The sequence below is a fragment of the Cytobacillus depressus genome, from assembly GCF_008923245.1.
Lineage (GTDB): Bacteria > Bacillota > Bacilli > Bacillales > Cytobacillaceae > Cytobacillus > Cytobacillus depressus.
In genome coordinates, this window is record NZ_WBOS01000004.1 from 1 (window position 1) to 115,343 (window position 115,343).

Annotated in this window: 106 protein-coding genes and 2 riboswitches (1 of these 108 running past the window's edge); of the genes, 68 read left to right on the forward strand and 38 right to left on the reverse strand. The window is 38.4% G+C overall.

All coding sequences use genetic code 11. The features are described 5' to 3' along the window. Positions 1-495 precede the first annotated feature (495 nt). The 3 genes from argH to F7731_RS10840 all read right to left on the reverse strand — a co-directional run bounded on the left by argH (position 496) and on the right by F7731_RS10840 (position 5,290). Positions 496-1,824, reverse strand: a complete 1,329-nt coding sequence (gene argH / locus F7731_RS10830; RefSeq protein ID WP_151534807.1) for an argininosuccinate lyase — start codon at positions 1,822-1,824, stop codon at positions 496-498. 128 nt (positions 1,825-1,952) lie between these two features. Then, positions 1,953-3,524, reverse strand: coding sequence for an APC family permease (locus F7731_RS10835; protein ID WP_151534808.1), 1,572 nt, complete (start codon positions 3,522-3,524; stop codon positions 1,953-1,955). A gap of 455 nt (positions 3,525-3,979) precedes the next feature. Next, entirely contained in the window at positions 3,980-5,290 is a 1,311-nt protein-coding gene (locus F7731_RS10840; protein ID WP_151534809.1) for a hypothetical protein, read from the reverse strand. Between the two features lie 290 nt (positions 5,291-5,580). Here F7731_RS10840 and F7731_RS10845 point away from each other — a divergent pair, with 290 nt between their 5' ends. Both F7731_RS10845 and F7731_RS10850 read left to right on the forward strand, forming a co-directional pair. Further along, a complete protein-coding gene (locus tag F7731_RS10845) occupies positions 5,581-5,904 on the forward strand; it encodes a phage holin family protein (protein WP_151534810.1) in 324 nt (107 codons plus the stop codon). A gap of 171 nt (positions 5,905-6,075) precedes the next feature. After that, positions 6,076-7,272 (forward strand): class I SAM-dependent rRNA methyltransferase, encoded by a 1,197-nt coding sequence (locus tag F7731_RS10850; RefSeq protein WP_151534811.1) that lies wholly within the window; start codon positions 6,076-6,078, stop codon positions 7,270-7,272. Between the two features lie 244 nt (positions 7,273-7,516). Here the strand turns inward: F7731_RS10850 and F7731_RS10855 are convergent, their stop codons facing one another. The 4 genes from F7731_RS10855 to gdhA all read right to left on the reverse strand — a co-directional run bounded on the left by F7731_RS10855 (position 7,517) and on the right by gdhA (position 12,741). Further along, positions 7,517-8,791, reverse strand: a complete 1,275-nt coding sequence (locus F7731_RS10855) for a cation:dicarboxylate symporter family transporter (RefSeq protein ID WP_151534812.1) — start codon at positions 8,789-8,791, stop codon at positions 7,517-7,519. A 256-nt stretch (positions 8,792-9,047) separates the two neighbouring features. Beyond that, the gene (locus F7731_RS10860) at positions 9,048-9,941 is read right to left on the reverse strand and encodes a response regulator (RefSeq protein ID WP_151534813.1); all 894 of its coding nucleotides are present in this window, start codon (positions 9,939-9,941) and stop codon (positions 9,048-9,050) included. Beyond that, the gene (locus tag F7731_RS10865) at positions 9,938-11,224 is read right to left on the reverse strand and encodes a sensor histidine kinase (RefSeq protein WP_151534814.1); all 1,287 of its coding nucleotides are present in this window, start codon (positions 11,222-11,224) and stop codon (positions 9,938-9,940) included. Before F7731_RS10865 ends, F7731_RS10860 begins: the two co-directional genes overlap by 4 nt. A gap of 134 nt (positions 11,225-11,358) precedes the next feature. Then, complete coding sequence (gdhA, locus tag F7731_RS10870; protein ID WP_151534815.1) at positions 11,359-12,741, reverse strand: NADP-specific glutamate dehydrogenase; 1,383 nt, start codon at positions 12,739-12,741, stop codon at positions 11,359-11,361. A gap of 185 nt (positions 12,742-12,926) precedes the next feature. On the opposite strand from gdhA, the gene gltC reads away from it, so the two are divergent. Continuing rightward, positions 12,927-13,829 (forward strand): glutamate biosynthesis transcriptional regulator GltC, encoded by a 903-nt coding sequence (gene gltC / locus F7731_RS10875; protein ID WP_151534816.1) that lies wholly within the window; start codon positions 12,927-12,929, stop codon positions 13,827-13,829. 34 nt (positions 13,830-13,863) lie between these two features. Here gltC and F7731_RS10880 read toward each other — a convergent pair whose 3' ends face one another. Next, the gene (locus tag F7731_RS10880; protein ID WP_151534817.1) at positions 13,864-14,922 is read right to left on the reverse strand and encodes a DctP family TRAP transporter solute-binding subunit; all 1,059 of its coding nucleotides are present in this window, start codon (positions 14,920-14,922) and stop codon (positions 13,864-13,866) included. A gap of 91 nt (positions 14,923-15,013) precedes the next feature. Between F7731_RS10880 and F7731_RS10885 the strand changes: the two genes are divergently transcribed. The 3 genes from F7731_RS10885 to dctP all read left to right on the forward strand — a co-directional run bounded on the left by F7731_RS10885 (position 15,014) and on the right by dctP (position 18,864). Then, on the forward strand, positions 15,014-16,609 hold the full coding sequence (locus tag F7731_RS10885; RefSeq protein WP_151534818.1) for an ATP-binding protein: 1,596 nt from the start codon (positions 15,014-15,016) through the stop codon (positions 16,607-16,609). Then, positions 16,606-17,298, forward strand: coding sequence for a response regulator (locus F7731_RS10890; RefSeq protein WP_151534819.1), 693 nt, complete (start codon positions 16,606-16,608; stop codon positions 17,296-17,298). The genes F7731_RS10885 and F7731_RS10890 overlap by 4 nt, the downstream gene beginning before the upstream one ends. A gap of 294 nt (positions 17,299-17,592) precedes the next feature. Continuing rightward, positions 17,593-18,864, forward strand: a complete 1,272-nt coding sequence (gene dctP, locus F7731_RS10895; RefSeq protein WP_151534820.1) for a C4-dicarboxylate transporter DctP — start codon at positions 17,593-17,595, stop codon at positions 18,862-18,864. A 51-nt stretch (positions 18,865-18,915) separates the two neighbouring features. On the opposite strand, the gene F7731_RS10900 is transcribed toward dctP, so the two are convergent. Next, on the reverse strand, positions 18,916-20,595 hold the full coding sequence (locus F7731_RS10900; protein WP_151534821.1) for a DMT family transporter: 1,680 nt from the start codon (positions 20,593-20,595) through the stop codon (positions 18,916-18,918). Between the two features lie 154 nt (positions 20,596-20,749). Next, positions 20,750-21,355 (reverse strand): AAA family ATPase, encoded by a 606-nt coding sequence (locus tag F7731_RS10905; protein WP_151534822.1) that lies wholly within the window; start codon positions 21,353-21,355, stop codon positions 20,750-20,752. A gap of 246 nt (positions 21,356-21,601) precedes the next feature. Between F7731_RS10905 and F7731_RS10910 the strand changes: the two genes are divergently transcribed. Together F7731_RS10910 and F7731_RS10915 are read left to right on the forward strand one after the other, a co-directional pair. Further along, on the forward strand, positions 21,602-21,949 hold the full coding sequence (locus F7731_RS10910) for a DUF485 domain-containing protein (protein ID WP_151534823.1): 348 nt from the start codon (positions 21,602-21,604) through the stop codon (positions 21,947-21,949). Beyond that, positions 21,949-23,487, forward strand: coding sequence for a solute symporter family protein (locus tag F7731_RS10915; RefSeq protein WP_151534824.1), 1,539 nt, complete (start codon positions 21,949-21,951; stop codon positions 23,485-23,487). Before F7731_RS10910 ends, F7731_RS10915 begins: the two co-directional genes overlap by 1 nt. 106 nt (positions 23,488-23,593) lie before the next feature. Here the strand turns inward: F7731_RS10915 and F7731_RS10920 are convergent, their stop codons facing one another. Then, the gene (locus F7731_RS10920) at positions 23,594-24,325 is read right to left on the reverse strand and encodes a DsbA family oxidoreductase (RefSeq protein ID WP_151534825.1); all 732 of its coding nucleotides are present in this window, start codon (positions 24,323-24,325) and stop codon (positions 23,594-23,596) included. 265 nt (positions 24,326-24,590) lie between these two features. On the opposite strand from F7731_RS10920, the gene F7731_RS10925 reads away from it, so the two are divergent. The 4 genes from F7731_RS10925 (at position 24,591) to F7731_RS10940 (ending at position 28,057) form a co-directional block, all read left to right on the forward strand. Continuing rightward, on the forward strand, positions 24,591-25,100 hold the full coding sequence (locus F7731_RS10925) for a ribonuclease H-like YkuK family protein (protein ID WP_151534826.1): 510 nt from the start codon (positions 24,591-24,593) through the stop codon (positions 25,098-25,100). 110 nt (positions 25,101-25,210) lie between these two features. Beyond that, complete coding sequence (locus F7731_RS10930; RefSeq protein ID WP_151534827.1) at positions 25,211-25,588, forward strand: GntR family transcriptional regulator; 378 nt, start codon at positions 25,211-25,213, stop codon at positions 25,586-25,588. Positions 25,589-25,633: 45 nt separating this feature from the next. Beyond that, positions 25,634-26,728, forward strand: a complete 1,095-nt coding sequence (locus F7731_RS10935; protein ID WP_151534828.1) for a DUF1648 domain-containing protein — start codon at positions 25,634-25,636, stop codon at positions 26,726-26,728. A gap of 24 nt (positions 26,729-26,752) precedes the next feature. After that, complete coding sequence (locus tag F7731_RS10940) at positions 26,753-28,057, forward strand: alpha/beta hydrolase (protein WP_151534829.1); 1,305 nt, start codon at positions 26,753-26,755, stop codon at positions 28,055-28,057. Positions 28,058-28,165: 108 nt separating this feature from the next. Here F7731_RS10940 and F7731_RS10945 read toward each other — a convergent pair whose 3' ends face one another. Further along, positions 28,166-28,612, reverse strand: coding sequence for an SRPBCC family protein (locus tag F7731_RS10945; RefSeq protein ID WP_151534830.1), 447 nt, complete (start codon positions 28,610-28,612; stop codon positions 28,166-28,168). Between the two features lie 311 nt (positions 28,613-28,923). Between F7731_RS10945 and F7731_RS10950 the strand changes: the two genes are divergently transcribed. Together F7731_RS10950 and F7731_RS10955 are read left to right on the forward strand one after the other, a co-directional pair. Next, positions 28,924-31,365 carry a S8 family serine peptidase gene (locus F7731_RS10950; RefSeq protein ID WP_246197189.1) on the forward strand — a complete coding sequence of 814 codons (2,442 nt, stop codon included), beginning with the start codon at positions 28,924-28,926 and terminating at the stop codon, positions 31,363-31,365. Positions 31,366-31,588: 223 nt separating this feature from the next. Continuing rightward, on the forward strand, positions 31,589-33,424 hold the full coding sequence (locus F7731_RS10955) for a M6 family metalloprotease domain-containing protein (RefSeq protein WP_151534831.1): 1,836 nt from the start codon (positions 31,589-31,591) through the stop codon (positions 33,422-33,424). 127 nt (positions 33,425-33,551) lie between these two features. On the opposite strand, the gene yunB is transcribed toward F7731_RS10955, so the two are convergent. Together yunB and F7731_RS10965 are read right to left on the reverse strand one after the other, a co-directional pair. Beyond that, positions 33,552-34,319, reverse strand: coding sequence for a sporulation protein YunB (yunB, locus tag F7731_RS10960; protein WP_170289686.1), 768 nt, complete (start codon positions 34,317-34,319; stop codon positions 33,552-33,554). A gap of 200 nt (positions 34,320-34,519) precedes the next feature. Next, positions 34,520-35,137, reverse strand: a complete 618-nt coding sequence (locus tag F7731_RS10965; RefSeq protein WP_151534833.1) for a hypothetical protein — start codon at positions 35,135-35,137, stop codon at positions 34,520-34,522. A gap of 163 nt (positions 35,138-35,300) precedes the next feature. On the opposite strand from F7731_RS10965, the gene F7731_RS10970 reads away from it, so the two are divergent. The 4 genes from F7731_RS10970 (at position 35,301) to F7731_RS10985 (ending at position 38,988) form a co-directional block, all read left to right on the forward strand. Beyond that, entirely contained in the window at positions 35,301-36,293 is a 993-nt protein-coding gene (locus F7731_RS10970) for a zinc-binding dehydrogenase (RefSeq protein ID WP_151534834.1), read from the forward strand. Between the two features lie 102 nt (positions 36,294-36,395). Continuing rightward, positions 36,396-37,139 (forward strand): type I methionyl aminopeptidase, encoded by a 744-nt coding sequence (gene map, locus F7731_RS10975; protein WP_151534835.1) that lies wholly within the window; start codon positions 36,396-36,398, stop codon positions 37,137-37,139. Positions 37,140-37,412: 273 nt separating this feature from the next. Further along, positions 37,413-37,958, forward strand: a complete 546-nt coding sequence (locus F7731_RS10980) for an RNA polymerase sigma factor (RefSeq protein WP_151534836.1) — start codon at positions 37,413-37,415, stop codon at positions 37,956-37,958. Beyond that, positions 37,939-38,988 carry a hypothetical protein gene (locus F7731_RS10985; RefSeq protein WP_151534837.1) on the forward strand — a complete coding sequence of 350 codons (1,050 nt, stop codon included), beginning with the start codon at positions 37,939-37,941 and terminating at the stop codon, positions 38,986-38,988. Before F7731_RS10980 ends, F7731_RS10985 begins: the two co-directional genes overlap by 20 nt. Before the next feature lie 16 nt (positions 38,989-39,004). On the opposite strand, the gene F7731_RS10990 is transcribed toward F7731_RS10985, so the two are convergent. Further along, on the reverse strand, positions 39,005-40,234 hold the full coding sequence (locus tag F7731_RS10990; RefSeq protein WP_151534838.1) for an MFS transporter: 1,230 nt from the start codon (positions 40,232-40,234) through the stop codon (positions 39,005-39,007). A 247-nt stretch (positions 40,235-40,481) separates the two neighbouring features. After that, the gene (locus tag F7731_RS10995) at positions 40,482-40,919 is read right to left on the reverse strand and encodes a hypothetical protein (protein ID WP_151534839.1); all 438 of its coding nucleotides are present in this window, start codon (positions 40,917-40,919) and stop codon (positions 40,482-40,484) included. Between the two features lie 302 nt (positions 40,920-41,221). On the opposite strand from F7731_RS10995, the gene F7731_RS11000 reads away from it, so the two are divergent. Beyond that, positions 41,222-42,364, forward strand: coding sequence for a DEAD/DEAH box helicase (locus F7731_RS11000; RefSeq protein WP_151534840.1), 1,143 nt, complete (start codon positions 41,222-41,224; stop codon positions 42,362-42,364). Positions 42,365-42,431: 67 nt separating this feature from the next. Then, positions 42,432-42,566 (forward strand): hypothetical protein, encoded by a 135-nt coding sequence (locus F7731_RS27070; RefSeq protein ID WP_281352292.1) that lies wholly within the window; start codon positions 42,432-42,434, stop codon positions 42,564-42,566. Positions 42,567-42,759: 193 nt separating this feature from the next. Here F7731_RS27070 and F7731_RS11005 read toward each other — a convergent pair whose 3' ends face one another. The 3 genes from F7731_RS11005 to F7731_RS11010 form a co-directional block, all read right to left on the reverse strand. After that, on the reverse strand, positions 42,760-44,283 hold the full coding sequence (locus F7731_RS11005; protein WP_151534841.1) for an FAD-dependent oxidoreductase: 1,524 nt from the start codon (positions 44,281-44,283) through the stop codon (positions 42,760-42,762). Between the two features lie 141 nt (positions 44,284-44,424). Beyond that, positions 44,425-44,589, reverse strand: a complete 165-nt coding sequence (locus tag F7731_RS26460; protein ID WP_170289687.1) for a hypothetical protein — start codon at positions 44,587-44,589, stop codon at positions 44,425-44,427. 159 nt (positions 44,590-44,748) lie between these two features. Next, entirely contained in the window at positions 44,749-45,669 is a 921-nt protein-coding gene (locus tag F7731_RS11010; RefSeq protein WP_151534842.1) for a VanW family protein, read from the reverse strand. A 201-nt stretch (positions 45,670-45,870) separates the two neighbouring features. On the opposite strand from F7731_RS11010, the gene F7731_RS11015 reads away from it, so the two are divergent. The 7 genes from F7731_RS11015 (at position 45,871) to F7731_RS11045 (ending at position 52,383) form a co-directional block, all read left to right on the forward strand. Further along, entirely contained in the window at positions 45,871-46,218 is a 348-nt protein-coding gene (locus F7731_RS11015) for a lmo0954 family membrane protein (protein ID WP_151534843.1), read from the forward strand. A 21-nt stretch (positions 46,219-46,239) separates the two neighbouring features. Continuing rightward, positions 46,240-46,887 carry a PspA/IM30 family protein gene (locus tag F7731_RS11020; protein WP_151534844.1) on the forward strand — a complete coding sequence of 216 codons (648 nt, stop codon included), beginning with the start codon at positions 46,240-46,242 and terminating at the stop codon, positions 46,885-46,887. Between the two features lie 83 nt (positions 46,888-46,970). Continuing rightward, complete coding sequence (gene liaF, locus F7731_RS11025; protein WP_151534845.1) at positions 46,971-47,705, forward strand: cell wall-active antibiotics response protein LiaF; 735 nt, start codon at positions 46,971-46,973, stop codon at positions 47,703-47,705. Continuing rightward, on the forward strand, positions 47,702-48,748 hold the full coding sequence (locus F7731_RS11030; protein WP_151534846.1) for a sensor histidine kinase: 1,047 nt from the start codon (positions 47,702-47,704) through the stop codon (positions 48,746-48,748). The genes liaF and F7731_RS11030 overlap by 4 nt, the downstream gene beginning before the upstream one ends. Beyond that, positions 48,741-49,373: a response regulator transcription factor gene (locus F7731_RS11035; protein ID WP_151534847.1), complete on the forward strand. Its 633-nt coding sequence runs from the start codon at positions 48,741-48,743 to the stop codon at positions 49,371-49,373. Before F7731_RS11030 ends, F7731_RS11035 begins: the two co-directional genes overlap by 8 nt. Positions 49,374-49,577: 204 nt before the next feature. Continuing rightward, positions 49,578-50,852 carry an L-cysteine desulfidase family protein gene (locus F7731_RS11040; protein WP_151534848.1) on the forward strand — a complete coding sequence of 425 codons (1,275 nt, stop codon included), beginning with the start codon at positions 49,578-49,580 and terminating at the stop codon, positions 50,850-50,852. Between the two features lie 199 nt (positions 50,853-51,051). Continuing rightward, complete coding sequence (locus F7731_RS11045) at positions 51,052-52,383, forward strand: polysaccharide biosynthesis protein (RefSeq protein ID WP_151534849.1); 1,332 nt, start codon at positions 51,052-51,054, stop codon at positions 52,381-52,383. 77 nt (positions 52,384-52,460) lie between these two features. On the opposite strand, the gene F7731_RS11050 is transcribed toward F7731_RS11045, so the two are convergent. Then, entirely contained in the window at positions 52,461-52,964 is a 504-nt protein-coding gene (locus F7731_RS11050) for an acyl-CoA thioesterase (RefSeq protein ID WP_151534850.1), read from the reverse strand. A 448-nt stretch (positions 52,965-53,412) separates the two neighbouring features. Here F7731_RS11050 and ggt point away from each other — a divergent pair, with 448 nt between their 5' ends. Beyond that, entirely contained in the window at positions 53,413-55,182 is a 1,770-nt protein-coding gene (gene ggt, locus F7731_RS11055; protein ID WP_151534851.1) for a gamma-glutamyltransferase, read from the forward strand. A 74-nt stretch (positions 55,183-55,256) separates the two neighbouring features. On the opposite strand, the gene F7731_RS11060 is transcribed toward ggt, so the two are convergent. Further along, the gene (locus F7731_RS11060; protein WP_151534852.1) at positions 55,257-55,754 is read right to left on the reverse strand and encodes a GNAT family N-acetyltransferase; all 498 of its coding nucleotides are present in this window, start codon (positions 55,752-55,754) and stop codon (positions 55,257-55,259) included. A gap of 136 nt (positions 55,755-55,890) precedes the next feature. On the opposite strand from F7731_RS11060, the gene cls reads away from it, so the two are divergent. The 4 genes from cls (at position 55,891) to F7731_RS11080 (ending at position 60,863) form a co-directional block, all read left to right on the forward strand. Further along, on the forward strand, positions 55,891-57,402 hold the full coding sequence (gene cls, locus F7731_RS11065; RefSeq protein WP_151534853.1) for a cardiolipin synthase: 1,512 nt from the start codon (positions 55,891-55,893) through the stop codon (positions 57,400-57,402). A 103-nt stretch (positions 57,403-57,505) separates the two neighbouring features. Beyond that, on the forward strand, positions 57,506-58,897 hold the full coding sequence (locus tag F7731_RS11070) for a TldD/PmbA family protein (protein ID WP_151534854.1): 1,392 nt from the start codon (positions 57,506-57,508) through the stop codon (positions 58,895-58,897). Positions 58,898-58,899: 2 nt separating this feature from the next. After that, complete coding sequence (locus F7731_RS11075; protein WP_151534855.1) at positions 58,900-60,258, forward strand: TldD/PmbA family protein; 1,359 nt, start codon at positions 58,900-58,902, stop codon at positions 60,256-60,258. A 68-nt stretch (positions 60,259-60,326) separates the two neighbouring features. Further along, positions 60,327-60,863, forward strand: a complete 537-nt coding sequence (locus F7731_RS11080) for a GNAT family N-acetyltransferase (RefSeq protein WP_151534856.1) — start codon at positions 60,327-60,329, stop codon at positions 60,861-60,863. Between the two features lie 58 nt (positions 60,864-60,921). On the opposite strand, the gene F7731_RS11085 is transcribed toward F7731_RS11080, so the two are convergent. Continuing rightward, positions 60,922-61,563 carry a Bax inhibitor-1/YccA family protein gene (locus tag F7731_RS11085; protein WP_151534857.1) on the reverse strand — a complete coding sequence of 214 codons (642 nt, stop codon included), beginning with the start codon at positions 61,561-61,563 and terminating at the stop codon, positions 60,922-60,924. Positions 61,564-61,634: 71 nt separating this feature from the next. Further along, positions 61,635-62,012 carry a large-conductance mechanosensitive channel protein MscL gene (mscL, locus tag F7731_RS11090; RefSeq protein ID WP_151534858.1) on the reverse strand — a complete coding sequence of 126 codons (378 nt, stop codon included), beginning with the start codon at positions 62,010-62,012 and terminating at the stop codon, positions 61,635-61,637. A 154-nt stretch (positions 62,013-62,166) separates the two neighbouring features. Then, positions 62,167-62,212, forward strand: a riboswitch (PreQ1 riboswitch). Between the two features lie 95 nt (positions 62,213-62,307). On the opposite strand from mscL, the gene queF reads away from it, so the two are divergent. The 4 genes from queF to F7731_RS11110 all read left to right on the forward strand — a co-directional run bounded on the left by queF (position 62,308) and on the right by F7731_RS11110 (position 66,039). Next, positions 62,308-62,805: a preQ(1) synthase gene (queF, locus tag F7731_RS11095; RefSeq protein WP_151534859.1), complete on the forward strand. Its 498-nt coding sequence runs from the start codon at positions 62,308-62,310 to the stop codon at positions 62,803-62,805. A 149-nt stretch (positions 62,806-62,954) separates the two neighbouring features. After that, the gene (locus F7731_RS11100; protein WP_151534860.1) at positions 62,955-63,248 is read left to right on the forward strand and encodes a YhdT family protein; all 294 of its coding nucleotides are present in this window, start codon (positions 62,955-62,957) and stop codon (positions 63,246-63,248) included. Continuing rightward, complete coding sequence (panF, locus tag F7731_RS11105) at positions 63,245-64,687, forward strand: sodium/pantothenate symporter (RefSeq protein ID WP_151534861.1); 1,443 nt, start codon at positions 63,245-63,247, stop codon at positions 64,685-64,687. Before F7731_RS11100 ends, panF begins: the two co-directional genes overlap by 4 nt. Before the next feature lie 194 nt (positions 64,688-64,881). Beyond that, a complete protein-coding gene (locus tag F7731_RS11110) occupies positions 64,882-66,039 on the forward strand; it encodes a hypothetical protein (protein WP_151534862.1) in 1,158 nt (385 codons plus the stop codon). Positions 66,040-66,325: 286 nt separating this feature from the next. Here the strand turns inward: F7731_RS11110 and F7731_RS11115 are convergent, their stop codons facing one another. From F7731_RS11115 to F7731_RS11125, 3 genes are all read right to left on the reverse strand, one after another. Next, positions 66,326-67,558: an aminopeptidase gene (locus F7731_RS11115; protein ID WP_151534863.1), complete on the reverse strand. Its 1,233-nt coding sequence runs from the start codon at positions 67,556-67,558 to the stop codon at positions 66,326-66,328. 76 nt (positions 67,559-67,634) lie between these two features. Next, positions 67,635-68,915, reverse strand: a complete 1,281-nt coding sequence (locus F7731_RS11120; RefSeq protein ID WP_151534864.1) for an MDR family MFS transporter — start codon at positions 68,913-68,915, stop codon at positions 67,635-67,637. A 114-nt stretch (positions 68,916-69,029) separates the two neighbouring features. Next, positions 69,030-70,739: a sigma-54 interaction domain-containing protein gene (locus F7731_RS11125; RefSeq protein WP_151534865.1), complete on the reverse strand. Its 1,710-nt coding sequence runs from the start codon at positions 70,737-70,739 to the stop codon at positions 69,030-69,032. A 365-nt stretch (positions 70,740-71,104) separates the two neighbouring features. On the opposite strand from F7731_RS11125, the gene hutU (F7731_RS11130) reads away from it, so the two are divergent. The 17 genes from hutU (F7731_RS11130) to hutH (F7731_RS11210) all read left to right on the forward strand — a co-directional run bounded on the left by hutU (F7731_RS11130) (position 71,105) and on the right by hutH (F7731_RS11210) (position 93,632). Next, the gene (gene hutU / locus F7731_RS11130) at positions 71,105-72,826 is read left to right on the forward strand and encodes a urocanate hydratase (RefSeq protein WP_151534866.1); all 1,722 of its coding nucleotides are present in this window, start codon (positions 71,105-71,107) and stop codon (positions 72,824-72,826) included. A 494-nt stretch (positions 72,827-73,320) separates the two neighbouring features. Beyond that, positions 73,321-74,484, forward strand: coding sequence for an ABC transporter substrate-binding protein (locus F7731_RS11135; RefSeq protein ID WP_151534867.1), 1,164 nt, complete (start codon positions 73,321-73,323; stop codon positions 74,482-74,484). 81 nt (positions 74,485-74,565) lie between these two features. Further along, on the forward strand, positions 74,566-75,447 hold the full coding sequence (locus F7731_RS11140) for a branched-chain amino acid ABC transporter permease (RefSeq protein WP_151534868.1): 882 nt from the start codon (positions 74,566-74,568) through the stop codon (positions 75,445-75,447). Between the two features lie 12 nt (positions 75,448-75,459). Next, complete coding sequence (locus F7731_RS11145; RefSeq protein ID WP_246197190.1) at positions 75,460-76,398, forward strand: branched-chain amino acid ABC transporter permease; 939 nt, start codon at positions 75,460-75,462, stop codon at positions 76,396-76,398. Beyond that, a complete protein-coding gene (locus F7731_RS11150) occupies positions 76,385-77,152 on the forward strand; it encodes an ABC transporter ATP-binding protein (RefSeq protein WP_212031174.1) in 768 nt (255 codons plus the stop codon). Before F7731_RS11145 ends, F7731_RS11150 begins: the two co-directional genes overlap by 14 nt. Beyond that, positions 77,153-77,857 (forward strand): ABC transporter ATP-binding protein, encoded by a 705-nt coding sequence (locus F7731_RS11155; protein WP_151534869.1) that lies wholly within the window; start codon positions 77,153-77,155, stop codon positions 77,855-77,857. Between the two features lie 657 nt (positions 77,858-78,514). Beyond that, positions 78,515-79,297 (forward strand): transporter substrate-binding domain-containing protein, encoded by a 783-nt coding sequence (locus F7731_RS11160; protein WP_343032860.1) that lies wholly within the window; start codon positions 78,515-78,517, stop codon positions 79,295-79,297. A gap of 258 nt (positions 79,298-79,555) precedes the next feature. Then, positions 79,556-80,212, forward strand: a complete 657-nt coding sequence (locus tag F7731_RS11165; protein WP_151534870.1) for an amino acid ABC transporter permease — start codon at positions 79,556-79,558, stop codon at positions 80,210-80,212. After that, positions 80,209-80,931 carry an amino acid ABC transporter ATP-binding protein gene (locus F7731_RS11170; RefSeq protein ID WP_151534871.1) on the forward strand — a complete coding sequence of 241 codons (723 nt, stop codon included), beginning with the start codon at positions 80,209-80,211 and terminating at the stop codon, positions 80,929-80,931. The genes F7731_RS11165 and F7731_RS11170 overlap by 4 nt, the downstream gene beginning before the upstream one ends. A gap of 362 nt (positions 80,932-81,293) precedes the next feature. Further along, positions 81,294-83,015 carry a urocanate hydratase gene (hutU, locus tag F7731_RS11175; protein ID WP_151534872.1) on the forward strand — a complete coding sequence of 574 codons (1,722 nt, stop codon included), beginning with the start codon at positions 81,294-81,296 and terminating at the stop codon, positions 83,013-83,015. Positions 83,016-83,126: 111 nt separating this feature from the next. After that, a complete protein-coding gene (hutI, locus tag F7731_RS11180) occupies positions 83,127-84,374 on the forward strand; it encodes an imidazolonepropionase (RefSeq protein ID WP_151534873.1) in 1,248 nt (415 codons plus the stop codon). A gap of 70 nt (positions 84,375-84,444) precedes the next feature. Continuing rightward, positions 84,445-85,611 carry a M20/M25/M40 family metallo-hydrolase gene (locus F7731_RS11185; RefSeq protein ID WP_151534874.1) on the forward strand — a complete coding sequence of 389 codons (1,167 nt, stop codon included), beginning with the start codon at positions 84,445-84,447 and terminating at the stop codon, positions 85,609-85,611. A 219-nt stretch (positions 85,612-85,830) separates the two neighbouring features. Continuing rightward, the gene (locus F7731_RS11190) at positions 85,831-87,276 is read left to right on the forward strand and encodes an amino acid permease (RefSeq protein WP_151535155.1); all 1,446 of its coding nucleotides are present in this window, start codon (positions 85,831-85,833) and stop codon (positions 87,274-87,276) included. Positions 87,277-87,365: 89 nt separating this feature from the next. Further along, a complete protein-coding gene (gene hutH / locus F7731_RS11195; protein WP_151534875.1) occupies positions 87,366-88,883 on the forward strand; it encodes a histidine ammonia-lyase in 1,518 nt (505 codons plus the stop codon). Positions 88,884-89,107: 224 nt separating this feature from the next. Beyond that, positions 89,108-89,530: an SRPBCC family protein gene (locus F7731_RS11200; protein WP_212031175.1), complete on the forward strand. Its 423-nt coding sequence runs from the start codon at positions 89,108-89,110 to the stop codon at positions 89,528-89,530. A gap of 108 nt (positions 89,531-89,638) precedes the next feature. Next, positions 89,639-91,825: a DNA topoisomerase III gene (locus tag F7731_RS11205; protein WP_151534876.1), complete on the forward strand. Its 2,187-nt coding sequence runs from the start codon at positions 89,639-89,641 to the stop codon at positions 91,823-91,825. Positions 91,826-92,138: 313 nt separating this feature from the next. Further along, on the forward strand, positions 92,139-93,632 hold the full coding sequence (gene hutH, locus F7731_RS11210; RefSeq protein ID WP_151534877.1) for a histidine ammonia-lyase: 1,494 nt from the start codon (positions 92,139-92,141) through the stop codon (positions 93,630-93,632). Positions 93,633-93,834: 202 nt separating this feature from the next. Here hutH (F7731_RS11210) and F7731_RS11215 read toward each other — a convergent pair whose 3' ends face one another. Continuing rightward, on the reverse strand, positions 93,835-94,014 hold the full coding sequence (locus tag F7731_RS11215) for a hypothetical protein (protein WP_151534878.1): 180 nt from the start codon (positions 94,012-94,014) through the stop codon (positions 93,835-93,837). A 113-nt stretch (positions 94,015-94,127) separates the two neighbouring features. After that, entirely contained in the window at positions 94,128-94,463 is a 336-nt protein-coding gene (locus F7731_RS11220; RefSeq protein ID WP_151534879.1) for a CotG/ExsB N-terminal domain-containing protein, read from the reverse strand. 194 nt (positions 94,464-94,657) lie between these two features. Here F7731_RS11220 and F7731_RS11225 point away from each other — a divergent pair, with 194 nt between their 5' ends. From F7731_RS11225 to motB, 3 genes are all read left to right on the forward strand, one after another. Continuing rightward, positions 94,658-95,755, forward strand: a complete 1,098-nt coding sequence (locus F7731_RS11225; protein WP_151534880.1) for a CotH kinase family protein — start codon at positions 94,658-94,660, stop codon at positions 95,753-95,755. A 661-nt stretch (positions 95,756-96,416) separates the two neighbouring features. Beyond that, the gene (gene motA, locus F7731_RS11230; protein ID WP_151534881.1) at positions 96,417-97,211 is read left to right on the forward strand and encodes a flagellar motor stator protein MotA; all 795 of its coding nucleotides are present in this window, start codon (positions 96,417-96,419) and stop codon (positions 97,209-97,211) included. After that, positions 97,204-97,977, forward strand: a complete 774-nt coding sequence (motB, locus tag F7731_RS11235) for a flagellar motor protein MotB (RefSeq protein WP_151534882.1) — start codon at positions 97,204-97,206, stop codon at positions 97,975-97,977. The genes motA and motB overlap by 8 nt, the downstream gene beginning before the upstream one ends. Positions 97,978-98,022: 45 nt before the next feature. On the opposite strand, the gene F7731_RS11240 is transcribed toward motB, so the two are convergent. Then, on the reverse strand, positions 98,023-99,234 hold the full coding sequence (locus tag F7731_RS11240; RefSeq protein WP_151534883.1) for an MFS transporter: 1,212 nt from the start codon (positions 99,232-99,234) through the stop codon (positions 98,023-98,025). 15 nt (positions 99,235-99,249) lie between these two features. After that, positions 99,250-99,672 carry a MarR family winged helix-turn-helix transcriptional regulator gene (locus F7731_RS11245; protein ID WP_151534884.1) on the reverse strand — a complete coding sequence of 141 codons (423 nt, stop codon included), beginning with the start codon at positions 99,670-99,672 and terminating at the stop codon, positions 99,250-99,252. A gap of 402 nt (positions 99,673-100,074) precedes the next feature. Here F7731_RS11245 and F7731_RS11250 point away from each other — a divergent pair, with 402 nt between their 5' ends. Next, positions 100,075-101,172: a carbohydrate kinase gene (locus F7731_RS11250; protein ID WP_151534885.1), complete on the forward strand. Its 1,098-nt coding sequence runs from the start codon at positions 100,075-100,077 to the stop codon at positions 101,170-101,172. A 15-nt stretch (positions 101,173-101,187) separates the two neighbouring features. Then, on the forward strand, positions 101,188-102,099 hold the full coding sequence (locus tag F7731_RS11255) for a pseudouridine-5'-phosphate glycosidase (protein ID WP_151534886.1): 912 nt from the start codon (positions 101,188-101,190) through the stop codon (positions 102,097-102,099). Positions 102,100-102,169: 70 nt separating this feature from the next. On the opposite strand, the gene F7731_RS11260 is transcribed toward F7731_RS11255, so the two are convergent. Beyond that, positions 102,170-102,793, reverse strand: coding sequence for a class D sortase (locus tag F7731_RS11260; RefSeq protein ID WP_170289688.1), 624 nt, complete (start codon positions 102,791-102,793; stop codon positions 102,170-102,172). Then, complete coding sequence (locus F7731_RS11265) at positions 102,794-103,138, reverse strand: helix-turn-helix domain-containing protein (RefSeq protein WP_151534887.1); 345 nt, start codon at positions 103,136-103,138, stop codon at positions 102,794-102,796. A gap of 237 nt (positions 103,139-103,375) precedes the next feature. Here F7731_RS11265 and F7731_RS11270 point away from each other — a divergent pair, with 237 nt between their 5' ends. The 7 genes from F7731_RS11270 (at position 103,376) to F7731_RS11305 (ending at position 107,875) form a co-directional block, all read left to right on the forward strand. After that, on the forward strand, positions 103,376-103,573 hold the full coding sequence (locus F7731_RS11270) for a hypothetical protein (RefSeq protein WP_151534888.1): 198 nt from the start codon (positions 103,376-103,378) through the stop codon (positions 103,571-103,573). A 305-nt stretch (positions 103,574-103,878) separates the two neighbouring features. Continuing rightward, on the forward strand, positions 103,879-104,628 hold the full coding sequence (tapA, locus tag F7731_RS11275) for an amyloid fiber anchoring/assembly protein TapA (RefSeq protein WP_151534889.1): 750 nt from the start codon (positions 103,879-103,881) through the stop codon (positions 104,626-104,628). An 11-nt stretch (positions 104,629-104,639) separates the two neighbouring features. Further along, entirely contained in the window at positions 104,640-105,209 is a 570-nt protein-coding gene (gene sipW / locus F7731_RS11280) for a signal peptidase I SipW (protein ID WP_151534890.1), read from the forward strand. Between the two features lie 92 nt (positions 105,210-105,301). Next, positions 105,302-106,006 (forward strand): TasA family protein, encoded by a 705-nt coding sequence (locus tag F7731_RS11285; protein WP_151534891.1) that lies wholly within the window; start codon positions 105,302-105,304, stop codon positions 106,004-106,006. 77 nt (positions 106,007-106,083) lie between these two features. Then, positions 106,084-106,881 carry an LPXTG cell wall anchor domain-containing protein gene (locus F7731_RS26465; RefSeq protein WP_170289689.1) on the forward strand — a complete coding sequence of 266 codons (798 nt, stop codon included), beginning with the start codon at positions 106,084-106,086 and terminating at the stop codon, positions 106,879-106,881. Between the two features lie 71 nt (positions 106,882-106,952). Beyond that, a complete protein-coding gene (locus F7731_RS11300) occupies positions 106,953-107,258 on the forward strand; it encodes a DUF5658 family protein (RefSeq protein WP_151534893.1) in 306 nt (101 codons plus the stop codon). 284 nt (positions 107,259-107,542) lie between these two features. Then, positions 107,543-107,693: riboswitch (cyclic di-GMP riboswitch) on the forward strand. 29 nt (positions 107,694-107,722) lie between these two features. Continuing rightward, positions 107,723-107,875, forward strand: a complete 153-nt coding sequence (locus F7731_RS11305; protein WP_151534894.1) for an anti-repressor SinI family protein — start codon at positions 107,723-107,725, stop codon at positions 107,873-107,875. A gap of 118 nt (positions 107,876-107,993) precedes the next feature. On the opposite strand, the gene F7731_RS11310 is transcribed toward F7731_RS11305, so the two are convergent. The 3 genes from F7731_RS11310 to F7731_RS11320 all read right to left on the reverse strand — a co-directional run bounded on the left by F7731_RS11310 (position 107,994) and on the right by F7731_RS11320 (position 110,031). Continuing rightward, positions 107,994-108,317: a helix-turn-helix domain-containing protein gene (locus tag F7731_RS11310; protein WP_151534895.1), complete on the reverse strand. Its 324-nt coding sequence runs from the start codon at positions 108,315-108,317 to the stop codon at positions 107,994-107,996. Between the two features lie 168 nt (positions 108,318-108,485). Continuing rightward, complete coding sequence (gene mnmH, locus F7731_RS11315; RefSeq protein ID WP_151534896.1) at positions 108,486-109,547, reverse strand: tRNA 2-selenouridine(34) synthase MnmH; 1,062 nt, start codon at positions 109,545-109,547, stop codon at positions 108,486-108,488. Positions 109,548-109,803: 256 nt separating this feature from the next. Next, the gene (locus tag F7731_RS11320) at positions 109,804-110,031 is read right to left on the reverse strand and encodes a DUF1128 domain-containing protein (protein ID WP_151534897.1); all 228 of its coding nucleotides are present in this window, start codon (positions 110,029-110,031) and stop codon (positions 109,804-109,806) included. 139 nt (positions 110,032-110,170) lie between these two features. On the opposite strand from F7731_RS11320, the gene F7731_RS11325 reads away from it, so the two are divergent. Genes F7731_RS11325 through F7731_RS11335 form a run of 3 tightly spaced genes read left to right on the forward strand, consistent with a single transcriptional unit; the run spans position 110,171 to position 111,882 of the window. Further along, a complete protein-coding gene (locus F7731_RS11325; protein WP_151534898.1) occupies positions 110,171-110,641 on the forward strand; it encodes a low molecular weight protein-tyrosine-phosphatase in 471 nt (156 codons plus the stop codon). A gap of 18 nt (positions 110,642-110,659) precedes the next feature. Continuing rightward, positions 110,660-111,013, forward strand: a complete 354-nt coding sequence (locus tag F7731_RS11330; RefSeq protein ID WP_151534899.1) for a YtxH domain-containing protein — start codon at positions 110,660-110,662, stop codon at positions 111,011-111,013. Between the two features lie 44 nt (positions 111,014-111,057). Continuing rightward, a complete protein-coding gene (locus F7731_RS11335; RefSeq protein WP_151534900.1) occupies positions 111,058-111,882 on the forward strand; it encodes a YihY/virulence factor BrkB family protein in 825 nt (274 codons plus the stop codon). A 232-nt stretch (positions 111,883-112,114) separates the two neighbouring features. On the opposite strand, the gene F7731_RS11340 is transcribed toward F7731_RS11335, so the two are convergent. The 3 genes from F7731_RS11340 to F7731_RS11350 all read right to left on the reverse strand — a co-directional run. Continuing rightward, on the reverse strand, positions 112,115-114,037 hold the full coding sequence (locus F7731_RS11340; RefSeq protein ID WP_151534901.1) for a heavy metal translocating P-type ATPase: 1,923 nt from the start codon (positions 114,035-114,037) through the stop codon (positions 112,115-112,117). 376 nt (positions 114,038-114,413) lie between these two features. Continuing rightward, positions 114,414-115,235 (reverse strand): DUF4362 domain-containing protein, encoded by an 822-nt coding sequence (locus F7731_RS11345; protein ID WP_151534902.1) that lies wholly within the window; start codon positions 115,233-115,235, stop codon positions 114,414-114,416. A gap of 42 nt (positions 115,236-115,277) precedes the next feature. Next, a protein-coding gene (locus F7731_RS11350) for an MFS transporter (protein WP_151534903.1) crosses the window boundary here: on the reverse strand, positions 115,278-115,343 show its final stretch. 1,113 nt of this gene lie beyond the right edge of the window; only the last 66 of its 1,179 coding nucleotides appear in the window; its start codon lies beyond the right edge, outside the window; the stop codon is at positions 115,278-115,280.

The following is a 115,343-nucleotide window of genomic DNA, read 5'->3' on the forward strand; positions in this document are numbered from 1 at the left end:
ACCTCATGAAAAACCCGCTCCATGAAAGGTTCATAGCACTCGTTTTCGGCAGACCTCATGAAAAACCCGTTCCATGAAAGGTTCATGGCACTCGTTTTCGACGGACCTCATGAAAAACCCGCTCCATGAAAGGTTCATAGCACTCGTTTTCGGCAGACCTCATGAAAAACCCGTTCCATGAAAGGTTCATGGCACTCGTTTTCGACGGACCTCATGAAAAACCCGCTCCATGAAAGGTTCATAGCACTCGTTTTCGGCAGACCTCATGAAAAACCCGTTCCATGAAAGGTTCATGGCACTCGTTTTCGACGGACCTCATGGAAAACCCGTTCCATGAAAGGTTCATGGCACTCGTTTTCGGCAGACCTCATGAAAAACCCGTTCCATGAAAGTCATGGCACTCATTTTTCGACGGAGACCATGAAGGCCCTTTTTTCAAAAAAACTATCCAAAAAGTCAGGAGAACCCAACTTCCCGGATAGCTGCGTAAAAATATTATCTAGTAATCTGTTTAATCAGCTTTTTGTTTCCTTTGTTCAGTATGTTCTCATAGTCGATGTATTCGTAAATATCATCTGCAATGTTTCCGCTGAACTTCGCTAATTCTTCGATTGTTAAATCTTCAATCGCTTTCTTATGCTCTTCGCAATAAATGATGATTTTGCCGACAATTTCGTGGGCATCTCTGAATGCTGTTCCTTTGCTTACTAAATAATCAGCAACTTCAGTAGCATTTAAAAATCCTGCTTTAATGGCTGCCTTCATGTTTTCTTCCTTAACATGGAGGGTATCAATCATTTTTGCCATAATTTCCAGGCAATCCAACACCGTATCAAGAGAATCGAAAAACTGTTCTTTATCTTCCTGCATATCTTTGTTGTAAGTGAGAGGCAAGCCCTTCAACGTTGTTAATAATGAGAAGAGGGAGCCGTATACTCTACCTGTTTTTCCTCTAATCAATTCAGCGGCATCAGGGTTTTTCTTCTGCGGCATAATGCTACTGCCAGTTGAATAGGCATCATCCATTTCGATAAACTTGAATTCTTGGCTGCTCCAAAGAATCAGTTCTTCGCTTAAACGGCTCATGTGCATCATCGTGATTGAGAAGCCGGACATTAGCTCAAGCATGTAATCACGGTCACTTACACCATCTAAGAAGTTGTCCACCGGTTTAGAAAAACCTAATAGCTCAGTTGTAATCTCTCGGTTGATATTATGTGTCGTACCCGCCAATGCGCCACAGCCAAGCGGGTTTTCATCTAAGATTTCAATAGCATTGGCAATTCTTTTTTTATCACGGCTAAACATTTGTACATATGCTCCGAGATGGTGACTAAATGTCACAACTTGCGCTCGTTGCAAATGGGTGTACCCTGGCATAATGACATTGTTGTCTGCAGCTTTCTGATTTAACGAATCAATCAGCTGTTGAAGTGCAGACATAACTTCGCGTGCTTTATTTTTTGCGTAAAGTCGCATATCAACAGCGACTTGGTCATTCCGGCTTCTTGCCGTATGAAGTTTTTTCCCGGTTTCACCAATTCTTTGTGTCAAATTCATTTCTACAAAAGAATGGATATCCTCGTATTGGCCTTCTACTTGCAATACACCAGACTCGATATCTTTTAAAATCGACTCGAGTCCGCTAATGAGTAATTTTCCTTCAGATTCAGTCAGTAATTCACATTTTACAAGCATTGATACATGTGCAATGCTTCCAGTAATATCTTCATAATAAAGTCGATGATCGACAGGCAGAGAAGTATTGAATTTCTCCATGATTTCATCTTCTCTTTTTGTAAATCGTCCGCCCCATAGTTTCACTTATACTTCAACCTCTTTTCTTTGAATCTACAATAAGCAGAATCAATTACTTACATGGCTATCGCCAAAATTAAAAATTATCCCACTCTTAACGGGCAGTAAGACTCCCCACTTTTGGAAGATTCACCTTAAGAAATACTAGAAATGCTCTCCTTTAATTCTTCAATATTTCCTTTTTTACGCATATACCAAACACCATTGAAAACCGCAAAATGATAAAAAATAAATCCTAAAACTGCGGCAATAATCGACATAAATGGTTCAGGAATCATACCATGTCCGCCAAAGTTTCCTAAATAAGAAAGTCCTACAAGCATAAAAATATAAACAACAAGGTAAATTCCGCCAATAATTTCAATCGTTTTGTATTTATTGATAAAGTGGGTAACTAAATACGCACCAATACCAATAATCAATCCTGTAATTGCAAGTTGTACTCTGCTCCAGTTCGTCCAATAAATTAAAAGCGTAGCAAAAACAAAGGCTGACGGGGCAATAATATGCATACCTGGAAGACCGTTGTTTTGCGTTAAACCAACTTTACGGAAAACCGTAACAGTGATACATGCAGAAGCATATTTAAAAATACCAATGGCTCCAACAATAGCGACAATCGCAGTCCAGCTTTTTAATGGAAATAAGAAAAGCAATCCGATAAAGAAATTAAGAGCAAGTGCACGAGTCGGAACACCAAAACGTTTGTTAATCGTTCCGAAATAAGACGGTAAGAATTTACTTTTTGACATTCCAAAGACATGTCTTGAAGTTCCGGCTGTATAAGTTAGTGCCGATCCGGTTGGAGAGACCATGGCATCAGCTGTAATGATCCAAGATAACCAAACCATATTTGCCATCATTGCTAAATTAGCAAAAGGGGAATCAAATTTAATTCCGCTCCAGCCATTAGCGAGCATATCTGGCGGAACCGCTCCAATAAATACGATTTGAAGCAACGCATAAAGGATGGCGGCAACGACAAGAGAGGTAATTAAAGCTAATGGAATATTTTTCCTAGGGTTAACGACTTCGCCACTCATCATGACGACATTCCCGAACCCAGTATAAGCAAAAAAGATACCACTAGTTAAAATTGCACTTAATCCAGCACCATAACCATTCGGTGCAAACCCTTGACTTGTGAAGTTTTCTGGATGAAAACCTGTCATAAAAAAGGCAATGATCGTTAGGACAGGAACAATAAACTTAATTGTAGTAATGACTGTATTTGTAATAGCAAATAATTTTACACCAAAATAGTTAAAAACGACAAAGAAGGCCATCAAAATAACCGAAGCTAAAATACCAGTCGTAGTAAGCTGCTCTTTTGTAAGATCATACAAACCTGGCCAAAACTGATTCGCATATTGGATAACACCTGCGGATTCAACAGGTGCAGTTGCACAGTATCCAAACCAGATGGAATAACTAGTCACTGTAGCAAGCATCGTACCATGGGAATAAAGAGGATAACGGCCCAGTCCGCCTGTTTCAGGCTTCACTCTTCCTAACTCTGCATAAATAAGAGCGATAAGTGTAATCGCAATAGCACCAATGATCCAAGACATAATCGCTGCTGGACCAGCTAATTTTGCCGCAGCCCATGGTCCAAAAAGCCAGCTTGATCCAATGATGCCACCGAGAGATAGTGCTGTTAGCGACCAAAATCCCATTCTCTTTTTCAAATATTGTTCTTGATTCATGATGTTTCCCTCTCTCTTAGAGTTGTATAGGTTCTACAATAATATCTCCGCAATAGCTAATCTTTTTATTTTTAACTACACGAAAGATTATTATTATTTTTTATCTGTTTTTGTATTTCCCGAACCCTCTCCCCTCAAAATAATTAGAATAATAAAACCATTGAATAATTATTCATAAATAAAGGTATATATACGATATTTACCCTAAAATAAATTATATTTAACGCGTTAAAGAAATGCAATAACAATTATTAATTTTTTGTCAATTTTAGTGCTGTTAATATTTCTAAAGAAAACTCGCTGATTGGCGAGCCTTGGAAAGGCGAAGACAGAGGCGTAGTTGCACTTATACTTAATTCCTAAAATTGGCAACTGCGTCGAATCAACTTCTTCGCTGACAATTTATACTTTCTTAACGTGCAAAAAAAAAGACTGTTGAGGGGGGCCCAACAGTCTTACATTACTTTATTTGCTGAATTTATTAATTTGTATACACGCCTTGGCCTTCCTCTTGCTGGAAATGGTTCCAGCCCAATGCATTCAGCTAATCCAGCATCACAAAGGCTTTCGATAAAACGCCTTGTATTTCTTTCATCCTTGGCAAGCTGAATGGAAATATCCTTGACAGTAAACTCTTTCACTCCTGACTTTTTTAATAAAGCAAAGATTTCAATATAATGCTTCACACTGATTTTTGCCTTTTCTAATGTATTCATGAAGTTTTTATCATTAAAATATGGAAAATCCGCCGCTTCAAAGCTTTCACTTTCCGCTTCTACGATTTTTCCATTTTCCTGCATGAGGATGATAGAGCCACTTTCTTTAGATTGTCGTAATGCATTGTTTGCATTTAATTCCGCCGAGAATATGGTTTCTCCATAGCCGATTCCAACGCCTGCTTTCAACCCAGACTCCAATATCAAGTTGTTTACTGTTTCTTCAATTCTTTGAATTTCTCGTTCACTATCCCCGCGAGAACTAAATATTAAATACCGTCCAAGCCCTTTTTCAATAAGGGAGCCATTTAAATGCTCGCTTAAGTTGATTAAAATTTCTTTTAGTTTTAATTCCATAAATTGCAGCTGATACGTTTGTTTCGAGCTTTTGAAATGATTTTCTAATTGAACCATTTCAAATACTAGGACGGCTACTTGGGAGTCCTGAAAGTATAAGGTTTTTATTTTTTCAGAGAGGATATTTAGAGTATGCATAATTTCTATATCACTTGTAGAGATCCTAAACGCAGGGACCCCCAGTTCTTTTAGCTGCAAATATACTTCCTCATAGCAGGTGATGGCGCCTTTCGTTTCACCATTTTTCCAATAATGATGATGAAAGTGGATTAAATCCTCTGCCTGCGTATCTTCAGAAAAGGTTTTGAGATAAATTTGTTCAGGCTTTATCGTGAGTTGGTTTAACGCGGTTTCCAGGTGGCTTCTTGATATTTCATCTATACTAAAATGATCAAAAAGAGTACCTGTTTGGTAAACAAATTCTATCAACCCTTTAAAAATTCCAGCTTCCGTATGATCGATAAAAATAAGGCGTTCTTTATTTTCAACCTCTTTACTTGCAATGATATAGGATATTCTCCCTGAAAAAATCCAAAAATCGACATTGTTTTGATTTTCCCTTATGAGATCTTCCGTTTCTCTAACCTTTTTATATGGATATGATAGAAAAATTACATCTAGGTGTAAGCCTTGTGCAATACGCAAGATTCTTTCAACAGTAGATAGCGGACCGACGATCCCCACTCTAAGCATGATAGAGCACCCCTTTTGACTTAACAATAACTATGAAACTACCATAATCATACTTTATTAACATAATGATGACTAAGGCAAATTTTATAAAAGTAATTTCTATTTTATAGAAGATTAACATCGCTACTGTCCGTGCTACGTGGAAAAACTGCGCGATTGTCCATCTTCGGTGTCTGACACCCTTTCCAGTTTATCATAAAAGCGTGAAAAACTTTATGACAGGAAGAAAGAAAAACAAGGTACAACGAGGGTCTGAAATCAATAATCTGAAGGGAGGGGGGGAATAGAATTTGAGTTTTGATGTTCTTGAACAATATATTCAGCCGGAAGTGTTTATTTTAATTCCGGTGCTTTATTTGATTGGTCTGTTTTTAAGACAGACGCCTTTTATTCCTATATGGCTTCACGCCTGGATTCAATTGGTTGTCGCAGATATTGCCTGTGCCATTATTATTGGTAATAATGTTAATGCCTTTATTCAAGCCGTTTTGGTTACGGGCGCTTCCGTATTTTTGAAGGATTTAATTAATCATACAGTTTATGGACTAAAAGGAGTGGACCGCGATCCACGGACTGGGCAGTATATAACCAAAAAAGATAAGGATCAATCTTAATCTCATATAAAGAAAAAGTCCTCCTTTGCAACGGAGGATTTTGCATTAAGTTTTACTCTTTAAAAAATAGAAGCCTTTCTAAAATACCATCAATTTGGCGTATTTCCCGATAAATGTTACTATCAATTTGGAACGTGTAAAAATAGTAAGAAATGAATGTTGGGTGAACGAATGAAGACAGAAGTTGTGATAAAAGTAAAATCTGCATTTGCGAAAAACTTCCAAGCGGGATCCCCGCTTATAACTGAAGAGGCCATGATCAAGATGCCTGTAGATTTAACAGAGGGAAGCATTATTAAATTGGTTGATGACAAAAATCAGTATGTGGCTACTGGTTACTTTGGAAGGCAAAATAAAGGCAGGGGCTGGGTTTTAACGAAAAATGAGCAGGAAATGATCAATCAAGTCTTTTTTGAAAAAAGGCTTTTAAAAGCGTTAAACAGCCGAAAAGCCTTTTTTGAAAATCCCGAAACAACTGCCTTTCGTGTTTTTAATGGAGAAGGGGATGGAATTGGCGGGCTGACGATTGACTTTTTTGCCGGCTATTATTTGGTTCATTGGTATAGTGAAGGGATTTATCATTTTAAAAATGACATCATCCAAGCGCTGTTCAATGTGGCAGATGTGAAAGGGGTTTATGAGAAGAAACGCTTTAATGTAAAAGGGACATATATTGAAGATGATGATTTTGTGGCAGGAGAACGTGCGTCGTTTCCACTTATTGTCAAGGAAAATGGCATTCACTTTGCTGTTTATTTGAATGATGGGGCAATGGTAGGCGTTTTCTTAGACCAGAGAAATGTCCGCAAAGCCATTCGTGATAAGTATGCAAAAGGGAAAACGGTATTAAATACATTCTCTTATACAGGCGCTTTTTCGGTTGCAGCCGCATTAGGCGGAGCGGCCAAAACAACGAGCGTGGACCTCGCTAATCGCAGCAAAAGTAAAACGATTGAGCAGTTTAGTGTGAACAATCTTGACTATGAGGCACATGATATTATTGTTGAGGATGTGTTCAATTATTTTAAGTATGCTGTTAGAAAGCAATTAAGCTTTGAGATGGTTATTCTTGATCCCCCAAGCTTTGCCCGCTCGAAAAAGCATACCTTTAGCGCAGCAAAGGATTATCCTGCATTGCTTGAGCAAGCGATACAAATAACTGCAAAAAATGGCATCATCGTTGCTTCGACGAATTGCAGCACCTTCAATATGAATAAATTTAAAGGATTTATCGAAAATGCCTTTAAGCAGACAGGAAGAAAGTACAAAATTCTAGAGGAATATAGTCTCCCAGAGGATTTTAAAACGATTAAGGAATTTAAAGAGGGAAACTATCTTAAAGTAGCGATCATTAAAGTGATGTCTTAAAGATTTTAATTTAACTATCTGAGTTGATTGGAGCGGAGGGCACTTGACTCCTGCGGGAAGTGAGGGAAGCGGGAGACCCCACAGGCGGTAACGCCGAGGAGGCTCCCGTCCCTCCCCGCGGAAAGCAAGTGACCGCAGTGGAAATCATCGGGCAAACTTTGAAAGCTAAAAACAACAATATATGTGAAAATAGTCTAAAAGAAAAATGGATGCATGAGAAAGTTCTCGTGCATCCATTTTATGTTTATGCTGATTTTTGTAGGTCAGAGATATACTTGTTTCCTTTTATGGAATCAAAACGGCCTTCCCACTTAGACATAACAATAGCTGCTAGTGAGTTACCGATTACGTTTACAGCTGTACGAGCCATATCTAGAATACGGTCGATTCCAGCGATGAAGGCAAGACCTTCAAGTGGAATTCCTACAGATCCTAAAGTGGCTAATAGAACAACGAAGGAGACTCCTGGAACACCAGCAATTCCTTTTGATGTAACCATTAACACAAGCATTAATGTAATTTGTTGTGTAATACTTAAATCGATTCCATACATTTGCGCAATAAAGATTGCTGCTAATGCTTGGTAAAGAGTAGAGCCATCTAGATTAAATGAATAGCCTGTCGGAATAACAAAAGAAACAACGTCTTTTGGACAGCCGTACTTCTCCATTTTTTCCATTATTTTAGGAAGGACTGTTTCGGAGCTTGCTGTTGAATAAGCTAATACAAGCTCGTCTTTTAAAATCTTCACTAAATGCATTAAGCTCGTACCAACCATTTTGGCAATCACGCCAAGTACGACAACGACGAAGAAAAGCATCGTCAGATAAACACAAACAAGTAATTTTCCGAGTGGAATTAAAGATTCAACACCGAATTTTGAAACGGTAACCCCGATTAAAGCAAAAACTCCAAATGGGGCAAACTTCATGATTTGATTCGTTACCCAGAACATCGCATCGGCTGTTCCTTGGAAGAAAGCAAGGACTGGTTTACCTCTTTCGCCGATTGCGGCAATTCCTAATCCAAACATAACCGCAAAGAAAATAATTGCAAGCATATCCCCATTCGCTAATGATTGAACAATGTTTGATGGAACAATGTTCACAAATGTATCAGCGAAGCTATGACTCGTTACTTCATTTGTTGTATCAACATATTTTTGAATATCACCTTTTGCTAGCTTAGACATATCAATACCAGCACCAGGCTTAGCAATATTAGCTGCAAGTAATCCAACAATAATGGCGATTGTAGTTACAATTTCAAAATAAAGAATAGTCTTTCCGCCAAGTCGGCCTAATTTCTTCATATCCCCAGTTCCAGCAACACCAAGAATTAATGTAGAAATAACAATTGGAACGACAATCATTTTAATTAATCGAATAAAAATGTCTCCAATTGGTTGTAAGTATGTTGAAACGGCAGGGTTTCCGTAAAAAATGGCACCAACAATGATCCCTACTGTAAGTCCGATAAGAATTTGGTAAGCCAAACTCAATTTAAACTTCTTTTTCATATAGTCACCTCTCTAATATTTTTGAAAACGCTTTCGAAAGAACTAGAATGTAATATAAAAATGATTATATGGGGAAATTGTCGAATCCTACAAAATCCGACATTGCTTTAATGAAATTTTTTCCGAAAGGCTTAGGTTTATATAAATATTGATGAAAAAACCAGCCTCGAAAATGAAGAGACTGGTTTTGGAAAGTGTCAAATGGATTTATCGCAGATTAACGGGCTGTATGATTCCCACTGAATGAAGTTTCACTTTATGATGGCTGATTGAATTTATCTAATGTTTCTACATACAAAACTTGCAGGAACTTTTTTATATTTATTTTTACTTTCATTGCTTCCTTACTGTCTGTTTCCATTTCTCTCATGCGCATTCGAATCTCCTGAAAGTCAAAAAATCGCGGAGCATAATATTCGAACTTAGGATTCGTGTAATCGAAAATGCCTAACGAAGCTAAGTTATTAAGTGCTGCTATGATGGCCCTGCGGATGCGCTGTTCAATGGATTTCATTTCTTTTTTCATCTGGGCGGGGTCAGCATGATTAGAAAGTGCGACTGCCTCGTATAAATCTTTTAAAGGTGGGAGTAATGCGCTGCTATTTTTTTGCTTCATTAAGAATTCCATCATCAACACCATATCTCCGCTGCCAGTTTCACCGATAATCCCCATATCATTCAAGATTGCTAAGACAACCTCTTTCACACTTGGCTGCTTTTTTGCCATCTTTGCCGATTCAATATGAGCTAATGATTCCCGAATCGTTAATAGAGATTGCTTGAGATGAAATTGTTCAGCTGTTTTCTTTAGAATGCTATGTACTTCTACTCGATTGATAGGCTTATGGATAAAGAATTCGACTCCTTTTTCATACGCTTCTCCGACCATTTCCTTATTCACTACTTGAGAAATCATAATAAACTGGCCATGGAACCCTTCTTTTCTTAACTGCTCTATCGTTTCAATTCCGTCCAGTTCAGGCATTAAAAAGTCAATCAAAACAAAATCTGGCTGCGTAGATAAGATCAGCTGAAGGGCTTTTTGTCCACTTTCTGCTTCTCCAATCACATGGCCAAGTTCTCCTTCGACAATGATTTTTTTGAGCATACTGCGGCTTGCTTTGTCATCGTCGATAATAAAATATCTCAGATTGGATCAACTCGCTTTCTAATGTTGTTCGTTGGAATTTGTATTTGGAAAATGGTCCCGTTTTTAGACGACTCTATTTTGATTTGGCCTTCTAGTGAGTGGACAATGTCTTGTACGTGAGAAAGTCCAATCCCAGTTGCTGCAACACCGTAATCATTATATTTAGTTGTATAGCCTGGTTCAAAAATAATCGGCAGATCCTCTTTTTCTATGCCTTTGCCTGTATCTTTTACAATAAATATCGTATTGGCAGACTGTTCAAACGTTTGAATATCAATGATCCCAAACTCCTCTATTGCTTCAACAGCATTGGCAGTTAGATTATTTAATATTGCCAGGAGCGGAATTTGCTGAACGGTCTCAAAGTCATTGGCTGTCTTTAGATCGAATGTAACTTTTTTTCCTAATAGCTCACTATATTTTTCATTCGCTATAACGACATAAGCGAGAATATCGGTAAGAAACAGGACATCGTTACTTTTTTGTGAGGTAATTTTAGAAAGACCGGACAGTATCCGCTGTGAATCTTTTTTTACTTCATGTATTTCTTGTGCGATGAGCAATGCCTGCCTACTTAAGTCTTTAAAGTTGGCCTTTCTTAATTTTCGATATAAATCATGGCTTGATGCCGTGATTTGTTCAATATGATCCATCGACTTTTGTAAATAAAGGGTTTCTGCATATAATTCGGATCCAACTTCGAGCATTTCCTGCATCCGCTTTTTTTGTTCGGAAATCGTAATGGAGCTATATAGTCCAACGACAAAATAGCTTCTAAGTAGGGCAACCCCACATAGCAATGACCATTCCTTCAAATTTAAGTTCATGTGAACGATTAGAAAATAGCGCATAATGTGCTCGGCGCTATTTCCGATCAGTTCGAAACAGGCAGCGAACGCTCCGAGAAGAATTGGTGAGGATTTGTATTTATTAATTTGAATGATACTTAATCCGATTGCATATAAGAAATAAAATAGAAAAGCTGGGAAATGACTCTTAAAGCTTATCCAAAATGGTATAGAGTCGAACATCAAATCTTCACAGATACGGAAAAAAATGACTGACATACCTGTAATGAAACCTGTACGAATGAATGAAGCGGGAGGAAGAATAAGAATCAGTAAAAAAAATGTAATACTGCCTAATCCAAATCGAAAATCCTCTCCATAGAAGGGGATTACCTTCACTTCGCTTAAAAGGGCGGTAAGGATAGCAGTAAGAAATAGTTGAACCCATTCTGTTCTGTAAAAATTACTTCTGAAAAATGTATATTTGGAATGCATGGAATTCTCCTAGTGTCGACTCACTATAATATAAAGCAAGTATTATTATAGTCTAATCCATCAACAAAAGGAATTTAGCAATGAAAAAAGGTGGATGCATTCGTATCACATAATGCATCCACCTTTTTCTATTATTATACTACACCCTGAACAATCATTGCGTCGGCTACGCGAATGAAGCCTGCGATATTCGAACCGATGACAAGGTTTCCAGGATAGCCATATTCCTCAGCAGCATTGACCGTGTTGCGGTAAATATTTTTCATTATCGTTTGCAGCTTTTCATCAACTTCTTCAAATGGCCAGGCAAGTCTCGCACTATTTTGGGACATTTCTAGAGCAGAGACGGATACGCCACCGGCATTAGCCGCTTTTCCAGGAGCGAATAAAATATCATTCTCTAGGAAAATATCGATCGCTTCTAAATTAGACGGCATATTAGCTCCTTCACCGACTGCATTCACTCCATTGGCAACAAGAATTTTGGCCGAGCATTCATCAATTTCATTTTGAGTTGCACATGGAAGAGCAACATCGCAAGGAATGGACCAGATTCCAGAACAGCCCTCAACATATTGGGCATGTGGATGTTCATAAACATATTCGCAAATACGCTTCTCTTCAACCTCTTTTATCCGTTTGATAGTTTCAAGATTCAATCCGTTTTCATCATAGATATACCCGTTGGAATCACTGCATGCAACTACTTTTGCCCCTAATTGCATCGCCTTCTCCATCGCATAAATAGACACATTCCCAGATCCAGAAGTAATAACCGTGCTACCTTGAAAGCTAAGGCCTTTATCTCTTAGCATCTCTTCTACAAAATAGACGAGACCATAGCCAGTCGCTTCTTTCCGCCCTAAGCTTCCGCCATATTCAAGCCCTTTGCCAGTTAAGACTCCAGCTTCATAGGCTCCACGCAGACGCTTATATTGGCCAAACATAAAGCCAATTTCCCTTGCACCAACGCCAATATCTCCAGCTGGCACATCTGTATCAGGCCCAATATGCTTATATAATTCAGTCATAAAGCTTTGCGTAAAACGCATGATCTCTCCATCTGATTTTCCCTTCGGATCAAAATCAGCACCGCCTTTTGCACCGCCAATCGGTAAACCTGTTAAGGAATTTTTGAAGATTTGTTCAAAACCGAGGAATTTAATGATGCTTGTGTTTACGGAAGGATGGAAGCGGATACCGCCTTTGTAAGGACCAAGTGTGCTGCTGTACTGAACCCGGAACCCACGATTGACTTGAACCTTTCCTTTGTCATCTGTCCATGGAACCCGAAATGAAATGACTCTTTCTGGCTCAACGATTCTTTCAAGAATATTTTGGTTCATATATTTTGGATGCTTGGAAAACACAGGTAAGAGTGAATCAAAGATTTCTTCAACCGCTTGATGAAATTCAGCTTCAAAAGGATTTCTGATTTTCACCTTTTCGAATACTTCATTTACATAATCAACGGCCACTTTGGATTCCTTCTTTTTCACTTCCTCTATTGTTTGCATATTTATCAAGTCCTTTCTGTATAAGATCAATGGAATAATAGGCTAAAAGTATATTATCTTTGAATATTTACCCTAATAAATGGATTTCCTCTTAAAGAAATTTTATAATGAAAAAATAATCTAAACAATATGAATTCTAGATAAGTTTAATGCCGGAATGAGATGAATCGGGTGAGGTGACGTAATTGGAATTAAGACAAATTCAATATTTTATGGAAGTTGCGAAAAGAGAGCATGTGACAGAAGCGGCGGATGCACTGCATGTCGCGCAATCAGCAGTCAGCAGACAAATTTTTAATTTAGAAGCGGAGCTTGGAGTTGATTTATTTATCCGTGAAGGAAGAAATGTGCGTTTAACCCCAATCGGGAAAATATTCCTCGAGCATATGGAGGAAGCGATGACTGTCATTGAAAATGCCAAAAGGGAGGTAGATGAATATTTAGACCCAGAGAAGGGGACGATTCGCATCGGATTCCCGAGCAGTCTTGCTGCCTATACTTTGCCGACAGCCATTTCTGCTTTTAGCCGCAGACATCCAAACGTGAAATATCAGCTGCGCCAAGGCTCTTATCAAAGTTTAATAGATGCAGTTAAAAAAGGTGAAATTGATATGGCACTTCTAGGGCCCGTGCCAAAGGATGAAAAAAAGGTGCACGGCACTATATTATTTACAGAAAAACTAGTCGCTCTCCTGCCTACAAGACATCCACTAGCTGATCGCAAATCCATAAAGCTTAGTCAATTAAGGGATGACTCCTTCGTCTTGTTTCCAAATGGGTATATTTTACGGGAAATTACCGTGAATGCCTGTCAGCAGCAGGGGTTCTTGCCAAATGTGACCTTTGAAGGAGAGGATATTGATGCGATAAAGGGATTGGTTTCCGCAGGTCTTGGAGTAACGCTTATTCCTGAAATCACATTAATTGATAGCTTGCCGCGGCAAACGGTAAAAACTTTGATTGAACCACAGGTGACAAGAACAGTAGGAGTAATTGTACCAACCGACCGTGAAATGCTTCCAACTGCCAAGCTTTTTCATGAGTTTTTAAACGAATTTTTCAACATGTTAGGTAGTTTTCAAAAATAACAAAAACGGTGTTCGAGCACCGTTTTTTTGTTATCTAGTCATCATATTTACTTTTTATTTTCCGCAAACTTTCCATCATTTTCTCACCAATGGTTGGCGCGAAATGAAGATCCACCCTTTTGAGCGTATTTCTCCATTCCAATTCATCCTCTGGAGTTAACTCATAAATTTGCATGCTAGTATTCTCTTTTAATTGTTGAAGATTGGCTTCATTCATGTCTATCGAGTATTGCCAATTCCATTCTGTCGCTTCCGCCATTGCCTCACGGATGATGTCTTGAATCTCAATAGATAATCCATTCCAAAATTCCCTATTCATCAAAACGGCGTAGCCTAAATACGCATGGTTTGTAATCGTCATGTATTTTTGTACATGATAATATTTTTTGGAATATATATTCGAGATTGTATTTTCTTCCCCGTCAATCGTTCCCTTTTCTAAATTATGATACGTTTGGTCAAAAGGGATTGGGCGGGAAGCTGCTTCGAGAACTTCGTATTGCTTTTCGATCACCTTGCTAGGCATGATGCGAAAAACTTGGCCCTTTACATCCGTTGGGTGAATGATCGACCCTTTCGCTGTCGTCATTTGTTTAAAGCCGTTATACCAAAATGCTAAACCTTCAATATTTTGTTTTTTTATATCGGCAAATAAAGCTTGTCCAATTTCGCCTTCATACGCTTCTTTCACTGCTTCATTTGAGGAGAAGGCATATGGCAAATCCAAAACGAGCCATTCAGGAGAGAGTGTTCCTAATTTAGAAGTTGATGGAGCAATCATTTGTACTTGACCAGTTTGGAGTGCATTAAGTTCCCCTTCGTCGGAAAAGAGCTCGGCGTTTGGAAAGACAACTACTTTGACGCGATTATTTGATTTCTTTTGAACAAGGTCAGCAAACCGCCCAGCCGCAAGTCCCTTAGGTGTATTTTCTGAAACAACATGACTAAAACGAATGACAATTTGCTCCTTCATTCCCGTCTGCTCATCATCAAAGGGAACTTCTTTCATGAAGTGAAGACCGCTAAATCCGAAAAGGTAAGCTGCACTAAATCCTGCTATAATAAAAAAGATAATTCCGAACAGCTTCTTCATCTATACACCTCGAATATTTTCTATTATTCTAATTAAATAATAAAAAGACTAATAGTACAACATTGTATGTCTTGAATAAGGGGGGAAGCAAATGTCGCTTAAGTGGCTGCCGATCCGTTCCAAAATTACATTATTATCATTCAGCATCGTCTTTTTTTCCTTATTGCTCGGCGGCCTTATCTTAATTGGGAATATTGTGGAGCTCGAGGAGGACGAGTATGGGAAAAGAGCGATGATTACGGCAAAAACCGTCGCTCAGCTACCAGATGTGATTCGCCATATTACAGAACCAAATGGCTGGAATGAAATGGATCCTATTATTGAAAAAATCCGGATCATAAATAATGCAGATTATGTAACCGTTTTAAATATGGAAAAGGTTCGTTACTCACATCCTGTAAAGGACATGCTAGGAACGGTTTCAAAAGGAGAAGATGCTGGTCCGGCTTTTGCAGAGCATTCGTATATTTCAAAAGCTAAAGGCGAAGTAGGAATGGCTGTCCGTGCCTTTGCCCCGATAAAGAATGAACAATTAGAGCAAGTCGGCGTCGTTGTTGTTGGGAATGTGTTGCCGACGATGTATGAAACATTATTTTCACTGAAAAATGAGATTTTAATGATTATGTTTTTGACTTTGCTGCTCGGTGTGATTGGGTCATTTTTCCTTGCCAAGCATATTAAACAGCAAATGTTTCAGCTTGAGCCTTATGAAATCGCCCGTCTTCTCGAAGAGCGCACGGCAACGTTTCATGCGATGCACGAGGGAGTTATTGCGATTGATAAGCATGAAATTATCACGATCTTTAATGATAAAGCAAAAAAAATGATGAATGTTCACGGGGATGTCATTGGGAAAAATATATGGGATGTGATTCCTGATTCGAGGCTGCCAGAAATCCTTGAACTAGATAAACCAGTATTTAATCAGGAGGTTCGAGTTAGAGGGAACGTCATTACGAGCAATCGTGTCCCAATTAAAGTGAATAAACAGTTAGTTGGAGCGGTCGCCATTTTTCAAGATCGTACAGAGACAACGAAAATGGCGGAAGAATTGACTGGTGTAAAGGAATTTGTAGAAGCGTTAAGAGTACAAGCCCATGAGCATTCTAATAAACTTCATACGATTGCGGGATTGATTCAATTAGGGAATAACGAGCAGGCGTTAAAATATATTTTTCAATTAGATGAGGAAAAAGGGAGTTTCGTGAGATTTTTAAATGAAAATATTCTTGACGATAATCTTGCAGGTTTATTGATTGGGAAAGTAAGCCGTGGAAAAGAATTAGGGATCGAGATAGTCATTGACCGAAAAAGCCATTTAAGTCGTTTTCCGCAGGATTTAGACCATCATGATTTCGTCGTCCTGCTCGGGAATTTAATTGAAAATGCTATGGCTGCTCTAAAAACAGCTGAACATCGTGAAAAAAGGATTGATATTAGCATTGAACAGGATGAGGAGCTATGTGCTATTCTTGTTGAAGATAATGGACACGGGATTAGTGAAACGAATAGGCAGCGGATATTTGAAAATGGCTTTTCAACGAAAAAAGGGTTTGGTTTAGGGCTCCATCTCGTGAAGCGGATTGTGGAAAAAGGAAAAGGGGACATGGATGTAGTATCCCAACAAGGGGAAGGAACGAGCTTTTTTATTAGTTTTCCAATGAATGGATTGGAGGAGGAAGAATGATCACCGTTCTAATCATTGAAGATGATCCGATGGTGCAAGAAGTGAACAAGCAATTTGTCATGAAAATGGAAGGATTTAAAGTAATTGGAGCGGCAAGCAATGGGGTGGAGGGTCTAGAAAAAATACAGGAGCTTTCGCCCGATGTCGTAATTCTTGACGTATATATGCCTGAGCAGGATGGGCTCGAGACCCTTCAGCAAATTCGCAGCCAGCAAGAAAGTGTGGATGTGATTATGGTAACAGCGGCGAATGACCATGAAACAGTTAAAATGGCCCTCCAAAATGGAGCCTTTGATTATATTATTAAGCCGTTTAAATTCGATAGAATCCAGAAGGCTTTAGAAAAATATAAAATATATCACTCAAAATTTAAAAATGAGAGGTCATTATCTCAGCAGCAGCTTGACGAGTTTCTTCATTCGCCATCTGCACCGAAGAAGCTTAATAATGTAAATGAACTGCCAAAAGGACTAAATGAAGTCACTTATAAACAAATAATTTCCTACTTACGTGAACAAGAACTAGCGAAGTCCTCTGAGGAAGTAGCCGATGGGGTGGGCATTGCTCGAGTGACAGCCCGACGGTACCTCGATTATTTAGTAAAATTAGGCGATATCAAAATTGAATTAAAATATGGCGGAGTTGGCAGGCCAGTAAATCGATATTCCATCATTAAACAAACCGACTAAAGACCAAAAAGACCAAAATGTCCAAAATGTTCAAAATCTTCTCATGTCCATTTGAAAACGTTATCATGGAAACACAATGATTGATACGTTTGAGAAGGAAAGCGGAAGCGCCTTCGGAACAATCAAAGGACAATTGTTCCTGCGATGATAAATCGCAGAAGCTTTCCTTTGTGCTCACCCCCGACAAGCACACGACAAGCCTCCCGGGAAGGTGTTCTTTACCTTTCTGGGAGGATTGGCTTGTGACCTCGAGGGGGTAGGCGCTGGAGCTAGACAGAAGGAGGAGAAAAAAGAATGAAAAAGGTCTTTAAAAACCTAACGGTTCAAGTAGTTATTGCCATCATCCTAGGTGTTATTGTCGGCTTAGTTTGGCCGGAAGTCGGAAAATCAGTGAAGCCATTAGGAGATACCTTTATTAAAGGGGTTAAAATGGTCATTGCCCCAATTATTTTCCTAACCATTGTCCTCGGAATTGCAAAAATGGGCGACATGAAAAAGGTTGGAAAGGTTGGCGGGAAGGCTTTTATCTATTTTGAAATCGTCACAACGCTAGCACTCGTTATTGGTCTATTTGTCGTTAATATTATCAAGCCGGGTGCGGGGCTGAATTTTGATAAAATGCAAAAAGGGGATGTCTCTCAATATACAACAGGTGACGGCGGAAAAATTGATTGGATCGACTTTATTACAAATATTGTTCCATCCAATATGTTTGATGCGTTTGCCAAAGGGGATATTCTTCAAGTTTTATTTTTCTCCATTCTTTTCGGGGTTGCTTTAACGGCACTTGGGGAAAAAGGCAAGCCTATTATTGATTTCTTTGATAAAATTTCACAAGTATTCTTCAATATTATCGGGTATATTATGAGAGCTGCTCCGATTGGTGCTTTTGGAGCAATGGCATTCACGATTGGAAATTATGGAATTGCTTCAATGAAGCCACTTGCGATGTTAATGCTATCTGTGTATGCAACAATGGCATTATTTATATTTGGAGTCTTAAATATTATCTGTAAAATGTATGGATTCAGCTTATTTAAGTATTTAAAATTCATTAAAGAAGAGCTGTTAATCGTTCTTGGCACGAGCTCATCTGAGTCCGTTCTGCCACGAATGATGGATAAAATGGAGAAATTCGGTTGTTCAAAATCGGTCGTAGGACTTGTCATTCCAACGGGATATTCATTTAATCTTGATGGAACTTCCATTTATCTATCTATGGCCGTTGTGTTTCTTGCTCAAGTTTTCCAAGTTGATTTAAGCATTGGTCAGCAAATTACGATTATATTAATCTTAATGTTAACTTCAAAAGGTGCCGCAGCTGTTACAGGAGGCGGATTTATCGTTCTTGCTTCAACGTTAACGGCGATGCAGATCATCCCGGTTGAAGGGCTAGCATTATTGCTTGGAGTGGACCGTTTCATGAGTGAAGGCCGCGCTATCACGAATCTAATCGGAAACGGTATTGCGACAATTGCTATTGCTAAAAGCGAAAAGGAATTCGATGAAACGAAACAACAACAAGCCCTTATTGAATTAAAAACGAAAAACAAAGTAGCCGTTTAAATAGTTATGTAAAAAGCCCTTGCAAATATATGCAAGGGCTTTTTGCAAGGATTATTGTAATCCCTGAATGATGATATTTTTAGCAGGCATAAATGCTTCTCCTGTATCTAAATAATCGACCTTCACTTTATCGCCTTCTTGAAGGTAAATGGCCATTGGGCTGCTTTCTGATGAAATGACATAGCTGTTTTTATTGTCTAACAGGAATGTCACAACCGTGAAATCCCCAGACTTTTCTTTATACACTCTAATAACCGTTCCGATTACTTGTTTTTCCTCCGCTTTTGAACTGCCATCTACCGTTCCTCCACCTCTTTGGAGAGCCGTTTTATACAGCTTTAAGGCTTCGTTTGGCGTATTACCATACGCTGAAATCTCTGGATTAGCAGCCGAAACGATAAAGTAGTTTTGGAGAAAACCGTTAGAATCAAGAACAGGGGTTAGCCAGCTAGCTTCTCCGTAGAAGTTGTAAATAACCGGCATTTCACCTTCCCATTTCTTTTCAATGAATTTCTTTTCAATGATTTGTAATGCTCCTTGGGAATCCATATAGGATTCTTGCAGATTGCCTGTATAATAGGTGGCTTCACCAGTTCTTGAGTTTGTTAGTGAATACCCAAGCATGGAATCCACGCCTTCTTTTGGACTCGTAAAATCGGTGAAATAATGCATATCGCCATTTTCATCAAAAATAGGGCTAACATTTGCCACTGTACCTTCATCTGAAGGGAGCTTCACATCCCTTTTGCCAAAGACACTATTCCAAAATCCATGGACATATTTTCCGAAATAACTATTTTGTAAGCTAACTGCTTCTGGAGAAACAGCCCCGTCAATAAACGATGGTACATTTTTCAGTAGATATTCTTTTGTATCTCCACTTTGAGGGTCGACAAGGACTATCCCTTTTACGACAAAACCATTTCGAGCGGACACAAATTGACCAAATGTACGGATGTAATGGGGCTTACCATCCTCATCAATCTCTAATCGTGGTTCGCCATAAAAAATATGCTTCGGATATTGCATCCGAATATGACGCTCCAAATTTTTATTAAAATAAGAAGAAGGTGTGTAGAACATCTCTGTATTAATAAATTTTGGATTCGCCGATGAATTAGTAGCACTAATGGTAAAATAACCTGGCGTCTTTTTGCCATTCACCCATTTAAACAAGCCCGAAAATTCAACTGGGGCAATGTATACGTAATCCCCATTTATCTTTTGAATTTGTAAATTTCCAAGCTCATAATAGCTTGTATTCGGCACTTGTCCGAAGGCTTTCCTCATTTTATTCCGTGCAAATTGCGGAGGGACACTAGCAGGTGTTTCCTTTTCATCAAAGATTTCAATCTCCATTTTTTCTTCCATTTTAGCCGTCGCATATTTTTCTTCGGCATTGAATAAGAAGGCGGTCAGGAAGTATCCTCCGATAATTAGACTGACAAGAAATAATAGTGCCTTTATCATTCTTTCCTTGCCCGAAGCAAAAAAAGCACCTCCGAGAGTAACGAGAATAGCTAAAAACCATAAAGAGGTAATGTTAAGGTCGAGATTGGTTAAATAATAGAAGGAAAAAACGACGAATATCGTTAGAATAATGGCTGCAATAAGGGAAGCGGAATTAGATTTATTACTATCTTTTTCTTTTGTTTTCTTATTGGAGAAAGGGATAAGAACCAGTGCTGAAGCCAACCCCGCAATAAGTGAAAATAGAATGATATTACCCATAAAATCACTTCTTTCAAAGTTTTGATATGTATATTTACGATTGATAGGATGGAAAGGTTTCATGGAATTCGTTTTGTATGGTTGCCATCTGAAACGGTCGACATGACCGCTTCAAATTAGCGTCTATTACTAGATGTTTCACTTACATCAACCGCTAGCACACAATTGTCAAATCAGCATTCTTAGCTGGGGCATATTCCTCCAAATATTTGTCTTCTGCAGGGAAGTAACGTTTATAATATTTAGCTCGTATCATTCTTTGGTCCCCAATATAAATATCCCTTTTTAATACTCTTGATAATCTTTCCTTTTTTGGAACATCGATAAAAACCACATAATCTAAAAAGGGCCTTATTTCCTCCCGCTGCAAAAATATTCCTTCTAAAAGCAAAACAGAATGATGATCGACTTTTAAAAAATGCTTAGAATACTCATCAATGTTTTTATCATATAACTCTATTAGTTTATTTATTGGCATTCCCAATTGAATAGGGGACAAAATTTCGGTTATGAGGTAATCATATCTCCACTGTAAATAGTAATAACATTCCCATTCCAATTTCGTATCATCATAGCGGGTTTTTCTCGGATGGATAAAATCATCCATATGTAAAATTATGACATTCGCACCTTCGTCCCGTAAGCTTTCGGCAAGCGTTTGAGTGAAGGTAGTTTTTCCAGCACCACCTAATCCATCAATTCCTAAAACAAAGATCCGATTCTTTTCTTTTACTGCTTTCAATATAGTCTTTGACAGCATTTTACATACCTGCCTTTAGCTCTGATAATTTGTAATTTGATCATACAGAAAAATCCTATGCTCCAAATATAACTATTTAAAAATATTAATTTAAATTAGCAGACAATAGATGAACTTGAATATTATGTTAACTATATAAGACTTTTGTAAGAAAAGTAAAATAATGTTTGACAGTTGTCCGTTTTTTTATTAAATTCTACTTATGTTCGAATAATTTCGAATATAAAAAATATGGGGGTTGGTGGAATGTCAAAACCAGATTACAAAGGTGCTAATAACGATCAGGGAGTAGATTTTGTAGAAATTGAACGGAGTGAAGCTTTTCAGGAGTTATTAACTGCTAAGAAGAAGTTTTTGGTTCCTACAATTAGTCTGTTTTTCGGACTTTATTTATTGTTTCCTATTCTAATTTCCTACACCAAATGGATGGATGCTCCAGCAATCGGTGATATTTCTTGGGCTTGGATTTATGCCTTATTATTATTTATTATGACGTGGACAATGGCCACTATTTACATGAGAAAATCAGCCGAACTGGATCGGATGGCAGAAAAAATTTGGGGTGATGAGTCATTAGATAGGAGGAAGGCGTAATGAATGCAACCGTTATTATTCTATTTTTATTAATTGTTGGAATGACACTATTAATCACTTATTATGCAGCAAAGAGAACGAATACTGCCAGCGAGTTTTATACAGCGGGAGGCGGATTAACAGGGTGGCAAAATGGTCTTGCGATTGCCGGAGACTATTTATCAGCAGCTTCTTTCCTCGGGATTGCCGGTGCGATTGCGTTAAATGGATTCGATGGCTTTTTATTTAGTATTGGCTATCTTGTTGCTTATTTAGTCGTTTTATTTATCGTAGCAGAACCGTTGCGTAATCTTGGGCGATATACATTAGCTGATATGATTAATGCTCGTTTTGATGCGAAGAAGATTAGAGCAACAGCGGCTCTAAATACGATTACTATTGTTATCTTTTACATGATTGCTCAATTAGTTGGTGCAGGTGCTTTAATTAAATTATTGTTTGGCATTGATTATTGGGTTGCTGTTTTAATTGTCGGTGTCATGATGACAATTTATGTTTTATTTGGCGGAATGACGGCGACAAGCTGGGTACAAATTATTAAAGCTGTGCTATTAATGCTTGGAACGATTATTATTTCCTTTATGGTGCTATCGAAATTTCACTTCAATATCCTTGAGATGTTTACAACGATGAAAACAGCCACTCCATTAGGAGAAGCCTATTTAAATCCTGGTGTTAAGTATACCGTTCCATTGGATACGATTTCACTCATGATTGCGCTCGTTCTTGGAACAGCAGGGCTTCCGCATATATTAATGCGATTCTTCACTGTAAAAGATGCCAAAACAGCGCGCAGTTCTGTCATTTGGGCGACTTGGATTGTTGGAATCTTCTATGTGATGACTATTTTCCTTGGCTTCGGTGCGGCTGCATTTGTTGGTGCTGAAGCAATTAAAGCTAGTAATGCAGCAGGAAATATGGCTGCTCCTTTGCTTGCTCAAGTATTAGGCGGCGATATTTTAATGTCATTCGTTTCGGCCGTAGCATTTGCGACAATTCTAGCTGTTGTTGCGGGTCTAGTATTATCTGGTGCATCTGCGTTTGCTCATGATATTTACGGTCAGATCATTAAAAAGGGACAAGCAACTGAAAAGCAGCAAATGCGTGCGGCAAAATATGCATCACTAAGTGTATCTGTCCTTTCTATTTTACTTGCACTTTTTGCGCAAAACTTAAACGTAGCCTTCCTTGTTTCTTTAGCTTTCTGTGTAGCGGCGAGTGCGAATCTTCCTGTTATTGTGTATACAATTTATTGGAAGCGCTTTAACACGGCTGGTGCCATGACAGGTATGCTTTCTGGTCTCATCTCTGCTCTCATTCTAGTCGCGATTAGTCCAAGTGTTATGTCTCCAGTCGAAGGAGCGACGCTAATTACAGGAAATCCGATTTTCCCGTTAACGAACCCAGCATTACTTTCTGTTCCGATTGGATTTATCGGAGGGATAATTGGAACTCTTGTATCTAGCAAGCAACAAGATGCTAAACGTTTTGCAGAAGTAAAAGTAAAAGCAAATACAGGTTATAAGACGTCAATATAAGATACGAAGAGGCTTAGCTCACTGAATGTGGGCTAAGTTTTCTCAGAAACCTTACATAAAAGAAAGTCAGGCACTTTGATAGAGATGCCTGACTTTTTTTATGTATTTACTCCACTTTATTAGGCATCCCACAGCTCCCATCCGTACAGCTCTCATCCTCCGTATTTTCTGCGGAAAGATCTTGTAATACAGGTGCAGCGGATTCTTCTTCCCAAACTTTTTGAAGAGCATTGGCAAATGTTTCAGGAGATTGGGCACCTGATATAGCGTATTTATTGTTAATGATAAAATAAGGCACGCCTCTAATCCCATATTGCTGGGCTAGGCTCTCGTCAATTCGCACATCATTGGCGTAAGCATTTTTATCTTGAAGTATTCTTAAAGTATCATTGCGGTTAAGTCCTGCTTGTTCAGCAATATTTTCTAATACCTCTACATCACCAATATCCTTTGAGTCTGTAAAATATGCATGGAGCAGCTTTTCGGTTACGTCTGCTTCTTTGCCATGTTCCTTCGCAAACTTTGCGAGCCTGTGGGCGTCAAACGTATTCCCTGGCTTCATCTCGTCAAACTGAAATTCCAGCCCTACACTTGCAGCTTGTTGACCGACCCCTTCGTTTGCCTGCTTCGCTTGTTCAATGCTCATGCCGTACTTTGCTGCAAGTACTTCGTGAATGCTTTTGCCATTATATTTCGGAGAGTTTGGATCCAGCTCGAAGCTTTTAAATTCAACTTCTACTTGATCTTTATGGGGAAATTGCCCAAGTGCATGTTCTAATCTGCGTTTCCCAATGTAACAAAATGGGCAAACAAAATCTGACCAAACTTGAATTTTCATAAAGGCCACCTCAATTTTTTATATTTTAGTTCATAGTAGCATACACATAATTAAAACTAACTAAAAGATGCTCATATTTTAAGACGAAAACGTTTACCTTAAAATTATAGCGGGAAAACTAAAAAAATGGGAAACCTTGTTCTAGTACTTCAATATACTAATAATATACGCATGCGAAGGAGTATATTATGAGGGGCCCCTTCGTTCACTTTATTCGAACATAATGTGGTGATTAAAGGTGATGTATTGTCAGGAAGAAGATTTAATGTTTCAAAATCTGCAAGAAAGAAATTTAACATTTGATGAGGTTTTTTCTAGAATACTTAAGTTTATTAATAGAAGCCCATGTGGAAATTACCGATTAATGGTCGGAACCGATTCTCAAGTTCATTATGACCGGACGATTTTTATAACTGGGATTGTCATTCAAAATGAAGGGAAAGGAGCTTGGGCTTGTATTAGGAAGCATATTATTCCTAGGAAAATGCTTCATTTGCACGAGCGGATCTCATATGAAACTTCTTTAACTGAACAAATAGTAGCCCTTTTTACATTAGAGAAGAAAAATGAAATCATCGATATTATCATTCCATATCTGTACCAGGGAGCAACTTTTACAATGGAAGGCCATTTGGATATTGGAATTGGCAAAAGAAATAAAACACGGGAGTTTGTTAAAGAGATGGTTTCAAGGATGGAATCAATGGGTGTCGAACCAAAAATTAAGCCTGACGCCTTTGTAGCGTCAAGCTATGCTAATCGTTATACAAAGTAATTCATTCATTAAACTCCAGAGATGGAGTTTTTATTTTTTGTTTTTTTTGTTCTATACAAACTATAACAAATTTGTTATACTTCAGATAGAACAGTATGGAGGGGATTATATTGATTATTCAAATCGAACCCCAGTCTGATATTCCAATCTATACTCAATTAACGAATCAAATTATTGAAGGAATAGCGAGGGGCTCTATGCAACCAGGGGATTCACTGCCGTCCGTACGAGTTTTGGCAGCTGATCTAGGGGTAAATATGCATACCGTAAACAAAAGCTATCATGAATTAGTGAAGAAGGGGATTATTCGTGTTATTCCAAAATCTGGTGCGGTTATTAATTCTCCCGTTGCTTCAAATGAAATTGTGGATCAGCTCTTGGGAGGGTTTAAACCGGTTATTGCCGAAGCTCTCGTTTTAGGGTTGAAGAAAGGGCAGATTCAAGAGCTTGTGACATCCATCATTCAGGATCTCAAAGAAAAATCTTAATGAAAAAGGAAAGAAAAAATTAAAATGGAATAGGAGGGGAAGTAGATGGACTTTTTGCTCTTTTTAATCATTATTGTTTTTTTAATAGGCTTTGAAATGGCCATTCCGTTTCTCACTAAACGAAATGTCGTATTTGGAGTGTATATACCGGATGAATTTGCGCGGGATCCAAAGTTATTAGCCTTTAAGAAAAGGTTCTCTTTGCTAATTTTCATTTTCGGTGTTATAGGTGTAGGTCTCTACTTGTTTTTGCTGACAAAAGTGAATTTGAATGAGTCAATGAATGCATTATTAGGATCAGCCATTCAATTTAGCCTAATCTTTATGAGCTTAGCCCTCTATTTTTATTATCATGCAAAAGCTTTACAACGGAAGAAAGCAATGCGGTGGGGTGAAAACGTAAAACAAGTAACAATCACGGATTTGTCCGTTCGCTCACAGGATGCCATGCTACCTTGGCATGTGTACTTGCTGCCGATCGCTGTTACTATTGGGGTTATGATCTATACACTTACTAAATTTAGCTTGCTGCCTGAACAAATCCCTATGCATTGGGGACCAAATGGAAAGCCTGATGCTTTTGCTGCCAAAAGCCAATTTTCGGCTATTTCATTACTGCTCATTTTGCTAACGATACAATTCATGTTCTTAGGAATTAATGAAATGACAAAACGCTCAGGATTTAAATTAAGTGCGACAAGACCTGAGGCATCTCGAATTCGCCAGCTGACATTAAGGAAATATTCAAGTTGGTTTATGTTTTTTACAAATGTACTCATTACGATGCTATTTTCTTTTTTACAATTGCAAATGATTCATCCCAACTTGGCAGATGGGGCTGTATTAATGGCTTTACCAATCATATTTACGCTAATGATCTTAATTGGTTGTCTTTATTTAGCGATTAAAGTGGGAACAGCGGGTGAAAGGATGGATCTGCATCCTGCGAGTGGAATTTCCGATCTTGATGATGATCAGTACTGGAAGGGCGGCCTCTTTTATTTTAATAAAAATGATCCTTCCATTTTTGTTGAAAAACGTTTCGGAATTGGCTGGACGCTAAACTTTTCCAACCCTGTCGGTTATATCGTCCTATTGGGGCCGATCGTTATTATCTTACTTATTTCATACTTTAGTTAATGAATCAATTGTGGGGGGCTTTTGATGAAGAGGTCATTTTACTTTCTTTTTATCGTATTTAGTATGTTTGTATTACTAATTGGCTGTAATAAGGATAACCAAAAAGAGAAAAAGGGAGAGAGTTCTATGGAAAAGATTGAGGGAAGATGGGAAGGGGCCATACAAATTCCGAATCTGGCACTGCCAATTATTATTCAATTTTCAACTGAAGGCGGTACCATTAGCATTCCTGTTCAAGGGCTAGAAAATTATCCATTGGCTAATGTGAAATTAACTGATTCTACTCTCATTTTTGGAATGGAAATTCAAGGGCAGCATATGACCTTTAACGGAGAAGTTGAAAATGAGAAGATTTCTGGAACATTTAAGCAGCAAGGACAGTCTTTTCCTTTTGAATTGAAGAAAACAGATGAGGTAGCGTCTGAAGAGGCTGGGGAGGCTGTACATGTAAATTTAGAGGACGGAGAACTGAAAGGGCTATTGCTTACCCCTAATGGTGAAGGGCCATTTCCAGTCATGATAATCATTGCTGGCTCAGGCCCAACTGATAAGGACGGAAATTCATTCGTACTTCCAGGAAAGAATAATAGTTTGAAAATGCTGGCCGAAGATCTTGCCGAACAAGGGGTTGCAAGTATTCGCTATGATAAAAGAGGCATTGGTCAGAATGCACGCTTAATGGAAAAAGAAGAGGATATTCGCTTTAATGATTATATTAATGATGCGGCAGCATGGGTTAAATTAGCAAAAGGGGATCAGCGCTTTTCCTCGGTCGGTATCATTGGTCATAGCGAAGGTTCTTTAATTGGCATGTCGGCAGCTAATGATGCTTCTGCAGATGCGTTTATTTCTATAGCTGGTGCAGGAAGACCGATTGATCAAGTTCTCCTAGAACAGCTAGATGGCCAGCTTTCTGCCAATTTACTACAGGAATCAAAGGACGTTTTAGAAAAACTCAAGCAAGGTGAGCAGGTAAAAGGGGTTAGCGCTGATTTGCAAAGCCTATTCCGCCCATCTGTTCAGCCGTATATGATTTCATGGCTACAATACAATCCTCAGGAACAATTGCAAAAGCTGAATTGCCCGGTTTTAATTGTAAATGGAAATCGTGATATTCAAGTACCAGTTAAAGATGCTGAGGCTTTGCATAATGCAAAAAAAGATTCTCAACTCTTAATCGTAGAAGGCATGAACCATGTGTTGAAGGAAGCACCGGAGGATCGGGAAGGAAATATGTCTGCTTATACGAATCCTGAATTGCCGTTAGCGAAAGGCTTGATCGATCATATTATTGGCTTTTTAGAATCAAACAATTTATTGGCTAAATAAAAAAACAAGAGCATTTCTCCTTTCCGGAGATGCTCTTGTTTTCTTTATTTTACTCGACATTTCCTAGGACATGTAAGAACACCCTTATCATAATAACTTTTTGCTCACTCAACGATAGGTCTTTTCAATTTTATCAGCTACCGCTTCTGTCAGTTCAGCAGTTATTTCCGGTAGAGAGGTGGTTAGGATCGAGTTAGCGATTTTAGCCATCATTCCCCCAGCTGTTATATCAAGGCAACCAGTCATTAGTACTTTTTCATTTCCGCGTTCTTCAGCTAAAAAATAGCCATGGCCTGTAAATTTTTCGTTTAACCCGACTAAGTTAAACGTTACTTTGTTTGGCTCTTCCCAGCTTGTAATATCTACTTTCAATTCAATTTTTTTCTTCATAAAGCCGAAATCAGTTGTAAAAGACCAGGTGGACTCAGTATCGCTTAAAAGCTGATGATCAATATACCCAGGAACAAGTGGTGCCCAATTATTTATATGGCTGACGAATTCCCACACATTATGAATCGGTACATGAACCTCAACTTCATGACTATAAACCGGCATCTTCAAACCGCCCTTCAAAATAATGATCTAAGAAGTCTACATAAAAACCTATTCAAACAACAGAAGGAGTATTCCAGGTGTCAGACACCTTAAAAAGACATTTAGGTATATTTGTCCGTCTTAAATGGACATTCGAGGAAAAATGACACTTTTCTCCTATTAACAATTGAGAAAAAAGACTCAAGGAATTTTTCTTATATTACAGAATATTCATACTGAGATGTGTTTCGAATCTCGGAATATAAGCAGGGGGGAATTTTTCGAAACAGCGTAACACGAAATTTTAAATTTATAAGGAGATGAAATGAATCGTGTCAAAAAGAGTAATTAAAGCATTATTCATTGCGCTAGTATTTTTATTAGCCTTTTCACCGATGGGGTCAGGAGCCGGTGCTGCAAGCAAATATAATAATAATGCAGCAGCTGATTTAGCCCAATTAGTTGGTGAGTTTAATTTATCGTCTTCCAATCGGACGAGTGTCATTGTTGAACTAACAGAGCCTTCACTTGTTGAAGCGAAGCATAAAGGAAAAAGCCAATCAAAGGCAAATCTTGCAAAAACTCGTAATCAAGTAAAATCAGAAGTTAGCAAAGCAGCCAAAAGCTTAAAAGTTAATCGTGAATATGACTATGTTTTCTCCGGATTTTCTGTTGAACTGGCAGAAAATGAAATACCAGCACTATTATCAGTGCCGGGAGTAAAAGCGGTTTATCCTGATGTCGAATATCACACTACTTCCTTAGGGGAAGGTGAAGTTTTATCAGCAGAGGAATTTAGCCCAAATATGCTAAATAGCGCACCTCATATTGGGGCAAATGAGGCTTGGGAAACTGGATATACTGGAAAAGGAGTAACTGTAGCGGTAATCGATACAGGAGTTGATTATACTCATCCTGATTTAAAGCATGCTTTTGGCAGCTATAAGGGTTGGGATTTCGTTGATAACGATAATGATCCGCAAGAAACACCAAAAGGCGACCCTAGAGGAGCTGAAACGACTCATGGTTCACACGTAGCAGGTACGGTTGCTGCGAATGGTCTTATCAAAGGTGTAGCCCCTGATGCAACTCTGCTTGCATATCGTGTGTTAGGTCCTGGTGGCCGTGGTACAACTGCAAACGTTATCGCCGGAATTGAAAAAGCAGTTCAAGATGGCGCAGATGTTATGAACCTATCACTAGGAAACTCTTTAAATGACGCAGATTATGCAACAAGTATTGCTTTAGACTGGGCAATGGCTGAAGGGGTAGTAGCTGTTACATCAAACGGAAACAGCGGTCCGAATAACTGGACAGTAGGATCACCAGGAGCAGCTCGCGATGCCATTTCTGTAGGGGCAACACAGCTTCCATATAATGAATATAATTCTTCTATCTTCACATCAGATGGTGTAGATTATCCATCAGCAAAAGTAATGGGCTTTCCAAATGACAAAGCTCTTACAGATCTAAACGGACAAACACTTGAATTTGTACATGTTGGTTTTGGTTCTCCTGAGGAAATTGCTAAGGAAGATGTAAATGGAAAAGTAGCCCTTATTAGCCGCGGAGCTGGGATCGCTTTTGTTGATAAAGCTACTGCCGCGAAAGCAGCTGGTGCTGTCGCAGCTATTATTTATAATAATGTTGATGGAGAAATTGTCGTTGTGCCTGGCACTGATATTCCAACTATTAGAACAACTGCTGCGGACGGCGCAAAATTATTAAGTGAATTAGAAAAAGGCAATAATCAAGTGACATTTAACATTAATTTCGCTAATCGTGTTGGTGAATCTATGGCAGACTTTTCTTCCCGTGGCCCAGTCAATTCCACATGGATGATTAAGCCAGATGTTTCTGCACCAGGTGTGAATATTGTAAGTACCGTTCCGACTTTTGATCCATCTAATCCTCATGGATATGGGGCTAAGCAGGGAACAAGTATGGCATCTCCGCATGTAGCGGGGGCGGCTGCTCTAATTCTGCAAGCAAACCCTAATTGGAGTGTAGCAGATGTGAAGGCAGCATTAATGAATACAGCAGAAAACTTAATTAATCCTGCGACAGGCAAAGATTACCCTTATAATTCGCAAGGGGCTGGAAGCATCAGAGTTTTAGAAGCAATTCAAACAAAAACACTTGTTACTCCTGGAAGCCATTCTTATGGAACGTTCCATAAGAATAGTGGGAAGCAAGTAGAAAAGCAACATTTTACAATTAAAAATCTTTCTTCTGAACGCCAAACTTATAACTTCGAAGTGAATGTAGGAGAGGGCGCTAAGGGGATTAAAGTTTCAACAAGCAATAATTTAACAGTAAATCCTGGTCAAACTCAAAATGTAAACCTGAATGTTCAAGTAGATGCAGGAGCTTTAGCACCTGGCTATTACGAAGGATCGATCACAATCAGCAATGGTTCTGAAAAGCTTCATGTTCCAACCATTCTTTTTGTTAAAGAACCGGATTACCCACGTGTCCAATATGTAGGAGTCGGTCAGCTTGGTGATGGGAAGTTTGAAATTGAAGGTTATTTCCCAGGTGGGGCTGAAGAAGTTGAACTATTTGTTTATCGGTCTAATAAAGACGGCCAGCCATTAGGATATTTAGGCGATATTGCCGTTTACAAAAATGTAAAAGCTGGTTATACGACCTTCCAATGGGATGGAAAGCTTGATGATGGAACTAAGCTACCAGGCGGATATTACAATATCTATGCATATGCCACATACCAAGGTCAATCCGATTTAGCTGGAGGAAATATTTTAATTAGATAAATATTAGAAAAAGGTCACCTTCCATTGAAAGGTGACCTTTTTGCAAGATTAAATGCCTGGAAGAATACTGAAAATAATTACCCATGAACAAATAGACATATGAAACGGGACCTTTGGTTCACGATATTTCGTGTAAAATGCTTCGAACATCCTATTTAGAATATACTGACTATTCTATATTATTTATTTAGGTTATAGAAATAATTTGAAGGAGTGGTGGCATTTGTTAAAGGTCCTATCAAGTTCAGCACTAGCATTATCATTAGTTGGAAGTACACTTTTTACAGGGGGAAGTGCTGATATAACATCAACAGAAAAGAATACATATAATCTGAATCTAGCACATTATGTCGGAGCCTCCCCAGAGCTTGCCGAGCAGGCTAAAAGACTTGGAGTAGATTTATCAAAGGTAGATCCTGCTGAAAGAGCGGCCAAGCAAGGATCAAAATTCCAACAAGCGGGAAATAATCATGTTGCCTATAGGAATGCAGAGGGAGATATTCCTGTTCTTGTTATTCTAGCAAAATATAAAGATGGGGATGAACCAATTGGGGATATGCCTGGACAGGTTCCTGCTCATTATTATGAAGATTTAATATTTGGAACGGAATATAATCCATATGAGCTAGATCAGTTCAAACAGTATGCTGAGTTTAACGGAGAGAAGGCACCAACTGACCGTACAATGCAAAATGTTTATAAGGAATCTAGTAACGGAAAGGTAAATCTTGTCCGTAAAGAAAATACTGAATTTGTTTGGGTTGAAATGCCAAATGGTGCTTCATATTACTTAGACCAAGAGGGCAATTATGCAGAAAGCGGAAAATATGTCCTTGGCAATGAAAATGGGGATGCTCATATAGGCGAATTTGTTCGCGATTTATTAAAGGCAGCTGACGAGCAAATCGACTTCTCACAATATGCCGAAAATGGCGAAGTTCCAAATGTTTTTATCGTCCATGAAGGAACTGGAGCTGAGTTTAGTAGTGACCCGGCGCAAATTTGGTCTCATAAATGGAATCTATTAAGTGCACTCTATTATGGGAAATACTATGAAACTGGGAAACCAGCTGATGTTCATGCAGGAATGAAACAAAGTGAGTGGATGAATAAAACAATGGCTGAAGATATGACGTATGATGGTGTAATCGTCAATAACTATAATATTCAGCCAGCAATTGGCGGTAATGTTTCCGGTTTTAATGCCGCTACTGGTCAGTATGTAGAATCGAATAAAACAGGTCCATTCCCAGCGCAAACTGGTGTCTACGCACATGAATTCGGTCATGCATTAGGATTGCCTGACTTTTATGATACTGCCTATTCTTCAGAGGGAACAGGGAACTACTCAATGATGTCTGGTGGCTCATGGATGCGTTATCCTGATAGTGCCGCATATTCTGGCAACTCGCCAACTCATTTTGACCCATTCTCAAAAATTTTCTTAGGCTGGGCAAATCCAATCGAAGTAACACCGGAAGATGGCGTACAGGAAATTACATTGCCTCCAATCAGCCAAGCTTCTGCTGACAATGGAATTGTAAAAATGGTTGTTCCTGGCTCAAATGGAACAGAATACTTCCTATTTGAAAATGTCCAGCAAGACGGATTTAATAAAGGGTTAATCCGTCAAGGCAAAGAAGCTCATGGCTTACTTGCTTGGCATGTAGATGAAAATATTATTAATCTCTATCAAACTGCAGGCTTCCGTCCTAATAATGTAGCGAACTGGATGAATAAGAGGTTCCAATCTAATCAATCGGCTGTAGCAAGTGATGGAACGATCGTTACCCATTACGGTTTATCTGTCATTCAGGCGGACGGCAAATACGATCTTGAGAAAAATGTAAACCGTGGTGATGCAGGAGACTTCTTCAAAACGGGAAGCAAGCTAACATCTGTTTCCGGAAATGTTCATACCGGTTCTTATTACTTCTGGAAAGGTCATAACTCAACACCAGGAGATTCTGGAATCCATGTTACAGACATAGTAGAAAATAAGGATGGCTCGATCACAGCAAAGTTTTACTATCAGTCAAATCAAGGGAAAAATAAGTAGTAGATAGCCTGATTCCAAATGCTGGAGTCAGGCTATTTAAATAATACCAACCACAATCTGAGATGAATTGACTAAGGCTTGCGATATTTTTTAAATTAAAAAATTAATTTTTTGGGGTGCCATAAAATTAACTACTAGGCGGAGGGATTACGATAGGGTTTGGTTTGCCTGTCCCGGATCCATTATAATATTGAGGTACTTGGCCAGGATAGAACCAGTCCCCGATTTTGACTTGGTTCGTTACGACAATAGGTTCTTCGATCAATGGAATGATAACGTTCATATTCACTTTTACATTTATATAAACCTCAAGATAAGTGTTGTTAATTCCTGTCTCAACAATCTTCGTTTCCAAGTTTGGAATCACATCCCCTAATATTTCTAACCTTACAGGAATTTCTGGACCAAAATTAGAAAGCAGGGTCATCTTCGTAGCCATCCCTAATGGAATATAATACACAATTCCTTTTGTGCTTTTCGTTTTTTCTGGATCAATGTTAATGTTATTCTTGAATTTTTCTAACTGCACCAAATCGCCAGCCTCGACTAAATTTAAATACTCTTGTACTCTAATGGCTAAATCGGAAATGACCTTATTATATAGGGGATTAAAGCTGTAGCTTGCTTCACCGGCGTTTTCGTGTTTGACAATTAATTCGTTCATATCAATACTTTCTGTTACTTCTTTTGCAATCGCATCATTGATCGCCTGAGCAGCGAATTGACGAGCTTTCGATTCCGCAATCCCCATTAATGTTGGCTCGATATTTTTATTGATCACAATAAAGCTAAAAATAGTTAGTAGAAGGAAAAAGATAAGTGTAATGAGAAATACATATTTAAAGGGAAGAGGCCCCTTTTTAACCTTCCATCTCCTTCTTCGCTTTATAGCCATACAAAACCCTCCCGTCCCGAGATGTTTGCGTTTTTCGCCTTTTTTACGAAAAAATGAATCGGGCTTTGTACAAATATATGTCCAAAGTAAGAAAATAAAACGAATCATATGAATTCTTAAAAGGGACAAGGGAAAAAATTCGGCTCTTCGAGAAGAATATTCAGATTCCAGAAAGTAAAAAACAGCCACTAGGGCTGATCTTATTTATCAAAATGAACTTCTTTATCTAAAATAATTTCTCTAGGTGGAAATTCCATTGGAGGCGCATAAGGAATTAATGAAAACTGTACCTCGTTTACGTCATTAGGCAAGGAAGGAGAAACAAGGAAACTCATTTGTGTATTTCCGCCGCCACCTCGTGAGCCATTTCTGTCAACCTTGTAATTGATCTGGCCTATCACTTCGAGCATTAAATGTGGCATAATATGGCCGATGTTTTCTTCGTCTTTCTTTATATAATTTATTTCTAAGGTGACGATGCTTCCGTGCTCATGCTGCATAGAATGGGTCAACATATATTCAAAATCATCAACCGTTGATTTCTGCATAATTTGAACAACGCCCAAAAGCTCCCCAGGTCCTTCTGGCATATAGAAAGGTCCGCTCCCATCATTCAATTGATGCATAAGCCAGCCGATTTCAGAAACCTTCATATTATATTTCTTTTCCCATTGCTCTTTTATTTCAGCAGAGGGTGAAAAGCGTTTTCCCTTCGCAGCTGCCTTTCTTTCTGTTAATAGCCTAATAATTTCTTCATCAATTTTTTTATAAAAATCATTGTATTCATTTTTAACTTTTTCAAACTCAGCCCATCCCAATGTAAAAACCTCCAAAGCATTATTTTTTTATAAGTTTAACAAAATAGGTTATTTAATCCAATTGTCAAGTCCTAGAAAGGAGCAAGGCGAAGGGGGAATATTTTCAATTCTAACAATTTAGAAGTATCATATGATTATACTTACATTTTTAGGAGTGATGGGGATGAAAGCAGTCATTCATGCAGAAAAAACGGGTTTGGCAGGCCTTACATACGGAGACATAGTAGAAATGGAACCAAAAGCTGGTGAGATTAAAATTAAACTAAAAACGGCGGGTTTAAATCATCGTGATTTATTTGTTTTGGAACGTCATAAGCCAACAGACCCGCCTCTTGTTATCGGTTCAGATGGAGCTGGAATTGTCGAAGCGGTTGGAGAAGGGGTAACTCGTGTGCAAGTTGGGGATGAGGTCATGATCAATCCCGGCCTTGGCTGGAAGGAAAAAAGTGATGCTCCGCCAGCAGGCTTTGAAATTGTCGGCCTTCCTTTTCACGGGACCTTTGGTGAATATATATTATTGCCGGAAGACAATGTGGAGCGAAAGCCAGAATATTTATCATGGGAAGAGGCAGGAGTGCTGTCATTAGCAGCCCTGACTGCATATAGAGCATTGTTTTCAAGAGGAAAAGTTCAGCCGGGGATGAAGGTATTTATTCCGGGTGTGGGCAGCGGTGTAGCTACCTTTTTAGTACAATTCGCGAAGGCAGTTGGTGCTGAAGTGTATGTAAGCTCCCGTTCAAAGGAAAAATGTGAGAAAGCATTAGGAATCGGAGCTTATAAAGCCATCGATAGTAATGAAGACTGGAATGCAGCATTAGATGGCGTGAAAATGGATCTCGTCATTGAGTCTGTCGGGGCGGCTACCTTTAACAAATCATTAGAGATTCTCCGAACAGGTGGAACGATCGTTACATTCGGCGCATCAGCGGGAGATGAAGTCAAAATCAATCTTCGTACCTTCTTCTATGCTCAGCAAAATCTTCTCGGCTCAACATTAGGAAGTGCAGAAGAATATAAAGAAATGCTGGAATTTGTTGAGGAGCATAAAATCCGGCCAATTATGGATAAAGTATTTACACTAGATCAATATAAACAAGCATTTACGAGAATGGATCAAGCAGATCAATTTGGTAAAATTGGATTTAGTATCAGCTAATTTTGTGTAAAATACCTCATGTGAATGGGGTGTTTTTACGTTGGCCCCAAAATAGAATATAATAAAGGAAGAAAAAACAACAAGTGAGGGGACAGAAACGAAATGATTGTTAAAAATGAAGAAGAATTAGCGGCGCTCAAGGAAATTGGAAAAATAGTTGCCGTCATCCGTGATGAATTAATTGCCCGGACAAAACCTGGTGTTACGACGAAGGAACTAGATGATTACGCTGGCGAGCTTTTTGAAAAATACGGTGCGATATCTGGTCCGAAAGGTGAATATGATTTTCCTGGATTTACTTGCATTAGCGTGAATGAAGAAGTGGCACACGGAATTCCTGGAAAACGGGTAATCAATGAAGGTGATCTTGTTAATATTGATGTTTCTGGTTCTAAAGATGGCTACTTTGCCGATACTGGCTTATCTTTTGTAGTTGGAAATACAGATGAGAAGCTGCGCCACCTCTGTGAAACAGCACAACAGGCATTTGAAGAAGGCTTGAAAAAAATAAAAGCAGGTTCGAAGCTAAGTTCAATTGGAAAAATAGTGAATAAAGTTGCCAATCAGAACGGCTATACTGTCATCAAAAATTTAACCGGACACGGAATTGGCAAATCTCTTCATGAGAAGCCAGATCATATTTTAAACTATTTTGAGCCGTGGGATTCCGCACTATTGAAGGATGGAACGGTCATTGCATTCGAGCCATTTATTTCGATGCAAGCAGAAGAAGTCATTGAACTAGGTGATGGCTGGACATTCGTAACACCAGATAAAAGCTATGTAGCACAATGCGAGCATACGATTGTCGTTACGAAAGGCGAGCCAATTATCATTACACGATAAAAACATTTGAAATGGAAGTAAACTTAAATCAGGGGGGGAATAACCTTCCTTTTCTGAGCTAAGTTTACTTTTTTTTTGTCTACAGGAAGAACAAAGGAAAAGCATTTCTTAAATAGAAACATATATGTTAAAAGGTAAAAAAGGTGTGATAAAAATGGATTTATCTCCCTCCATACAGAAATTCAGCATAAAAACAAATATTCACCTATTTTTATAGTGATTGGAACCTTTTTACATTAATTACGGTCTAATGAGCAGAAGGAGGGATGAAAAGTGCTTTCGGAAAATGATGTGCTTCTTGCTCAGAATGGCAATCAAGAAGCGTTTATTCGATTAATCAGAAGTTGTGAGTCATCCCTTTATCGGATAGCGAAAGGGATTCTCAAGGAAGATTTGGATTGCGCAGACGCCATACAGGAAACGATTTTAAAAAGCTATCATTCTATTGCAAAGTTAAAAAATCCAGCTTATTTCAAAACATGGCTGATTCGGATTTTGATAAATGAATGCAATGATATGCTAAAGAAAAAACAGAAAAGCATTTTATTAAATACAATTGAACATATAACGGAGCCGTCTATAGCAGATAATCAGTTTGATGAATTAAGAGAGGCTCTTTCAAAATTAAATGAGAAATATCGCTCTGTTGTCGTGTTATTTTATTTTGAAGATTGTTCTATAAAAGAAATTGCCCAAGTTCTAAAAATTAGAGAGGGCACCGTTAAGTCAAGATTAAATCGTGCTCGCTCGTTGCTTGCCTCCTGCATCAATCAACTGAATGAAGAAGGGAGAGGGGAAAATGGACCGCTCAAAATTTGATGATAGTATCAAAAAAATCATTCATGATAAGGAATTTGAAGTTCCTTTCGAAGTAAAGCATAAAGTTAGTCAAACACTTTCTAATTTGCCAAAAAGAAATAAAAGGCCATCCTTCACCCGCCCATTAAAGTATTTATTAAGTGGGGCAGTCAGTATTCTACTTCCGATCGGAGTCATTTATTATTTAACAAATGAAAACATTCTCTCGTTAAATGAAAGTCAACATGCAGGGGAAGAAAGAGGCAAAGAGGAGGATGTGGTTATTCACGATTATTTATTTACGGGTGAAAGTGAGCACTGGCAAGCAACATATGAGTTCTTTGGTAAAGGGATATTTTCCAAAACAGAGAATGGAAATCTTGACTATGAAAGTGAATCGGAGAGTTTATTTTATTTAGAGTATAAAGGAGATTTAACAGAGATTGAAGGAAAGCCGATAACATATAGATTTGAAACAAACACTGGGGCAGGTGATGGTTCATTAGATGAAATACATCAGAAATCATTTTCCCATCATTCAGGTCCAAACGGTGGAACGGCAATGATGCAAGAGAGTGAACCGGTTGAAGTGACTGTAGAATGGGATGGGAAACAGGATTCATTTCAGCTTTATTCTGATGGCACAAGGAACTGGCGTATTACACCCACTTTTCCGCCTCCATCTGATGATGGACACTACTCCAACCTAAGAGGTTTAAAAGGTAAAGCAGTGTACATTGATACAGGTGAGATGAAAGCTGGTGAAGCATATAAAACGAGGTGGTTTTTCTGGGGAGACGATTTAACCGAAAGTCCAGGTGAACAGTTAAAGATCACTGCCACTCAAAAAGATACAGGGAGAAGAGAAATCATTACCCGTTCTAATGGTTGGGAAATCTCGAATCCTCAATATAAAGATCTAAAGGAAGTTCTAAATGCCCAAGCTTCACAGCACGTCATGATGACCCTTCCATCTCCAGGTTTCTGGCGCCTTGATGCCCATATTGGCAATAAATATTATGCAAGTATTGTTATTGAGGTAAAAAAATAAGAAAAGAATGCTCCCATTATAGGGGCATTCTTTTCTTCCCTAAACTGGCTTCAGCCATTTGTGGATTTCTAAACATCGCTACTAACAAAATTGCACCACTTAAGATAAGGAGAATACTCGTAATAATAAACACAGCCGAAAAGCCAAAATAACCGGAAATCAATCCTCCCATCATTGGACCAATGATATTTCCAAAAAAGCGGAGGCTTGTGTTATAGCCTAGAACTTCTCCTTGCATGGCAATCGGCGCTTCTTGTCGAATATAAGCGATCCGAACGGGAATAATTCCACCAATCGTTACGCCAAGGGTAAAACGAATAACAACAAGCTGCCAGTAATTCGTAACGAATCCTCCGGGTAAATAGAAGATTCCAGCCATAAATAATAAAATAACGAGAATTTTAATATAGCCGTAACGATCGGCAATTTTTCCCCATTTCCGCGCCATTATCAAGTTACCAAGCCCGCCTGCTGAAAAAGCGACTCCGGCAAAAAAAGCGAGGTTTTCTGTTCCGCGAAGCTCACTCACATATAAGGATAGAATCGGCTGAATACTAAAATGGGCCATCTGAATAAGTGCAGAAATGAGTAGGACAGTTAAGAGAACTGGGTGCTGAATAATATGGAGAATGACATCCTTACTAGAGTAATTTGTTTTATTACCTTCTTTATTTTTCAATATTATTTCTTTAGTAAGGATTACGAGCAGTGCGGATAAGAAGATGGATATTGAGGTCCACTTAAAGGTATTTGCATAACCAAATAGATCGGCTAAGGCACCGCCAAGCATGGGCCCCATCAAGGAACCTGTAATACTCCCCGTTTGCAAAGTACCCATGACCTTTCCGGCAATATGCTTTGGAGTTTGGGTTGAAATAAAAGCCTGTGACATCGGAATGAATCCTGTAAAAACACCCATAAATAGCCTTAGCATAAAAAGCTGCCAAACCGAAGTGACATAGCCCATGAGAAAAATAGAGAGGGCCATACCGATTCCCGAAACAATGAGAATTTTCTTTCTGCCGTATAGATCCCCAATCCTTCCCCAAATCGGAGAGAAAATAAAGGCAGCAACGAACGTAATAGCAAATGTCCAGCCTGACCAATGCTGAACATATGTCGAGGAGAAATTTCCAAATGTTTCAATGTACAAAGAGATAAAAGGCAATACCATCGTCATGCTGCCGGCAACAAAAAAGTTGGCGAACCACATAATGAATAAGTTCCGGTTTGAATCATAGGTCATTCGTTTTAAACACTCCTTTCCGTATTTTATTTCGTTTCCCTAAATATAAGTATAACGGAAATTTAGAAAATATGAAGGAAAATGCAATGTGGGTAATTTTAGGAATTAGCTACTTTAATAAGCACAAGGACTCGATTCTATATTAAACTCGACAAAGCTCGGTATTAAAAACGCCGAGTATTGGGAAAACAGCTACCTAGAGGAAAAAGGGAAGGTAATAGACTTAAAAAGGGTGAGCACCTATTTATTAGGTATCACCCTTTTTTAATGTTATTCCTAAATATTTTGACATGCGATTTGTTTTTAGATGACTTTCAATCGTAAAGAAATATGTGTTATTTTCATCATCATAGATCATTACATATGGATTTCCTCCCGCAGGAAAAATGATATTCATTTCATCGGCAAGCGTGTGTATCCATTGATTTTGAACTTTTAGCGGAGGAATAAGAGGGATTCTAACAATAATACCCTTTGGCGGCAGAGGATTCAGTTTTTTATAAATACCATTAATGCTTTTTAAGTATATTTTTGCTTCTTTTTGAATAGCAGAAGTAGATGGGGTATCCTTTACGACTTTTCCCATTTCTATATTAAATACTTCTACCTTTTGATTTTGGGCCTGAATAGAGGGAGAATAAACAAGAAATGCTACAATTAAAAAGGCTACTAACTTTTTGATCATTCGATCCACCTCTATTTTAATATCCCACAAGCCTTTGACTGCTATTCTTTTTGCGTCCAGCTGCAGCGCCTACCCCCTCGAGGTCACAAGCCAATCCTCCCAGAAAGGTAAAGAACACCTTTCCGTGAGGCTCGTCTTGTGCTTGTCGGGGGTGATCAAGGCGCTTACGCATTTGTTTCTAAGACTAGACAACTTAAACGGGATAAGCTAGTATCATTAGCGGTACTTAGTATTCATTTCAATTTTTATGCAATAGTAATCATTAAGTATAGATGTAACTTCACAAGTTAAAGGAGCTTTTTATGACACAAACAATCATTAATGAATTAAAACCTTTTATACAAGAGGTATGGAAGAAATCAAACTTCAATCAGCCGACAACGATCCAATCAAAAGCGATTCCGGCATCACTTGAAGGGAAAGATGTTATTGCTGAATCACCAACTGGTACAGGAAAAACTTTAGCTTATTTATTGCCGGTTTTAGAGAAAATTGCAAATGACAAAAAGAGTATTCAAACGATCATTATTGCGCCATCCCAAGAGCTTGTTATGCAAATTTTACAAGAGATTCAAAAATGGTCAGAGGGAAGCGGGATTCGCGCGGCATCCTTTATTGGCGGAGCGAATGTGAAAAGGCAACTGGAAAAATTAAAAAAGCATCCTCATATTGCGATCGGAACGCCAGGGAGAGTACTGGAGTTAATTAAGCAAAAAAAGCTTAAAATGCATGAGGTAAAGACAGTCGTGCTTGACGAGGGAGATCAACTTCTCGTTCCTGAGCATTTGGAAACAGTTCGAAGCATTATTAAATCTACGTTAAGTGACAGACAAACTGTTCTTTTCTCCGCGACTTTGCCAAAAGAAATAGAAAAGCTGGCGCAGGAATTGACGGCAGAGCCTGAAATCATTAAGGTTGAAAAAGACGAAACGATCAATGCTGCTGCTGTTGATCATATATACTTTCATACAGAACAAAGAGATAAAATTATGATGCTTGAAAAAATCTCAAGATTAGAATCGATTAAAGCGCTTGTTTTTGTCAAGGATATTGGAAACTTAACTGTCCTATCAGAGAAATTAGCATATAAAAATATACAGACAAGTTCTCTCCATAGCGACTTAAATAAAATGGACAGGCAAAAAGCTTTAAAGGATTTTCGCACTGGTCAAACAAATATGCTACTGGCAACAGATGTAGCTGCTAGGGGATTAGATATAAAAGATGTGACTCACGTTGTTCACTTCGATTTTCCTAGAGATGTAAAGCAATACGTTCATCGCTCAGGTAGAACGGGTCGTTTTGGGGCGAGCGGAATGGTCATTTCCTTAGTAACGGAAAGAGAGGAAAGGGATCTTAAGAAATTTGCAAGGGAACTTGGTGCTCGAGCGGAAAAGAAAATAATGCGTGGAGGAAATATAACTGACCCAGCAGAGCAAAAATAATCCCGGAATAAAGTTAAAGCTATCGCGCAAACTACTCCTTAAATAATGAAAAGGAGTGGAGGCAACTATGGGCAGAAAAAAACAAGGAAACGCAAATGCGGAACGAAATAAAAATGCCAAAACAGGAAACAGAACAAGCTCGGAATTAGTTGAGTTTACAACCGGACATGATAATCCGCAAAAAAATCGCCGGCAAGAGTAAGGTTATACAATAAACAGCAATAAAAAAATCCTCTTTAATTGGAAAGAGGATTTTTTGCTGCTGAAAGTTCTGAAGCCTGTCAGGAACCTAAGTTATTTGGACGGTTATTGGTAAATTTCTGAAACCTGTCCAGAAAACTATGTAAAGAAGAAGTAGGCATTCGCCAATCTGAATTAACGAATCTCAGCCCATTCTAATAATCAATTTTTCGCAGTGGTCTTTTTGTCGGACCGTTTAGTACCTCACCATCATAGGTGTACCTTGACCCGTGGCAAGGGCAGTCCCATGTACGCTCCCCTTCATTCCATTCCGTTTCACAGCCCAGATGAGTACAGGTCGTGTCGACAAGATGCAAGTTTCCGTCTTTATCCCGATAAGCTCCCGCTCTTTTTCCATTTACAGTGACAACTGCACCTTCATCATTTTCCAAGTCATCCGGATCTTTAGGAGCAACCTCTAGTTTTCCTTTAATGAGATGGCCCGCTACATCTGTATTAATGGAGATCACTTTCTTTAGGCTTGGATCTGCTTGGAATCTGTCAGGATTGAAAAGCTCCTTGTAAGGATTTTCTTTTTCAATAATGATATCTTTAAGGAGCATAGCGGCAACTGTACCGTTTGTCATTCCCCATTTTCGGAACCCTGTCGCAATCAGTATTTTGGATCTGTTTTCTTTAATAGGCCCGATATAAGGGAGTTTATCTAATGTAATTAAATCTTGTGCCGACCAGCGATAAGGAAAATCTGTAATGCCGAAAACTTCCTCTGCAAAACCTTCAAGCGTTTCATAATGCTTCATCGTATTGATCCCTTGACCAGTTTTGTGCCCCTCGCCGCCTACAAGAATGAGCTTTTCCCCATTGAATGGCGTATATCGAAGGGAACGAGTTGGTTTATCTGCACTATAATACATGCCCCCAGGAAATTCTGTTTTCGTTTTTATACCAAGTACATAGGAACGGCTCGAATACATTCTTGCAAAATAAAAGCCCATCATATCGACAAATGGGAAATGGGATGCGGCAATGACATATTTACACTTAACACGGTGCCCATCTCTTGTAATGACAACCGGATGATCATTTTCCCCGACATCGACGGCAGTCGTATTTTCATACACAATTCCGCCACCATCAATAAATTCTTGCAATAATTTTTGTAAATATTTTAAAGGGTGGAACTGCGCTTGTTGATTCATAGCGAGTGTTGCTTTCGTTTGTATATTGAAAGGGATGCCATCTACTAAGCGTCCAATAATGCCAAGTTTTTTATACGCTTGCATTTCCGTTTCAATCTTTTTCGCGTATTCATCTGAAGTAGCATATATGAAAGCATCTTCTTCGCTAAAATCACAATCTATTTGTTTCTCTTGCACTTGATTACGAACAAAATCAATGGCACTTGTTTCAGCCTCGTAATAAAGCTTCGCCTTTTCAAGCCCGAAATGATTGATGAATTCATCATAAATTAAACCATGCTGGGCAGTGAGCTTTGCTGTCGTATGGCCAGTGGTTCCAGTTAAAATATTTCCAGCTTCTAAAATAGCGACCTTTAAGCCTTCTTTCATTAAAAGATATCCTGCGGTGATTCCAGTAATTCCGCCTCCAATAATGGCAACATCAACAGAAGTATTTTCATTCAGCTTCCCGAATGTTGGAAGGGGAGTTTCTCTCCAATATGATTCAGGAAACTGGGGCATTTTATGATTGGATGACATACCTTTCCTCCTCTAGGTTTTCTCATCCATAACTTTTCCAAACTATGTCATTTGTATACCAGATGGGATTTAGAATATAAAAAGCCAGCTACAAAATAATAGCTGGCTTCTCTCTTAAAAAAATATTTAATCTTCATCCACTTAATGAGAGCTCTTGTTTTCTTTCAATCCTTCTGTGTTAGGGATAGGATCAATCGTGTGTGAATCCTCTTTATTTAATGCTTCATTTGTAAAAAAGAACAGCAGGCTTCCAACAATTCCTAGTGAAATGATCATGCCGATTGTTGTAATAAGCAATAATACCATGAAATAACCTCCTCTTTGTACAGCAAATTCCAAGCAGTGCAGATGGTCTTTTCTGTTTAGCTGATGATAAGGTCACTTATTTAAGGTATATGCTCATGAACGGCAGTTTTTTACTAGAAAAAAGCGAAGAGGGAGCATCTCTTCGCTTTAGCTAATGAATTATTCTTCTTTCTTTTGAAACGGTACTTCCTCGTGCAGCATTTTGGAAGCGTTTGGAACGAAACGAGGTTCATATTCGATTTCATCGGTTGAAAATATCCGAATGATCATTTGACCGCCATATGCTTTTGCCTGAATTAATAAAGGAAAGCTGTATCCATTTTTGAAGCTGAAATCAGGTCCGTACCAGCTGACCGTTGCATCCCTTCCTGAAGGTACATATGGTACGCGTTTAGAATGAGAGTAACGTTCAAGGATTTTTAAGCCTGCACGATCGGCAGCATTGAAAAGGGTAGAAGAAACTTGGCAAATTCCTCCCCCGATATCCTCGGCCATTTCACCCCTGACGATAACAGGCGCGCGCATATAGCCCCTACCCTTCGTTCTTTTCCCAACTACTTGATTAAAGGAAAAGGTTTCACCAGGAAAAATAACATGATTGTTAATGGCTTCAGCCGCAAGGGAAATATTGTGAGAACGCGCCTTATTATTTGAATTAAAAAAAGTCACGTATCTTCCAATTTGCTTCACTCGAATATGTAATAATAAGTCCCGATCAACCCGAGGATGAATGGGAAGCAAGGGAACTTCAATATTGGAAGAATTCGTATTGTAAAAGTATGTATAAAACAAATCAGTGAAAGCCCTGCGATGTAACCTGCTGCCTACCTCTTCGTTTTTTACTCTTCCAGATGGATCAATATTTGCGTTTTTCGGCGCAATATATGTTTGTTTATCCAGTTTATCAAGAAGCTCATGATATTTTTTTACATCGATTAAAGGCATATTGGGAATGGGAATGGCATAGTCTTGCCGATCAATGGTTAGGATTGTTTCTCCTTTATTCTCAATCGACAAGCTGTCGGATTCTGGAATCGGATGGATAAAGAGTAAAAGTCCGTATAGCCAAGCAATACTCATTTATGGCACACCTCCTAAAACTAGTATGGGTTAGAGGGAGAAAATCATGTAAAGAGACTTACTAAATTTAAATTTGGAACCTTTCTCTAACTTCCGACTATCCACTGCTCGGTCTCAGGTCTTAGATGAAAATAAAGCTCTGGCTCGTTATGAGAAGCCGGAAATATAGGTAAGATGGAATCAAGAAAGGAGGAAACGAACATGAAAAAATTCGGTTTATTAATAGCAGGGGGCATTGCGGCGATCGTTTTATTGTCAAATCTAGGACCATTACTAGCATTAGGATTAAGTATCGTTCTTCTGTACTTTGTGTTTAAACAATTTTTAAAAACGGACTCACTACTTATGAAGATTGGCTGGGGTTTCATTGGGTTTATCGCCTTAATGGCATCGGCTTCTAACTTACCAGCCATTATTGGTATCGTAGCTGCATATGTCCTTTACCTTGTGTATAAAAAATGGAATCAAACAAAAACAGAAGTGAAAGTTGAAGAAAATGACCCATTCACTAATTTTGAAAAGCAATGGGCTGAATTTAAGAAAAACTAATCATTAAAGGAGAGAGGAAAAATGACAAACCTATTTACGCGTATTAAAAACACAGTATTAGCTGATCTCAATGAAGTGCTTGATCAAAAGGAGAAAAAAAATCCAATTGTTCTTTTGAATCAATATTTACGGGACTGTGAGAAAGAAACAGAAAAGGTACGGAAGCTGCTCGAACGCCAATATATGTTAAAGGAAGAGTTCAGTAGAGAATATCGCCAAGCTGAGGAGTTAGCAGCAAAGAGAAAACGCCAAGCGGAAATTGCTTCACAAGCGGGGGAGAATGAATTATTCTTATTTGCTACAGAGGAGCAAGTACAATTTGAGGGACGTGTAGCACGTTTAAAGGAGGCCCTTCATTCTGCAAACGAGCAGCTTGCTGAATTGGAAAGAAAGTATGAAGAAATGAAGCATAAGCTGAAGGATATGCATATTCGCCGGATGGAAGTAATGGGTCGCGAAAATGTAACACGGGCTCAAGTGAAAATAAATCAAGTGCTTGATCAGCAAAATGCTGCCAATCACTCCGGCTCACGCTTTCAGGAAATTGAATCGTATTTAGACCGATTAGAGAATCAAGTAAACAACTCATATTATCGCAGCACCATTGATGCACGCATCGTACAACTAGAAAAAGATATGAAAAAATCAGAAACCCATTCTATTTCATAAGAAAAACATGGTATTCTAAAAAGGCGTAGGACAACTGCGCCTTTTAGAAGTTTAAAATAAGGAGGGAGGAGGCCCTAAGACCAATGATAAATAGAGTAAAAAGCGAATATGTAAGCTGGATTTTGATAATAGGTATTGTTGTTCTTTTTTTAGAATTTTCTTTTTTTAACAGAGGGTTGATCTTCTCCCTCCTAGTTGAAGTGGGCATGATCTATATCGGGAGAAAATGGATGCCTCGTAAATCAGGAAAACTTCTATTCTGGCTTGGAATTATCTTTTTAATTATAAGTATTTTTAGTATGATCACTTTGAAGTTTTTACTGTTAGCGATTCTTATTCATTTCTTAATTCAATACATCCAGACGAAGCGAAATCCTGCTCATATTAAACCTGTCATCGTAGAGTCAAATCCTAAAATGGAAAAGGAAACTGTGGTTCGAAGCAGTCCGCTTTTTCTTAACCAATTATTTGGACAGCAAAAAACACCCGATCATGTGTATGAGTGGAGCGATATTAATATTCAGACAGGCATCGGGGATACCGTTATTGATTTGAGTTACACCGTTCTGCCAAAAGGGGAAACGGTGATTAATATAAGAAATCTTCTCGGGAATATTCAAATCCTTGTCCCGTATGATATAGAGATTAGTGTGAATCATTCTGTTTTAGCTGGCTCTGTTGAAATTTTGGGCAGTCAGGAGTCTAAAGTATTTAATCAAAATTTGCATATTCAAACGCCGGGATTTCATCAAGCTGAACAGCGTATAAAAATCATAACCTCTATCCCTGTAGGTGATTTAGAGGTGAAGCGCGTATGAGTATTGTTCAGCGTCAAGTTATTATAGGTGTTGCGGTGTCCGTCTTAATCTGTGGCTTTTTTATTCTTTCCTTTCTTTTTCGCTTTCCGCTTGTCGATTGGAAAGAGCTTTGGGATACACATGTGATGGATATTCCTTATGTTATTTTTGTGCCAAGTGTCAGCATTTTTATAGGGATTTTGTTCGGATTATTTTCGGGAATTCATTGGAAACGCCAAATTCAAACAGTCGATCATTGGCTATACCAAATTGAGGAGGGGCGTCATATAGATGCAAGGGAGTTAAGTGCATCACCTGATCTCCACTCGATTGTGAACAGAATTGGGAAAATTCAAAAGCAAATTGCCGAACAAGCTAAATTATCTCAGAAGCTTGCGACAGAAAAAGCGAAGGATATGGAAAGCCGTGTGCAGGAAGTAATCTCCCAAGAAAGAAATCGTTTAGCGCGGGAACTGCACGATTCTGTTAGTCAGCAGCTATTTGCTGCCTCAATGCTCATGTCGGCGATTAATGAAGCAAAGCCGCAGACGAGTGAAAGGGAAACGAAGCAATTAAAAATGGTAGAAGAAATGATTCACCAATCCCAGCTTGAAATGAGAGCACTTCTACTTCATTTAAGACCGGCTGCGTTAAAGGGCAAGTCCCTCCAAGAAGGAATGAAAGAATTGCTCATCGAATTATCCCAAAAGGTAACGATGGAGATAAAATGGAAAATAGAAGACTTCCCTCTCGATAAAGGAATCGAGGATCATTTATTCCGCATTCTTCAAGAATCTGTTTCAAACACCCTCCGTCATGCGAAATCGTCGATGCTCGAAATTGTCCTCATTCAAAGGGATGAGTTTGTGATTTTACGAGTAATTGATGATGGGGTTGGCTTTGATGTTGAGGAAGCAAAAGCAGGCTCCTATGGACTACAAAATATGCATGAAAGAGCGGTTGAAGTCGGCGGATCCCTTAAAATTATTAGTTTGAAAAACAGCGGAACACGTCTTGAAGTAAAGATTCCTATTATGAAGCAAGAGGGTGTAGGTAATGATTAGAGTATTATTTGTAGATGATCATGAAATGGTGAGAATTGGAGTTTCCTCCTATTTGTCAGCCCAGCCGGATATTGAGGTTGTTGGTGAAGCTGACAATGGAAAAACTGCGATTCAACTGGCATTAGATTTAAGACCAGATATTATTTTAATGGATTTAGTTATGAAGGAAATGGACGGGATTGAAGCAACTAGGAATATTATTGAACAATGGCCGGAAGCGAAAATTATTATCGTTACGAGCTTCCTAGATGACGAGAAGGTCTATCCTGCTCTTGAAGCGGGGGCTACAAGCTATATGCTGAAAACATCGAAAGCAAGTGAAATAGCCGATGCCGTTCGTTCAACCTATCAAGGGCAATCCGTCCTCGAGCCTGAAGTAACGGGAAAAATGATGGTTAAAATGCGACAGAAAAATCAGCAGCTTCCCCACGAGGAATTGACAAGCAGGGAAATGGAAATTCTTCTTCTCATGACAGAAGGAAAAACAAATCAGGAAATTGCTGATGAGCTCTTTATCGCCTTAAAAACCGTCAAAACCCATGTCAGCAACATTCTAAGCAAACTCCAAGTCCAAGACCGAACACAAGCAGTCATCTACGCATTTAAACACTCACTCACCAAGTAGGTGTCAGACACCCTCTGTGGATCTTTGGTTATTTTTTCTTTCTGGTGTGGACATTCCTATCTTTCATCCTCCTACATTTATTGTGGGAATAGTTGGACCGTCTGTTAATAGTTTTTTTGACATCTATGAAAGAGTTACAATTTTTCCACAAATGTTATGTTAAAATTCATTTAAGAGATTTTGATCAGAGTAGGTGGGAGATAGATGGGTAAGGATAAAGTATTATCGATATTAGAAAGAGAACTGGTAGTGGCGCTTGGCTGTACGGAGCCGGTAGCCATTGCCTTAGCCGGAGCGACAGCAAAGAGCTATGTGCAAGGTGACATTCAAGAAATTATTGTAAAGGCGAGCGGCAATATTATTAAAAATGCCAAGTCGGTCGGGATCCCTGGGATGTCGGGAAAAGGACTGGAATTTTCGGCAGCGCTCGGGGCTGTTGCAGGGGATCCTGATAAAAAGTTAGAATTGCTCGAAGGGTTAACGAAAGAAGACGAGCTTGCCGCTTTTCAACTGATTGAAGAGGGAAAGGTAAAGGCTGGTCAAACGGATTCACCCAAAAGGCTATATATTGAAGTCATTGTCCGAACAGATCAGCAAACATCGAGAGTCGTTATTTCAGATAATCATAGCAATATTACGTTAATTGAAGTAGACGGAAAGGCAGTTTTCCTTGGAGGCTGTGAAAATATCGGCATTCAAACAGATGAGGAAGAGCTCGAAAGTCTGACGATAGATGAGATCTATGATTGGGTTCTACAGGCGGATTTGGAAGATTTGGCCCTCGTTAAAAGAAGCATTGAATTAAACCGAGTAATTGGAAAAGAAGGGCTATCTGGCAATTATGGTTTAAATGTAGGAAAAACCATTAAAGAAAATGTAAAAAAGGGCATTCTGTCTGATGATTTAGCAACAGCCGCCATGTCACTTGCGGCAGCTGGATCAGATGCAAGAATGGCAGGATCGACATTACCGGTTATGGCGAATACTGGGAGCGGAAATCAAGGAATTGCTGTTACACTACCAGTTGTAGCCGCAGCGGAAAAGCTTCAAGTATCAGAGGAAAAAATGATTCGTGCAGTCGCATTAAGCCATTTAGTTACGATTCACATTAAATCAAAATTCGGCCGTCTATCAGCCCTATGCGGGGTAACGGCGGCAGGAATGGGCGCGAGCTCTGCTATTGTTTATTTATTGGATGGAAATCTCCAGCAAGTGAAGGCAGCGGTACAAAATACAATCGGGAACGTATCCGGGATGATTTGCGATGGAGCGAAGGCAGGCTGTGCCATGAAGGTATCTACTTGTTCGAATGTAGCTGTCCAATCCGCATTATTAGCGCTTAATCATCAAGAAATACAATCAACAGACGGCTTTATTCACGATGATGTAGAAAAAAGCATCGAAAGCTTCTGCAAGCTTGGCAATGAAGGAACGCGTCAAACAGATGAACTGATATTAAAATTAATGATGGAAAAATAAATGATCATTTTCGAGAAGAAGGTCTGTGCAAATTGCGCGGCCTTCTTTTTTATTTTTAGGCCTAATCGCGCGAATTACAAAATCTTTTGCATACCAGCCAACTTAAATAATATTCCCAAGACTTGTCTCATATCTTATACAGAATACGATTACTGCATTTTAATTAATTTCATTAGGCAGATGTATAAGGAGAGGCTAAATGAATAAATTTTTCAAAGGAACATTGTTGTTAGCGGTCGCGGCATTTGCAGGGGAATGCATCGAATTTCTCGTAAATATGGTATTAGCACGAGAATTGGGAGAAAGGGGACTTGGTCTGTACATGTCCATTCTTCCAACGATTTTTTTAATCGTTTTGCTGGCAAGCTTTGAGCTGCCCATTTCCATATCAAAGTTTATTGCTGAAAAAGATAAGAAATACCATTATAGTATGCTCAATCATGTGATTAAATGGACGATCATTTTTACGATGATCCTAGTCCCGCTGACAATTGTTATTATTCCTTTTATTTCTGTTTTTGATCAATATCATCCATATTTAAGGTGGGTGGTGATTGCCTTAATTCCGATCGTTTCGTTTTCCTCGATTACAAGAGGCTTTTTTATGGGAAAGCAGCAGATGGGGAAAATTGCTGTTTATAACTTTTCGAGAAGGCTTTTTCAACTTTTACTATTGGTTTTTTTGTATCAATTATTTCAATTTGACACGAAGACAGCGGTCTTAATTGCTTTTTGTACCTTTATTGGAAGTGAAATTATCGTCTTCTTTTATTTGCTTCATATGTTTATCCTGCAGTTTCATCAAGTGAAGAGAGCTCCGCGCGAAAAATTGGGAGGTAAGTCTGTTTGGAGGAGCTTGATGGCTGTATCCATTCCAACTACCGCTTTGAGGGTGTTTCATGCCTTGACACATGCGGTGGAGCCTTTTCTTATTAAGGCTGCTTTATTACGGGCTGGTGTAAGTGGAATGGTGGCAACAGAGCATTTTGGCATGCTAGCTGGAATTGCCATGACGATCGGGTTCTTTCCGGCATTTATTGCCCATTCCTTTCTGATCATGCTGATCCCAACCGTTTCCGAGGCGTATGCAGAAAAAAATAATGACAAGCTCCAACAAATTCTTCAACAAGTATTTGTCATCACTTGCTTATACGGCATTCCAGCTGTCACTTTCTTTTACTTTTTTGCTGAGCCGATTACGCGAATCTTTTTCCACTCTTCAGATGCCGCCATCTACGTGCAAATGCTGTGGCCATTTTTCCTACTGCATTATTTTATTATCCCAATGCAGGCCTATTTAATTGGTTTAGGGCTAATGAAAGAGACTTTCTACCATTTCGTTTGGTCAACCATCGTGTCTTTCTCCATTATGTTCGTGCTCGGATCCATGCATATATTTCAAATGGATGGCATCATCATGGGCATGAATGCAGGAGCAGTGATCTTATTCCTACTGCACTATTTAACGATTTGTAAAAAGATTGGTGTTAGCATTCTGCTTTCGCCAGTTAGAGGGAGTTCCCTTCAGTAGAGAATAAATATGTATAACGATAAAACAGCGCTCGGAAAATGGAGCGCTGTTTTTATCTTATATATACTTAAGAGCCCCTATTTACCCTCATAACTCTTCACTCGCTCTTCACTAGCCTTTTTCCGTTTTTTTCGTATTTCTGCACGTTCCTTTGCTGAGTCATATAAGCTCATTTCCTCATCTGTTTCTGGAATGACGGCTGGAACAGGAGTAGGTTTACCATCTTTATCGATAGCAACCATTGTTAAGAAGGACATGGCACACACATTTCTTTCTCCGCTTAATAAATCTTCAGCAATCACCTTAACAAATACTTCCATGGACGATCTTCCTGTGTAAGTAACAAATGCCTCTAGGCAGACTGCATCACCTTGTTGGATAGGATGCAGGAAATCAACTGAATCTGTAGAAGCGGTTACAATATTTTTTCTAGCATGACGCATAGCGGAGATTGCAGCCGCATCATCTATGTATGCCATTAATTTTCCCCCGAATAAAGTTCCATGAGCATTCGTATCTGGCGGCAAAACCATACTTGTTTTCATCACATATGATTCTTTGCATTTTTTTTGTTCTTGCATAATGTCCTCCTAAATAACACATCTGTTCTATCAAGATTCATCATAACAAAAAAAATTAAAACTGTGAAAATTTCACTTAGGAATACCTTTTTGGTCTCTAATAAGATTACTCTAATGATTAGTCCATATTTAATTATTATACCTATTTTGTTTCGCAATTATTGTAAACTGAAAGAAATTTGAAATGTAGCTTTTGGGAACAATCTACTCAAAAGGCTGTATGAACAAGATATTGGATAAACCTTAAACAATTTGAAGCCAGGAAAATTGTAAATAGACTATACAAAAGGTATATTTTTACATTCTTGTTGATCCCTTATTCATTACTTTCGAATTAATCATTGTAGGAGTTATTAATCAAATTTTAGTTTTTGAAGATTTAATTTTCTGATTTTTCCACTTATTTGATAATATAGATTTGAGGCTAATCATATTGAGGAGGGAAATGATGGAAAGATTGTGTAAAGCTAGTTTATCAGTTTTTTTTAGTGTTCTCTTAATTGTTGGAGCATTGCCTTTCAATGTTCAAGCAAAAGAGAAAAAGATTGACTACGGCCAATATAGTCAGGTCGCTGTTGGAACGGATGGGATGGTAGCAACTGCACACCCTTTAGCATCAGAAATTGGGGCTGATATTCTTGAACAAGGAGGAAATGCAATTGATGCTGCAGTAGCGATCCAATTTGCACTAAATGTAGTCGAACCAATGATGTCAGGCATTGGCGGCGGCGGCTTTATGATGGTGTATGATGGCAAAACAAAAGAAACAACGATTATTAATAGCCGTGAAAGAGCCCCACAAGGTGCCACTCCTGATATGTTCCTAGATAAAGCCGGCAAACCAATTCCCTTTGCCGAACGTTCGACTGGCGGTACGGCTGTTGGAGTACCGGGAACGTTAAAAGGACTAGAAAAAGCATTGGAAAAATGGGGAACGCGCCCGATTCAGGATCTAATTAACCCATCGATTAAACTTGCTGATAAAGGTTTTCCAATTGATTCAGTACTTGCTGAAGCTATTCATGACAATAAGGAAATGCTAGCACGTACAGCAGCAAAAGACGTTTTTCTTCCAAAGGGAAAGCTTTTAAATGAAGGAGATATTCTAGTTCAAAAAGATTTAGCTAAAACATTTAAGCTTATTCGTTCAAATGGAGCGGAAGCTCTTTATAAGGGTCCAGTTGCCAAGGCATTAGCTGATACTGTCCATAAATTCGGCGGGTCCATGACTGTAGAAGATTTGAAGAAATATCAAGTTACGATTGATAAGCCAATTTGGGGTGATTATCAAGGTTACCAAATAGCTAGTATGCCTCCCCCAAGTTCAGGCGGAGTATTTCTCCTGCAAATGCTAAAAGTTTTAGATGATTTTAACCTCTCACAATATGATGTGAAGTCTTGGCAGAAATATCATCTGCTAGCAGAGACGATGCATCTTGCCTATGCAGACCGTGCTGCATACGCGGGAGATCCGGAATTTGTTAATGTTCCATTAAAGGGATTGCTGCATCCAGATTATATTAAAGAGCGCCAGCAGCTAATTAGTCTTAATCAAGTAAATCCGAAGCCAACAGCAGGAAACCCGTGGAATTATGAATCTACTGTTGCAAATTACGAACAGAAAAATCAGCCAAATGACCGTAAATATGGGGAAACAACTCATTTTTCAGTAACAGATAAGTGGGGGAATGTGGTCTCGTATACGACCACGATTGAACAGCTATTTGGTACCGGAATCATGGTTCCAGGGTATGGAATTATATTGAATAATGAGTTAACCGATTTCGACGCAGTTCCTGGCGGTGCAAATGAAGTGCAGCCGAATAAACGGCCTTTAAGCAGCATGACCCCTACTATTGCATTTAAGGATGGGAAACCAGTATTAACTGTCGGCTCTCCAGGCGGTCCGACCATCATCACCTCAGTATTACAAACGATTATTCATGCGATTGAGTATGATATGGAGCTAAAAGCGGCTGTAGAGGAGCCAAGGATTTATACAAATAACCTAAGCTCCTACCGTTTTGAATCAGGACTATCAAAAGATGTCATCAATCATTTAAATAATATGGGACATAGATTTGGGTCTGAGCCAGTCACGATTGGCAATGTACAAAGCATCTATATTGATCATAAAAATGGTACGTTTAAAGGTGTAGCTGATTCCAGCCGAAATGGAGCTGCGATCGGGATTAATAAAAAAGGAAAGAAAAAATAATCGAATCAAATATACATCAAGTAATGAAAACCAGGTCTTGTGCCTGGTTTTCTGTCATTAATTTTATAGATGTTTTATAGATGTAAAACCATATGCTTTTCATCAAAATACGTTTCCCCGACTTTTAAAGCCTTTTTATCTTCTCCGTACACCTCAAATCCGAATGAAGAATAGAGCCTTATGGCTGGAATATTCGTTGCTTCCACTGATAAATAAATTTGTTCAATCCCGTTTAATTCTTTAGCCTTATCAATAGCTGCTGTCATCAACATACGGCCAATGCTTTTTTTTCGATAATCGGGAGAGACATACATGGCAACGATATTTGCACGATGCTTTAGCTTCAATTTCATTTCTCTAAGCAATGTTACGGACCCAATTAATGTTTCATTATCAAAAGCGCCAAATGTGAAAGATTCCTCTGATTGAAATCTTTCACCATACATTTTAGCAGGCCGGTCTTTTTCCTCCTCATAACTTGAAGCGAATGCTGCAGGGTGATTCTGTAAAGCCGTTAATCTCATTTCTAAATAGGCTTCTGCATCATTAGAGTTTAATAATCTTATATTCATTTTATCACCTCGAATATTTAATTTAGTCTAGTTTACTATAATTCCGAAGTTTTTCCATATTAATTTTGGGTATATTAGGAAAGAATAGATATACGAATATTTGCCTTTACAATATATATTGCATGGAGACTACAAGATGAGGAAGCGCCGTATTGAGTTTTTAATTGCTTTTATCCTGATTATTTCCTTCTATTTAATCCTATTCACTCAATTACCTTTGGAAATAAAGGCCGTGATTTTCCTTTTATACACTGCAACACTGATGATTAGCATCTATTCCTTAATGCTTGAAAACCGTTCTCCTCAGCACACCCTATTATGGATATATGTTCTCGTGTTTTTTCCGGTATTTGGGTACCTGTTTTACTTATTTTCCGGACAGCTTTATTTAAAGGGATATCTTTTTAAAAGTAAGCGCAAAAGGGATCGGGATGAATGGAAGAAGCTTTTGCAGCAGGAATCCCTCCCTGATTTTTCATTTCTACAAGATACTCAGCATTCCTTTATAAAATTCGCCAGTATTGCTTCTCCCACTCCGATAAGTACAGAATCGCGGGCTATTATTTTAAAAAATGGAGAAGAAACTTTTTCTGAAATTAAGAAAGGGTTAATGGAAGCGAAAAGCTTTATTCATATGGAATATTATATTTATCGGTCTGACCGCCTTGGCAAGGAAATTTTTAGCATCCTTATTGAAAAAGCCAAAAACGGTGTGGAAGTTCTATTTATGGTTGACGCGGTGGGGAGCAGGAAAATGGCTATCGAAGATATACAAGCAATGAAAAATGCAGGTATACAGGTTCAGTCGTTCTCTCCATTGAAGTACGGCTTTTTTAATCAGAAAATTAATTTCCGCAACCACCGAAAAATTATAGTCATCGATGGAAAGGTCGGATTTGTCGGCGGTTTGAATGTTGGGGTCGAGTATTTAGGTGAGGATGAAACAATTGGATTTTGGCGGGATACGCATATGCTCGTAAAAGGGGAGGCTGTTTATTCGCTTCATACTGTTTTTTTACTTGATTGGGAATATGTGAGCGGTGGAAAAGTGCTGCAAAAATATTCGTCCTTTCAATCAGATATTGATGAAGATGTCCTTGATGGGGCCGTTCAAGTTGTTGCAAGCGGACCGGATACACAGCAAGGGCTGATGAGTGATTTTTATTTTTCGATGATTGCGTCCGCAACGAAATCGATTTGGATTGCAAGTCCTTATTTTGTTCCAGATGAAGCGATTCGGACTGCTCTTAGAGTTGCTGCTGCGAAAGGAATAGAAGTGAGGATCATGGTTCCGGAAATCAATGATGGGTTTTTAACCCAGTACGCAAGCCGATCCTATTTTCCCGAGCTGCTTCGGTATGGGGCTGAAATATATGCTTATAAAAAAGGATTTCTGCATCAAAAAATTATAATCGTTGACGGAAATCTCGCTTCACTTGGTACGGCTAATATGGATATGCGCAGTTTTCACTTAAATTTCGAGGTGAATGTTTTTCTATACGGGACAAGTACAATCCGAGATCTAGTGGCCCATTACGAAGAGGACATGGAGCACAGCGAAAAAATCAGCCCTGTTCAATACTACAAAAGAGGTTTTATTGAAAGATCAAAGGAATCTTTTGCCCGGCTGTTCTCAGGGGTTTTATGATGGAACCCCTGAGGGAAATCCAATAGTAGTAAAAATAGGATAAACTTAGTATAATATAGTTGTTTGATGTTTCTGAATAATCAGTTTCATGAGGAGGGATAATATGCTATCAACGTCTGTGATTGAAGATGTTTTAACGGCCGCGCTCGAGACGGGTGGTGATTTCTCAGAAGTATTTGTAGAGGATCGCTATACAAGCAACTTGTTATTGCAAGGCGGGACGATTGAAAACAGTTTATCGGGGAGAGACTTTGGCATTGGCATCCGCGTTTTTAAAGGTTTACAAAGTGTATATACGTATACAACAGATGCATCGAAAGAAGGCTTGTTGAAGGCAGCAAGACATGCCGCTCATGCTATTTCCGGAGAGAAGATTATTCAGCCTCAACCACTTAATAAAGAAATGATTACATGTGCTCATCCCATTGCCATGAAACCAAGAGATATAGAGAAATTTCGTAAAGCTGATGTAATGAGAAAGGCTTATGAGATAGCAAAAGCCTATCATTCTAGCATTCAACAGGTAATGGTTCGTTATATGGACGAAGAGCAAAATGTCCTGATTGCAAATAGCGAAGGGAAATTTATCGAGGATAAGAGGGTAAGGAGCAGATTAGCCATTCAATCGATCGCTTCTGACGGCAATCAAATCCAGCCAGGCTTTTACGGGCCAGGTGCTCATAAAGGGTTTGAGTTTTTCGAGAATTTAAATCTTGAACACTATGCGGGTGAAGCTTCACGGATTGCTGTAACGATGCTTAGTGCTGAACCATGCCCAAGCGGGAAGTTTCCAATTATTATTGATAATGAATTCGGTGGGGTTATTTTTCATGAGGCTTGTGGACATGGACTTGAGGCAACAGCCGTCGCCAAAAATAACTCTGTTTTTGCTAATCGGATAGGTGAGAGGGTTGCCCCAGAAATCGTTACATATATTGATGATGGAACACTCGAAAATGAGTGGGGTTCTCTGACAATCGATGATGAAGGAGAAAAAACACGTAAAAATGTTCTGATTGAAAATGGTATTTTGAAAGGTTACTTGATTGATAAATTCAATAGCCGCAGAATGGGCATGGAGTCTACAGGTTCTGGGCGAAGAGAATCTTATCGATTTGCACCAACCTCAAGAATGACGAACACTTTTATTGCGGAAGGAAAGTCAACTCCTGAAGAGATTATCGCCAATACAGAGTATGGGATTTATGCAAAATATATGGGTGGAGGCTCGGTGAATCCAGCTACTGGCGACTATAATTTTGCGGTGATGGAAGCTTATTTAGTCAAGGATGGCAAGCTAGGTACGCCGCTTAAAGGAGCAACATTGATTGGAAATGGATCAGAAACTTTACAGCTCGTCGACATGGTTGGAAATAATGTCGCACACGGTCAAGGAATGTGTGGTTCATTGAGCGGTAGCATTCCAGCCAATGTTGGCCAGCCAATGATTCGAGTTAGTGAAATAACGGTTGGCGGAAGTAAGGAGGCTGAATAAACATGAGAATCCATGAATTTCAGGAAAAGCTTTTTATTCTTGGAGAGCAGCACGGCTTTATGGATTTGGAGCTTCATTATGAAAAGGAAGAGAAATTCAAGTGCAGCTTATTTAAAGGAGAAATTGATTCTTACGTCAGCTCCGAAATAGCCGGTGTTTCTTTTCGAGGGGTTATAAATGGGAAAATGGGCAGTGCCTATACGGAGAGATTGGATGAGGATTCAATCGAATTTCTCATTGAGAATGCAAAAGAAAATGCTGAATTGAATGAAGATCCGATTCAAACAGATTTATTTAAAGGTAGTAACACCTATCCTGAAGAATGCTTTTATTCGAACGAATTGGCTAAAGTCACCATACCGGAAAAAATTGCACTTTTAAAGGAAATTGAAAGTTGTATTTATGCGTATGATGAAAGGGTCACGGGAACAAATTATTTTACCCTTGAAAGTGGAGAAACAGAGCGCGCGATTATTAATAGCAAAGGACTCTCCCTTCAGGAAAGGCAGAACCATATTGGAATCATTATATCTGTTGTTGTTAAGCAAGGAGAAGAAATAAAAACGGGTTTATATATTAATGTGTCAAGGGATTTCTCTTCCTTCGTTTCTGAACAAATTGCCAAGCAAGCTGTAGAGGAAGCACTCTCCCAGCTAAATGCCCGTTCAGTTGAAAGTAAACGTTATCCGGTCATATTGCGTAACCAAGCGGCAGGAAGCTTACTTCAAACCTTTTCACCTATTTTCTCTGCTGAAAGTGTCCAAAAAGGCAGGTCCCTTCTTAAAGATAAGGAAGGTGAAACGATTGCTGTTCCATTCCTTCACATTGAAGATGATCCATTTTTAGAAAATGGGCTATTTAGTAAAACCTTTGATAGTGAAGGAGTAGCCACAACAAAAAAGGCAATTGTAAAAGATGGGAAACTCGTTACATTCCTTCATAATCGGAAAACAGCTGAAGAAGCAAAGGTGAAATCAACTGGAAATGCCTATAAATCTTCTTATAAAGGATCATTGAACGTTTCACCAACTAATTTTTATATCGTCCCTACTGATAAAAGTTTTGATGAGTTAATCTCATCAGTCGAAGAAGGAATCATCGTAACTAATTTGGAAGGTTTGCATTCTGGTGCTGATTCCGTTTCGGGTAATTTTTCATTAGCAGCGAAAGGTTATTTTGTAAAGAATGGAAAAGTCCAATATGCTGTTAAGCAAATGACCATAGCCGGCAATTTCTTTGAACTACTGAATAACATTGAACAAATCGGTTCTGATTTAGACTTTTCATTCTCGTTTGTCGCACCTGGATATATTGGTTCACCATCACTTTTAGTAAAGGAATTGGCTGTCACAGTAGAATAACAGATCAGGATGATAGGGTAATATTGCAAAAGTTCTCAATTTAAAGTTTTGGAAAAAGGTGTGTATAAATGGAGATTTTAGACGGAGATCGCATCATTTTACGTTCTCTTTCGCTAGATGATGCAGAAATGATTGAACGTTATGCCAGTGACTATGAATTGGCAAAAACGACTTTAAATATTCCCCACCCCTATCCGAAGGGCTCTGCGAAGGCGTTCGTCGCGAATGTTTTAGAAGAGGAAACGGAAGGAAGAAATGTCACATTTGCCATTGTCGGTAAAGAAGATCATAACTTAATTGGCCTTATTGGATTGCGTCCTGTTAAGGCGTATCGCCGCGGTGAGCTGGGCTATTGGATTGGCAAGCCGTTTTGGGGGAATGGCTATGGAACTGAAGCGGCAAAACTAGTTATTAAATATGGGTTTGAAGCATTAAACTTAAATCGCATTTATGCGGCCGCTTTTACAAGTAACCCTGGTTCATGGAGAATAATGGAAAAGTGCGGGATGAAGCATGAAGGCATATTCCGTCATCACGTAATTAAAGAAGGAAAGCCTCTCGATTTAACGTATTATAGTATTTTAAAAGAGGAATATTTTGGCTGAATAGTAAAAATCCCTCATCATAGGCGTTGTGCCTTTGATGAGGGATTTGTTTGTTACACTAGTCTCTGCTTCCAAGTATTCCAAAAATACGCAGGATACTTATGAACAAGTTAATAAAATCAAGATAGAGATTTAAAGCCATTAATGGCACTTCCTCAGCTGTAACACCGTAATGCTTCATACGGTTAAAATCAAATAAAACATATCCACTGAATACAAGTACACCAATAAAAGAGAAGGCAAGCATCCCTGTTGAACTTAGCGGCCAAAAAATGTTAAAGATTGAAATGGCAATGAGTGCAAATAGTGCAGCCATCAGCATTCCACCCAAGAAGGTTAAATCACGCTTTGTAGTTGTCGCATAAATCGCTAGCCCTGTAAAAACGGTGGTTGTAGTTGCAAGTGCGAGCAATACAGGGTTCGGACCGATCGTTGCAAGATAATGCGAAATGATCGGATAAGTGGTCACTCCAGAAATAAATGTGAAAGCAAACAGGAATGAATAGGACATCGCCTTTTTTCTGCGAATTAGAAATGCAAATAAGAGCATGCCAATTTCAAGAATAACGAGCGGCATAAACATAGCGGGAGGAACGAACACACCTGCCATTGTGCCGATAAAGGCAATCCCAAGAGAAATAGCAAATGTTCTTAAAACGGCGGCTAAATGACTGTGGTTTGCTGTTTGTTGTACATACATATTTTTTCACCTCATTGTGAGTCTTCTTATTTAAACTATACGTTTGTCCTGAAAAAGAGTTTCAAAAAAATTTATTTTTCTTTTAAAAGGTCACGAATTTCAGTTAGAAGAACTTCCTTTTTATCTACTTCAGCTGCTGCACGCTGCGGTTCTTCCTGCTTTTTAAAGCGTTTATTAATGATTTTCACAAAAATGTAAATCGAAAAAGCAATGATGACGAAGTCCAAAATCGTTTGAGCGAAAGCTCCAATTTTCACCTCGGCAGTGCCCACTGTGATGACGAGCTGTTTTGTTAAATCGACTCCGCCGACGAGAAGCCCAACGAGCGGCATAATAATATCCTCGACAAGGGAAGAGACAATTTTGCCGAAAGCAGCTCCTATAATAACCCCAACGGCGAGGTCTAAAACATTTCCTTTTAATGCGAACTTTTTAAATTCATTCAGCATAGTTTGAAAAAACACCTTTCTTACAAAATTAACGTCTATTATACTATGGAGCTCAATCAAAATGCTAGGTCATATAGACTTAAAAATGATGCCATTGACAGCCATTCGTATTTTCCTTATAGTAACTATGACAATTAAATGAATTCCTGTATATACGGGAGAGGTTCATAGCAGCACCCTCTATAAAAAACTATGGCTTTGATTGCAAATGTCAACCATATCCTATAGAGAGGATATGGTTTTTTTATGCAGAGCCTCTTCAATAGATTCGGGATCATTATGGGAGGTTTTTTTCGTGACTGGAAGAAAGAACGAGGAATTAACAGACTTAACGCTATTAGGTAATCAAGGGACGAAATATTTATTTGATTACGATCCAACGATATTGGAATCATTCGATAATAAGCACCCAAATCGGGATTACTTTGTGAAATTTAACTGCCCTGAGTTTACAAGTCTTTGCCCGATTACTGGCCAGCCAGATTTTGCAACAATTTATATTAGCTATATTCCTGATCAAAAGATGGTAGAAAGTAAGTCTTTAAAGCTGTATTTATTCAGCTTCAGGAATCATGGAGATTTTCACGAGGATTGCATGAATATTATCATGAATGATTTAATTAAATTAATGGATCCACGCTATATCGAAGTTTGGGGGAAATTCACACCACGAGGCGGTATTTCGATCGATCCTTATTGCAACTATGGAAAGCCAGGCACAAAATATGAAAAAATGGCTGACTACCGATTGATGAATCATGACTTATATCCTGAAACAGTAGATAATCGTTAATTGCTATCTATTTGTTCAACTGAAAAATACTCATTGAAAAAAGCAGAGAAAATCTGCTTTTTTTATTGAACAAATATACTTTCAATGGGAAAATTAGTAACAATGCAAGAATTATAAACTACATAGATAGGTAAAATAAGGAGGACAAAATGGACAAACATACCCATAAAAAAGATCCTCGGTTTAAAATAGCGGAAAAGGAAGCATGGATCGGAATTGGACTCGTTCTATTTAATTTTGTATGGTGGTTTGGATTTGCCTATGGAATGGGCTCTGGTCCAGTTGAAAAATACAAGTACATATTAGGTTTGCCAGCATGGTTTTTCTATAGCTGTGTGGCCGGGTTTATCATTATGATCGTACTTGTAATCATTGTTGTAAAGTTTTTCTTTAAGGATGTTTCGTTTGATGAGGAAACAGAAGGGGGGACATCTGCGGAATGAGCTGGCAAGTATTTACCCCATTAATTACTTTTTTGGTTCTGATTTTTGTTATCGGATTTTGGGCAAGTAAACAAGTGAATACATCTAATTCTTTTCTACAGGAATATTTTCTTGGAGGAAGGGAGTTTGGCGGATTTATTTTAGCCATGACGATGATAGCTACGTATGGAAGTGCAAGCAGCTTTATTGGTGGACCGGGGATTGCCTATACACAGGGGCTAGGGTGGGTACTGCTCGCCATGTCACAAGTTGTTACAGGCTATTTTGTCCTAATGGTTCTTGGGAAGAAGTTTGCGATCACGGCAAGAAGATACAATACAGTCACATTAACCGATTTTTTAAAAGAGCGTTATAAGAGTAAATGGGTTGTATTTCTATCTTCATTTAGTATTATTGTGTTTCTTTTTTCATCAATGGCTGCCCAATGGGTTGGTGGTGCAAGGCTGATTGAATCGCTGACAGGGCTTAGCTATCTCTCTGCTTTATTTATTTTTGCGGTTTCTGTTCTTGTCTATGTGGTTGTCGGCGGCTTTCGTGCTGTTGCTTTAACGGACGCTGTTCAAGGTACGATCATGTTTATTGGGACGCTCATTCTTCTGATTGGTGTAATTATTGCAGGGGGAGGAATTCCGAATATTATTAAAGATCTCGCAGCTGAAAACCCCAATTTAATTAGTCCGTTCGGTTTCGACAGAGGACTGTCTCCTAGTTATGTATCGTCTTTTTGGATTTTAGTTGGTGTCGGTGTTGTTGGTCTTCCGCAAATAACAGTACGTGCGATGTCCTATAACACTTCAAAGGCAATGCATCGGGCGATCATCATAGGTACAGTGGTTGTTGGGTTTATCATGCTGGGCATGCATTTAATTGGTGTTTTTGCTCGGCCCGTTCTTCCGGGGATTGACATTGGTGACAAGGTAATGCCTCTCATTGCTCTTAAGGTGTTGCCGCCATGGCTTGCTGGTGTTGTATTAGCAGCCCCAATGGCAGCCATTATGTCGACAGTAAATGCCTTATTGATTCTTATCAGCTCAGCTGTTGTAAAAGATGTGTATATTAATTATATCAAGCCAAGTGCTGATGAAGACACAATTAAGAAAATGAGCTTTGGTGTGACGGCTATTTTAGGTATCCTTGTGTTTTTGATGGCTCTGAGCCCTCCTGATCTCATTATTTGGCTCAATTTATTTTCCTTCGGCGGTTTGGAAGCTGCCTTTATTTGGCCTGTCGTTCTCGGATTATATTGGGAGAGAGGCAATAAATATGGTGCCATTTCCTCCATGCTGGTGGGGATAGGGTCTTATATTATTTTTCATATGTACTTTCCGAACCTCTTTGGAATACATACCGTAGTTCTTCCGGTTCTATTATCATTCATATCATTTATATCGGTTAGTTTATTGACAAACAACTATTCTTTAGAAAAAGTAAATATATAAGCATGAATATATAGGAGCAATAGCCTGATTAGGTATATTGCTCTTTTTTCTTTGCTTTTTATTTGAAAAATGGGTATATTGGGAGATTTGTAGAATCGCTGATGATTTGTTACACTCTTAACATACAAAATGAAGTTGAAATGTACGTCATGAAAAATTAATAAAATGATGCTTTAACTAACAGGGAGAAATGAATGAAAAATATTTTTTATATAATATCTTTAATTATATTATCGGGCACTTTATCTGCATGTTCAAATGAAACGATTGCTGCTAATGAAGAAGAGAAAACAAATAAACGCACTTCTTCATCTGAAATCATGGCAATATCTGAAACAAAAGAAATTAAAAATACCGATTTGCTTAAAGAAAAATCGCTTTACCAGTTTGAAGCAAGCGAAGGAACAAACGAATACATAGTGTTCGTCTATGCAGAGGATGAGCAAAGTTTGCTGCGGGAAGAAATTGGCCAGGGAGGGAAAAATCCTCTATATAAAGGGCACTACTCGATTTATTTGGCTGAAAAGGATTCTGCAGTGGCATATAAACAAGGTGAAGTGGGATCAGGCGGCCCATTCGTTTTTAATCAATCATCACATCAAGCCTATGCGATTAATTTAGGAAAGAATACAATTATTGCTATTCTTGAATCTGGAGAGCATGGAAATTCAAAGCCGTTTTTATATTCAATTAAAGATGGTGAACTAAGGGAAGTTTATACAGAAGGAAAATTTGCTGGAATTTTTGGAACGGAAATCAAAAACATTAACCATAAATACTTGCAAACCGCTCATTTGCAGGAAAATAACATATGGAAATTTATTACTTGGGAGTTTGATGAGGAAACGTTAGTGCTTAAGCTGAAGGATGAGACTGAATTAAATGCGGAAGAGGATAATAAAGGGGAGTACTGGTATAATCGTTGGCAAGAGAATAGTGAGTTTTATTTCCCGTTTCTTAATCTAGAATTAAGCAGTGATGTAGTTGAAAAGGCAAAACAAGGAATTCCATTAGGCAGTCCTTATCCAATTGGGACAAATATAGCAAATATCAAAAAATCAGAGCCGAATTATATGGAAGATGCCTTCTTAGAAGAACCGCCATATTTAATGTACCCTGATATTACTTATTATTATGACAAAATAACTGGAACGGTAACTGCTGTCTCCATCCCAGGCGAACGGGTTAAAACAACATTAGACAAGATCAAGGAATTATTCGGCAAGCCTGATCAAGAGGAGAGGGATGGTCATGGCGAAATGAAAGCAATTTATAATGCCGATAAATATGTAGTTGAGATTTTGTCTAAAGAGACTGGCGAAGTAGAGGATATTTATTTGCGGAAAAAGTAATGAATTATTTTGGCTGCCGACAAAGTCGACAGCCTTTCCCTGTTTGCGTCCAGCTCCAGCGCCTACCCCCGACGTACAGGACGTACTAGTGTCGACAATGCGACAGGACGTCGCGTCTTTGTCGACCTCGAGGTCGCAAGCCAATCCTGAAAGGTAGAGCTCACCTTTCCGAGAGGCTCGTCTTGTGCTTGTCTGACTTGCACAGGATGTGCTGACATCGACGTTCGCCACAGGACGTGGCGGTTTTTAGTCGATGTTCCTTTGCAAGGCGCTTCCGCATTTGTTCTTAAAACGCCCAATCTCCATTACGGAAGACAGGTTCTATTTTTCCATCTGTAGTAATTCCATCAATGTCCATGTCAGCAGAGCCAATCATGAAATCAACATGAGTGAGACTATCATTGAGACCATGCTCTTCTAATTCTTCACCTGACATTTCCTTGCCGCCTTCAAGGCAGAATGCGTATGCCTTCCCAATGGCAAGATGATTGGATGCATTCTCATCAAATAATGTGTTATAGAAAAGCAGGTTCGATTGAGAAATTGGCGAATTGAATGGAACAAGTGCCACTTCTCCAAGGAAGTGAGAACCTTCGTCTGTTTCTACTAGCTTTTTAAGAATTTCTTCGCCTTCCTCAGCCTTGACACTAACAATTCGGCCATTTTCGAAGGTGATTGTGAACTGATCAATAATATTGCCGCCGTAGCTTAATGGCTTCGAGCTAGAGACTGTTCCATTTACTCCTGTTTTTAACGGAGCTGTGAACACTTCCTCGGTTGGCATATTGGCCATGAATTCATGTCCTTTTTCATTTATGCTTCCCGCTCCAACCCATAAATGCTTTTCATGAAGTTCGATCGTTAAATCAGTACCAGCTGCCTTGTAATGAAGCTTTTTATATCGTTTGCTGTTTAAGTAGTCCACCTTCTCATGCAGGGATTCATCATGCTTTTTCCATGCTTCAACAGGATTTTCTAAGTCAGAGCGCGTGGCTTTGAAAATGGCATTCCAAAGTAATGGAACTCTTTCTTCTGCTGGTGCGTCAGGGAACACCATATTCGCCCATGCAGGAGATGGAGCGGCAATGACAGTCCAGCTAACTTTATCAGCCATCATCATCTTTCTGAAATCTGTAAGCGCTTTACCAGCAGCCTTTTGAAAATTAGTAATGCGCTCCGTGTTCACACCTTTCAGCAAATCTGGGCTTGCGGAAACGATGGACATGAAAGCAGCGCCATTCTTTGCTAATTCTTCTTGTTCCTTTGCACGAAACGATGGGTATTCGTGGAACGCTTCATCAGGGGCCAATTCGTATTTCGTTCTAGATACAACATCGTCATTCCAATTAACAACTACATTATGGGCACCAGCCTCATATGCCTTCTTAACAATGAGACGAACCAATTCAGCGGCATCAAGGGAAGTATTAATGGCAAGTGTTTGTCCTTTTTGAATATTAACGCCAACCTTAACAGCCAGCTCCGCATATTTCTCTAAATTTTTTTGAAAGTCACTCATTATGTAATCTCCTTTTTCTAAATCTTCACGATTATTGTATCTTTTTTGGCAGGAAAAAGAAACTAAAAAAGGAATCTTAAGCAGATCCCTTTTTTGCAGTTATTGTATTTGGTTTTTCTGAAATAGCAAACATCATCCAATACAGAATAGCGCTAACGATAGCAAGAACGGCAAGAATCAAGAATGTCCAATCATAGCCAATCCAAACCGTTAATGGAATCGAAAAGGGAGCAATGGTTTTGCCAATCGTAAAGCGTAGGCTTGCCGCAGCAAAATATTGTCCGCGCATATGCTCTGGAGCAATTTTTGAAACAAAGCTTTGCTGAACACCGGCAGTCATGAGCTCACCTAAAGTAAAGACTGCCATAGCTATGATTAATCCCCAGATCCAAGTCGTTTGCCCAAACATGAAAATGGCAGCTGCATATGTGAGGGAAGAAATGACAAAAATATTTCTTTCCTTATATCGAATCATAAACTTTGTAACGACAACTGTGAATAAAGCAACGAGAAAGCCGTTTTCTGACAGAAGAATGCCAAAGGCTTGTTCACCACTAATTGTAAAAATCCAATCTCCGATTTTTAGCAGTTGCTGATTGTGTATGAAATCACTCGTATAAATAGGAATTAATAGATCTAGCTGCATGAATGTTTGTGCTGCCAATACGCCAGCGATGATAAATAGAAGAAACGTTTTATCTTTAAAAATAATGCTATAATCATTCATCTGTTTGAGCAAAAATGAATACCATTTATTATTTTCTTGAAAGACAGGAGTCTGCTCTGGAACGGTCTCTCTCGTCATTTTTGCTAGAATTCCAGCTAGAATTATACAGATTACTCCGGCAATCAAAAGAAGCTGAGAGCGGTAATTTGTGTAAAAAATCGCTCCTAATACGGGGCCAATGACAACTGCAATATTAATAGATGTATAGAAAATGGCGAATACATGGCTGCGATGTTTTTCTTCGACGACATCTGCAACCATTGCCTGACTAGCCGGCCAATAAAAAGAGCTGAAAATACCAACAAAGGCAAAACAAATAAAACCAAGCCACGGGGAGTTCAACCAAGGAGAATCAGCAAGGGCAAATAGTAGAAAACTAATCCCTTGGCCAAAAGCAGACAGCACCATCATGGTCTTACGTCCAAAACGATCAGCACAATAGCCGCCCATTAAATTAGCTATGACTGAAAACACTTGAGAAAAAATTAGCAATAAACCAGCCTTACCCTTTCCGAACTCACTAGCAAAATAAATCGTTAAAAAGGGGAAAAACATCCAAAAGGTGATATTGATGGCCGCTTCTCCGAATAAACGTACCTTAAGATTCGAATCCCAATCTCTAATTCTCATGCTGCATCCCTAATTTCTGTTAGATTAACTTGATAATATTACCATTACTCGGTAGAGAGCACAAGATGAAAAAACAAGCACCCGCCGCAAAATTTTAGCGAATGCTTGTTAACTTTAGCTAGGCTTTTCAATCCCATATTTCTTAATATGGTATTGAAGACTCTGGCGGGTAATCCCGAGCTGTCTTGCCGCCTTAGATATATTCCAGTCTGTTTGCTCTAATGTTGTTTGAATAAAATGCTCTTTCGAATTGGCAAAAATCGATTTAATCGGCTTCTTCTCTAGATCTTTCATTTCTTTTGATTTATTTTTCGTATGGGAAAATATTTTTCTTCTAATATAGGTAGGGAGGTGATCGACTTCAATGGCTTCGTCTGTTTCAGTCACACGGATAATGATATTCTCTATTAAATGTTCAAGCTCTCTTGTATTTCCTGGCCAATGGTATTGGAGAAGAGTGGTATGTAATGACTTGGATAAATTTGGAACCACTTTATTGAATTTTTCCTGAAAGGATTCTAAAAAATATTCGATAAAGAAATGAATATCTTCAGTCCGCTCCCTCAAAGGAGGAATGAACAGACTCGTACGAGCAATACGGTAAAATAAATCCAACCGCATATTCCCTTCTGTAATCAGCTTTTCAGGATCCTCGTTTGAAGCACTTATGACTGTACATTGTACGGGTGTCACATCGTTTGATCCGACTCGTCTAACAAGACGCTCTTGTAAAACGCGCATCAGTTTCGATTGCAGTGTCATTGGCATCGAGTTGATTTCATCTAAAAACAGAGTGCCATCTTTTGCATGTTCAAATAATCCAATTTGATTAGTCGCACCGGTGAATGCACCTTTTACAGTTCCAAATAAAGTGCTCTCTAACAAGTTTTCTGGAATGGCTGCACAGTTAATGGCAATAAATGGGCTATTGGCTCTCGGACTATGATTATGTATACTTTGTGCAAACAGCTCTTTCCCAGTGCCGGTTTCCCCGACTATTAAAACATCGGTGTTATGAATGGCAATATTTTGTGCTTCTTTAATTAAATTTTTCAATGCAAGGCTGTTACCCTTAATATTTTCAAATGTATACGTAGTACCATTTTTCGTCTCTTGATCATTCTTTTCCGTAGTGGAGATCCTTCTCTTTTGTTCAATCGTTTGATAAAGCATGTCTTTCAGTCTATTTTCATTTGTGCTAACAGAGTAAACGGCGATTGTTTCGCCATCCTTTTGAATCGGAAAAGTGCTGTAATTTACATACTTTGGCACCCCTTTTATCGTAGAGTGGGCTCGGTACCGCGAAAAAATGGGCTTGCCTGTTTTAAAGGTGTGTTTGTGCTCGGAGTTTTGTGGATTATAATTATAGACTGACCAGAGGTGCTTGCCGATAATCTCATTCCTATTTAATCCTTCCATTTTTTCTTGAGCTAAATTGTATAAAATGATTTCCCCATCTTGGTTACTCATCATTATCCCTTCACCGAGGGATTCGATAATTTTTTCTAAGCAATATAAGCGCATTTGCGGATTTTTTAACAAGTCAGAAATATCCTCAATACAAAGAATAATATAAGGTTGATCGGCTGAAAACAACTTAACCTTAACGGAATACTTCCTTTGATTCAGTGAAATTGTAAAAGATTCATCATCAATAAATCGAACATCTTCACAAGGAATAAACTTCGAAATATGTGTGCCTGCTTCCACTTCAAATGTACTAATTTCACTAAGATCCTGCCAAATAACTTCGTAAGACTCATTGAGTATAACGACTCCATCTGCCTGACCTTTCAGTAATGAACCAAGTGATGCTGCAAACAAATCTTTCCCTCCTGACTTAAAAACAGATGTTATTTTGAATATAACATTAATTGATAATTTTTAAAATAGTCTGCATGCAGTATTTATCTGCATTCATGTTATTTGAATGGGATGACTATTGATAGTCTTATGATTCGAAGTCTTATTAAAAGGTGCAAAATCTGTCTGCGTTACCGATCGGAAAATTATTTTAAAAAGTGATCATTCCATTTACCAAAACGTGATTTTAATTGCCGTAAAGCTTGATCTTACACGTTTTTTATTTTGTTTTTAGTGGAATTTCCATGATTCAATTAAACTTGGCACACTCCTTGCATTATCTATTAATGAGTTTAAGTAATTAATTATTGTAGGAGGAACCACACATGACAAAACCAGAAATCCTATATTCCGTTAAAGCACAAAGAGGTCCAGAGCTTCGCTGTAAAGGGTGGAGACAAGAATCTATTCTAAGAATGCTAGAAAATAATATGGAAAACGCTGAAAAGCCAGAAGAGCTAGTTATCTACGGAGGAATCGGTAAAGCTGCCCGTAACTGGGAATCCTACCATGCTATTGTTAAATCTTTGAAAGAGCTTGAAGATGATGAAACATTAGTTGTACAATCTGGGATGCCTGTTGCGGTATTCAAAACACATAAATATGCGCCAACGGTTGTTATGGCAACAACAAACATCATGAAAGCCGATTGGCCGACATTCTATGATCTACAAGATAAAAACTTAACGATGTATGCGAACTATACAGCGGCACCTTGGGAATACATAGGTACACAAGGGGTTATCCAAGGTACATTTGAAACATTATCAGCAATTGCACGTCTTCATTACAATGACTCTCTTGTTGGAAAAATCCTTTTAACAGCTGGTGCTGGCGGAATGGGCGGAAACCAAACGAGAGCAATGACGATGCATGGCGGGGTAGCGATTCTATGTGACTCGAATGTTGAGATCATTAATCGCCGTATTGAAAAGAAATTTATTGATGTTTTAGCAGATTCATTGGATGATGCCATTGCTATGGCGAAGCAAGCTGCAGCAGAAGGCAAACCACTAGGCATTGCTGTCGTTGGTAACGCCGCAGATATCTTTGAAGAAGTTCTTGAAAAAGGCTGGCTGCCAGATATTACAACATCTATGACACCAGGTCACGATCCAATTTCTTACTTACCTGCTGGCTACACAGTAGAAGAGGCAGAAAAACTACGTGATACTGATCGTGCTTTATACTTAGAAAAAGCACGTGAAACAATGATCCGTGAATTAAAAGCGCTAATCAAATTTATGGACTTAGGTGTTCATTCATTTGAATATGGGACAAGCCATCGTAAAGAGTGTATCGACGCTGGATTTGATGAGAAGGAAGCGAAGCGTCTTCCAGGTTTCGTAGCTGAATATCTTCGTCCGCTATTCTGCGAAGGCCGTGGACCTTTCCGCTGGATCTGCTTATCTGGTGACCCAGAAGATTTAAGAAAAATTGATGAAATGATTTTAGAGAAATTTGCAGATGATTATCTAGTCACTCGCTGGATTAAGCTTGCAATGAAGCATATTCCGATTGAAGCACTTCCTGCTCGTATTTGCTATATGGGCTTCGGTCAGCGTAAAGCATTTGCATTAGAAGTGAATGACATGATTCGCCGCGGTGAGCTTTCTGGTCCAGTTGCGTTCTCTCGTGACAACTTAGACTCTGGTTCGATTGTAAACCCAACATTTGAGTCTGAAAACATGAAGGATGGCTCTGATTTAATTTCTGACTGGCCGGTATTGAACGGTCTATTGAATGCAGTGGGTATGTGTGACCTAATCGCACTTCAAGCGAACTATTCAATGGGTGAAGCCGTTCATACAGGCGTAACAATGATCGCAGATGGAACAGCTGAATCTGACATGAGACTAGAAGTAGCGATGACAGTTGACTCTGGAATCGGGGTTGTCCGCCACGCACAGGCTGGCTATGAAATCGCTCAAGATGTTGCGAACGGAAAAGGAAAATTAACGAAGGAAAGTATCCAAATCCCATTATGGTGGTCTCCAAAAGCAACATTCGGACCGAAGGATTTGGAGAAGGAAGAAGTTAAAGCATAATCATCACTAGGCACCCCTACCAACACTTATCTAAATAGTAAACAGCCTGCTATTCCCTTAGATGGAGAAGCGGGCTGTTTTTTGATGGAAAAGGCTTTTTTTGTAAGATTCTGTAGATAGCAGAATTTATCTGCATCAAGAAAAAAGGTTTATATATTTAGGCGGAATACTTGATATTAACAGTGTTTGCTTATTTGTTAGAAAAATTAAGTTAACCATTTACAGTACAACTACAAAAAGTCCGCCAAACCTATCTGCATATTATGAATGCTTCTAATTGAATGGATTATCATAAAACGTACTTTCTTATATTAAAAAAGCAAAATACATCTGCACTATAAAGTGTTATATTTTCTAGAAATTATGGAGTATTTCGTCTGCAAATGACTAGGACATCCGCATTAATTTGAATTTTTAGAATAAAGGGTCACCTTGGCACGGTTTTTGCAAAGATATTAAATGATAACTCAAAAAATGATCCGGGGTGATATTTCATGAAAAAAATGCTCTTTCTATTATTATTAGTCTTTTCTTTGATATTAACAGCTTGTAGTGCGGAAAAATCAGAAGGAAAGGAAGGCTCTAAGGATTCAAAAAAGAATAACCAAGATGCAATAAAAATTGGTTGGTTTGGACCATTGACAGGGCCGACATCAACTGACGGGCAAATCAGTTTAAATGCTTCACAATTAGCTGTTGATCAAATTAATGAAAATGGTGGAATTAATGGACAAAAGGTAGAAATAATTTCAGTTGACGACCAAGGTAAGCCGCAAGAAGCTGCAAAAGGGGTTCAAAAATTAATGAACAGTGATAAGGTAGCTGCCGTTATAAGCGGAGCTTATTCGGGTCCAACTTTAGCAGCGGCATCCTTGGTTCAAAAAGCAGGTGTACCAATGATTGTTTCCTATGCGAAACACCCAGAAGCCACAAAGGGCGGTGACTATGTTTCTAGAATGATCTATACATCCGATGTACAAGCAAAAGCTCTTGCGGATTATGCTGTTAATGATGAGGAATTAAAAACCTTTGCTATTGTATATATGAATATTGATTATGGTATCGAAAGCCAGGTCGCTCTTGAGAAAGAAATAAGTGAACTAGGTGGAAATGTTTTAGTAAGTAAATCATTTAATATGGGGGACACTGATTTTAATTCAGCTTTATCCGCAGTAAAGGAAAAAAAACCTGATGCTTTATTTGTTGTAGCCTACTACAATGAAGGCGCCTCCATCGTAAGCCAAGCAAGACAAATGGGGCTAGAGTCTAGAATAATCGGTATTGATGGTTTGGATGCACCAAAATATCTTGAATTAGCAGGTGAGCATGCTGAAGGAACAGTTATATCTACTTCATTCTATAAAGCAGATGAGAGAGAAATTGTTCAAAACTTTGTTAAAGCCTATAAGGAAAAATTCAATACCGAATTAAGCATTACAGCTTCTCAGAGCTATGATGCGGTTTTAGCGATAAAGGATGCAATTGAGCGTTCAAGTACTGATAGAGAGGACATTGCTAAAGCAATTAATTCAACTAAAGATTTAGAAGGGACCTCCGGTAGTATCACAATTGATGAAAATCATGAAGTCGTTAAGCCAATCGTATTCATGAAAGTTGAAAATGGAGAATTTAAATATCTACATTCAAAGACATATTAATTTAATAAATGGAAATAGAAGGGATTCAATATATTATTGTATCCCTTGTTTTCCTTTTAAACGGTAAAGGGGTGGAATGGCTTGATAGTTGAACAGTTGATTAATGGGATAGCATTAGGTTTTGTATATGTATTAATAGCGCTTGGGCTAACAATGGTATACGGAGTTTTAAAAGTATTGCACTTTGCCCACGGTGTTATATATATGGTCGGAGCCTTCTCAGCTATGGTAGGAATATTATATCTAAATCTTTCATTTATACCCGCTTTGATATTTGCCTTAGTAATTTCCGGACTGGTTGGTGTAGGGATTGAAAAGTATGCTTATAGACCTCTTAAAGATGTCCATCCAATCACGGTTCTAATAAGTGGTGTAGGAATAGCAATATTACTTCAAAATTTGTTTCAAATCATTTTTACTTCTGATTCTCATGCCTTCCCAAAAACGAATATTAAGGTACACAGTATTGATATTTTTGGGATTGCATCATTAACGAATATTAAACTTTATATGATCATCATCGGTCTTATTGTTTTAGCTGTGCTTTACCTGTTCTTGAATTTCACAAAAATGGGTATAGCTATTCAAGCAGTTTCCCAGGATCGAAAGGCAGCTGCGTTAATGGGGATAAATGTTAATAGAATTGTCATGGTTACTTTTCTACTTGGTTCTATGCTGGCCGCTTTAGCCGGCATAATAACAGCGTTAAATTATAATTCATTATCCCCAGCTATGGGAGATATTCCCGGATTAAAAGCTTTCTGTGTTGTTGTGCTAGGTGGTTTAGGTTCAATCCCTGGAACAGTCTTAGGTGGATTAATATTGGGAATAGCAGAAGCATTAAGTACTGGATATTTAGAAGGCATGCCTATTGATACGAATGCCATCGCTTTTATATTGCTGGTTGCTATTTTACTAATAAAACCTTCAGGATTATTCGGAAAGAATATAGAAAAAGTGTAGGTGATATCATTGTTGGATTTCATTAACCCATATTATATAGATATTTTAATATTTTTAGTGATTAACATTCTATTAGGCCTAGGATTGAATTTGACAACTGGGTTTGCAGGACAAGTTTCTTTGGGACACGCTGCATTCTATGGAATTGGCGCTTACACATCAGCCATATTATCTGCTAATTATGGTGTAAATGTTTGGATATCCATGCTAATTGCTGTTGTAGTAACCTTCTTATTAGGTGCACTTTTAGGACTGCCTAGTTTGCGTTTAAGGGATGATTTTCTTGCAATCACAACATTGGGCTTGGGACTTGTTGCACACTCCTTTTTTAATAATTCCCAACTAACAGGAGGGGCATATGGAATAAATTCAATACCTGCCCCCCTCTTTTTTGGGATAGAGGTAGAGAATGTAGGATATCTCCTTTTTGTTGTTCTTGCATTAATCGCAGCCATCTATATTATGAGAAAAATAACACGATCTAGAATCGGAAGAGCTTGGGTGACTATAAGAGAAGATGAAACTGTAGCTCAATCGATGGGAATCAATACCATGTATTATAAAGTGTTAGCCTTTGCAATCGGAGCAGCCTTTGCGGGAGTTGCAGGTGCCTTATTTGCTCATAAAATTTATTTTGTAAACGCTGACTCTTTTACATTTACAACTTCAGCAACTATCTTAAGTATGATCGTTATAGGTGGTTTAGGCAGTATAAGGGGAACTTTATTAGGTGTGACACTTTTGTACACAATACCGGAACTATTTCATATTTTTGATGTAGGAAATTTGTTGAACTTAAATTATTTAGATAATTATAAAATGATACTTTATGGATTGCTTATGGTTTTAGTTATGAGATATAGTCCTAAAGGCTTGATAGATATTAAAAATATAAAAACAAAAAAAATAAATCCGGCTGTGAAAAGTGGTGATCAGAATGTTGGAAGTTAAAAATGTTTCAAAATTTTTTGGTGGATTAACAGCTGTAAACAATGTAAGCCTGAAGGTACAAAAAGGTGAAATTTTTGGTTTGATTGGACCAAATGGTGCAGGTAAAACAACATTTTTTAATATGTTAACAGGAATTTATAGTCCTAATAATGGAGAAATAGTATTAGAAGATACTATGATTCAAAAGTTAAAACCATTTCAAATAGCAAGATTAGGAGTTTCAAGGACATTCCAAAATATAAGGTTATTAGGTAATGAGACTGTTGCAGAAAATGTAAAGATAGGAATGTTTCGAAAAACAAAGTCGGGTTTAATTTCCGCTATAATGAATAGTAAATCTCAACAGAAAGAAGAGAAATTTGTTGAAGAAAAGGTTAAACAAACATTAATGGAGGTCGGTTTAGAAAAGTATATGGATTTAAATGCAGGTAATTTATCTTATGGAAATCAGCGTAAGGTAGAGATAGCCCGCGCACTTGTATCTGATCCAAAACTTATATTATTAGATGAACCATGTGCGGGAATGAATGATACTGAGGTAGAAGAAATTAATTTTTTGGTAAAAAGAATACGTGACAATGGGACAACAGTGATTATTATCGAACATAATGTCCCTATGCTAGTAGTATTGTGTGATAATATGGCTGTATTAAATCACGGTGAGAAGATTGCTGATGGTTCTCCTGAAAAAGTTACTTCTGATAGCGCTGTAGTAAATGCCTACATTGGAAGTGAAGAAGAGGAAGTGATTTAATTGCTCACGATAAAAAATCTGAATGTTTTTTATAATCAAATTCACGCAGTGAAAGATCTCAATTTAGAGTTAAATAAAGGAGAAATAGTAACATTAATGGGATCTAATGGTGCTGGAAAATCTTCAAGTTTAAATGCGATTTCCGGATTAATAAAATTCTCAGGTTCAATACTTTTTAATGGTGATGAAATAAATAAATTAAGTCCGGATCAAATTGTAAAAAAAGGAATAGTAATGGTTCCAGAAGGTCGAAGGATTTTTCCTAAATTAACTGTTTTGGAAAACCTACTGTTAGGGGCATATACAAGAAACGTTACTAACAATATAAAAGCAAAAGAATTAGAAGAGATATTTGAATTATTTCCTAGACTTGAAGAGAGAAAAAGACAATTAGGTGGTACAATGAGTGGTGGTGAACAACAAATGTTGGCGATAGGCAGAGCATTAATGGGTAAACCAAAAGTTTTAATGCTTGATGAACCGTCAATGGGGTTAGCACCGATCGTTGTAAAAGATATTTATGAAACCATTAAGAAAATTAAAGGTCAAGGACTAACAATTTTATTAGTTGAACAAAATGCAAAAAAGGCATTATCTGTTGCTGATAGGGCATATGTTATAGAAAATGGACAAATTAAATATCATGATGAAGCACGAAATTTATTAGAGCAGGATGTTATCCAAAAGGCCTATCTCGGTGGATAATAATTGTTCTTTTACTTATAAACTCAAAGAAAGTGCCTAAACGTGTGTCGGGCAATTTCGAACTCATATGTGATTTTTAATAAATAGCCTACTTTTCTCTTGAGTGGAGAAGTGGGCTATTTCTATTTTTATGTGGATTTTTAGTAAGTAGATATTGTTCAGAATGCAAAAAACATCTGCAAGGATGGAGAGTTAGCCAATAATGGCGCAGATTCACATTTTTCAGCAATTATCTTTCATAATCTACAAAATATTATAAAGGTAGTCGGTTTTTTATTTTTCTAATGCAAAAGTAATCTGCATGATTAATGGATAGCAAAATAAAGGATTTAGACCAAATTAATTTCCTGGGAGCATAAAAGCAGCAAAAAGTATCTGCGGGATAATTTACTGAATTTGGCGAAAATAGGGAATATTTAGGGTGAACAAGACTTAAGATGCCCTAATAACGGAGGGATTAAGCAAATTAGTTATTTTGGCACAATCCTTGCAGAAGATTATTTGATAATAAAAATATTACAGAGAAGGGATTGATCATATTCCAAATCGTTTATTGTAAGCTGGAAAAATAGTTCCTAAGACCTAACGGAATCATGCGTGCAAATGGGTAGGTTTATTTAAAGAAAAAAATTTTTAATTCCAAGGGGGGCACGAAAAATGAAAAGGTTTACAATTTTTGCTATAGTAATGATTTTCTCACTTATTCTATCAGCTTGTGGAACGAGCCAAAAGACATCCGATAGTACAACTTCTGGCGAAGGAAAGAAGAAACTTAGGGTAGCCACAGAGGCTAACTATGCACCATTTGTCTTTTTAGATAAAGGTGTAATGACAGGGTTTGACGTTGACTTTATGAATGCCGTTGCAAAAGAAGCTGGCTATGAAATTGAAATGGTCAATGTCGGCTGGGATCCCCTATTCGTCGAAGTAAAGGACAAGCTTGCAGATATGGGTATTTGTGCGATTACGATCAACGACAAACGTTTAAAAACATATGATTTTTCCGTTCCATACTATTTATCGACAAATGAAATTCTTGTTCCTCAAGGCAGTGATATAAAGAGCGCGGCAGATTTAAAAAATGATAAAGTGGTCGCCGTTCTTGGTGGGACAACAGGGCAAGTAGCTGTTGAGAAAATTCTTGGGGAAAACAATAAAAATATCAAAAAATTTGATAATAATAATCTAGCTATTTTAGAGATGACGAGTGGCGGAGCAGATGCGGTTGTTGCCGACAATGCTGTCGTTCAGGTATATGCTCAAAATAATCCAAATGAAAATCTCTCTGTTATTAGTGATAAAGAGGGCTTTGAAAATGAATTTTACGGCCTTATGTTTCCAAAAGGTAGTGATCTAAAGGCGGACTTTGATGTAGCTGTGACGGAAGTTTTGAAAAATGGAACATATACAGAAATTTACAAAAAAATGGTTTGGTGTTGAACCAGATACAGAGACGATTTTAGCTGAGCAAAAATAAGGTTCAACTTCACTCAGTGGGGGGGCTTTTATCCCCCACGAGTGTTAGTTGAACCAATCGGGCTTTTACTGGCAGTTGATCTCCCACCTAACTTCTAAGATATACTAAAGTTTTGAGGTGGGAGTCTTACTGCCAGTTAATGCGGGATAAAATCATTCAATCAAAATTGCGTAACAAAATGATTCGTTACGCAATTTTGATTTACATAAGGGGGAAGGGTTATGGATTTTAGGTTTGACATCATAGTAGAATATATTCCTTTCTTTGTAGAGGGAACGTTATTAACCATTGGCTTGTCCATTGTAGGAATTATATTTGGAACCATCCTCGGTTTATTTATCGGTCTTGGGAAAATGACAAAAAATAAGCCGATCGCCTTTATTTTTAATTGCTATGTTATTTTTTTCAGAGGAACTCCTTTGTTTGTACAAATCTTATTAATCCATTTTGGTGTTGTCCCAATGTTTATTGGAAAAACGAATGGGATTGCAGCTAGTATTATTGCTCTATCTTTAATTGCAGGTGCCTATATCGCTGAAATTTTTCGTGCAGGCATTCAGTCTATTGATAAGGGGCAAATGGAAGCAGCCCGTTCTCTCGGTATGAATCATGTACAAGCAATGACTCATGTTATTTTGCCGCAAGCTTTTAAACGAATGATCCCTCCTCTTGGGAATGAGTTTGTTGTCCTTATTAAAGAATCCTCTCTGGCAGCCATCGTAGCGACTCCGGAACTTATGTATTACGGTCGTGCCTTAGCTAGCTCCACTTTACGCGTATGGGAGCCGTACCTTGCAGCAGCGCTTATCTATCTTGTGTTAACAACGACGCTTGGCTTCTTATTAAATAAACTGGAAAGAAGGTTGACTACGGAATGATTCAAGTAAAAAACTTAAAGAAAACATTCGGTCAAAATGAAGTGTTAAAGGACATAAATGCCGATATTCAGCCTCAAGAGGTTGTCGTAGTTATTGGCCCATCAGGATCAGGCAAATCAACTTTCTTAAGATGCATAAATTTGCTTGAATCAATTACAGGCGGGCAAATTACAATTGAGGGCGTCGATATAACTGATAAAAAAACGGATATTAATAAAGTAAGAACCGAAGTGGGAATGGTTTTTCAGCAATTTAATTTATTTCCTCATAAGACGGTTATTGAAAATATTATGCTCGCTCCAATGAAAGTTAGAAATATTTCATCGGCAGAAGCAAAGGCTACCGGTCTTGAACTGCTGCGAAAAGTAGGGCTGGAAGAGAAGGAAAATGTGTATCCAGATTCCTTATCAGGCGGGCAAAAGCAGCGCGTGGCGATTGCGAGAGCCTTAGCGATGAAACCAAAAATCATGCTTTTTGATGAGCCGACCTCTGCATTGGATCCAGAAATGGTTGGAGAGGTGCTTGAGGTTATGAAGCAATTGGCTAAAGAAGGGATGACAATGGTTGTTGTCACACATGAAATGGGATTTGCCAGAGAAGTGGGTGATCGTGTTTTATTTATGGATGGCGGTGTCATTGTGGAAGAAAATGCACCGAAAGAAATCTTTGAAAACCCACAGCACGAAAGAACGAAAGCTTTTTTAAGCAAAGTTTTATAAGACAAAAATATCGGCCGGTCCAAGGTCGATGTTTTTATTTGCGAAGATTTTCTTGCTGCTTATAAATCTGCATGCAAATTTCATCTGCATACAAAAAATGAAATCGTTTTCAAGGTTATAAAGCTAATTTTACAAGTTTAAACAAAAATCTGCAAAATTCATCTGCGATAGATTACTTGTTTTGAAATTAAAATGTAAGAAAAAGGAATGAAATGGATAGGGTTTTCGTGTTAAACGAGCGGAAAAACTACTATTTTCTAAGCCTTTATTGAAAATTATATCTTTTCCAACTAATTTGGCACATTACTTGCAACAGTATTAAGTTAAGAAATTTAAACCAAACATTCAGGGAGGAAACACACATGTCTAAACCAGAAATTTTATATTCCGTTAAAGCACAAAGAGGTCCAGAGCTACGCTGTAAAGGGTGGAGACAAGAATCTATTCTGCGGATGCTTGAAAATAATATGGAAAATGCTGAAAAACCAGAGGAGCTAGTAATCTACGGAGGAATCGGAAAAGCAGCTCGTAACTGGGAATCCTACCATGCAATTGTTAAATCTCTGAAGGAGTTAGAGGATGATGAAACATTAGTTGTTCAATCTGGAATGCCAGTTGCGGTATTCAAAACACATAAATATGCACCAACTGTAGTAATGGCAACAACAAACATTATGAAAGCGGATTGGCCAACATTCTATGATTTACAAGACAAAAACTTAACGATGTATGCGAACTATACAGCTGCTCCTTGGGAATATATCGGTACACAAGGCGTAATCCAAGGTACTTTCGAAACTTTATCAGCGATCGCACGTCTTCATTACAATGACTCTCTTGTTGGAAAGATCCTTCTAACAGCTGGTGCTGGCGGTATGGGTGGAAACCAAACGCGAGCGATGACGATGCATGGCGGAGTTGCGATTCTATGTGACTCAAATGTTGAAATCATTAATCGCCGTATTGAAAAGAAGTTTATTGATGTTTTAGCAGATTCATTGGATGATGCGATTGCTATGGCGAAGCAAGCGGCTGCAGAAGGGAAACCACTAGGTATTGCTGTCGTTGGTAACGCGGCTGATATTTTTGAAGAAGTTCTTGAAAAAGGCTGGTTGCCAGACATTTCGACTTCTATGACACCAGGTCACGACCCAATTTCTTACTTACCGGCTGGCTACACTGTTGAGGAAGCAGAAAATCTTCGTGATACAGATCGAACTCTTTACTTAGAAAAAGCACGCGAAACGATGATTCGTGAATTGAAAGCATTAATTAAATTTATGGACTTAGGTGTTCATTCCTTTGAATATGGTACAAGTCACCGTAAAGAATGTGTCGATGCGGGCTTTGATCCGAAGGAAGCGAAGCGTCTTCCAGGCTTCGTGGCGGAATACATTCGTCCGTTATTCTGCGAAGGCCGTGGACCTTTCCGTTGGATCTGTCTATCTGGTGATCCAGAAGATTTAAGAAAAATTGATGAAATGATTTTAGAGAAATTCTCAGATGATTATCTAGTCACTCGCTGGATCAAGCTTGCGATGAAACATATTCCGATCGAAGCACTTCCAGCTCGTATTTGCTATATGGGCTTCGGACAGCGTAAAGCATTTGCATTAGAAGTGAATGACATGATTCGCCGCGGTGAGCTTTCTGGTCCAGTTGCGTTCTCTCGTGACAACTTAGACTCTGGTTCGATTGTAAACCCAACATTTGAGTCTGAAAACATGAAGGATGGCTCTGATTTAATTTCTGACTGGCCGGTATTGAACGGTCTATTGAATGCAGTTGGAATGTGTGACTTAATCGCACTTCAAGCGAACTACTCAATGGGTGAAGCTGTTCACACAGGAGTGACAATGATCGCGGATGGTACAGATGAATCTGATATGAGACTTGAAGTAGCAATGACAGTTGACTCTGGAATCGGGGTTGTTCGCCACGCACAGGCTGGCTATGAAATCGCTCAAGATGTCGCAAATGGAAAAGGGAAGTTAACGAAGGAAAGCATTAAAATCCCATTATGGTGGTCTCCAAAAGCAACATTTGGGCCAAAGGATTTAGAGAAAGAAGATGTGAAGGCTTAATAAATGGTTAAATGATTAGGTGGCTCATAGGGTTAACCCTTTTGAGCCCCCGTTCTTTTAAAGAAGTAGGCCAAATTAACAGCTTGATAGACTTTAAGGAGGTTTTGCAACGTGTCTGAAACGAAGGTCAAGTTAAAAGTAGACTTAGTGATCAGCAATGCATCAGAGGTTATTACATGTATCGGTGAGGGTATGGAGGAAATTGGTATCCTGACTGATGCATGGATTGCGATTAAGGATGAAAAAATTGTTGGAGTTGGAACAGAGGCAGAGGTAAAAAGCAATTTCGATCTGGAAAAGTCCTCTATGATCGATGCCAAAGGTAAGGTGGTCGCTCCTGGCTTTGTTGACTCACATACTCATTTAGTTTTCTACGGAACACGGGTGGAGGAATATGCTGCTAAACTAACTGGAAAACCAGAAAAACTTCAACAACTTAGCATTACAACAGGCCCAAGCAGAACAGTCGAACTCACACGCAACGAACCAGAAGAGGAATTATTCCAGCAATCCAAAAAACGTGTCATGACAATGCTTGAGCACGGAATCACAACAATTGAAAGCAAAAGCGGCTACGGACTGACGACAGATAGTGAGATCAAAATTTTGGAAGTGGGCAGAAGGCTGGACAATGAAACACCACTTGATGTGTTAAATACCTTTTTAGGAGCGCATGGTTTTCCAGAAAATTTAACTAAAAGTGAGTATCTGGATGTCATCATCAACGAGATGATTCCTAAAGTCGGAGAACAGGGACTCGCGGAATTCTGTGATGTTTGGTGTGATGAAGGTTACTTTACAGCTGAGGAATCTGAATTAATCCTCAAAGCAGGATTAAAGTATGGAATGAAGCCGAAGATTCATGCGGATGCCTATTCCTATATCGGCGGTTCTGATTTAGCGGCAGAAATGAAAATGGTTTCGATTGACCATTTAAATTATACACCTGAAGAAGTCGTGGAAAAGCTAGCTGAAGCAAAAGTAACGGGTGTACTCATGCCGGCTTTAGATTTTGCTGTTGGTCATAAACAGCCTTTCGATGCACGCCAAATGCTAGACAAAGGAATGGAAATCGCGCTTGCGACTGACCTCTGTCCAGCTTGTTATACAGAGTCCATGCAGTTTGTCATTAATCTTGCATGTAGACTATATAAATTCTCAGTTGAAGAGGCAATCAAAGCTGCTACATATGGCGGGGCGAAGGCACTTGATTTAGATGACCGCGGTGTGATTCAAGAAGGAAAACTAGCAGACTTGCAAATTTGGGATGTCCCAACCTATAAGCATATCGCTTACGAGCTAGGAACAAATATCGTTCAAACGGTCATTAAAAAAGGAGAAGTCGTCGTTAGCCGCTAGGGGAAGAGATTCATAGCGCTCGTTTAGCTCGAGCACCAAAGGAAATCCATACTATTGGGAGGGTTCATAAATGACAACAAAGCATGCATCTAATGCTGCAGAATTTGTAAATGCCGAACGATTACAGGAACTATTTCTTGAGTTAGCAAAAATTAATGGCCCAAGCACGAAGGAACAGCTTGTCGCTGATTATTTAGTAAAAGCATTGCCAGAGCTTGGCTTTACACTAGAATTTGATGAGGCCCACAAAAATTTTGATGGGGAAGTAGGGAACTTAGTTGCCTGGCATGAAGGGACTGACCCGTCCATTCCGCCATTATTCTTCTCAACGCATATGGATACAGTCCTGCCGACAGAAGGGCTAAAGCCTGTTATTAAAGATGGTGTGATCCATTCTGATGGAACAACGATTTTAGGAGCTGACGATCGTGCGGCTTTAGCTGCATATTTGGAAGCAATGAGAGCCATTAATGAAGGTGGAATTCCACATGGTCCAATTGAGTTCATCCTAACTGTTAATGAGCAGCCAGGATTAGTGGGTGCCAGTTACATGGATTACTCGAAAGCGAAAAGTAAAACCGGTTATATTTTCGACAGTAGTGGAGATGTCGGCCAGATTATTCTTAAAGGTCCATACAGTTCAAGGATTTGGATGGAAGTAGAAGGAAATGCAGCCCATATTGCACTAAATGCAGAAGAGGGAAATAGCGCATTTCTAATCGCTGCAGAAGGTTTAACAAATATGAAGCTAGGCACCATTGATGAAGAGACGCTAGCTAATATCGGTATTATTAAAGGCGGGGAACTGACATCCATCATTCCTGGAAGTGTGACAGTGGCTGGGGAAGTTCGCAGTTTTTCAAAGGAAAAGCTGGATCAGCAGCTTGAGCATATGGCAGAAGCTATGAAACAAGCCGCTGAGAAAAAAGGCGGAAAAGTACATGTGAAACTTGAGAAGAAATACAGTGGATTTGATATCCCAGAAAACGATATTCTCGTAAGAAATGTAGAAGAAGCAGCAAGAAATATTCATGTAAAGCCATATTTAACAGAAACACTTGGCGGAGCAGACACAAATGTGCTGAATGAAAATGGTCTTACTTGCTTAACGCTAGGATTAGGCTTTCAAAATATCCATTCCTTTAGAGAATGCATTAGTATTGAAAACTTAGTTAATACGGGCCGACTAACAGCTGCATTAATTGAACAATGGTATAAAAATCATAAAGAGGCATAATGAAAATAAACATGAAAAGGCCATTAGTGACATGTGTTAATGAGAAGGAGATCCTACGTCCTGAACAAACATAAAAGTATGTTTACTGCCATCGTTTGGAAAAGTCAGATGATGGTGGTAAACAGCTATTTTCAAATAAAGAGGGGCGCTATTTGCATCGTAAGTAACGACTAAAGGGGTGTTAGTTTGGGAATTCCAAAGTCACAGTTACAACCAGAAATGGAGCAAAACGAGTCATCACATCATTTACAACAAAGGTTAAAACCACGCCATGTTACGATGATTGCGCTTGGGGGTACAATCGGTACGGGGGTTTTTCTTGGAACTGGTCCAGCCATTCATACAGCAGGCCCGGGCGGTGTGTTACTCGCTTATGGCGTTATTGGCATCATGGTCTATTTTATTATGACAAGTCTTGGAGAACTGGCCTCATTCATGCCGACAAGCGGATCAATTAGTACATATGCAACACGTTTTATTGATCCCGCACTTGGATTTGCGTTTGGCTGGAACTATTGGTTCTCATGGGCGATGACGCTCGCAGCGGAACTAGCTGCCTCCGCACTGATTATGAAGTTCTGGTTTCCCGAGAGTTCGTCATTATTATGGAGCGGGTTGTTTTTAGCATTCCTTTTCTTATTAAATTTTTTATCAGTTAAGGGATTTGGCGAAGGGGAGTATTGGTTTTCATTTATTAAAGTAGCAACCATTGTGATTTTCATTGCTGTCGGAATATTGATGATTTTTGGAATCATGAATGGAGAGCCTGCTGGATTTGAAAACTTTACTATTGGTGAAGCGCCGTTTGTCGGAGGATTTCTTGGGACGGTTAGCATATTTTTAGTTGCGGGATTCTCCTTCTCTGGAACAGAGAGTATTGGTGTCGCAGCTGGAGAAAGCGAAAACCCCACAAAAACAATCCCGCGTGCGATTCGTAGCGTTTTCTGGCGGATTCTACTGTTTTATATACTGGCGATACTGGTTATCGCGTTTCTCATTCCTTACACGAATGAAAAACTTCAAAGTGATGCAGTCATAAACAGCCCGTTTACCATCGTGTTTGAGAAAGCAGGGCTCGCATTTGCAGCTTCACTTATGAATGCAGTTATATTAACGTCTGTATTGTCCGCTGGTAATGGATGCTTATACGTGACAAGCAGAATCATGTATGCCATGGCTAAGGAGGGACAGGCTCCACGTTTCTTGGCTACGGTAAACAAACGAGGCGTTCCCGTTGTTGCACTTCTCGCTACAACATTGATTGGAATGCTTGCTTTTTTAGCTTCCATTTTTGGAGATGGAACAGTGTATATTTGGTTGATGAATTCGGTGGGAGTTACGACATTTATTTTTTGGCTCGGTATTGCCATAAGTCATTATCGATTTAGGAAAGCATATGTTAAACAAGGTTATTCGCTTAAAGACCTTCCTTATCGTGCAAAATGGTACCCATTTGGACCGATATTTGCCGTTGTACTTTGCAGCTTCATTTTGGTTGGACAAAACTATCAAGGTTTTATTAGCGGACATATCGATTGGATAAACGTCATCGCCTCCTATCTTGGCATTCCGATATTCCTTTTGTTATGGCTTGGCTATAAATTTATCAAAAGAACAAAAGTAATTCCGTTAGAAGAATGTAAGATTGATTTGAATAAGCACTGAAATATCTTTGGCGTAATTGCCGCATTAGTTTTATAATAATTCCCAGAGTCTGAATTTTAGGTATATTTAAAAAGAGGAGTGGACAACTTATGAGCAACAGTGTAGTAGATTTAGATTTAGTAGAATTAGATGGTTTTTCATTAGATCGTCATAAAGTACAAAAAGTGGTTGATAGAAAAGCGACAGTATCAATTCCGGCAGAGAATCGATTAAAGGTTCAAGCTAGCCGAAATCGAATTGAAAAACAAATTAATGATGGAAAAATCGTTTACGGAGTCAATACTGGCTTCGGAAAGCTTAGTGATATAGAAATCGAGAAAGACGATATTGAGAAACTGCAATTAAATTTATTGAGAGCAGATGCTGTTGGTGTTGGTGACCCGCTTCCTATACCTGTTGTGAGAGCGATGATGGTATTGCGGGCAAATGCATTATCTAGAGGATTTTCGGGTATTAGAGAAGAAACTCTTCAACTGCTTGTTGATATGATTAATGAAGGAGTACATCCTGTTGTTCCGAGCAAAGGATCTGTTGGGGCAAGCGGAGATTTAGCCCCGCTTTCACATATCGCGATCGTGTTAGTCGGCGAAGGGAAAGCAGAATACAAAGGAGAAATTCTTCCAGGTGGGGAAGCATTAGAAAGAGCCGGATTAAAAGCGGTTACTTTACAAGCGAAAGAAGGATTAGCACTCATTAATGGAACACAATGTATGTCAGGAGTTGGAGTCGTTGCGCTTAACGAAGCCGAAAGAGTTGGCTTAGCTGCTGATATGGCGGCATGTTTAACAATGGAAGCTCTTCAAGGTGTGATTTCCGCTTTTGATAGTGAATTATTAGCTGTTCGCCCACATCCGGAGCTTGAATTTGTTGCTTCACGGATGAGAAAGTGGCTTGAAGGCAGTGAGCGCATCACTCGCCAAGGAGAAATTCGTATTCAAGATGCTTACTCAATCCGCTGTATTCCACAGGTTCATGGCGCATCATGGCAGGCATTTAATTATGTTGACGAACGCTTGAAAACAGAAATGAATTCAACAACGGATAATCCAATCGTATTAGAAAGCGGAGAAGTTATTTCCGGTGGCCATTTCCATGGTCAGCCAATTGCCCTTTCTATGGATTTCTTGAAGGTGGCAGCAGCTGAATGGGCAAATATTTCAGAGCGAAGAACAGAAAGACTTGTGAACCCACAGTTAAGCGGCTTATCACCATTCTTAGCACCAGATCCGGGCTTAGAATGCGGCTTGATGGTTGCTCAATATGCAGCAGCGGCACTTGTTTCTGAAAATAAAGTCCTTGCCCATCCAGCAAGCGTGGACTCCATCCCAACATCAGCTAACCAAGAAGATCATGTCAGCATGGGAACAATTGGTTCACGTCAAGCGAGAGAAATCATTCACAATTCTGCTAGAGTTATAGCGATTGAAATGATTTGCGCTTCACAGGCCATCTATTTAGAAAAAGCAGAAAGCCAGCTTGCCCCGGCAACAAGGGAGTTCCTAGAAAAAGTAAGAGCGATCTGCCCGCCGCTTGAAAGCGATCGAGCGATTTCTGATCAAATGGAAGAATTGGCTCAGTTTATTTTAAGAGAAGATGTGTTGAAATAATAAAATATGGAGAAGTTGTTCATTAATCGAATTCTATGATTAATGGATAACTTCTCTTTTTGTTAAGTGAGGGAAATGAAGGATAAAATAATTATAATATTGCCCGTCTAGAATCGTGAGCAGAGTCTTGATTTTTAAAAGTTCCTTGAGTTTAAGATAAACTGAAAAAGGTAGGATAAAATAAATAAGATTTTTAATAAGCATTGAAAGTGAGTGGATTTAGATTGAACAACCTTACGAAAATGACTATCTTAAAACCGGCTAATGAAGTGTTTGAAGCTTTCGTTGATCCTGCGAAAATCGGAAACTTTTGGTTCTCATCTAGTTCTGAAAGATGGGAAAAAGGCAAGACGATTACATTGAGATATGAAGAATATAATGCTCAAGGTGTTATCGAAGTAGAGGAAATCGAAATCAATAAGAAAATAGTGTTTCAATGGGGAGACGGGCATACAGTTACAATTACACTAGACGAGTTGGATGACTCGAGGACAATTATTGAAGTTAAAGAAGTAGGATTTAATGAAAAGGATGATGAGGTAATCAATCAATTGCTAGATAATAAAGAGGGTTGGGTTTATATGTTGACCTGCTTAAAAGGTTATTTGGAATATGGTGTTAATTTAAGAGCGGCGTTAGTCAAATAACTTGTCAAAAGCGGAAAGGTATACTGCATTCGAATGTACTGAATTACTGAATCCATTAGGCACGTATGCTATATTTAAAATACGGAATTTTGAAAGGATGTTTTAAATATGGCAAAAAGTGTTGTAATTGCTGAAAAACCTTCTGTTGCACGTGATATTGCGCGTGTGCTGAAGTGTAATAAAAAAGGAAATGGCTATCTTGAAGGAGATAAATATATCGTTACGTGGGCGCTAGGACACTTAGTCACACTTGCTGATCCAGAAAGCTACGATGTGAAATATAAAACATGGAATTTAGAAGATCTTCCGATGCTGCCTGAGCGCTTGAAATTAACAGTCATTAAGCAGACAGGAAAACAGTTTCAAGCTGTTAAAAGTCAGTTGATTAGAAAAGATGTCAATGAAATAATCATTGCTACTGATGCAGGGAGAGAGGGAGAGTTAGTTGCCCGCTGGATTATTGATAAAGTAAAGGTGAATAAGCCAATTAAACGGCTATGGATCTCATCTGTTACGGATAAAGCGATTAAAGACGGCTTTGCTAATTTAAAACCGGGCAAAGCATATGAAAATTTATATGCGTCAGCTGTGGCACGTTCAGAAGCGGACTGGTATATTGGGCTGAATGCAACACGTGCATTAACAACAAGATTTAATGCCCAGCTTAACTGCGGTCGTGTTCAAACACCTACTGTGGCCATCATTGCTACACGTGAGGATGAAATTAAAAACTTTAAAGCACAAACTTATTATGGAATTGAAGCACAAACAACAGATAATTTAAAGCTGACTTTGCAGGATGCAAAAGGGAATAGCCGCAGCTTCGATAAAGAAAAAACCGAGATGATTGTAAAAAATTTGGGCAATCAAAACGCTGTTGTGGCAGAAATTGAAAAAAAACAAAAGAAATCATTTTCTCCAGGTCTTTATGACTTAACTGAATTACAACGCGATGCGAATAAAATCTTTGGCTATTCGGCTAAGGAAACGTTAAATATTATGCAAAAGCTGTACGAGCAGCATAAAGTTTTAACGTATCCACGTACAGATTCACGTTATATCTCATCAGACATTGTAGGGACCATTCCAGAGCGTTTAAAGGCATGTGGAGCGGGAGAATATCGATCATTAGCGAATAAGATTTTAAATAAACCGATAAAAGCTACTAAGGCATTTGTTGATGACAGCAAAGTATCGGATCACCATGCCATCATTCCAACTGAGGGCTATGTAAACTACTCTGCGTTTACAGATAAAGAACGCAAAATTTACGATTTAGTTGTCAAACGATTTTTAGCAGTCTTATTCCCTGCCTTTGAATATGAGCAGTTAACGCTTCGTGCGAAAATTGGAAACGAGACCTTCGTTGCAAGAGGAAAAACGATTTTATCAAGCGGTTGGAAGGAAGTATATGAAAACCGCTTTGAAGATGATGAGGCAGCTGATGATTTGCAAGAACAAATTTTACCTCGTATCGAAAAAGGCGATACACTAAAGGTGAAGTTAATCGCCCAAACATCAGGTCAAACAAATCCGCCTGCACGTTTTAATGAGGCGACCCTGTTATCAGCGATGGAAAATCCTGCGAAATATATGGACACGCAAAATAAACAATTGGCAGAAACTTTAAAGTCAACTGGCGGACTAGGTACAGTAGCAACACGTGCTGATATTATCGACAAGCTATTCAATTCGTTCTTAATTGAAAAACGTGGCAAAGACATTCATATTACTTCTAAAGGCCGCCAGCTATTGGATTTAGTGCCTGAGGAGCTAAAGTCACCTACATTAACTGCTGAGTGGGAGCAAAAGCTTGACCAAATTGCTCATGGCAAGTTGAAAAAAGAAGTGTTTATTGGCGAAATGAAGGCCTACACTAAAGAAATTGTCGCAGAAATTAAAGGAAGTAATAAAAAATTCAAGCATGACAATATTTCCACAAAATCATGTCCAGACTGCGGAAAACCAATGCTTGAAGTAAACGGGAAAAAAGGAAAAATGCTCGTATGCCAAGACCGTGAATGCGGACATCGCAAAAATGTTTCACGCGTAACAAACGCACGCTGTCCACAATGCCATAAGAAGCTCGAACTTCGTGGAGAAGGAGAAGGACAAATCTTCGTATGTAAATGTGGATATCGTGAAAAACTATCCGCCTTCCAAGCTCGCCGCCAAAAAGAATCAAAAGGTAAAGTGGATAAACGCACAGTCCAAAAGTATTTGAAAAACCAACAAAAAGAAGAGCCTGTGAATAATGCTTTAGCAGAGGCATTAAAAGGGTTGAAATTTGATTAACAGGGACAAGGGGACGTGAACCTTGTCCCTGACTTGGTTTCTGGGTCATGAAACCTGTCGACATGTCCCCAAATACTTTACTGCACTAATAATCTAACAATCTAACTTGTTAAAAATTTACAAATTCTTATTGACATTGATTGTTATTCAAACATACAATTAACTATATTCAGAAAACTTTAGCGGGAATGATGATCATGATTCGAAATTTGAAATTAATGAGTATATCTTATAAAAAGGCTGTATTTCAAACGCTTGTTTGAAGTACAGCCTTTTTCTTTATCTCGCTAAAGTAATGAGGAGGAAATGGAAAATGGTAGTATTAACGGGAAACACTTTAACTTTAGAAGAAATTAGAAGAGTTTTATTTGAAAAAGAAAAGGTTGAGCCATCTAAAGAAAGTATGATGGCCGTTAAGGAAAGTCATGATGCGGTGAAACGAATTGTCGAAGAGGAAAGAGTCATATATGGAATTACGACAGGCTTTGGCAAGTTTAGCGATGTTCTCATTGATCAGAAGGATGTTAAAGATCTGCAGCTAAATTTAATTCGTTCTCATGCTTGCGGTGTTGGAGAAACATTTCCAGAATCCGTTTCCCGAGCGATGCTTTTATTAAGGGCAAATGCTTTATTGAAAGGTTTTTCAGGGGCAAGGCCGGTTGTTATTGAAAGATTGCTGGAACTTGTGAATCAGGAAATCTATCCAGTCGTACCCCAGCAAGGCTCATTAGGAGCGAGCGGAGACCTGGCGCCACTTTCCCATTTAGCTTTAGTATTAGTTGGGGAAGGAGAGGTATTCTATCAAGGGGAAAGAAGGCCGGCTGATGAGGTCCTCTCAGAGGTAGGGCTTGAACCACTCACTTTAGAAGCGAAAGAAGGATTGGCTTTAATTAATGGAACACAGGCGATGACAGCCATGGGTGTCGTGGCTTACCTTGAAGCCGAAAAGCTTGCTTATCAGAGCGAATTAATCGCAGCGGTCACGATGGAAGGCTTGAACGGAATTATTGATGCTTTTGATGAGAAAATTCATTTAGCTAGAGGATATAAACAGCAGGTTGAGACAGCAAAACGTATGAGAGAATACTTATCGGGGAGCCAATTAATAACGAAGCAGGGAGAAATTCGTGTTCAAGACGCCTATTCTATTCGCTGCATCCCGCAAGTTCATGGGGCTTCATGGCAGGCGCTTGACTATGTAAAAGAAAAGCTTGAAATCGAAATGAATGCAGCAACAGATAATCCGCTTGTTTTTGACGAAGGGGACAGCATTATTTCGGGTGGAAACTTCCATGGACAGCCTATTGCATTTGCGATGGACTTTATGAAAATTGCGGTTGCAGAGCTTGCTAATATTTCTGAGCGAAGAATAGAGCGACTCGTAAATCCGCAGCTAAACGATCTGCCGCCGTTCTTAAGCCCTGAACCAGGACTACAATCAGGTGCGATGATTATGCAATACTGTGCAGCAGCTTTAGTTTCCGAAAATAAAACTTTGGCCCATCCAGCAAGTGTTGACTCCATTCCATCTTCTGCTAACCAAGAAGATCATGTCAGCATGGGTACAATTGCGGCAAGACATGCGTATCAAATTATCCAAAACGCGACGAATGTTCTTGCTATTGAGCTCATTTGTGCACTGCAGGCAGCCGAATTCAAAGGGTTTGAAAAAATGGCGGAGAAAACAAAGAAATTTTATGTTGCGGCAAGAAATGTGGTCCCATCGATAACGAAGGATCGAATCTTCTCAAAAGATACAGCTGCTTGTGTTGACTGGCTAAAGGGACTCGATATGAAAAATCTGTAATTTAATGTGTAGTTACTCGAAACCAAGTATTATCGGACAGCTTTTCAAGAAATGTTAAAAAGCTGTCCAGCAAACTTGATTTATTGGACAGGTTTCCGGGAAAAGTTCAGAAGCTGTCCAATAACCTTGATTTATCGGACAGGTTTTCAGGAAAAGTGTAAAGCCTGTCCGAAAAACTTAATCTATTGGACAGCTTTCCAAATTATTTATCTCTAAACTCAGTTCCATCATGACCTTCAATTCGATTCTTAAATGCCTCTTGGACAACAAGGAATTCTTCGTCCTCCTGAGCCTCTGTTGTTTTATTTTCTATCACTGAGTTTTTTGGGAAATTCCCCGGGTGATTTTTATTTTTATGGTTGAAACCTACCCCACGTGCCATCGTACACGCTCCTTTCTAATTTCTTTTAATAGAATGCCCCCATTATAAAATCCTATGTAAAAAGCATTGTTTTAAAAAAATAGTCAAAAGCTCTGCGATAGCTGAGCTTTTGACTATTTTTCATCTAGATTCTTATTATGCCTTCCAGAGTCATTTCTACTAGACTGCCTTGAGCATTTTGTAGAAAATGGCCATTGGTATAGAAACTTTTCCATTCCTGCAGCAATCACTTCTTCAACTGCACGGCGGATATCGTCTTCACTGTAGACTCTCAAAATTAAATCGTCCTTAGTTTCATCTAGATTCTTATTATGCCTTCCAGAGTCATTTCTACTAGACTGCCTTGGGTAGATTGTAGAAAATGGCCATTCGTATAGAAACTTTTCCATTCCTGCAGCAATCACTTCTTCAACTGCACGGCGGATATCGTCTTCACTGTAGGCTCTCAAAATTAAGTCCTCCTTAGTTTCATATAGGAATTTTATCCTTTTTAAATATCAGATGTTTTCTTGCTTATAACATACGAATCTTTATTAGGTTTTGACTTAGACGAATGCTTATTTTATGAAAATGCGTGAAATAGGACTGTCACCCTCCGATTGTCTGTCATACCATTTAATAACGGCTCGGTTAGGGGAGATGTATTATGGAAAAGGAAAATATTCCTGTTTATAACTTATTTATCAATCCCAAAAGTCTCATGGAATTAAAGAAGGATATTTGGGCCAATAAATCTGTTACGGGGAAAATAAATATTCATAATAAAAAGCATGACATTGATGTTATTTATCGAGGATTTTATGTTCGGGAGTTAAAGAAAAAGTCGTATCATATTCACTTTTATAAACCATCGACATGGGAAGGGGCAAAAGAGCTGCACTTAAATGCAGAATATAAAGATCATTCTTTCATTAGAAATAAGCTTTCCTTTGATTTTTTCTCTAGTATCGGCGTCATGACCCCCTCTGCAGAACATGTTTTTCTTGTTTTAAATGGGAAAAAAGAAGGGGTTTATCTGCAATTAGAGTCAGTAGATGAATACTATTTCCAAAAGAGGGGTATTCCGGTACACTCCATTTTCTATGCGGTAGATGGAGACGCTAATTTTTCATTAATGAGTGAATATGATAATGCTCCTAAAAAATCATTAGGAATGGGATATGAAATAAAGTATGGAAAGGACGAAGAATGCTCGATCTTAGAAGAATTTATTTTTAAAACTAATACTCTCTTAAGAGAAGAATTTGAACAGGAGATAGGGAATTACATTGATGTTGAAAAGTATTTACTCTGGCTTGCAGGTGCGGTTTGTACACAGAATTATGATGGGTTTGTGCAGAACTATGCCTTATGCAGGAATGGAGAAGCAGGATTGTTCGAGATTCTTCCATGGGATTATGATGGAACTTGGGGAAGAGATGTTCATGGGGAAATTATGGAATATGACTTTGTTCGAATAGATGGTTTTAATACTTTGTCAGCAAGAATGCTCGATGTTCCTTCCTTTAGAAATTTATATTATAAAAACCTCCTTCAAATCCTAAACTCTCAATTTACAGTCGATTTTATGAAACCAAGAATACAGGAATTGCATACCACACTCCGCCCATTTGTTTTAAAAGATCCCTATAAAAAAGATTATATCGAACAATTTGACATGGAGCCGGAATTCATTTGTAAGTCCATAACGGATAGAAACAACTATTTAAGGAGTGAGTTGAAAAAGCGAGGATTTAGCTGATTTTGTTGTTATCAAAGAAAAAGTTAAGCCCATTTAAAAAATGGGCCATTTATTTTAGATGTTTGTCCACTCCAAATTTTCACTAAAACATAATCTATATTAGTGAAACAGAAGGGGGGGATGATGATGAGCTTTCAAACAGGAAGACGACGTATTAATGCAGAGGAAGTGAATATTCGAGCCAATAGAGTTAATATATTCAGCAGAACGGATTTTCGCAGAACAGATCGCCGCAGTCGCCGCAGAACATGTCGCAGAACATGTCGCAGAACATGTCGCAGAACATGTCGCAGAACAGATTTCAGAAGACGCTGCTGCTTTCCTTTCTTCTTCTAGTATTAAAAAACTCAAATGATCGACTTGGTCCACCTCCATCAGCCCATAACGGACTCACCTCAAACGGTTCAGGCATTTTCTAGTTAAACTAGTTAAATTATTTTTGAATCGGCAAAGTAGGAAAGAAAGACAGGGGTTCCATTCCTGTCTTTCTTTCTGTTAATGAACAAATAGACGACCATTTGATAGGTATTTAGTATCCTTTCGTTTTATGATGCTAGATTGTTAAATGAAATTAAAAGAAAATATTAAGTATTATTCCCTAAATCTTTAAGGAAATCTGTCGAAATAAGAGAGAGAAGGATTAAAAGATAGGTGAGGGCAAATGGATAAAACATCGTTAATTGGTATAATATTAGGAATTATCGCAATTGGATTTGGAATGGTTTTTAAAGGCGTTAGTTTAGCGGTAATAATTAACCCAGCGGCAATATTAATCATCTTGCTTGGGACTGCGGCAACTGTAACTATTGCATTTCCAACTAGCGAAATTAAGCGGGTTCCGAAACTATTCGGAATTATTTTCAAAGAAAAGCAGCAGATGAATCCAGTGGATTTAATTAAAACGATTTCTGACTGGGCGCAGATTGCTCGAAAAGAAGGCTTACTTGCGCTTGAGGCAAAGACAAGTGAAATCGACGATACCTTTTTAAAAAATGGACTATCTTTAGCAGTTGATGGTCAGAGTGCAGATTACATACGTGATGTGTTAAATGAAGAGATTGAAGCAATGGAGGAAAGACATTCAGCAGGTGCGCAAATTTTTTCACAAGCCGGCACATATGCACCGACCCTTGGGGTATTGGGAGCAGTCATTGGCTTAATTGCAGCATTGGGAAATATGAATGATACAGATACATTAGGGCATGCAATTAGTGCTGCTTTCGTTGCTACATTATTAGGGATTTTTACAGGATATGTTTTATGGCATCCTTTTGCAAACAAGCTAAAGCGGAAGTCTAAGCAGGAAACGAAGCTGAAGACTATGATGATCGAAGGTATTTTATCCGTTCTAGAGGGAGAGGCACCGCGCGTGATTGAACAGAAATTAGCTTCCTATCTTCCAGCGGGAGAAAGAAAGATATTTCTTGAAGAAGGCAGCGTGAATCAAGGTGAGTAGAAGGAAAAAGAAAAGCCATGATAAAGGTCATATTGATGAATCATGGCTGTTGCCATATGCAGATTTATTAACATTGCTGCTAGCCTTATTTATTGTTCTTTTTGCTTCAAGCTCTGTTGACGCTCAAAAGTTTCAGGCACTTTCAAGAGCTTTAAATAGTGCCTTTTCAGGCGGGACGGGAATATTTGATTTCCCAAGCCCTATGCCTGAAGGACAGATGCAGTCAACAAATGTAAAAGGTGATGACACAAAACATAAAGAGAATACGAAAGAAGCGATTGAACTTCTTGAGCAAGCAGAAAAGCGGGAGCTTGCCACGATTCAACAGAAAGTAAATTCCTATATTGAGATGAACCATTTAACTGAGAAGTTAAAAACATCATTAACCGACGAAGGATTACTCGTCTCTATAAGGGATAATGTATTATTTTCTCCTGGCAGCGCAGATGTAAGAGATAAAGATTTAAAGGTAGCAAAGGAAATCGGGGAGCTTCTTGTCATGGAACCGCCAAGAAATATTATTATTAGCGGTCATACTGACAATGTTCCCATTGGAAATGCTCCATTTGAATCGAACTGGGAACTTAGTGTGATGCGCGCCATTAATTTTATGAAAATCGTCCTGCAAAATGAAAAGCTAGACCCAAGCTGGTTCAGTGCGAAGGGCTTTGGCGAATTTCAACCAGTCGCTTCAAATGATACGAGCGAAGGAAGAGCTAAAAACAGACGAGTAGAAATTTTAATATTACCTAGAACTATTAACTAAACCGCAAAAAAAAGGGAAATCAGCAAGTTAGCTGATTTCCGCCAATTACACTTCTGAAGTCTTGCTACTAGCCTGAACGGTTTGGAGCAAGGCTGTTTTCTTTCCATGCAATAGATAATACCCGATCAGAGCAAGGAAAATGACTCCAACTAAAATGAAATATACAGTTGAAAAGCTTGTGTAGACTGCAACAATTCCAAGAACATAAGACCCAATGCCGATGCCAGTATCGAAAAATGTAAAGAATGTCGAAGTGGCCAATCCTCGTCTTGAAGGGTCAGAGTTTTTAATCGCGATTGTTTGTAAACAAGGAACAAGGCTTCCATATCCTAAGCCGATAATAGCCCCAGCAAGCAGGAATCCAAAAGTGGTAGTAGCTTGGCTAAGCAAAAACATTCCGATGGCAAATAAAATGATTGCCGGATAGACGATCTTATTTTCCCCATACAGGTCAAACCATCTTCCAGTAAATGGACGGGAAATAAGCATAGCAGCAGCATAAACAACAAAGAAGAAGCTAGCTGCTTCGATTAATCCAAGCTCTTTCGCATAAACAGAAATAAACGCAAGAATCCCAGAATAGCTGACAGCAAGAATTCCTGCCACGATTGAAACTGGGATTGCTTTCTTCTCAAATAGGCTTGCCATTGATAATTTTGGCCGCTGAGCTGTTGTTAGCTTGGAAGAATTCCCCTTTGGTAGCTGAACAGCGAAGGAAAGAAGTAATGCTAGGAAGGATAAAACCGAACATAAAATAAACAGCAAGTTAAAGCTCCAGTACTGAATAATGGTTAAACCAGCAAATGGTCCTAAAACCATGGCTAAATTCATAAACATCGAATAGTAGCCGAGTCCTTCCCCTTTTCTTTCATTAGGGACAATGTCAGCGGCAATCGCACCAGCTGCTGTCGTCACCATTCCAAACCCGATACCGTGAACGAAACGTAAAATTAGCAAAGTTGGAATGGTATTTGCCCAAAAATAAAAAATAGTGGATACAAAAAACAAGACCAATGCAATAAAAAGTATCTTTTTTCGACCAATTTCATCAAGCCACTTTCCTGATAATGGTCTGATGAGCACCGCTGCAATAAGGAAAACGGATGTAATAAGTCCGACCTGCGTACCGTCCCCCTTTAAATCATCCAATACATAAATCGGCAATGTCGTCAGCAAAATATAAAAGCCAATAAACATAAAAAAACTTGTAATGGAAATACTTAAAAAACCCTTTGTCCATAATGGTTGTTTCTTCATTGATGTCCTCCTAACTTAATCACAGAAAGTAACTGACATCTTTTTTAAAGTTGACAGCATTTCTGTGGTCTCTTGATCTGAAACATTTTTTAAAAATTGATCCTCGCATGTCCTTACAGCTTGATGCCAAGTTTCATACATACCTCTGGCTGCCTCTGTAAGAATAATCTGTTTTTCCCGTTTGTCTGTTCCGGTTACTTTCGATATCCATCCGGATTTTTCCATTCTGGCTAATGTCCGAGTCATAGTCGGAGCCTCAACCCCAAGATAACGAGACAAGTCCTTTTGCGTTGCTGGTCCATTCGTCTTAAGCAAATAAATTATTGTCCATTGAGCTGTGTATATCCCAAGTGGAACTAAAGCTTCATTCAAGGCTTTTGAAAAGTGCCGGCTAAATTGATTGATCGAATGAAAAAGATTATTTTGTATTGGATTCAAAAAAATCACCTTTCGAAATTAGTTACCTAGCTAATTATATTGGGTTTTATTGTATTTGTCCAGCAAGGATTAGCTTGTAATCTTTATTAAAATTGGGAAAAGTAACTTCAGGGCATGAAAAGTTTTTTATGAAACCTCGAGAAAAAATATTGCAAAACGCATAAACATATGTTTATAATATAGACAAAAGTTTAACTTTATTCAGCGGAAGTATCCTGCCGCTATAGTGGTGAGTTGAAGGCAAACAGTTATCCAATCCCGTGGTGGTTAAACTCGGCTGAATAAAGTTAAAGCCTCCGGCGGATGCCTCAGATTTTTTAAAGGCAATTATCGAGCGAGCTCGATAAAAATCTGGGCGCAAATATGCCAAGGCATATTTGATTAGATAAGGGCTGAATAGTTATGAATCAAAAAGAATCGTTAATATTGCAGCTTATTGAAGAAAATCCTTTTATCTCACAAAATGAAATCTCAGATAAAACAGGATTGTCACGGTCAGCAGTTGCCGGCTATATTTCATCTTTAACGAAAGAAGGAAGGCTTCTAGGCAGAGCATATGTGCTTCCGAAAAGGAAACATATCGTTTGTATTGGCGGATCGAATGTGGATAGGAAAATACAGACACTCAACACGCTCCAGCTTGGTACATCGAATCCTGCTGAAAGCTCGCAATCATTTGGCGGAGTGGCAAGAAATATTGCCGAGAACCTCGGAAGATTAGGTTGTGATGTCGCTCTTATGACTGCAGTCGGTGAGGATCGGGAAGGTGAGTGGCTGCTGGATCATACAAAATCCTATGCAGACATCAGCCCATCCCAAGCTTACTCGAATGCTGCTACTGGAACATATACTGCTGTTTTAGATCATGAGGGTGAAATGGCAATTGCTTTAGCTGACATGTCTATCTATGATTTGGTGGACATCGACTTTGTCGAGAGAAAATGGGGACATATTGCTTCATCTGATTTAGTTGTCATTGATACGAATTTTCCAGCTGATGTCATTAAGCAGCTAATCGTTCGTTGTCATGAAGCAAATATTCCAGTTTGTATCACACCTGTCTCTGCGCCAAAAATAAAGAAGCTGCCAAAAAGCTTGGCTGGAGTCACGTGGCTAATTGCCAATGAGGGTGAGGCTGAGGCCTTATCTGAAATGGAAATTAAGAATGCTGATGACTTTTTCAAGGCAGCAGAAAAAATCCTTGAAAAAGGCGTAGAAAAGGTCATTATCACTAGAGGAGATAAGGGGCTCATTTACTCCACACAAAATGGAGAGTCTGGAACAGTCCTTCCGCCAAAAATTCAAGTGGAAGATGTAACAGGTGCTGGGGATTCTCTTGTCTCAGGAATGATGTATGCCTATTTAAAAGGATTAGATATCGAAAATGCTTGTAAAATTGGAATTTCCTGTTCCATTATTACACTGCAATCTCACGAAACCGTTAATCCGAATTTAAATCAAGTTCATTTACAAGAAACATTTAACAAATACTTTAAATAAGGGAGTTTTGTCATTATGTTAGAAAACTGGTTAGAATATTCAGCTGAGGTTCAAGAAGCTAAGAAAGCAAACAAACCGATCGTAGCCTTAGAATCAACAATTATTTCTCACGGTATGCCATACCCACAAAACGTGCAAACAGCGAGAGAAGTAGAAGACATTATCCGCAAGAACGGTGCGGTACCAGCAACAATTGCCATTTTAAATGGAAAAATTAAAATCGGTCTTTCAGATGAAGAATTAGAATACCTAGGTCAAGCCAAGGATGTAGCAAAGGCTAGCCGCCGTGATCTAGCGTACCTAGTAGCGCAAAAGAAAAATGGTGCGACAACAGTTGCTACGACAATGATTTGCGCAGAACTTGCTGGCATTGAAGTATTCGTTACAGGCGGTATCGGTGGCGTTCACCGTGAAGCAGAAACAACTATGGATATTTCTGCAGACCTTCAAGAATTAGCACAAACAAATGTTGCAGTAATTTGTGCAGGTGCAAAATCAATTCTTGATATCGGCCTAACATTAGAGTACTTAGAAACACACGGTGTTCCTGTTGTTGGATATGAAACAGATGTCCTTCCTGCATTCTATACACGCACTAGCTCATTTGGATTACACCAACGTGTAGACACTGCTGAAGATGCAGCTGCGATTATCCGTACAAAATGGGAGCTTGGCTTAAACGGCGGTCTTGTGATTGCTAACCCAATTCCTGAAGCAGATGCATTAGAAGAATCATTCATCACAAATGTGATTGAATCTGCGTTAAAAGAAGCGAAAGAAAACAATATCGCTGGTAAAGAAGTAACTCCATTCCTATTAGGAAAAGTTAAAGAGCTTACAGAAGGTACAAGCTTAACAGCTAATATTGCTCTTGTTAAGAATAATGCTGAAGTTGGTTCAAGAATTGCTGTGAGCTTGCAGAAATAATAAATCTTTTTTAAAAATGCCAGGTCCGATCGGTTATTAATTGCCGAGGGGACTTGGCATTTTTAGTTTGTTATTGGATTTCTGTTCGATGTGCGGTTAAGACGTATCGATAAGGGGCATCGCCAATATATGTAAAGGGATAGCAGGTGGAGACAGTTAGTGTTTCATTCGGTGCAGTAGATTTAATGACTGTTGGATCATTTGCCTCAACAATTTGTGAGCCGGTAATTTCATAGCTAAAGGAACCGTAGGGCATAATGACTTGAAAGATATCCCCGTTTTTTAATTCTCCCATCCGGCGAAAAACGGTTTCACGATGGCCAGAAAGAAGAATTTGATCAGGCTGTCCCGGAAGAGCTGTACTGGAATAGTGGCCAACCCCTTTTTGCAATTCGTATTCGCTTGTGCCTTCAACAATGGGGAGTTCAGCTTGGAGTTTAGGGATTTCTAGAATTCCGATAACCTCACCCTTTTGAAAAGAATAATTCATTTCTTGGTTGTTTTGGGGATCGGAGAGAGGCTCCCATTGTGGAATATCTTTGCCGATTCGAACTTTCTTTTTAGCTTCTTTTAAAGATATTTCTGTATTTTTTTCAAGAGAATAAATATCATTTAAGGAGTAAAGGACAAGCCCAATCCCTGTGAAAATGAAAATAGAAGCAAAAATAAGAAATAGAAGTTTCTTTGTTTTCACTTATTCATGGCCTCCGTTCATTTTCTTAAATTTAATGAAATCTAAATAATAGGCAAAATCCTCCTTCGTGACTCCATTTTCAATCGCATGTTGAACGAGTTCCATCCATTCGCTATCGACATGATTAACATCAAAGTCATCACTATTTTTCCTTTGATCCAATAAATCCTCTACATCTGTACTAAGTGTTTTTGCCAATCGAGATAAAACCTGCAAAGACGGATTTTGTTGGATGCCTCTTTCAATGTAGCTTAAGTAAGATTTTGATACGCCTGCTTTTTCGGAAAGCTCATTAATGGAAAGCCCTTTTTCCATTCTTAATCTCTTAATACGCATGCCAACCATATATTTTATCTCCTTTTACTTAGTGTCTCATAAAATTCATTATAACGAACAATATATTCATTAAAAAATACAAAATATTAAGAAAAATAGAGTATTCCGAAGGGAAACAATGAAAAGTGTTCTTTAAAGTGAAAAAACGGTAAAATTCATTATTTTTAAAAACAGGAATTTTAGACTATGCTCGCATCAACGGTTCTGTAAAAAGAACAAAATAAAAATGCTCGGGTGGTGCTTATAATGTATCAAAAACACTGTGATCAATGTCATCGGTCTTCTTTCAGCAGCAGTGAATTAGGGGGATGGCTCTGTCCAGTTTGCGGAAAGGATTTAACGAAGTACCCGTTTTTTGATGCAATGACTCTAGAAAGAATTCATATAAAGGCAATTCCATACCATAAGAAGATAGAAAAATACACTTTTAAACATATAAGGTAATAAAGTCAAAGTATTTCTTTAAGGGGTAAAATCCCTTCGAAGAATACTTTTTTATTTTTGGTTACATGTCTGTTCTGTGAAAAGAACAAAAATGTTCTAAATAAATTACAAAATAGTTAGAAAATAAGAGTAATTCCAAGATAATAAGCAGAAAATGTTCTTTATATCGAAAAAACGGGCTTTTTTCGGGTTTTTCAATTTAAGATTTATCACATATACTCAGTTCATGAAGTTCGTTAAAAAGAACGACAAGAAAATAAAACGCATGTCTTTTAAAAGGAGGGATACCCATTCGATCTAAAAGAATGAAAAAATTTAAAAATAGAACGAAAACCTTATGGATCCCACTAAAGCTCTTTGCTGCATGGATTTTGCTAATCAATATTATGTCGCAAATAAGCGGATTCACAAATGCTGCCTTTAATGATGTGGAAACAATTGAATTCAGTATAAAAGCTGAATGGGAACCTGAAGAAGAACCTAGTTCAGGCGAAAATGAAATATGGGATAAAAGTTCTTTAAAGTTTTCTGGCGAAGTAGGATTTGATGGCCATAATATATTTGCGCAAATTATAAATGGTGGTTCCGACATGAAAATTGATGGAAGGTATGAGGTCTACTTTATAGACAGTGGGAACCCCAAAAATGGAGAACGATTGTTTAAAGGTACCTTTAGTCCACTTAAATCAAAAAATGATACTCAATTAACTTTCATTCCAACTAAAAGTGGCATCTATAAGTTTAAAGCTTTACAGCATGAAAAGCATCCAGGAAAAGGAGAACTTTGGAGTGAAAGTATCAAAGTTACTTTAACTCAACAACTTAATAATTTACCTGTACAACAACTTGAAGAAACTCCGATAGAAAAACAATTTGAAGAAGTTGAAGTTTCTAATCCAGTTACAGATCAATCAGATGAAATGATAAAAGATTCTGAGGAAGAAAATAAACAAGATGCTTCAAGTGAAAATCAAGCTTACTCAGAAGATAAAAATACTACAGAAGTAAATAATTCAAGTGAGAATTTGCAAGAAACAACTTCTGAAAATGATTAGGAGGGAACCCTTTGAAAAAGGTTTTAAAAATAATTAGCAATCTACTGACAATCGTTTTGTTTTTAAATTTAATTCTAATGGTCTTTCTAGTAATTTCTTCAAAGGCATCCGGAGGAGAGCCGCAAATATTTGGAAATCAGCTGAAGTCAGTCTTATCTGGATCAATGGAACCAACCTTTAAAACAGGTTCAGTCATAGCAGTAAAGCCAGTAGAGGATCCATCTATTCTAAAAGAACAGGATGTAATCACCTTCGTTCAAGAAGATGGCAGTCTTGTCACTCATAGAATTATGGAAGTAATCAATAATGGTGAAAACATTATGTTTAAAACTAAGGGTGATAACAACGGGGACATGGATACCCAGCCAGTCTTAGCCCAAAATGTGAAAGCTGTATACACAGGATTTACAATTCCTTATTTAGGATATTTTATAGACTTTGCTAAATCAAGCAAAGGAACTGCCATGCTACTAATCATACCGGGGCTAATGTTACTAGGATACTCTTCATTAACAATCTATCAAGCTATTAGAGAAATTGATAAACGTAGTTTGCCAAAAGAAGATGAAAAGCCAGCTTAACATTGATTGAATTCTTTATGGAGACATAGAGGTCAATATAAAAAATTACATACCTCGTAAACAACGAGGGAGAAACCAAGGAGGAAGAAAAAATGTCAATCAAAAAGAAATTAGGTTTAGGGGTAGCATCAGCAGCTTTGGGATTATCATTAATTGGTGGGGGAACTTGGGCAGCATTTAACGATATTGAAACTATGACCAACAGTTTTACTGCTGGGGTACTCGATTTAGGAATTGATGGTGCAGCAACAGGTCAAATAAATGTAAGTAAGCTGGTTCCTGGAGACAAAATCAAAAGAACGTTCAAAATTACAAATAATGGAAACGTCGATATTGATAAAGTTTACCTAACAACAGTAGCAAATTTCACTCAGGGGGCAAGAGGTGCTGATGGAGCAGTTCCTGGAAATAGTAATCCCAATGATTTTCTAAAACAATTTAAAATCACAGTCTATAAAGCAGATGGTACAGATTTATTAAAAAATATTACAACACAAACAACTGTAGGTAATCAAACATATAAGTCACTTTATGACTTTGCTGAAGCAACGAAAAGTGGAACAAAGTTCAACATTACAACTGGTAACGGATTACCTAATAAACCAGCTAGTGATCCAACAAGCCCAGATTTCGATGGTATTGACGCTGATGAAATAACAATGGAGCTTGAATTTTTTGACGATCAATCAAAAACTAATGGTGAATATAATCAAAATAAATACATGGGCAACGGTGTAGTATTAGACTTTACGTTTGAGGCTACACAAAAACAAGGAGTAGAAAGAACTAACGACTAAATCAATAATATAAAAGAAGGGTGGGTAATTTAACCCACCCTTTGAAGGGTTAATAAACTTTATCTGCGAGGGTAATTATGAGAAAACTAAAAAAGGTGCTCATATGGATTCTGGTGGTTTCTTTTGTTTTTCTATATCAATCTGCTGGAATCTCTGCTGCAGAAAAGAAGGAGTTTGATATTGAAGTATTACCTGATAGCTATGCTTTTAATATTTCAAAAATGGTACCAGGTGACTGGGCAACTAGAGTCCTTACCATCCAAAACCGGGGAGAGCATAATTTTACCTATAATACAAAAGCTAAGTTCTTGAACGGTTCCAAAAAATTATACAATGAGTTCCTTTTAAAGGTTTGGGATGCAAACGGGATTTTGTATGAGGGGAAGCTGCATGAATTTGAAAGGCTTCAGCCAAGGCGTTTACAATCGAAAAGCCAGGAGGATCTTAAGTTTGAGGTGAAATTTCCATATGAGCTGGGAAATGAATATCAAGGACTAGGTTTTGAGTTTGAATTAAAGTTTATTGTTGAAGGTAACACACCTACTCCAGGTCCAGATCCCGATCCAAACCCAGATCCGAATCCAAAGCCCGACCCTGATCCAAAACCAAATCCAGATCCAGATCCGAAGCCCGACCCTGTTCCCAACCCAAACCCAGATCCAACACCAAATCCCAATCCAGAAAATCCACAAGAAGAGCCATTAAAGCCAATTCGTCCAATCCCTAATGAGGAGTTGAATTCTCCCCCAATGAAAGGGCAAATTCTTCCGTCTACGGCAACTAATATGTATAACAATTTGTTAATTGGGATCATATTCATTATCACTGGGGCAGTATTATTCATTTTACAGAAGAGGAAGAAGAATAATTTTTAACCTTGATGGAGAATAATCTCTCAAGGTTCTTTATTTGGAAAAAGAAAAATAATAATAATGGGGGATTCAATTTGAAGGGGATTTTCCTGTATCTAGCAGTAATTAATTTTGTTGATGGCATGGTTACTTTTTTAGGTATTCGGTTTTCAATTATTGAAGAAGGCAATCCGTTTATGAATGCTCTATATCAAGCGAGCCCTCTAGGTTTCCTTGTGTTAAAAACGTTGTTATCATGTATACTCCTTACTTTTATTTTCTTCAAAAAATTACCTTCACGTCCTTCTATAAAAAATCTTGCACTTGCGGGGTCGCTCCTATACACAATGGTTTGTCTTCTTCATGGTGTTTGGATTGCCAAATTTCTTTTGATGAGTTAAATGTTTTTAGGAGTAAATTACTAGGAAAGACTTTTGTAAGAGAACTATTTTATCAACATTTTACAAAAAATGATTCGACTATTTACAACATAGTTATGTAACAAATCGTATTAAATGAAATTATTGTAAGAATTATTAAAAAAATACAAGCTGATATTATAACAAAATGCAATTAAATGTAGAAAAAAGTACAATGAAAATTTCATATAACAGACAAAATCCAACAAATTACCAGTTCGTGATCTATTACAATTAGACTAGATAATAAATACATAAGGAATAACTGCAGAAAAAGGCAAACCTATTGAAAGATAGGGACGCAAAGTCACAGGTCTAAAGTATGAACGTTCTTTTTGTAGATTGTTCTGCATAAAATCATTTTAGCAGCAGCTCTCTGAAAGGCATTTTCTATACTAAGATGGCTGGATTGCCTGGAATACGAATTGTATTTTGGGGGGAACAGAGTGGGAAATATTAAAACTCAGACAGAATTACTGGACAGAGAATGGATTCAGCTAATCATAAAAGCAAAAGGAATGGGGATCGAAAAAGAAGAAATAAGGAAGTTTTTATTAAAAAATGAGGTAAAAGAGCTAAAAGTAAAGATAGCTGAATAAATAATAGAAGAGAGATAGCAAAGTTAAGTATTCCTAAAGGGGAGTATCACTAATAGGAAATGCTTTTTATTTTTGCATAAAAAGACGCAAATCTCCATTAAGACTTTGCGTCGAGTTTCTATTTATTCTGATCAATTCTCCATTTATTAAATTCAAGAAACTCACGGAATTGTTCTTTGGAAACGCCAGAGTTCATTGCTTCTTGAACAATATCGATCCATTCCGAATCTAATTCATCAGTGTTTGGCTGCTCATGAATTAAATGGTCAACAGGGACTTGGAGGACGGCAGCGATTTTTTCAAGAAATTGAATGGAAGGATTTGTTTGCAGATTTCTTTCGAGGGAGCTTAAGTATGACTTGGCAACACCAGCTTGTTCGGCAAGCTCGGATAACGATAACTTCTTCTCTTTGCGCAAGGTTTTTACACGATCACCGATCATCCAATTTCACACTCCTTATCATGAAATATAGTTTAATCATATCAAAAAACGCTTATTGGTTCTATATTAAGAACGATTGGTTCTAAAAATATAATTACATCTTAACATAAATTTCGAACTAGTTAAGAAATTTATGTCCACTATTAAAGGAAATTAAAAAAAGTGCTCCTATCTTTTGACAAGAACACTCTTCCTTTCCAGTATTTTCAAAATTGCTACAACCGCTAAGTCCGTATTTTCCGCCTCGACATGGTGAAATTCCCCTTTATAATCAAGTTGCTTATGCGCATAGCGGGGGTCGTAATATTCTTCTAGCAGTAGTTGAATGACTAATTTATAATCTTCGCCAACAACGGCCTCATTAATTGATTCAATTAACTTAACATTTTTCATTCGCTTATAAATATATTTTAATCGCTCTAATACTTTTGGCTGGAACCAGTCTTTATGAAGATAAGGCAATACATATTCACGATAAATCCGTTCAATTCGTGAGTTCAATGAGGATTGCAAATTGATATTAAAGCCTATATGCTTTTTCTCTAGCAATTCATCAGGCTGAACGACTTTACCAATCCGTTTACTTTCTGCTTCTACTAGAAAAAATGGAGAATCTTTAATTTCTGTCAATGTTTGAAAAAGCAGTGAATCGAACGTTTTCTGGTTATGCCCCTCGAATAATCCAAATGTCCCGAAGATGGATCCGCGATGCCCGGCCATCGCTTCTAAATCGATGACGGGAATGCCTTTTTCTTTTAATTTTTCCAGCACTTCAGTTTTTCCGACACCAGTCATTCCATGGATTGAAATGGCCGAAGGGGGAATGAGTTTAGGAATTTCCTTTAAAATATATTCCCGATATGCTCTAATTCCGCCTATTAACCGTGGGACAGCCATTCCAGCAAAGGATGTAAATGTCGCGATTGATTGGCTGCGCATGCCGCCACGCCAGCAATGAATTATAGGTTGCTTGCCGTCCTCATGCAGGGCTTTAATTTGTCCCAAAATAGAAGGAAGCTTCGGAGAAACGACCTCCATCGCCCGCCACTTGGCCTCATCCGCTCCTTTTTGCTTATAAAGAGTTCCAATCATCGCCCGCTCTTCGTTTGTAAAAATGGGAATATTGACCGCGCCAGGTATGTTAAATTCCTCGAATTCTCCTGGTGAACGAACATCAACAGGGACAACATCTTTTAATGTGAATAATTGGTCGATACTGATCTCTTTCATTTTTCTTCCTCCGATTATGCATCGATAAGAATATTTTATCCATTTATAAACTTATTGAAAACCCGTTTCCATTTAAAAAGCAAAAAGCTTGTCTAGAACTTGATTTATTGGACAAGTTTTTAAGAAAAGCCAATAAGTTGTACGGAAAACTTGATTTATTGGACATGCTTTTCAAAAAAAGCCAAAAACCTGTCCAAAAAGGTTACTGTTCAATATCTAAAAATAAAAGCAGCCATCCAATCGGCTGCTTCAATACTTATTTATTTTTCCTTAAATTCCCCAGTTCTTCAGCTATAGCCTGCATTTCATTCGGGCTAAAACTATTCTTTTTCATCACAAGATCATAAATATCCTTTAATTCTTCATACATTTCTTCATCAAAGTGTGAAGGCTTAATCGCTCCAAAGTTTAAAACGTTCAGTTTCTCTTTAATTTTTTCAATCATAAATTCAACGTTTTCTACTGACTTTTGTGCCAAGTCCATCCGAATTCCCCCTCAAAAAATATGGCTATCTCTAGCAAGTATCCCCATCTTTCCACGATATGAATGAAATGTCAACTCCCGAAATAGTTGCAGAAGATGAAAATATGAAAGAAAATATGGACAAGGAGGGTATCACCATATGATTAATGTATTATTTGTTTGTTTAGGGAATATTTGCCGTTCACCAATGGCGGAAGCAATATTTCGTGATTTAGTAAAAAAGGAAGGGCTAGAGCAGCAGATTCGTGTGGATTCAGCCGGGACTGGGGATTGGCATATAGGAGCACAGCCGCATGAAGGGACAAGGAATATTTTAAAAAAATATCATATTCCTGCAGACGGAATGAAAGCAAGACAAATCAATGTAAACGACTTTCAAGAGTTTAAATATATAGTGGCAATGGATGCTTCCAATGTTCAGAATATCAAAAAGCTGAACTCGGACCAATCAGATACTCGTGTGATGATGTTGCTTGATTTGGTAGAAGAGGCGACGGACAAAAATGTTCCAGACCCATACTTTACTGGGAATTTTGAAGAGGTGTACGAGCTAGTCAAAAAAGGCTGTGAGCAACTGTTAAAAGAACTGCGTCAAGCCCATAATATATAGGAAGGTGAGTTGAAAAGAATGGGGAAGTCTTTATTTTTGAAAGGTGTGCTATTCGGAGCGTTGGCAGGCGGCGCTTTAAGCTTATTAGATCGGGCGACTCGGGAATCAGTCGTCTCCAATTGCAAAAAGACGACAAAAGAAGTCTCTTTTTATGTCAAAAATCCGAAAGTGGCCGTTAATCAAGTGAAGGATATGACAAATAAAATTCAATCGACGTTTGAACAAGTAAGTTCTGAGGTATCTTATATTATGGAAAAGGTGGAGGAATTAAAAGAAACGACACCAGAAGTTGTTGAGCTAGTGGAGGATACGAAGGAGGCTTTTTTTGAAAAGGATTCGGCTGATGAAGAAATTGCTGCAGCCAATCGTTAGTTTTCCACTTCAAGAGTGTTCCATTTTAAAAGTGAGGTGATGGGATGGGACAAGCCTTTGCGAATTTGTTTACGCAATTAAAGAAAAGAGTGATGGAAGATGATTTGTTTGGGCTTGCCGCTCAGTTAGCCTACTTCTTCCTATTATCTCTCTTTCCTTTACTCCTTTTTCTTGTGTCATTGCTTCCTTATTTGCCAATAACAACAGAGGATATTCTTGCTGTCATTCGAGATTTTGCCCCAAAGGAGAGTATGCGATTAATTGAGGCTAATATTAGTTCGCTTTCGCAAAAGAATGGCGGAGTGCTTTCCTTCGGGATCATAGCAACGATCTGGTCAGCATCCAATGGAATCAATGCGATCGTCCTTGCTTTTAATAAAGCCTATAATGTGAAAGAAACCCGCCACTTTATTGTTGCAAGAGGGATGTCTATCTTATTTACCTTTGCCATGCTGTTTGTCTTTGTCGTTGCCTTATTGCTTCCGGTTTTCGGAAAAATAATTGGGGGTTACTTATTTGCTAAATTAGGTCTATCCGGAGAGTTTATGACCATTTGGAACACGCTTCGCTGGCTTGTAAGCTCGATTATTTTGTTCATCGTATTTACTGGTTTATATTGGATTGCGCCAAATATTAAGCTCAAATGCGTAACTGTTGTACCAGGTGCCATTTTTGCAACAATAGGTTGGGAGCTATCATCGTTGGCTTTTTCATATTATGTGACCAATTTCATTAATTTCTCGGCGACTTATGGCAGTATCGGTGCCGTTATTGTCCTAATGCTCTGGTTCTACCTAACGGGAATTATAATCATCTTAGGCGGAGAAATCAATGCGATCTACAGTAAATATAAAAAGGAAGATTGTTAGAAGTTTCCTTTCATAATAAGCAGTCGATTTCAAACAATAAGACAGGGGAAAAAATATTGGTCTTTACTTAAGGAGGCTACTATTCATGACGAAGAAATCGAAGAAAGATGGCGGAACAAAGCAAAAGGGGAAGAACAAACCAAATAGCAAAACTTCAGGTTCGGCTAACGGACAGAATGGATATCATTAGGAATGTAAAAAAATCCCGGGGCCTCCCGGGATTTTTAATAAATCAAGACCTTAACAACCTTAAGCTATTCAAAATAACTAAAATCGTACTTCCTTCATGAGCGATTACTCCAAATGGCAGGTCGACAAACTGCAGGAAGTTGGATGCGATTAAAAGCATGATAACTGAAATAGAGAAAATGACATTCTGTTTAATAATCCGATTCATTTTCTTAGAAAGCTTAATCGCTTCGGCAATGCGCGGGAGGTCGTTTTTCATCAAAACAACATCCGCTGTCTCAAGGGCAACATCTGTGCCTTCTCCCATAGCGATTCCGACATTAGCTGTTGCTAGAGCGGGTGCATCATTTATACCGTCTCCAACCATTGCGACAGTTCCGTATGTTTCTTGGAGTTTCTTTAAATGCTCGACTTTATTTTCTGGCAGGCATTCGGCGATATAATCATCGACATGGGAAGTCTTGGCGATCGCCATTCCCGTATTTCGACTATCACCAGTCAGCATCAGCGTATAAATGCCCTCGTTCTTTAAGCGGTCTATTGCAGTTCTTGTTTCTTCTCGAACAACGTCTTGGAGGGCAATAATAGCAGCAATTTCTCCATTCTTTTGTACAAAAACAATAGTTTTTCCTTGGCTCGCCATTTTCGCAGCGGCGCCTTCACCAAATTGCCCAGCTGCTTCCAAGCCGACAAATGCTGCTTTCCCAATTTTCCATTCATCGCGATCAATAAACGCTTTGACACCCCAGCCAGATACATCCTCAATGCTTTCTGGGTTAATTAACGACCCATCTAGCTTTTCTTTTGCGAACTTCACAATGGCATTTGCCAATGGGTGGGTGGAGTGACTTTCAATCGAGGCGGCTTTTAATAATATCTCCGACTCCGAAAGTCCATCTGCAACAATAACATCTGTCACTTCTGGTTTCCCTTTCGTAAGCGTCCCTGTTTTATCAAAGGCAATGGCTTTTAAATGGCTTAAATTTTCTAAATGTACACCGCCTTTAAAAAGAATTCCGTGTCGCGCTCCATTGGAGATGGCTGATAAAGTTGCTGGCATAATAGATGCAACCAGGGCACAAGGAGAAGCGACGACTAGTAAAATCATGGCCCGATAAAACGTTTCCGTCCAGTTCCATCCTAAGAGGAAATGGGGGAGAAACATCATCAAAACAACGACTGATAAAACAATTTTTACATAGGTTCCTTCAAAGCGTTCGATAAATAGCTGAGAAGGGGATTTCTCACTTTGAGCAGATTGGACAAGCTGAATGATCTTTTGAAAAAGAGTTTCACTATTTGGCTTTGTAATTTCAACTGTTAGCGACCCATTTAAGTTAACTGTTCCAGCAAAAATAGCGTCGTTATTTCCTTTTGTAACTGGGATCGATTCGCCTGTGATGGCCGACTCATCGATTGTTGACTGGCCTTTAATAATTTTCCCATCAGAAGGTACGCGCTCACCGGGTTTAACTAAAATAAGATCGCCAATCACTAATTGTGATACATGAACTTTTTCCTCGATCCCGCCATTGATAAGTAAAGCCTCTTCAGGTTGAATTTCCATTAAGGCAGAGATTTCCTTATGACTTTTATTCATTGTATACGTCTCAAGCGCACCACTGACGGCAAAAATAAAGATAAGAATAGCGCCTTCAGTCCAGTACCCAATAATAGCAGAACCGATGGCAGCAAAAATCATCAGCATTTCTACATTTAATTCTTTATTGGCAATCGTCTCTTCAATACCTTCCTTAGCTTTTGCAAAACCCCCGATGAGGAAGGCTAAAATATAGGCGGTAACAGAGGCGGTAGCCAACTCACTTTTATCTAACATCCAACCAGCTGCAATGAGTACGCCACTTAATAATGCAGCGATCAATTCTGCATGTGGCTTCATCTTTTCAAAAAAGCTGTCTTTTTCATTTACTGTCCTATTTAACAATGCTCTTGCTTCTGCACTCATTTGTTTATCCTCCCTTATATTGAAATTGATTTTCAATTAATTTATCTAATTGAGAATTATAATCATATTATTTCTTTTAATATACTTCGTAAGCTGTCTTTTGGTTCTGAATTCTTTATATTCTCCTCCTTAATTGATATTAGTTTTCAATTACTTCACCTAATTGAGAAAAATAATCAGCATCAATACCCCTATTAAACGACGAAAGCTGCCACCTCTAAGGTGACAGCATTAAATCATGGTGTAAAAGTATAGGGTTTTGATGTTATTCATAGTTTACTATATAAGCTATGAAACGAAAAGTGATTTGTTCCATTTTTTAAAAATAATTATTAAGTAATAAGTTATATTAAAAAATCTGATGAAAAAAAGTCGATCATTCGTAACTTCCTTTCACAGGGGGCAAGCTTTTATACGTTTCATTTTCTTGGATCACTTGAATGATGTCATTTTTCATTTTTTTCATTTGTAATCCATGTTTGCTCTTATCGCATTCAGACCACTCAAAATGTCTTTCGCCACCATTAATCCACACGGTTAAGTCATAGCTTTCATGCGGCTCTTTATTACAGCTTGTAGTTAACTTTTTCTCGGCAAAAAAGTTGGCCAATATCATTGCTTTATAAATTTGATTTAATTCATTGCGGCCAAATTGAAAGTCACTAACAGCTACGATCTCTCCATTTTGAAGATCTTTGATTAGCTTTTGATTGACCGTATCTACTTCATTTTTCTTATTAAACCCGTATTTTAAGTGAAAGTCGAATTTGTCCTGTTGCTCGGTATCGTAATCAAAATGAAGAATCTCTTCCTGTTGCCCACCACAATCTAGTTCATATGAGGTTTTAGTTTCTGTTTCGATTTTACTAATGCTTTCACAGCTATATTTATCAATCTTTCCGACTCCAAATTGGTCAAGTGTATTATCGTATTTTGCTTGAATGATTTTTCCATCATATGCTAAATCCAATAAAATGGGGTCTCCTTCAATCGTATAATGAACAATACGTACTTCCGCATTTTTTTCACTTTTGACATGATTAACAAACTGATCAAGCTGTTCAATATTTTCGATACTGCCGTGAGTGTTGATGACATCTGACTTTTGTTTAGGATAATCGTTCGGCATGTGAATACTTTCATTCGTACATCCAAACAGAAAGAAAAGCATCGTTACTATAAATGGAAATTTCCCCAATCCGTTCACCTCATAGCAATTGACGCTAATTCAGGGGAAAAGTTACAAATAAGATTCCTTTTTAACTACCACTTGCTTTTGCCCAAATACGACTACAGTGAAGAAAAT

What these genes read in the sequence shown, in the direction of transcription:
- hutH (WP_151534877.1), top strand. Translation starts at nt 92,139, where the DNA reads ATGGTAGTATTAACGGGAAACACTTTAACTTTAGAAGAAATTAGAAGA.
- F7731_RS11110 (WP_151534862.1), top strand. Translation starts at nt 64,882, where the DNA reads ATGAAAAATATTTTTTATATAATATCTTTAATTATATTATCGGGCACT.
- hutU (WP_151534866.1), top strand. Translation starts at nt 71,105, where the DNA reads ATGACAAAACCAGAAATCCTATATTCCGTTAAAGCACAAAGAGGTCCA.
- mnmH (WP_151534896.1), bottom strand. Translation starts at nt 109,547, where the DNA reads ATGAAAGAGATCAGTATCGACCAATTATTCACATTAAAAGATGTTGTC.
- F7731_RS11310 (WP_151534895.1), bottom strand. Translation starts at nt 108,317, where the DNA reads ATGATCGGTGATCGTGTAAAAACCTTGCGCAAAGAGAAGAAGTTATCG.
- F7731_RS11150 (WP_212031174.1), top strand. Translation starts at nt 76,385, where the DNA reads ATGTTGGAAGTTAAAAATGTTTCAAAATTTTTTGGTGGATTAACAGCT.
- cls (WP_151534853.1), top strand. Translation starts at nt 55,891, where the DNA reads ATGAGGAAGCGCCGTATTGAGTTTTTAATTGCTTTTATCCTGATTATT.
- yunB (WP_170289686.1), bottom strand. Translation starts at nt 34,319, where the DNA reads ATGGCTATAAAGCGAAGAAGGAGATGGAAGGTTAAAAAGGGGCCTCTT.
- F7731_RS11005 (WP_151534841.1), bottom strand. Translation starts at nt 44,283, where the DNA reads ATGTCATCCAATCATAAAATGCCCCAGTTTCCTGAATCATATTGGAGA.
- F7731_RS11250 (WP_151534885.1), top strand. Translation starts at nt 100,075, where the DNA reads ATGAATCAAAAAGAATCGTTAATATTGCAGCTTATTGAAGAAAATCCT.
- F7731_RS10850 (WP_151534811.1), top strand. Translation starts at nt 6,076, where the DNA reads ATGAAGACAGAAGTTGTGATAAAAGTAAAATCTGCATTTGCGAAAAAC.
- F7731_RS10855 (WP_151534812.1), bottom strand. Translation starts at nt 8,791, where the DNA reads ATGAAAAAGAAGTTTAAATTGAGTTTGGCTTACCAAATTCTTATCGGA.
- F7731_RS11330 (WP_151534899.1), top strand. Translation starts at nt 110,660, where the DNA reads ATGGGGAAGTCTTTATTTTTGAAAGGTGTGCTATTCGGAGCGTTGGCA.
- F7731_RS10970 (WP_151534834.1), top strand. Translation starts at nt 35,301, where the DNA reads ATGAAAGCAGTCATTCATGCAGAAAAAACGGGTTTGGCAGGCCTTACA.
- F7731_RS11075 (WP_151534855.1), top strand. Translation starts at nt 58,900, where the DNA reads ATGAGAATCCATGAATTTCAGGAAAAGCTTTTTATTCTTGGAGAGCAG.
- F7731_RS11190 (WP_151535155.1), top strand. Translation starts at nt 85,831, where the DNA reads ATGGAGCAAAACGAGTCATCACATCATTTACAACAAAGGTTAAAACCA.
- F7731_RS11085 (WP_151534857.1), bottom strand. Translation starts at nt 61,563, where the DNA reads ATGTATGTACAACAAACAGCAAACCACAGTCATTTAGCCGCCGTTTTA.
- F7731_RS11160 (WP_343032860.1), top strand. Translation starts at nt 78,515, where the DNA reads ATGAAAAGGTTTACAATTTTTGCTATAGTAATGATTTTCTCACTTATT.
- ggt (WP_151534851.1), top strand. Translation starts at nt 53,413, where the DNA reads ATGGAAAGATTGTGTAAAGCTAGTTTATCAGTTTTTTTTAGTGTTCTC.
- F7731_RS10835 (WP_151534808.1), bottom strand. Translation starts at nt 3,524, where the DNA reads ATGAATCAAGAACAATATTTGAAAAAGAGAATGGGATTTTGGTCGCTA.
- F7731_RS11205 (WP_151534876.1), top strand. Translation starts at nt 89,639, where the DNA reads ATGGCAAAAAGTGTTGTAATTGCTGAAAAACCTTCTGTTGCACGTGAT.
- hutU (WP_151534872.1), top strand. Translation starts at nt 81,294, where the DNA reads ATGTCTAAACCAGAAATTTTATATTCCGTTAAAGCACAAAGAGGTCCA.
- F7731_RS11100 (WP_151534860.1), top strand. Translation starts at nt 62,955, where the DNA reads ATGGACAAACATACCCATAAAAAAGATCCTCGGTTTAAAATAGCGGAA.
- F7731_RS11030 (WP_151534846.1), top strand. Translation starts at nt 47,702, where the DNA reads ATGAGTATTGTTCAGCGTCAAGTTATTATAGGTGTTGCGGTGTCCGTC.
- F7731_RS11255 (WP_151534886.1), top strand. Translation starts at nt 101,188, where the DNA reads ATGTTAGAAAACTGGTTAGAATATTCAGCTGAGGTTCAAGAAGCTAAG.
- F7731_RS11135 (WP_151534867.1), top strand. Translation starts at nt 73,321, where the DNA reads ATGAAAAAAATGCTCTTTCTATTATTATTAGTCTTTTCTTTGATATTA.
- dctP (WP_151534820.1), top strand. Translation starts at nt 17,593, where the DNA reads ATGAAAAAGGTCTTTAAAAACCTAACGGTTCAAGTAGTTATTGCCATC.
- F7731_RS10885 (WP_151534818.1), top strand. Translation starts at nt 15,014, where the DNA reads ATGTCGCTTAAGTGGCTGCCGATCCGTTCCAAAATTACATTATTATCA.
- F7731_RS27070 (WP_281352292.1), top strand. Translation starts at nt 42,432, where the DNA reads ATGGGCAGAAAAAAACAAGGAAACGCAAATGCGGAACGAAATAAAAAT.
- F7731_RS11115 (WP_151534863.1), bottom strand. Translation starts at nt 67,558, where the DNA reads ATGAGTGACTTTCAAAAAAATTTAGAGAAATATGCGGAGCTGGCTGTT.
- F7731_RS11215 (WP_151534878.1), bottom strand. Translation starts at nt 94,014, where the DNA reads ATGGCACGTGGGGTAGGTTTCAACCATAAAAATAAAAATCACCCGGGG.
- F7731_RS10935 (WP_151534828.1), top strand. Translation starts at nt 25,634, where the DNA reads ATGGACTTTTTGCTCTTTTTAATCATTATTGTTTTTTTAATAGGCTTT.
- F7731_RS10995 (WP_151534839.1), bottom strand. Translation starts at nt 40,919, where the DNA reads ATGATCAAAAAGTTAGTAGCCTTTTTAATTGTAGCATTTCTTGTTTAT.
- F7731_RS10880 (WP_151534817.1), bottom strand. Translation starts at nt 14,922, where the DNA reads ATGAAGAAGCTGTTCGGAATTATCTTTTTTATTATAGCAGGATTTAGT.
- F7731_RS11020 (WP_151534844.1), top strand. Translation starts at nt 46,240, where the DNA reads ATGACAAACCTATTTACGCGTATTAAAAACACAGTATTAGCTGATCTC.
- F7731_RS10940 (WP_151534829.1), top strand. Translation starts at nt 26,753, where the DNA reads ATGAAGAGGTCATTTTACTTTCTTTTTATCGTATTTAGTATGTTTGTA.
- F7731_RS10890 (WP_151534819.1), top strand. Translation starts at nt 16,606, where the DNA reads ATGATCACCGTTCTAATCATTGAAGATGATCCGATGGTGCAAGAAGTG.
- F7731_RS10920 (WP_151534825.1), bottom strand. Translation starts at nt 24,325, where the DNA reads ATGAAAATTCAAGTTTGGTCAGATTTTGTTTGCCCATTTTGTTACATT.
- tapA (WP_151534889.1), top strand. Translation starts at nt 103,879, where the DNA reads ATGAAAAAATTTAAAAATAGAACGAAAACCTTATGGATCCCACTAAAG.
- F7731_RS11045 (WP_151534849.1), top strand. Translation starts at nt 51,052, where the DNA reads ATGAATAAATTTTTCAAAGGAACATTGTTGTTAGCGGTCGCGGCATTT.
- F7731_RS11340 (WP_151534901.1), bottom strand. Translation starts at nt 114,037, where the DNA reads ATGAGTGCAGAAGCAAGAGCATTGTTAAATAGGACAGTAAATGAAAAA.
- F7731_RS11240 (WP_151534883.1), bottom strand. Translation starts at nt 99,234, where the DNA reads ATGAAGAAACAACCATTATGGACAAAGGGTTTTTTAAGTATTTCCATT.
- F7731_RS10990 (WP_151534838.1), bottom strand. Translation starts at nt 40,234, where the DNA reads ATGACCTATGATTCAAACCGGAACTTATTCATTATGTGGTTCGCCAAC.
- F7731_RS11000 (WP_151534840.1), top strand. Translation starts at nt 41,222, where the DNA reads ATGACACAAACAATCATTAATGAATTAAAACCTTTTATACAAGAGGTA.
- F7731_RS11120 (WP_151534864.1), bottom strand. Translation starts at nt 68,915, where the DNA reads ATGAGAATTAGAGATTGGGATTCGAATCTTAAGGTACGTTTATTCGGA.
- F7731_RS11325 (WP_151534898.1), top strand. Translation starts at nt 110,171, where the DNA reads ATGATTAATGTATTATTTGTTTGTTTAGGGAATATTTGCCGTTCACCA.
- F7731_RS11015 (WP_151534843.1), top strand. Translation starts at nt 45,871, where the DNA reads ATGAAAAAATTCGGTTTATTAATAGCAGGGGGCATTGCGGCGATCGTT.
- F7731_RS10905 (WP_151534822.1), bottom strand. Translation starts at nt 21,355, where the DNA reads ATGCTGTCAAAGACTATATTGAAAGCAGTAAAAGAAAAGAATCGGATC.
- F7731_RS11035 (WP_151534847.1), top strand. Translation starts at nt 48,741, where the DNA reads ATGATTAGAGTATTATTTGTAGATGATCATGAAATGGTGAGAATTGGA.
- motA (WP_151534881.1), top strand. Translation starts at nt 96,417, where the DNA reads ATGGATAAAACATCGTTAATTGGTATAATATTAGGAATTATCGCAATT.
- F7731_RS11070 (WP_151534854.1), top strand. Translation starts at nt 57,506, where the DNA reads ATGCTATCAACGTCTGTGATTGAAGATGTTTTAACGGCCGCGCTCGAG.
- F7731_RS11285 (WP_151534891.1), top strand. Translation starts at nt 105,302, where the DNA reads ATGTCAATCAAAAAGAAATTAGGTTTAGGGGTAGCATCAGCAGCTTTG.
- F7731_RS11080 (WP_151534856.1), top strand. Translation starts at nt 60,327, where the DNA reads ATGGAGATTTTAGACGGAGATCGCATCATTTTACGTTCTCTTTCGCTA.
- F7731_RS10840 (WP_151534809.1), bottom strand. Translation starts at nt 5,290, where the DNA reads ATGCTTAGAGTGGGGATCGTCGGTCCGCTATCTACTGTTGAAAGAATC.
- F7731_RS10925 (WP_151534826.1), top strand. Translation starts at nt 24,591, where the DNA reads ATGTTTCAAAATCTGCAAGAAAGAAATTTAACATTTGATGAGGTTTTT.
- F7731_RS10985 (WP_151534837.1), top strand. Translation starts at nt 37,939, where the DNA reads ATGGACCGCTCAAAATTTGATGATAGTATCAAAAAAATCATTCATGAT.
- F7731_RS11010 (WP_151534842.1), bottom strand. Translation starts at nt 45,669, where the DNA reads ATGAGTATTGCTTGGCTATACGGACTTTTACTCTTTATCCATCCGATT.
- F7731_RS11335 (WP_151534900.1), top strand. Translation starts at nt 111,058, where the DNA reads ATGGGACAAGCCTTTGCGAATTTGTTTACGCAATTAAAGAAAAGAGTG.
- liaF (WP_151534845.1), top strand. Translation starts at nt 46,971, where the DNA reads ATGATAAATAGAGTAAAAAGCGAATATGTAAGCTGGATTTTGATAATA.
- F7731_RS11040 (WP_151534848.1), top strand. Translation starts at nt 49,578, where the DNA reads ATGGGTAAGGATAAAGTATTATCGATATTAGAAAGAGAACTGGTAGTG.
- F7731_RS11060 (WP_151534852.1), bottom strand. Translation starts at nt 55,754, where the DNA reads ATGAATATAAGATTATTAAACTCTAATGATGCAGAAGCCTATTTAGAA.
- F7731_RS26460 (WP_170289687.1), bottom strand. Translation starts at nt 44,589, where the DNA reads ATGGTATTATTGCTTATTACAACAATCGGCATGATCATTTCACTAGGA.
- hutH (WP_151534875.1), top strand. Translation starts at nt 87,366, where the DNA reads ATGAGCAACAGTGTAGTAGATTTAGATTTAGTAGAATTAGATGGTTTT.
- gdhA (WP_151534815.1), bottom strand. Translation starts at nt 12,741, where the DNA reads ATGCAAACAATAGAGGAAGTGAAAAAGAAGGAATCCAAAGTGGCCGTT.
- F7731_RS10900 (WP_151534821.1), bottom strand. Translation starts at nt 20,595, where the DNA reads ATGGGTAATATCATTCTATTTTCACTTATTGCGGGGTTGGCTTCAGCA.
- F7731_RS11185 (WP_151534874.1), top strand. Translation starts at nt 84,445, where the DNA reads ATGACAACAAAGCATGCATCTAATGCTGCAGAATTTGTAAATGCCGAA.
- F7731_RS10865 (WP_151534814.1), bottom strand. Translation starts at nt 11,224, where the DNA reads ATGCATTCCAAATATACATTTTTCAGAAGTAATTTTTACAGAACAGAA.
- map (WP_151534835.1), top strand. Translation starts at nt 36,396, where the DNA reads ATGATTGTTAAAAATGAAGAAGAATTAGCGGCGCTCAAGGAAATTGGA.
- F7731_RS11320 (WP_151534897.1), bottom strand. Translation starts at nt 110,031, where the DNA reads ATGGACTTGGCACAAAAGTCAGTAGAAAACGTTGAATTTATGATTGAA.
- F7731_RS11050 (WP_151534850.1), bottom strand. Translation starts at nt 52,964, where the DNA reads ATGCAAGAACAAAAAAAATGCAAAGAATCATATGTGATGAAAACAAGT.
- F7731_RS11165 (WP_151534870.1), top strand. Translation starts at nt 79,556, where the DNA reads ATGGATTTTAGGTTTGACATCATAGTAGAATATATTCCTTTCTTTGTA.
- mscL (WP_151534858.1), bottom strand. Translation starts at nt 62,012, where the DNA reads ATGCTGAATGAATTTAAAAAGTTCGCATTAAAAGGAAATGTTTTAGAC.
- F7731_RS10915 (WP_151534824.1), top strand. Translation starts at nt 21,949, where the DNA reads ATGAATGCAACCGTTATTATTCTATTTTTATTAATTGTTGGAATGACA.
- panF (WP_151534861.1), top strand. Translation starts at nt 63,245, where the DNA reads ATGAGCTGGCAAGTATTTACCCCATTAATTACTTTTTTGGTTCTGATT.
- F7731_RS11170 (WP_151534871.1), top strand. Translation starts at nt 80,209, where the DNA reads ATGATTCAAGTAAAAAACTTAAAGAAAACATTCGGTCAAAATGAAGTG.
- F7731_RS11265 (WP_151534887.1), bottom strand. Translation starts at nt 103,138, where the DNA reads ATGGTTGGCATGCGTATTAAGAGATTAAGAATGGAAAAAGGGCTTTCC.
- F7731_RS10910 (WP_151534823.1), top strand. Translation starts at nt 21,602, where the DNA reads ATGTCAAAACCAGATTACAAAGGTGCTAATAACGATCAGGGAGTAGAT.
- F7731_RS11270 (WP_151534888.1), top strand. Translation starts at nt 103,376, where the DNA reads ATGTATCAAAAACACTGTGATCAATGTCATCGGTCTTCTTTCAGCAGC.
- F7731_RS26465 (WP_170289689.1), top strand. Translation starts at nt 106,084, where the DNA reads ATGAGAAAACTAAAAAAGGTGCTCATATGGATTCTGGTGGTTTCTTTT.
- F7731_RS10945 (WP_151534830.1), bottom strand. Translation starts at nt 28,612, where the DNA reads ATGCCGGTTTATAGTCATGAAGTTGAGGTTCATGTACCGATTCATAAT.